Below are 82,980 nucleotides of genomic sequence, written 5' to 3'. Positions count from 1 at the left end.
CAACACGATGGTGGACCAGTTGTCGTCGTTCGCCGACGAGGTGACGCGGGTGGCCCGTGAGGTGGGCACCGAGGGCAAGTTGGGTGGTCAGGCGCAGGTACGCGGGGTGGCCGGCACCTGGCGGGATCTGACCGACAACGTGAACTCGATGGCGTCGAACCTGACCGCCCAGGTGCGTAACATCGCGCAGGTCTCGACGGCTGTGGCGAAGGGTGACCTGTCGCAGAAGATCACTGTGGATGCCCGGGGCGAGATCCTTGAGTTGAAGTCGACCGTCAACACGATGGTGGACCAGTTGTCGTCGTTCGCCGACGAGGTGACGCGGGTGGCCCGTGAGGTGGGCACCGAGGGCAAGCTTGGTGGTCAGGCGCAGGTAAAGGGTGTCTCCGGCACCTGGCGTGACCTGACCGACAACGTGAACTCGATGGCGTCCAACCTGACCAGCCAGGTCCGCAACATCGCCTCGGTGACCACCGCCGTGGCGAAGGGTGACCTGTCGCAGAAGATCACCGTCGACGCGCAGGGCGAGATCCTTGAGCTGAAGTCCACTGTCAACACGATGGTGGACCAGCTCTCGTCGTTCGCCGACGAGGTGACCCGCGTGGCCCGCGAGGTGGGTATCGAGGGCAAGTTGGGTGGTCAGGCGCAGGTAAAGGGTGTCTCCGGCACCTGGCGCGACCTCACCGAGAACGTCAACCAGCTCGCCTCGACGCTCACCACCCAGTTGCGCGCCATCGCCCAGGTGTCCACGTCGGTGACCCGGGGTGACCTGACCCAGCGGATCGCCGTCAAGGCGCAGGGCGAGGTCGCCGAGCTGAAGGACAACATCAACCAGATGATCGTCACCCTCCGGGAGACGACAAAGAAGAACGCCGAGCAGGGCTGGCTGGACTCCAACCTGGCCCGTATCGGCGGCCTCCTGCAGGGCCAGCGGGACCTCGGCGAGGTCTGCCGCATGATCATGACGGAGGTGACCCCGCTTGTCGACGCCCAGCTCGGCGCCTTCTTCTTGGCCGACGAGACCGACGGCAGCGTGCGACTGCGACTCACCTCGTCCTACGGGTACGTGGCGCGGGGGCACGACGTCACATTCGGCCCGGGCGAGGGACTGGTCGGTCAGACCGCGCTGTCCCGCCGGACGATCCGGGTCAGCGCCTCCCCGAACAGCAGGCTCACGCTGCGCTCCGGCCTGGCCGAGACACCACCGTCGGACCTTGTCGTGCTCCCCGTGCTCTTCGAGGGGGAACTGCTCGGGGTGATCGAGTTCGCCAGCGTGGCGGCCTTCTCCGAGCTGCACCTGTCGTTCCTGGAGCGGCTCGTGCTCACCATCGGCATCGCGGTGAACACCATCCAGGCCAACCGGCGTACGGAGGAACTGCTGGCCCAGTCGCAGCGGCTGGCGCACGAGCTTCAGGAGCAGTCCGCGGAGTTGCAGCGCACCAACGCCGAGCTGGAGGAGAAGGCCACGCTGCTCTCCGAGCAGAAGGGCAACATCGAGACGAAGAACCGGGAGATCGAGCTGGCCCGCCTCGGCCTCGAGGAGAAGGCGCAGCAGCTCACCCGTGCCTCGGCGTACAAGTCGGAGTTCCTGGCCAACATGAGCCACGAACTGCGTACGCCGTTGAACTCGCTGCTGCTGCTGGCACGCCTGTTGGCGGAGAACTCGGAGCAGAATCTCAACCCGAAGCAGATCGAGTTCGCCCGTACGATCCACGGATCCGGCTCGGACCTGCTGCGCCTCATCGACGACATCCTCGACCTGTCCAAGATCGAGGCGGGTCGGATGGACGTCGAGCCGACCGAGATCCGGTTCGCCGAGATCCGCAACTACGTCGAGCAGGCGTTCGCGCCGCAGGCGGAGGAGAAGAACCTGGACTTCCAGGTACGCGTCAGCAAGGACCTGCCGCCGGCGCTGATCACCGACGCGCAGCGGTTGCAGCAGATCCTGCGCAACCTGCTCTCCAACGCCGTGAAGTTCACCGACAACGGCGCGGTGACGCTGCGGATCGCCCCGGCGGCGGAGAACGCGGTCTTCGACGTACCGGCGTTGACGAACGCCCAGCAGGTAATCGCCTTCACTGTGATCGACACCGGGATCGGCATCTCCGACGACAAGCTGTCGATCATCTTCGAGGCGTTCCAGCAGGCGGACGGCACTACCAGCCGCCGCTACGGAGGCACCGGCCTGGGCCTGTCGATCAGCCGCGACCTGGCCCGGCTCATCGGTGGCACCATCACCGTGTCGTCGGCGCCCGGCCAGGGCTCGACATTCACCCTGTTCGTACCGCAGGTGTTGGCACCGGACGCGGTGGTCGCGCCGGCCCCTCCGTCACCGCAGCGCGCCGGCCTGCCGTCGTCACTGCTGATGCCGCCGCTGGAGCTGCTGCCGGAGCGGCCGGAGGCACCGGCCACCCGCCAGTTGGACGGTGCCACTGTGCTCATCGTGGACGACGACGTACGAAATGTCTTCGCTCTGACCAGCGCGTTGGAGCTGCACGGCATGACCGTGTTGTACTCGGACAACGGGGCGGACGGCGTCCGCCTGCTGGCCGAGCACCCGGAGGTGGACATCGTCTTGATGGACGCCATGATGCCGGACCAGGACGGATACGAGACGACCCGGCAGATCCGCCGTAACCACCGGTTCGCCGACCTTCCGGTCGTCTTCCTGACCGCGAAGGCGATGCCGGGTGACCGCGAGTCGGCGCTCGCGGCCGGGGGAAGCGACTACATCACCAAGCCGGTCGACCTCGACGATCTGATCGAGTTGATGTCGTCCTGGATCAACGGAAGCCGCAACGAGGAGACGTCGTGACCCAGATGGCCAAGGCGCTGCTCGTGGACGACCGGCGACAGAATCTGACGGCGCTGGAGGCGATCCTTCAGGGCCTGCCGGTTCAGTCGGTGGCGGTGGAGAGCGGCGAGGCGGCTCTCAAGCAGTTGTTGGTGGACGACTTCGCGGTGATCCTGTTGGACGCGCAGATGCCGGACATGGACGGCTTCGAGACGGCGAGCCACATCAAGCGCCGGGAGCGGACCCGGCACGTACCGATCATCTTCCTCACCGCCGCCGACCGGGACGCCCAGCTCGCGTTGCGCGGTTATCAGGTGGGGGCTGTGGACTACCTGACAAAGCCCTTCGACCCGTGGGTCCTGCGGGCCAAGGTGTCGGTATTCGTCGAGCTGTGGGTGAAGACGCGGCAGTTGGCCGCACAGTCGGACCTGGTCCGGGAGCGCGACACGCAGTGGCGACGCCTCACCGACGCTGTCGACGAGGCAACCGCCCTGCTCCGCTCCGGCGACCCGGAGAACCGCGAACGCGCGATGGAGATGCTGGAACAAGCCCGCTGGGGCGCCAACCCGTAAACCGCAGTCAACTCCACCCTCGGGCCGGTGGCCGGGGGTGGGGTCAGCCGGCGGGTTGGTCGTTGCGGATCATCAGGGCGCTGCGCAGGCCGGTGATGTCCAGGACGCGGATCAGGAAGTCGCCCACGTGGGTGAGCATCAGCAGGCTCTGCGCGTGGCTGGCCTTGCGGCTGAGGACGACAAGGGTGCCCAGGCCCTGCGAGTCGCAGAAGGTGACGCCGCCGAGGTCGAGAACGATCCGTGGCGGCGGGTCGGCGAGCACCTCGTTGACGACGGTGGAGAGCTGGGCGGCCGTGAGCATGTCGATCTCACCGGCCAGGCGCAGCACTGCTTCGTCGCCCGTCCGGTGTAGCGTGATGGACAGTTCGGCACGATCCACCCGGCCAGCCTAGCGCGATCCGCACGACCTGGCCTGTCGAGATCCGTGAGCCCGCGCGCCGGCCCCCACTTCAGCTCCGTCTCGCCCACCGCCAGCCCCGCGTCGATGCCGCTGCTGAGCGCCCGGGGCGGGTGAGCCGGGTAACCCCTGCGTGGGGTGGCTGCGGATTGGCAGGTCGGCGCTGACACAATGGCCGCATCGTGACCGACATCGTTTCCGCCGGATCTGGCCGTTACCCGGCCGACGCGCCGGCCTCCGAGGCCCTGTTCCACCGCGCTCGCGCCATCGTGCCGGGCGGGGTGAACTCCCCCGTGCGCGCCTTCCAGGCGGTCGGCGGCACCCCGCGCTTCATGGTCCGTGGCGAAGGCCCCTGGCTGTACGACGCCGACGACCGCCGGTACGTCGACCTGGTCTGCTCGTGGGGTCCGCTGATCCTCGGCCACGCCCACCCGGAGGTGGTGGACGCCGTGCAGGCGGCTGCCGCCCGTGGCACCAGCTTCGGCACCCCCACCCCGGGCGAGGTGGAACTGGCCGCCGAGATCGTCGACCGGACCCCGGTCGAGCAGGTACGCCTCGTCAACTCGGGCACCGAGGCCACCATGTCGGCGATCCGGCTGGCCCGGGGCTTCACCGGCCGCTCCAAGATCGTCAAGTTCGCCGGCTGCTACCACGGGCACGTCGACGCCCTGCTCGCCGCCGCCGGATCCGGCGTGGCGACCCTCGGCCTGCCCGACTCGCCAGGCGTCACCGGCGCGGCGGCAAGCGAGACGATCGTGCTGCCGTACAACGACATCCGGGCCGTCGAGGAGGTCTTCGCCGCCGAGGGCCAGCACATCGCCGCGGTGATCACCGAGGCCGCGGCCGGCAACATGGGCGTTGTGGCTCCCCGCGACGGGTTCAACTCCCAGCTCGCGCGGATCGCGCACGCGCACGGCGCCCTGCTCGTCATCGACGAGGTGATGACCGGGTTCCGGGTGTCCCGCGCCGGCTGGCACGGCCTCGACCCCACCGACGCCGACCTGTGGACGTACGGCAAGGTCATGGGCGGTGGCCTGCCCGCCGCGGCGTTCGGCGGGCGCGCGGAGATCATGGCGCGGCTGGCCCCGGCCGGCCCGGTCTACCAGGCCGGCACGCTCTCCGGTAACCCGTTGGCCTGCGCCGCCGGCCTGGCCACGCTGCGACTGGCCGACGACGCGCTCTACCAGCGCCTCGACGACACGGCCGCAGTCGTGGGCAAGCTCGCCTCCGACGCGCTTGCCGCCGCCGGGGTCCCGCACCGCCTGTCGTACGCGGGCAGCATGTTCTCGATCTTCTTCACCGATGCCGACGTCGTCGACTACGACAGCGCCCGCACGCAGCAGGTGCCGGCGTTCAAGGCGTTCTTCCACGCGATGCTCGCCGCTGGCGTCTACCTGCCGCCGAGCGCGTTCGAGTCCTGGTTCGTGTCGGCGGCGATCGACGACGCCGCGCTGGAGCACATCGCCAAGGCGCTGCCGACGGCGGCGAATGCGGCAGCAGCGGCCGGTCAAGGGGGTTAGCGGTGAGCGCGAGGAGTGAGCCGGTGTTGCGAGCCCCGCAGTCGCGAACGAAGGCGGCGGCGGTGAGCGCGAGGAGTGAGCCGGTGTTGCGAGCCCCGCAGTCGCGAACAGAGGGGGCACAGCGGTGAGTAAGACGGTGGTCCACGTGCTTCGGCACGGCGAGGTGCACAATCCCGACCAGATCCTCTACGGCCGGCTGCCCGGTTTCCGCCTCTCCGAGCTGGGTGTGCAGATGGCCAAGGCCGCCGCGCAGGGCCTGGCCGACCGGGAGATCGTGCACGTGGTGGCGAGCCCGCTGGAGCGCGCACAGCAGACCGCCGAACCCATCGCCGCCCAGTTCGGCCTGCCCGTCGGGGTGGACGAGCGCCTGATCGAGAGCGCCAACTGGTTCGAGGGCAAGAAGGTGTCCCCGGGTGACGGGTCGTTTCGTGATCCCCGCAACTGGTGGGTGCTGCGGGACCCGGTGACGCCGTCCTGGGGTGAGGCGTACCGGGTGATCGCCGAGCGGATGTTCGCCGCCGTGCACGCCGCCCGGGTCGCCGCCGAGGGGCGTGAGGCGGTGCTGGTTTCGCATCAGCTCCCGATCTGGACGCTGCGCCGTTACGTCGAGCGCAAGCGGCTGTGGCACGACCCGCGCAAGCGGCAGTGTGGTCTTGCGAGCCTGACCTCGTTCCACTTCGACGGCGCGAAGGTGGTGGGCATCGGCTACACCGAGCCGGCCGCGCACCTGATCGCTCTCTCCGCGACAGCCCGGACGGCCAAGGGGGCCTGATGAACTCCCGTAGGTGGACCGCAGGTCTGCTCGCCGCCGTTGCGACGGTGGCGCTGGCGGGCTGCACGTCGGCGCAGGGGCGGGAGAAGACCTGCACGACCACCGCCGAGGGGATCATCGAGTGCGCCCCGGATCAGCGGTCGGCGCCGCCGAAGCTTGCGGGTGAGCTGCTCACCGGCGGCACGTACGACATCAACGAGGCCCGCGGCCAGGTCGTCGTGGTCAACTTCTGGGGTTCCTGGTGCGCGCCGTGCCGTGCCGAGGCTGACGACCTTGAGGCCGTCTACCAGGCGACAAAGGGCTCCGGTGTGGCGTTCCTCGGGATCAACGTCCAGGACCAGCGGGACAAGGCCAAGGCGTTCGAGGAGGGCCGGGTCACCTATCCGAGCCTGTTCGATCCGGCCAGCCGGTTGGCGCTCGACCTGGACATCCCGCCGAACACCGTCCCGGCGACGGTGGTGCTCGACCGGGAGGGCCGGGTCGCGGTGGTGATCCGGGCCGCCGTCAAGCAGGAGGGCCTGCAACCGATCGTCGAGCGGGTCGCAGGCGAAAAACCGGCGCCGGACTGATGGGCGAGACCTTCCGGGAGTTGGCGCTGAGCGGGCCGCTGCTGCTGGCCATCGGCGCGGCGGCGCTGGCCGGCCTGGTCAGCTTCCTGTCCCCGTGCGTGCTTCCGCTGGTCCCCGGCTACCTCTCGTACGTCACCGGCCTGGCCGGCGCCGACCTCGAAGGCAGTGCAAGGAAGGGCACCTTGTTAACGCCTGCGGTAGAGGAAGGGGCCCTTCCTAACACCTCAGCCGACGGCGGGGGCGGTGGCGGGGGCGGCGGCGTCGCCGTACGCGAGCGGACCGCGACGGTCGCCGTCAAGGGCCGGGTGCTCGCCGGGACGTTGCTCTTCATCGCCGGCTTCACAGTGGTCTTCGTCGCCACGGCGATCCTGTTCGCCGGCATCGGCCGGGTCTTCTTCGAGTACGAGCGGCAGCTGGAGATCGTCGTCGGCGCGCTGATCATCGTGCTCGGGCTGGGCTACCTGGGGCTGATCCCCGCTCTGCAACGCGAGTTCCGGATCTCCCGGCTGCCGTCGGCCGGGCTGCTCGGCGCTCCGGTCGTCGGAGCGGTCTTCGCGCTCAGTTGGGTGCCGTGCACCGGCCCGACGCTCGGCGCGGTGATGGGCATGGCGGCCACCAGCGGTCAGAGCGACCGTGCCGTGGTGCTCGCCGTGGCGTACTGCCTCGGGCTGGGGATACCGTTCATCGTCTTCGGGCTGGGCTTCCAGCGCCTGCTCGGGGTCTTCCGCGCCGTCCGGCGCAACAGCCGCTGGGTCACCCGGATCGGCGGCGCCCTGCTCCTGCTGATCGGCCTGGCGCTGGTCACCGGCGGGTGGCAGAACTTCGTGATCTGGCTGCAGACCACCGTCGGGGTGGGCGAGGTGAGCATCTGATGACGGCCGTCGACGATCGGCCGCAGACCGAGGCCCCGGCGCCCCGGCGCCGTCCCAACCGGCTGCTGGCGTTGCTGCGTAACTCGTGGCGGCAACTGACAAGCATGCGTACGGCGCTGATCCTGCTCTTCCTGCTGGCTGTCGCCGCGATCCCCGGCTCGGTGCTGCCCCAGCGTGGGGTCAGCCCGGAGCGGGTCAACCAGTACTTCATCGACCACCCCGAATGGGCGCCCCGGCTGGACCGGATCGGCGCGTTCGAGGTCTTCGGCTCGGTCTGGTTCTCGGCGATCTACCTGCTGCTGTTCACCTCGCTGATCGGCTGCATCACGCCCCGGCTGCGTGACCACGTCCGGGCGCTGCGCTCCCGGCCCCCGGCCGCTCCCAAGCGGATGGCGCGGCTGCCGCAGCACGCCGTGCTGCCCGCCCCGGACGGTGGCGCGGCTGCTGTCGCCGAGGTGCTGCGCAAGCGGCGCTGGCGGGTGGAGGTGCGCGGCGACGAGGTGTCCGCCGAGAAGGGCTACCTCAAGGAGACCGGCAACCTGCTGTTCCACACCTCGCTGATCGCCGTGCTGATCGGTGTCGCCCTCGGGTCGTGGTACGGCTGGAGCGGTAACCGGCTGCTTGTGGCCGGCGCGGACAACGCCTTCTGCAACACCCGTCAGCAGTACGCCGAGGCGAACCTCGGCCCGCAGGTGGACAGCGCCGACCTGCCCGGCTTCTGCCTGCGGTTGGACGACTTCCAGGCCCGGTTCCTGCCGTCCGGCCAGCCGGAGTTCTTCAACGCCACTGTGACTGTCGACGGCCCGGACGAGCCGACGCGTCAGGCGGACTTCTCGGTGAACTCGCCGCTGCGGCTGAACGGGGCGAACGTCTACCTGCTCGGCCACGGGTACGCCCCGCTGATCCGCTACACCGACCGGTTCGGCAACAGCCAGACAAGCGACCTTCCGTTCCTCACCACGGGGGACATGGGTCTGACAAGCGAGGGTCTGGCCGCCTTCCCGGACGCGAACGTCGATCCCGCCACCGGGCAGCGCGTACCCGATCAGCAGGTGGCGTTCACCGGCATCTACCTGCCCACGGCCCCGCCGGAGGCGCCGTTCGTCCGCTCGGAGTACCCGACGGAGCGCAACCCGTTGCTGAACCTTGTCGCGTACCGGGGCAACCTCGGTATGGACGCGGGCATCCCCAACTCGGTCTACCAACTCGACCAGCGGCAGGTGAGCGCCGGGAAGGTCAAGGAGATCGGCACGAAGGTGCTGCGCAAGGGCGAGACCTGGACGCTCGACGACGGCACGACCGTCGAGTTCCTGGGCACCGAGCGGTACGTCACGCTCTCCGTCCGGTACGACCCCGGCTCGACGATCCTGCTGGTGAGCTGTGGTTTCCTGCTGGTCGGGCTGATGGGCTCGCTGTTCGGGCGGCGTCGCCGGGTGTGGTTCCGGATGCTGCCTGCCGACCCCGGAGAAGGATCTCCGACGGGCGGTAGTAGCTTGATGGAGGCCGGTGGGTTGCCGCGCACCGACTATCCAGGGTTCGCCGACGAGTTCGCCCAGCTCGTCACCGCTGTGGGCGGAGACGACAAGGCGGCCGGGCGAGCCGGCACCGACACTGAATCCAGTGGCCGGACCGGTGTGCGAGAAGGGACCGAGTGATGTCCGCGCTCTCCGACAATCTGGTGACCTTCGCGATCCTCGTGTACCTGATCGCGATGATCAGCCACGCCGTGGAGTACGCGCTCGGCAACGCGCGTGCCCGGGTGGCCGCGCCGGCCGCCGAGCGTGAGCTTGTCGGCGCCGGGGTCGGTGGCACCGGCTCGACGCCGCCGTCCACGACGCCCCCGACGCTGGCGGTGGTCCACAGCTCGGCGCGGCGTGCCCGGATCGCCGGCCTCGTCGCGGTGGCCGCCACCGCGGTCGCCGCCGTGCTGCACCTCGCGGCCCTGGTCACCCGCGGCATCGCCGCCGACCGGATGCCCTGGGGCAACATGTACGAGTTCGTGCTCACTGTGACGTTCATCGGCGTCGTGGCCTGGCTCGGTGTGCTCTGGAAGCTGCCGTCGCTGCGCAAGCTCGGGCTGTTCATGACCTTGGTGATGGTGCTGCTGGTGGCCACCGCCGAGCTGGTGCTGTACGTGCCGATCGTTCCGCTGGTGCCGGCTTTGAACTCGTACTGGTTCATCATCCACGTGTCGACGATCGTGTTCGCGTCCGGCATCTTCATCTTCGGCGCGGTGCCGGCGGTCGGCTTCCTGATGCGCAACGGGTACGAGCAGGGCAAGCGCAGTTTCCCGTACACCCTGGCCAAGCGGTTGCCCGACGCGGGCAGCCTGGAGCGGCTGACCTTCGTGCTGCACGCGTTCTCCTTCCCGATCTTCACCTTCGCGGTGATCGCGGGCGCGATCTGGGCCGAGGCGGCCTGGGGTCGGCCGTGGGGTTGGGACCCGAAGGAGACCTGGGCGTTCATCTCCTGGGTGGTGTACGCCGGCTACCTGCACGCGCGGGCCACGCCGAGCGTCAAGCGCAACGTGGCCACCTGGCTGGCGGTGCTCGGCGTCCTCACCGTGCTGATGAACCTGTTCGGCGTGAACATCTTCTTCACGGGCCTGCACTCGTACGGCGGTCTGGACTGATCGTCGGCGCGGCTGCCGCTTCCGGGACGCTGCTTCAGTGCTGCTTCCCGGCGGTCGGCAGATCGAGTGCGCCGCGGCGGCCGGGGCGAAGAACGGCCCGCTGTAGCCGCCGCCACTGAGCAGGCGGCTGGCGACGAACCAGGAGAGGGTGGCGGCGAGCGTCACCTGCGCCACAAGCGGCCAGCCGGTCCGCAGGTGCGCCCACGCGCCGCGCAACCAGTTCGCCACCCGGGACAGGTCGTCTCCCCTCGTCGTCGCCGACTGGTCAACGACTCAGCTTGGACGCCGGTTAGCGGGGGCGCCAGTCGCGCAACGCCCGCTCGATCTGGACGGTGACCTGGTAGGAGACCTCGGGAAGGTCGGCCAGCTCGATCCGCTCACCGCGCAGCGCCAGTTGCGCGTGCAGTTCCCGGGCGACGGTGTCGCGGAGCTCGACCAGCAGAGGCGACAACCCGTCCGGGTCGCCGACGACGTACGCGTCCGACATCCCTTCAGCATGGGCCGCAGTGGGCTCTGCGGACCAGAGCGGGTGAGATTTACCCGCCGGGCTTGCCTCTGCCCGTGGATCTGCCAGGTGTCGCCTGCGGGCGCGGTCAGCCGCCGAACCAGCCGGGCATGTCGAGGCGGAACCAGTTGGCGGAGGCCACAGTGCTCAGGTCGTCCTCCAGGGCGGCGACCCGGTCCGGGCCGAGGGTCGCCACCCAACGCTTTCGAAGCTGGTCGAAGATCTGCGCCGAGCGGTGCAGCCCGTCGGCGCCGCGTGGTGTCACCCGGACGAGCCGTCGGCGGGCGTCGGCGGGATCGTCGATCCGTTCCAGGTAGCCGGCGGCGACGAGCCTGTCGACAGTCTTGCCGGCTGCCTGTTTCGAGATGCCGAGCCGTTGGCCCAGCTCGGTGGCGGTGGTGCCGTCCATCCCCACGGCCTGGAGCACGAAGCCGTGCAGCGGTCGCAGCTCCGGGTGCCCCTGCCGGGCCAGCTCGGCGTGCAGGTCGTCGATGAGCGTGCGGAAGCCGGCCAGCAGGAGCAGCGGCAGCGCGTAGCCGGGCCGCGCGGCTTCAGCGGTTGCCATGTTCGACAACCACGTTTACTATTCCGTAAACCACGTTGACTATCCTACGGGACGTGTCCCTCGGCGTCCCCACCCACGCCGCGAGAGCAGGTAGCCGTGCCCGTCTTCACCGCACACACCGCCGACACCGCGCCCGCCGCCGCCCGGCCGACCATCGAGGGGGTACGCCGTCGGTTCGGCTGGCTGCCCGCTCCGGTCGCTCTGATGGCCGAGTCGCCCCAGCTGCTCAGCGGTTTCCTCACCGCCAACAAGGGCTTCGAGCAGACCGACCTCTCGCCGCTGGAGCGGGAGGTGGTCGTGTTCGCCGTCGCCACCACCAACGAGTGCCACGTCTGCGTCGCCCTGCACACCGGCACGCTCGCCCGCCTCGGCGCGACCGCCGAGATGGTCACCGCGCTGCGCGCCGGGAGCCCGTTGCCCGAGCCGCGGCTGGAAGCGCTGCGCCGGTTCACGCTCGCCGTGCTCGACCATCGGGGAGCGGTGCCCGACGACGAACTGGAGGAATTCCTGGCCGCCGGCTACCAACCCCGGCACGCGCTGGACGTGGTGCTCGGCGTCGGGACGTACACCATCTCGACATTCGCCAACCGGCTCACCCGCGCACCACTCGACCCGCCGCTGTCTCCTCACGCGTGGACGCCCACTGCCTGACCCGCCGCCCAGGTCGCTGTTGATCCACTCGGCTTCCGTGAAACCGGTGTATCCCGGCGCGGGACACCCCGATTTCCTGGAAGCCAAGTGGATCAAGCGCAGCCGCGCCGGGCCGGTCATCGCAGGTGTCACACCACCCGCCTTCGTCGGAGGGGCACCCGGTGCGGGAGACTGGGCGGCATGGCGGCTCGTGGCTTCCCCTACAACGATCTCAAGGACTTCCTCGCGGCGCTGGAGCGTGCTGGGGAACTGCGCCGGGTCGACGTCCCTGTCGACCCCACCCTGGAGATCAGCGAGGTGGTCACCCGCACAGTGCGTGCCGGTGGGCCGGCGCTGCTCTTCGAACGTCCGACCCGGGGCGAGATGCCTGTGGCGATCAACCTGTTCGGCACCGAGAAGCGGATGGCCATGGCTCTCGGGGTGGAGAACCTCGACGAAATCGGCCAGCGGATCGGCGAGATGCTCAAGCCGGAGCTGCCGCAGGGCTTCTCGGGCATGATGGGCGGCCTTGGCAAGGTCATGCAGCTCAAGTCGATGCCGCCGAAGAAGGTCAAGACCGCCCCGTGTCAGCAGGTGGTCTACCGGGGCGACGACGTCGACCTCAACCGGCTGCCGGGGTTGCAGGTGTGGCCGGGTGACGGCGGCATCTTCCACAACTTCGGGCTGACCCACACGAAGGACCCGGAGACCGGCAAGCGCAACCTCGGGCTGTACCGGCTCCAGCAGCACTCGCACAACACGATCGGCATGCACTGGCAGATCCACAAGAACTCCACGGCGCACCACGCGGTCGCCGAGCGGCTCGGGCAGCGCCTGCCGGTGGCCATCGCCATCGGCGCCGACCCGGCGGTCGCCTACTCGGCAAGCGCGCCGCTTCCCGCCGAGATCGACGAGTACCTGTTCGCCGGGTACCTGCGGGGTGAGCGCGTCGAGATGGTGGACTGCCTGACCGTGCCGTTGCAGGTGCCGGCGCACGCGCAGATCGTGCTGGAGGGCTACATCGAGCCGGGCGAGCGTATGCCGGAGGGGCCGTTCGGTGACCACACAGGCTTCTACACGCCTGTCGAGCCGTTCCCGGTGATGCACATCGAGTGCATGACCATGCAGCGCGACCCGGTCTACCACTCGATCGTCACGTCCCAGCCGCCGCAGGAGGACCACGGCCTCGGCAAGGCCACCGAGCGGATCTTCGCGCCGCTGCTGCGCTTCCTGATCCCGGACATCGTCGACTACGACCTGCCCGCCGCCGGTGTCTTCCACAACTGCGCGATCGTGTCGATCCGCAAGCGCTACCCGAAGCACGCGCAGAAGGTCATGAACGCGATCTGGGGCGCGCACATGATGTCCCTGACCAAGCTGATCGTGATCGTGGACGAGGACTGCGACGTCCACGACTACAACGAGGTCGCGTTCCGCGCCTTCGGCAACGTCGACTACGCCCGCGACCTGCTGCTCACCGAGGGTCCGGTGGACCACCTGGACCACGCCTCGTACCAGCAGTTCTGGGGCGGCAAGGCGGGCGTCGACGCGACCCGCAAGCTCCCCACCGAGGGCTACAACCGCGGCTGGCCGGAGGAGATGACAATGGCTCCCGAGGTGACGGCCCTGGTCGACAAGCGCTGGAAGGAGTACGGGATCTGATGCCCGTCGACGACTCCCGCGATCTTGCACTTTCGGCCCCCGATTCGCCCTCTTCCTCCCCTTCTGCCCCGGCAGGAAGTGCAAGATCGCGGGGGAGGGTGCGGGCGTTCCTGGATCTTGTGGCTATCGAGCACTCCGTTTTCGCGCTTCCGTTCGCCTTCCTTTCGGCGTTGACCGCCATGCAGGTTTCCGGCGGGCGGGTTCGCTGGGTCGACCTGCTCTTGATCACTGTGGCGATGGTCGGGGCGCGGACGTTCGCGATGGCCGCCAACCGGATCCTCGACCGGCAGATCGACGCGCGGAACCCGCGTACCGCCGGGCGGGAACTGGTCACCGGGGCGGTGAGCGTGCGAACGGCCTGGACCGGCGCGGCCGTCGCGCTTGTGGTCTTCCTCGCCGCCGCCGCCCTGCTCAACCCGCTCTGCCTGGTGCTGGCGCCGCTCGCGGTGGTGCCGCTTGTGGTCTACCCGTACGGCAAGCGGTTCACCAACTGGCCGCACGCCATCCTGGCGATCGCCCAGGCGGTCGGGCCGGTAGGCGCGTGGCTGGCGGTCACCGGCACCCTTGACGGGTCCTGGCCGGCCTGGTTGCTCGGTGCGGCGGTCGGGCTGTGGATCGGCGGTTTCGACCTGATCTACGCCTGCCAGGACTCCGAGATCGACAAGGAGATCGGCGTGCACAGCGTGCCCGCCCGGTACGGCAGGCGCTTCGCGCTGCACGCCTCCACAGTGGCGCACGTGGTGACCTTCGGGCTCTTCGTGTGGTTCGGGGCGCTCGTCGGGTTCGGCTGGCTCTGGTGGGTAGGCCTGGCGCTGACCGCCGTGGCGTTCGCCTACCAGCACCTGGTGGTCACCCCGACCGACCTCAGCAAGGTCAACCGGGCGTTCTTCACCGCCAACGGGTTCGTCGGCATCGCGCTGTTCGTGTTCGCCCTGCTCGACCTGGTGATCCGGCTCGACCTGCGCCCCTGACAGTTGCGATGGCGGCAGACGGCGGCGGTGCGCTCGGCACCGCCGCCGTTCGCGTGCTGCCACCCACATTGTTCTAACAACACTAGAACAAGTATTCTTTAAGCGTGCTCTTCCGCATCGACCCCTCGCTCGACGAGACGCTGTTCGCCCAGCTCGTCACGCAGGTACGCCTCGCCGTGGCCCAGGGCGTGCTCCAGCCCGGCGAACGGCTGCCCGCCGCCCGCGAGCTCGCCGCGTCGCTCGATCTCAACGTGCACACAGTCCTCCGGGCCTACCAGCTACTTCGAGACGACGGGCTGATCGAGCTACGACGCGGACGCGGGGCCATCGTCACCGCCCGGCCCGCAGCCGACCACGCCAAGCTGCTGGCCGCCATCGACGAGGTCGTACGCGAGGCGCGCGCCCTGCACTTCTCCCCGGAAGCCACAGCCACGCTCCTCAAGGAGGCGTTCTCATCATGACCACCGGCACCGCGCCCGCCCGTGACACGCGTCGGCGGACGCGCCTCATCGGCCTGACGGTCACCATCGTCGGCCTCGTGATCCTTGCCGGGGCCGCCGCTGTGGCCCTCTCCTGGCGTGGCGACCTGCCCGACCCGGTGGCGACACACTGGAACGCCCAGGGCAGGCCCGACGACTTCATGTCCCTCGGTGCCATTGTCTGGGCCGGTTCCGGTATTGGTGCCCTGCTGGTGCTGGGGTTCGGCGCGGTCACGACGCTGTGGGGGCAGTCCGCGGTGAACCGCCGCATCGGCGCCGCGACCACCCTCTGGCTGGCGCTCTTCATGGCCCTCGTGCTGCTCGGCACCCTGCACGGGCAGCTCGGCCTCGCCGACGCCCGCACGGCCGGCGGGGTCGGCGGCGCGCTCGCGCTGGCGATCGTCGCCTCCCTCGTCCCGGCTGCGCTCGTCGGCCTGCTCCTGCCCGGTGACCCGCCCCAGCCGGCCGACGCCCCCGTCGCGCCCGAGGCGTCCCGCGTCCCCCTCGCGCCGGGCGAGCGGGCCGTCTGGATCGGGCGCACCGGCGCCGGACCGGGGATCGCCCTCGGCGCGGTCTCGATAGCCGTCCTGGTCACGCTCGCCGTCGTCAGCGGCATGTGGGGGCTGCTGATCGTCGCGGCGCTGCTGGTCGCGGTCTTCGTGGCGATGTTCGCCTTCACCGTCCGGGTCGACGAGAGCGGCCTGCTGGTCCGGTCGTCGGCAGGCTGGCCGCGTACCCACGTCCCCCTCGACGAGGTGCTGCGCGCCAGCGTCGTCCAGGTCCACCCGCTGCGCGAGTTCGGCGGCTGGGGCTGGCGGGTGGGCCGCGGCGGCCGGGTCGGCATCGTCCTGCGTACGGGCGAGGGTCTGCTCGTCGAGCGGACCGGCGACCGCTCGATCGTCGTCACGGTCCCCGACGCCGGCACCGCCGCCGCCCTGCTCAACACCCTCGCCGACCGTCAACGGCAGGCCCGCTGAGCGGCGGCGTCAACTGCGGGCTGCCGAATACCTGTCGCTCTCCAGTGACCAGTCGATCGTGCCACGCACCGAGCAGGCGATCCCCTCCACGTGCGCGGCGACCGCCGGGGCCAGCTCGGGGCCGAAGGACGGGATGGTGGCCCGCAGCTCCATGAACCGTCCCATCGTCGTGCGCCAGCGGTCCACCGCTGCCTCCACGGCCCGCCCGTGCGGCAGGTGCTGCTCCCGCGCGATGACCAGCACCAGGTTGTGCCCGCCCGAGGTGACCCGGTCCCTCTCCAACGACACCAGGTCGTTGAACCAGGAGAGCAGGTCGTTGCCGGTGGCCGCCAGCTCTCGCAGCGCGGGGTGGTGGTAGACGGCGTCCGGCAGCGCGTGACCGGTCACGAATTCGATCATGGTGTACGACACGTACGCCGCCGAGGTGGCCCGGCGCAGCTCGACGTACTCGGTGACACCGGGAAGGTGGCCCCTGGTCTTGTTGTCCGCCTCCGTGCGGTTGCCGGCCAGGTGGTGGGCGACGGCGTCGGCGAAACGCCGCTGCCAGGTCGGCGGCATCCGCGCCTGCGGGGCCTGCCACGAGTCCACGAGCATCCGTCGCAACGGGCCCCGGAACCCGGCCGGGCGGGCGTGGGTGTCCTGGCGTAGTACCTGGAGCACCCCGTCCCGCAGTGCCGCGACGTCCGCCCCGCTGGCGCGGTGTGGCCCGTCGCAGGCGTCGTCGAGCAGGAAGAACCAGGTCCACAGCGCGGCGACCGTACGCAGGTCTGCGGCGCTCGCGTCGGGATAGAGCCGGCCGGCGTACCAGGCGATGCGACCGGCGTCCAGCTCGCGCAGGGCGACGTCGTCAAGGGGCAGGTCGAAGCGGCGTACCCAGCCGGCCAGCCATTCCTGGGTCGTCTGGGCGTGCGGGGAGCACCGGGAGGGCAGGGGACATTCGGCCCGTAGCGTGCGGGCTGCCGCCGCCGTCATCGGTCGTACCGCCCCTCGGGTCGCTGCACAGCGGTGATCCTCCCCGTCCGAGCATGGCAGAAGTCAGGTGCCGATGATGTCCCCGCTGGCACTGCGGACGGGCCAGGGCGGGGGTCATGGCACGGCGCACGCGCGGACCAGGCAGGCTTGGGGCATGCGCGAACCATGGGTGATCGGTGTGTCCGGAGCCTCCGGAACGCCGTACGCGGCGGCGGTCATCGGCGGACTCCTGGACGCGGGGGAGCCGGTGGACCTGATCGTGTCCCGGGCCGCGCGGCTCACAGTGCTCGACGAGACCGGCCGGCCGTTCCGTGACGCGCACTGGGCCGAGGACCTCGCCGCCTGGCTCGGCCGGGACCTGACCGGCGCGGACGTGCGGCACTGGCCGGCGGGTGACCTGGCGGCCGGGCCGAGCAGCGGCTCCTACCGGGTACGCGGGATGGCAGTGGTGCCGGCCAGCACGGCGGCGTGCGCGGGCATCGCGATCGGGCTATCCAAGGATCTGCTGCAGCGTGCCGCCGAGGTGAACCTGAAGGAGCGCCGACCCGTGGTGGTGGTGCCCCGCGAGACCCCTGTGACGCGCAGCCACCTGGAACATCTCATCGAACTGCACGACGCCGGTGCAGTGGTGCTGCCGGCCAGCCCAGGTTTCTACGGCGCCGGCGCGGCGGCAAGCGCGCAGCAGTTGGTCGACTTCGTGGCCGGCAAGGTGCTGGATGCGCTCGGCGTGCCACACACCCTGTTCCGGCGGTGGTCCGGGCAGCTCGGCGCGAGCCGGAGCTGAGCAGTCCGCACAGCCCGCCCGGTCACGCCGGTAGGCGGGCCGTCATTGCGCGACGCGGACCGGACTGGCGCCCGGTCCGCGTGACGATGTCCGCACCAGTTCAGTACATGCCCGCATTGGCCGGACCCGGCCCGGTGGATGCGGCCGGACCCACATTGCGTGGCTTTCCGACCTCGTCCACCTCGTCAAGCATGCCCTCCCCCTCAAGCAGGGCCCGCACCTCGGATTCCCGAAATCGGCGATGCCCGCCTGGAGTCCGGATGCTTCCTATCCGGCCGGCCGCCGCCCATCGCGTCACAGTCTTCGGGTCCACCCGAAACAGCGCGGCGACCTCACCCGGTGTCAGCAGGCGATCTCCAGTGTCCACAGCCCCCTCCTCGCGTCGACGAAGCCCCTGGCTGAACACACTGCCCCCGGCTGGTGCGAGCCCAGAGCCGTCATGAGGGACGTATGGCAATTACAGCACCAGGGACCTGGCCTGTCCGCCAAAACGCGAAAAATGCACTGAGTGGGAAGTTAGTAAATGGTACTGGCGCAACCCCTGCCTTGACAGTCGGTTTGTGAACAGTCACTCACTGTTCTGCCCAACGGGAGCCGGAGGCATCGCGTTACGCCCAACCCGTTAAGGTCACTCTCCGTGGACGCCATCGACCTGAGCCTCGTCGATCTGCTGCGCGGCAACGCCCGCCTCTCGTACGCCGAACTGGCCCGGCAGGTGGGCCTCTCCGCCCCCGCCGTCCACGAGCGCGTCGGCAAGCTGGAGAGCAACGGCGTGATCCGCGGCTACCGCGCGGACGTGGCACCCGAGTCCATCGGGCTGGGCGTCACGGCACTGATCGGCATCGTCGAGGACTCCGGCGCCGACTCCGACGACATGCTGGAATCGCTGCGGGTGCTGCCCGAGATCGAATCCTGCTACTTCATGGCCGGCGTCGAGTCGTTCCTCCTCAAGGCGCGGGTCGGCACGATCGCCGAGCTGGAGCAGTTGATCGTGCGGCTGAACCGGACCCCCGGCGTCGCCTCCACCCGCACCGCCATCGCCCTGTCCACCAAGTGGGAGAACCGCCCCCAGCCGGTCGGCCAACCGCCCGCCTGACCCGCGTACCCCTGGTGTCGCGCCGCCGCACGGCGGTAACGTGCGCCGATGACCTCGCCGGGAACCGGGGTGGCAGTGGTGACCGGGGCCGCCGGCGGCCTGGGCCGCGCCGTCGCCACCGCGCTGCACGCCGACGGCTGGCCGGTGCTGCTCACCGACCTCGACCCGGACGCGGCAGCCGCTGCCGCCGCGCCGGTCGGCGGCTGGTCGGCCGCCCTGGACGTCCGCGACGAGGCCGCCTGCGCCGAGATCGCGGCGACCGCCGCGAGCCGGGGCGACCTCGGCCTCTGGGTCAACAACGCGGGCATCCTGGTCACCGGGCCCTCCTGGGAGCACGACGGGCCGACCCGCCGCCGGGTGTTCGACGTCAACACCCACGGGGCCATCAACGGGACGCTCGCCGCGCTCGCCGTGATGCGCGGGCAGGGTCACGGCCACGTCCTGAACATCGTCTCGCTGGCCGGGCTCATCGCCGCGCCCGGCGAGACGGTGTACGCCGCCAGCAAGCACGCCCTGTTGGCGTTCAGCCTCGGAACGCTCAGCGACCTGCGGATTGCCGGGTACGGGCGGGTGCACGTGTCCTGCCTCTGCCCGGACGGCATCTGGACGCCGATGCTGCACGACCGGCTGGACGACCCCGGCGCGGCGGCCTCGTTCACCGGGTCGATGCTGACCCCGCAGCGGGTGGCTGCCCGGGCCGCCCGGCTGGCTCGCCGACCCCGTCCGGTCGTCAGCCTGCCCCGCTGGCGCGGTGCCCAGGTCCGGCTGCTGGACACCCTGCCCCGGCTTGCCGTCGGGCTGACACCCATCGTCCAGGCCGTCGGCCGGGCCGGACAACGCCGCCAAAGCCGGCGAACTACTCCAACGGACCGGAACTGACCACCGCCGGCCTGCTTGCTAGGTTTCCGGCGTGACTCATCTCGACAGGTGCGACGAGGCCGGCCGCAGCTGGGTGACCGAGGCCATCGCCGCCGTCGAGGCGGACGCGAACCGTTCGGCCGACACCCACCTGCTGCCGTTTCCGCTGCCCCGGGCCTGGGGGATCGACCTGTACCTCAAGGACGAGTCGTCGCACCCCACCGGCTCGCTCAAGCACCGGCTGGCCCGCTCCCTCTTCCTCTACGGGCTCTGCAACGGCTGGATCGGGCCGCGTACGACGATCATCGAGGCGTCCTCTGGCTCCACGGCGGTCTCCGAGGCGTACTTCGCGCGGATGCTCGGGCTGCCGTTCATCGCCGTGATGCCCGCCTCCACCTCACCGGAGAAGATCGCGCAGATCGAGTTCCAGGGCGGCCGGTGCCACCTGGTGGACGATCCCGCGAGCGTCGTGGTCGAGGCCCGCTGGCTGGCCGAGGACTCCGGCGGCCACTTCATGGACCAGTTCACGTACGCCGAGCGGGCCACCGACTGGCGGGGCAACAACAACATCGCCGAGTCGATCTACGCGCAGTTGGAGCTGGAACGGCACCCCATCCCGGCCTGGGTGGTGGTGGGCGCCGGCACCGGTGGCACCAGCGCGACCGTCGGCCGGTACGCCCGCTACCGCAGGCTGTCCACCAAGCTCTGCGTGGTGGACCCGGAGAACTCCGCCTTCTATCCGGCCTGGCTGGCGGCCGACTGGTCGGTGGAGACCGGCAAGGGTTCCCGCATCGAGGGGATCGGCCGTCCCACGGTGGAGGCGTCCTTCGTGCCCGCCGTGGTGGACCGGATGGTCCAGGTGCCGGACGCGGCCTCGCTCGCCGCCATGCGCGCCGGGTCGGCGGTGCTCGGCCGACGGGTCGGCGGCTCCACCGGCACCAACCTGTGGGGTGCCTTCGGCCTGATCGCCGAGATGATCGCCGAGGGCCGGACCGGCTCGGTCGTCACGCTGATCTGCGACCCCGGTGACAGGTACGCCGACACGTACTACGCCGACGACTGGTTGGCCGCCCAGGGCCTCGACCTGGCACCGCACGCCACCACCATCGAGCGTTTCCTTACCAGCGGCGTCTGGTCGGCCTGAAACGGCCGGTCAGCGCGGGTCGATCCGCTCGGCCAGGCCGGGATAGCGCACCACGTAGCCGTCGGCGTCCACATCGATGTCGGCGGTGAACGTGCCGCTGGCGAACCGTACGCGGCCCGGCCCGACCCCGGTGTAGATCTGCTCGGCCGGCACCACCTCCAAGCCGGGCAGCAGCACCCAGGCGACGGTGATCCGCCGTGGCATGTCGGCTGGACTGCCCGCCAGCCCGAGCCGGCGCACCGGCAGGGCGTTGAACAGCGAGGAGCCACTCAGGTCGACGTCGATCGCGTCGGCCAGACGGTCCGGATCGTCGGTGCCCGGCAGGCCGGCCCGGTGGTGCCCGGCCGCGACAAGCGCCGCGTCCAGGTCACCCTGCTCGGCGGTGGTCACCCGCCACCGGCCCGCCGCCCGCTCCAACGTCACCCGGCGCATCCAGCCTGATCCCTCGGCCTCGATCTCGACGCGGGACGCGCTCCAGTCGGGCGATGTGGCCACCTGGTAGCGGGCCGTGAAGGGCACCGGGTCGACCGCCAGCAACGTGCCCCGGGCCGACAGCCCGTTCCTGTCGTCGAGCAGGGCCTGCTCACTGCCAGCGGTGTCCGTCCGGGACCAGAAGATCGACTTCGGCATGGTCGCCATGAGCCGGACGTTACGCGACCGCGCCGCCCTTGGCAGCGCATGCGCGAACGCCGTCGCGGAGCAAGGCTCCGCGACGGCGTCCGTCAGATCAAATGATCAGTGGGTACGCGCCGGCGGCCGCCCGAAACCGCGCCGGTCATCCCGCGGCCTGTCGTCACGTGGCCGGTCGTCCCGAGTACGGCCCTCGGAGCGGTAGCCACCCCGGGTGTCCCGGTCCGCGAAACGCCGCTCGCCGGCCGGCCGGTCACCCCGGTCCGCCTGCGGACGGTCGCCGTAGCGCCGCTCGCCGCTGGGCCGGTCGCCGAACTGCCGGTCGCCGTAGCGCCGCTCACCCTGCGGACGGTCGCCGTAACCGCGCTCGCCGCTGGGCCGGTCGCCGTACTGCCGATCGCCGGTGGGCCTGTCGCTGTAGCGGCGCTCGCCCTGCGGACGGTCGCCGTACTGCCTGTCACCCTGCGGGCGGTCGCCGAAGCGGCGCTCACCACCAGGACGGTCGCCCCGGTCACCGAACTGCTGACGATCGCCGAAGCGGCGCTCACCAGTGGGCCGGTCGCCGTAGCCCCGGCTGTCCCGGTCGGCGTAGCGGCGCTCACCCTGCGGACGGTCGCCGTAGCCACGCTCGCCGGTCGGACGGTCGCCGTACTGCCGGTCGCCGGTCGGGCGGTCGCCGAAGCGGCGCTCGCCGGTGGGCCGGTCGGCGTAGCGCCGCTCACCCTGGGGGCGGTCGCCGAAGCGGCGCGGGCCGCCGGAACGGTCGTCGAAGCGGCGTGCGCCGCCGGAGCGGTCGCCGTAGCCCCGAGGCTCCGCCTCCACCCGCACCGGGATGCCGCTGGGCTCGCGGGCACCGATCAACTCGGCCAGCATCGGGTCGCCGAGCCGTACCCGGGCCTCGGCCGGTGCCACGCCGGCCTTCTCCAACATGGCGAGGGTCGTACGCCGCTGCTTGGGAAGCACCAACGTGGCGACCGCGCCCGACTCGCCAGCGCGGGCGGTGCGCCCGGCGCGGTGCAGGTAGTCCTTCGGGTCCTTCGGCGGGTCGACGTGCAACACGAGGGTCACTCCGTCGACGTGGATGCCGCGTGCCGCCACGTCAGTGGCGACCAGGACGTTCATCCGGCCCTCACGGAACTCGGCGAGCGTCTTCGTCCGCATCCGCTGGGTCTTGCCGCCGTGCAGCCCACCGGCGCGCACGCCGACGGCCGCGAGTTGCTCGACAAGCCGGTCCACGCCCAGTTGGGTACGTGCGAAGACCATGGTCCGGCCGTCACGGGCGGCGATCGAGGCGGCCACCGGGAACTTCTCGTGCGGCGGGATCAGCAGCATGTGGTGGTCCATGGTGGACACCGATGCGGTCGACGGCGCGGTGGAGTGGGTCACCGGGTCGTTCATGAAGCGCCGGACCAGCGCGTCGACGTCGCCGTCGAGGGTGGCCGAGAAGAGCAGACGCTGACTACCGGCGGGCGTCTTTGCCAGCAGTTCGGTCACCTCGGGCAGGAAGCCCATGTCGGCCATCTGGTCGGCCTCGTCGAGCACCGTGACCTCGACGTCGTCGAGCTGGCAGATGCCCCGCTCGATCAGGTCGCCGAGCCGGCCCGGGGTCGCCACGATGATCTCGACGCCGCGTCGGAGCGCGTCGATCTGGCGGTCGTACGGAACTCCGCCGACGGCGGTCTTGAGGAAGATGCCGACGGCCTTGCCCAGCGGCACCAAGGCGTCGTTGACCTGCATGGCCAGCTCGCGGGTGGGGACCAGGACCAGGGCGCGGGGCCGCAGTGGCCGGGCCCGGTTGCGGTCGGCGAGCCGGGCGATCATCGGCAGCCCGAAGGCGAGCGTCTTGCCCGACCCGGTCTGGCCACGGCCCAGGACGTCCCGGCCTGCGAGCGCGTCCGGAACGGTGGCCCGCTGGATCTCGAACGGGGAGGTGATGCCCTGTCGGGCAAGTGCGCGAACCAACGGCTCGGGCAGGCCGAGGCCGGCGAAGTCGACCGCCTCGGTGATCTCGGTCGACGTGGGCTCGACCGCCATGGCCTCGCCCGGAGCAGTCTCGGTCGGGTCGATGGCTGTCGCTGCGGCCTGCGCCGGGGCGGCGTCGGAAGTTGCCGGGGCGGCGTCACGCGGCGCCACCGCACTGGGGTCGAAAACGGTCGGAACGGTGCTGGTGTCAGCAGAGGTGGTCAACAAATGCCTTTCGAGCGGGGCGCATCTTCGCGATGGCCTGCCGCGGCTGTGCCGCCGGATCGCCCGCAAGACCGCCCAGGGGCGCGCACCACACGCGCCGGGTCAGTGATCCCGACCAGTGTACGGCGGTTCGCCAGACTCGCCAGCGGGTTGCCCGACCGTAGTGGGCGGACTCACCATCGTTGCTGCTGAACGGCTCAGCCGCTGAGGACGCTGCCGACCAGGCTGTCCATGGCGTCACCCGCCAGCAGGACGACGAGCACGCTGATCGCCACCAGCAGCCCCAGAGCCGCGATCAGGACGATCACCACGCGCGTGTTGCGGGACGATTCGGCAGGCGTGTCCGCCCAGCCCTGGGCCAGAATGTGCCCGGTCAGTGAGCCGGAATTCTCCACCGCGGCGTTCGCCGGAAGCGCAATCGTGGCGAAGCCCGGCCCCTCGCCGCCGCCGTAGACGGTGCCCGGCAGATCCGAGCCGCTGTCACGACCGCCGCGACGCGCACCGGCAGCCGCCGCACCAGGCGTGGCGCGCTCGCCCGCCGGATAGGTCGAGGACGTGGCGGACCGGGTGCCGCCGACGCCACCTGGTGTGGGGGCGCCGGTGGTCGACGGCGGCCAACTGGGCAGTGCGGGTGCGGGCACCACGGGCGCGGGGGCCTGTGCCTCGGCCCACGGGCCACCCGACGCTGCCTGTGTCGTACCGCCCGGAGCCGGCGGCGCCGAAGCCGGGGTCGACGGCGTCGCAGCTTGGGTCGACGGCGTCGCGGGAGGGGTCCACGGCACCGCGCCCGGGGTGCGCTGTGCGGTGTCGGGGGTGCGGTGTGCAGCCGCCGGCTGTGCCCTGTCCGGGGTCCGGCGTGCTGGTTCGTTGGCGGACGCCCAGCCGGCCGGCGGTGCGGAGACCGAGGCGGTGGCCCGTACGCCCGGCGTACCCGTCATCGCCGGAGGTGGCGGAAACGGTGGTGCCGGCCTCGGGCCGGGCGGTGGCGCGGGCACCGGCGGGCCGGGCGGCGGCGTCGGCGGGCCGGGCACAGGCGGCGTCGGTGGGCCCGGAATGGGCGGCAGCGGCGAGGGCGGCGGCACGGGAGGCCCCGGCACCGGCGGCGGCACAGGGCCGGGCGCTGGCGGGGCGGGCTCCGGCGTCGGACCGGGCGGGTACGGCCCGGGACTGGGCGCCGGCTCGGGCTCGCCGGGCCCGCTCGGCTCGGGCTCCGCAGGCGTCGGCTCCGGCGCCGACGGCGGGAGAGGCTCGGCATGCTGCGCCGCCTCGGGAGTGGTCGGGCCGGACCGGTACACGGCGGGCGTGCCGGCGTGGGCCTGCGGCGTACCCCTGGTGGCGGCCGTCAGGCGGCTGCTGTCGGGCACCACGGCGCTGGCCCGCGCCGACGAGGCCGAGCCCTCCCGCTGGCCGGGCAGTGACGTGCTGGCCGGGCTGGTCGAGCCCTTCGCCCGGTAGGTGGTCGCGGTGGCCGGGGCGCTGGCGGGGAGATCACCGGCCGGCGTGGCCACGGTCGCGACACTGGCCCGCGCCCGCACCGGACCGGACGCCGCCGAACCTGGGCGGGCATCGCTGGCCGCCGGGCGTTCCACGTCCGCTTCGGGTGTGCTGCCGGCCGCGATGGTGCCGGCGGAGGCGGCAGCACGGGCCGGGGCGCCAACCTCGGCGGCGGTCCCGGTTTCAGCGGCGGCCCGGGATGCGGCTGTGGCCCCGGATTCAGCTTTGGCGTTGGTGTCGGCTGCCGCCTCGGTGTCGGCTGCCGCCTCGGTGCCGGCTGCCGCCTCGGTGCCGGCAGTCGCCTCGGCTCTGGCTGCGGCGTCGGTCCCGGCAACGTCGGGTCCGGAGCTGGCGGCGTCAGGGCTGGCGGCCTCAGGGTTGGCGGCCTCAGCGTCCGGGGTGCCGTCGACGGCACTGGCGGCTGCCGGGTCGGCGGGGCCTGGCCTCGGCGGGTCGGCCCGATCCAGGACGGGGTCGACAGTCTCCGCCGGATCTCTCTGCTCGGCCATCTCCGCCCTCCGCGCCACGCTCGCACCCGCGCCCGTGACGTCGGACCGGATGTGCCTGGTTGTCACCGTGCCACAGATCGTCCCGAGCGGACAGCCAGAGGCGGCGGTGGCGGGTCAGCCGTCGGTGCTCGGGCTGCCCGTCGGGCTGGTGCTGGCGGATCCGCTCCGGCTGGTCTCGGGCGTGGCGGTCGTCGTTGCGGTGGCCGATGCGCTGGCCGGTGCAGTGGTCGGCGGCGGAGGCAGCGTCGTCGGCCTGCCGCCCGGGCCGCTCGTCGGGGTCGGCGTGGTGCCGCCCGTCGGCGTCGGGGTGGGCGTGGTCGGCGTCGGGGTGGGCGTGGTCGGTGTGGGCGTCGGCTTCGTCGTCGGCGTCGGCTTGGTGGTGGGAGTCGGCTTGGTGGTGGGAGTCGGCTTCGGCGGCGGAGTTGGCTGCACCGGCGGAACCGGCACTGTCGGTACGGCCGGTGCGGGCACCGCGCCGATCACCCGGGTGGCTGCGTAGAGCCGCGACCAGCGGACGACCGAGATCTTGACCACATCGCCGGTGGTGGGCGCCTGCACCATCTTGCCGTTGCCGATGTACATGCCGACGTGGTGGATCGTGGTGTAGCTGCTGCCGGAGGCGAAGAACAGCAGGTCGCCGGGGAGCAGTGCGCTCTGCGGCACCGTACGGGCACGGGTGGCCGCGTACTGGTCGCGGGAGACGCGGGGCAGGTTGAAGTAGTCGGCGCCCGGCGACCGGTACGCCGCCCACATCAGGCCGGAGCAGTCGAACGCGTCCGGACCCTCCTCCGACCACTTGTACGGGTCGCCGAGCTGGGCGAGCGCATACCGGACGGCAGCCAGCGCCCGCGGGTGCGCGGCCATCCCGTTTGTGCTCTGGCCGGCGACGTAACCCGCTCCGAGCTGCTGCTCGGTGGCTTCCTGCTGGCGTTCCAGCTCGATGAGCTGCGCCGCGTTGTTCTTGCGGAGGGTGACAAGGCTGGCCTCGGCAGCGCGCAGCGCCTTCTCGCCAGTGGTGAACTCCGCCTCGGCGGCTTCGAGCGCGGTCTTGGCGGCGGCGTGCGCCTCGTACGCCTTCTGCTCGCCGGCGCGTGCCCGCGTCAGTTCACCGGCCACCCCGGCGGTGGCGCCCTCGACCTTTTCGCCACGATTGATCCGCTGGAGGCGGCTCAAGCCCTGGATGTCGTTGACGAAGTCGCCGGGCGGCAGCGCGGCGGCGGCCTTTACCGCGTCGGAGGCAGCCGAGTCGGCCGCCTGCTGGGCGCGGAGCACGGCGTCCTGCGCGGTCTCCAGCGCCTTGCCGGCGGCTTGCAGGTTGGCCTGCGCGTCGGTGCGTTTCTGCCGGCTCTGTAGTAACCCGTCACCGAGGATGCCGACCTGACTCTCGGCGGCGGCGATCTGGGCGGCGAGCGGGCCGGCGCCGATGTTGACCGGGGGCGGAACGGGGACGCCGGCGCCGGGTGCGCTGCCGGGCAGTCGAAGCTCGCCGACGGCGGCGGGCCGGGAGCCGGTGTCCGGCACCGTGGCGGGCACTGCCGGATCGGCGTACGCGGGGGTGGCCAGCACGGCGGCGGCGATCGCGCCGAGCAGGGCGGCCCAGAGCTTCGGCCGCAGCACCGGCGAGATCACCGGGCTCCGTCGTCGCTGCCGTCGCCCGCGCTCGCTGTCGACCATTCCGCTCCCGTCCGGTGCTCGCCTCCGCGCTCGGTGGGCGCGGCCGCCGGGACGGTACCAGTGTGAGTTCCGCCCCACCCTGTCTTACCGCACCCCGCCAACGTTGTCGATGCGTCGCCGGGTTACGGGAGGCTGAGAGTCTGTTGAGAGGGTCGTCGAGCCCGTCGAGCGGATCGCTGTCGCCGACCGTGCCGCCGCGAGTGCCGGAGCGCCGACGTACGCTCGACCGGGACCGCAGGTGGAAGGGACGTGCCATGGACGCCGGACTCAAGCGCGAGCTCGAAGCGAAGGTGTACGCCGATGAACGGCTGACCCGGGAGGACGGGATCGCGCTCTACGAGAGTGACGACCTGACCTGGTTGGGTCGGTTGGCGCACCACAAGCGCACCGAGCTGAACGGTGAGCGGGTGATGTTCAACGTCAACCGGCACCTCAACCTGACCAACGTCTGTTCGGCGTCCTGTGCGTACTGCTCGTTCCAGCGCAAGCCGGGCGAGAAGGACGCGTACACGATGCGCATCGACGAGGCGGTCCGCAAGGCCAAGGAGATGGAGGATGAGCAGCTCACCGAGCTGCACATCGTCAACGGCCTGCACCCGACGCTGCCGTGGCGCTACTACCCGAAGGTGCTGCGTGAGCTGAAGGCGGCGCTGCCGAACGTCAAGCTCAAGTGCTTCACCGCGACCGAGGTGCAGTGGTTCGAGAAGATCAGTGGCCTGAGCGCCGACGAGATCCTCGACGAGCTGATGGACGCCGGCCTGGAGTCGCTCACCGGCGGTGGCGCGGAGATCTTCGACTGGGAGGTCCGGCAGCACATCGTCGACCACGCCTGCCACTGGGAGGACTGGTCGCGCATCCACGCGCTGGCGCACAGCAAGGGCATGAAGACCCCGGCGACAATGCTGTACGGCCACATCGAGGAGCCCCGGCACCGCGTCGACCACGTGCTGCGGCTGCGCGAGTTGCAGGACGAGACGGGCGGCTTCGCGGTCTTCATCCCGCTGCGCTACCAGCACGACTTCGTGGACTCGGCGGACGGCAAGATCCGTAACCGGATCCAGGCGCGTACCACGATGGCGTCGCCGGCCGAGTCGCTGAAGACGTTCGCCGTCTCGCGGCTGCTGTTCGACAACGTTCCGCACCTGAAGAACTTCTGGGTGATGCACGGTCTCTCGGTGGCTCAGCTCTCGCTGAACTTCGGCGTGGACGACCTGGACGGCTCGGTGGTCGAATACAAGATCACCCATGACGCCGACTCGTACGGCACCCCGAACACCATGCACCGTGACGACCTGCTGCACCTGATCTGGGACGCCGGTTTCCAGCCGGTCGAGCGGGACACCCGCTACAACGTGGTTCGGGAGTACGACAAGGCGCCGTCGCTGGCCGAGCGCCGCGCCGAGCCGCAGCAGGTCTGGGCCTGAGTCACCACGTACCCTCGCAGTCGATGACCGAGCAGCGCGAGTCCGAGAAGCAGGGCGGGTTTCCCCGTCGGGACGACCAGGGGCGTATCCGTACCCTGGCCGACCTGCTGGGCGTGTGCCTGGCCGGTCTGGTCATCGGCGTGCTGGCGCTCGTGGTGTTCGAGTTGGCGTTCGCCTCGTTCGGTGCCGGCGACTTCGGCAACACCAACGGCTGGCTGGCGGTGATCCTGCCGGCCTGGCTGTTCTGGGACGATTTCCGGGCGTGGGAGTTCGGCGCTGCCCGGGTGGTGGCGGCGCTTGTCGCGGCGGCTGTCGGTGTGGTCTCGGGTCTGCTGATCGCCGGGCTGGGCGCCGGGTTGCCGCCGCTGCTGTCCGGGGCGTTGGCGGCGGCGGCGTTCACCGTCGCGTACGCGGCTGTGTGGTTTCCGGGCGTCCGCTGGTTGGCCCGCCGGACCGGCTGACCCCGACCGCCCGCCGGGTGGGTCGATCTTTCCGCCGCGGGGCGGGCGAGCTAGGGAACGGAGTGGTGCAGGTGAGCGCGGCGGTCAAGTACACGCTGGGTCGGCTCGGGTTGTTCGTCGCCGTGCTGGCGGGCCTCTGGTTCGTCGACATGGACATTTTCCTGAAGCTGATTCTGGCGCTGGCGTTCTCCGCCGCGCTCTCCTTCTTCCTGTTGCGCGGCTTCCGGGACGAGATGGCCCAGGAGATGGCCGAAGCGGCGGAGCGCCGCCGTACGGAGAAGGAGCGCCTGCGCTCCGCCCTGGCCGGCGACGACAAGCCTGCGACCTCCGACACCGACGTTGACGGCGATCCCCCGGCGGACCAGCCTTCGCGTTGATCAAGAGGTCCGCGTCACCGGGAGGCTGTCCCCGTGCCGCGGACCTCTTGATCATCTGCTACCAGTTCGTGGAACCGGCGACCCGTGGCCAGGGCTTTGAGACCGGCTTGATCAGGTACGCGATGCCGCCGGAGCCGCCGGAGACGCCGCCGGTGGCGTTTATGCGCTTGGTACGCAGCCAGATCTGCTCGAACTGGGCGCGCTTGTAGACGTTGCGCACCACGTCGTTGCTCGACGAGGCGGGGTCGTTGACGATCACGTCACCGTCGGCGGTGAAGCCGACCACCACGAACAGGTGCCCGGAGGTGCCGTAGTTCGCCCCGTCCAACTCGCTGGCGAGGAAGGACTGGCTGGTCACGACCGGGATGCCTGCAGCGATGAAACGCTCCAGCTCGTCGAGTGAGTGCAGTCGGGTGACCCGCCCCTCCAGGCCGGGGAAACTGGCCGCGTACGCGGTGTTGAACGGCCAGTTGCCAGCGCCGTCGTACGCGTAGTCGAAGGTCATCCGCGCGGCGTGGTTGACGGTCGGGTCGGGGTAGGTCGGGTCCACCCAGGAGGTGTCGGCCGCCGACGGCCTGCGCCCCCAGTATTCGACGACCATCTCCGTGGACGTGGGCGAGCACCACGCCTCACCGCCGCCGTCGTACTCGGGGTAGTGCCCACTGTGCACGTTCTGCGAGTAGCGGGGCACCGGCAGCTCGACGCCCCAGGCGATGCGCCCGGCGCTCGGCGTGACTGTGAACCGGTCCGGCACTGTGGAGCTCATGGCACCGAGCATCCGGACCACCGGCGCGGCGGTCTGCCCGGGTGCACGGTAGAGGGTGAGCCGCAGTTGGTACGACCGCAGCAGCACCCCGGCGTCGGCGTCGTCGATGCTGAAGGTGTCCGTCCAGATCGTCGACCAGGGATCACCCTGCCTGTTGACGCTTGTCCGTTTGATGTCGGTGTCGCCGGAGGCCCAGCGACCCATGACGTACCAGGGGGTCTGGTCGCCGCTGGTGTAGCTGCCCTGCATCTCCACCTGGATCCAGGTGCCGGCGGGGGTCTCGGCGTTCCAGGAGGCGATCAGCTCGGTGGCGTCGAAGCCGATCCGGGTCACCGGCGAGGTCCAGGTGCCGTACTCCCAGGTGCGTGTGGTGCCGGTGTGCGGGTCGGCGTACTCGATGGTGCCGGCCGGTCGGGCCAGGGTGACGCCGGATCGCGCGCCGGGCACGACGCGGGTGCCTGACTGGCTGCCGCGGTGCCAGTCGGCGGGGCCGGACCAGTCCTGGAAGGTGATCTGCTCGTCGTGGGTGGGGGAAGGTGGTCGCCCCGCTGACGCGGGGGCCATTGTGGCGAGCAGGGTGAGCGCGCTGACGCCGGCGAGGGCGGCCGCGTGCAGGCGGGGTCTGGCCATTGGTGCTCCGCGGTGTCGAGAGGGGCATCGTCGCTGGTCAGTTTCTCGCTTGGCGGGAAGTTTCGCCAGATGTTCGGGTGCAGAAAATCATTGCCACCGCGATGGTCAATCTGGGATGCATAAGGCAGCGATGGATATTGATATGACCATGTCGCTGGTGGTGAAGTGTGCATCACCGAGCGGGATCTCCCGCCCTTCGAGGAGGTAGTACATGGCCCTCCGCAGGCCCAATCCTCTCCGCCGTGCCCTGGCGTTCGCCGTCGTCGCCGGGCTGGGCATCGTCACAGTGGCCGCCGGACCGGTCGCCGCGAAACCGGCACCGGATCGCGCAGCCGAATCGGCCGCCGCCAGCTACCGGGTACTGGGGCCCCGAACCCTCGCCGACCGCAACGCGGTGGCCCGCACCGGGGCAGCCATCGACTATTCCGAGCACGGTGTCCTGCACATCTCGGCCACCGCCGCGGAAGCCGCCGCGATCGGCAAGCTCGGATTCCGCCTGGAACCGCTCGCCCCGCCGCCGAACGCCGAACGCGGCGCCGGTGAGGTGGGCACGCTCGCCTTCCCGCCCGCCGACTCCAACTACCACGACTACGCCGAGCTGACCGCCGTCGTGAACCAGGTGGTCGCCGACCACCCGTCCATCGCCCGCAAGATCAGCATTGGTACGTCGTACGAGGGCCGCGATCTGATGGCCGTGAAGATCTCCGACAACGTCGCTACCGACGAGAACGAGCCGGAGATCCTGTTCAACTCCCAGCAGCACGCCCGCGAGCACCTGACCGTCGAAATGGCGATCTACCTGCTCAACCTCTTCACGGACAGCTACAACAGCGACTCCCGGATCACGAACATCGTCAACACCCGGGAGATCTGGATCGTGCCGACCGTCAACCCCGACGGCAGCGAGTACGACATCGCCACCGGGTCGTACCGGTCGTGGCGCAAGAACCGGCAGCCCAACAGCGGCTCGTCAAACGTCGGCACCGACCTCAACCGCAACTGGAGCTACAACTGGGGCTGCTGCGGCGGCTCGTCCGGCTCGACCTCGTCGGAGACCTACCGCGGCCCGTCGGCGTTCTCCGCACCCGAGACGCAGGCGCTGCGCAACTTCGTCAACAGTCGAGTGGTCGGCGGCACCCAGCAGATCAAGGCGAACATCGACTTCCACACGTACTCACAGCTGGTGCTCTGGCCCTACGGCTACACCACAGCGAACACGGCGACCGGAATGAGCGCCGACCAGTACAACACCTTCGCCACCCTCGGGCAGCAGATGGCGGCGACCAACAACTACACACCGCAGCAGTCAAGTGACCTCTACATCACCGACGGTGACAGCATCGACTGGATGTGGGCCACCCACAACATCTGGGCGTACACCTTCGAGATGTATCCGGGCTCGGCCAGCGGCGGCGGCTTCTACCCGCCCGACGAGGTGATCCCCGCGCAGACCAGCCGCAACCGCGAGGCCGTGCTGATGCTCAGCGAGTACGCCGACTGCCCGTACCGGGTCATCGGCAAGCAGGCGCAGTACTGCGGTAGCGGTGGTGGCACCACGGTCTGGTCGGACACCTTCGAGACCTCCACCGGCTGGACCACCAACCCGTCCGGCACCGACGCCGCCACCAGCGGGGCGTGGGAGCGGGGCGCCGCCCAGGCGACCAACTCCTCCGGTGCCAAGCAGCTCACCCCGTACGCCGGTTCCAACGACCTGGTCACCGGCCGGCTCGCCGGCTCGGCAGCCGGTGACTACGACGTCGACGGCGGAGTGACAAGTGCCCGGTCCCCGGCGGTGACCCTGCCGTCCTCGGGCACGCTGACCCTCTCGCTGGCCTGGTACCTGGCCCACGGCTCGAACTCGTCGTCAGCCGACTACCTGCGGGTGAGCGTGGTGCACAACGGCGGCACCACAGTGCTGCTCACCCAGGCCGGCGCGGCGGCCAACCGCAACGCCAGCTGGGCTGTCGCGAGCCTCAACCTCACCCCGTACGCCGGCCAGTCCGTGCGGATCCTCGTCGAGGCCGCGGACGCCTCCGGCGCGAGCCTCGTGGAGGCGGCTGTGGACAACGTCACAATCACCGCCTCCTGACCGGGTGGGGCCCCGTTCCGCCCCTGCGGGGCCCCACCACCCGCTCCGAGCCTCCAGATCCAGCGGTGCGCTACCGTCTTACCGACCACTCCGCAGCGAAGCCGGTGCTCAACCCGGCGCTGTCCCGCAACTGTGATGCCTCACCTGACGGTGAGGACGAGCCAGGTCGCCTGCGGATAGGTCGCGAAACGCGCTCTCGAGGAAGGGCGCCTCGCGGGCGGGCGTACGGAAGTCCTGTCGGCGAAGCACCACACTCCTCGACCGACAGGAGGCCACATGTTCAGACGTACCCCCCGGCTCTTCGCCGCGACCCTCGCGGTCGCCGCGCTCGCCCTCGGCGCGTGCGCCGAGAAGGCCGACAACCAGCCGGCGCCCGGCGCCAGTTCGGCGACCGCCAGCTTCCCGGTGACGGTCGGCTCACTCACCCTCGACAAGCGGCCCGAGAAGATCGTGTCGCTGGCGCCCACCGCCACCGAGATGCTCTTCGCCATCGGTGCCGGCCCGCAGGTCACCGCTGTCGACGACCAGTCCAACTACCCGGCCGACGCGCCCAAGACCGACCTGTCCGGCTTCCAGCCCAACGCCGAGGCGATCGCCAGCAAGAACCCCGACCTGGTGGTGCTCTCCGACGACCGGAACAAGATCGTCGACCAGCTCGGCAAGCTGAAGATCCCGGTCTACCTGACCCCGGCGGCGACCACGCTCGACGACACCTACCGGCAGATCACCGACCTGGGCACGCTCACCGGGCACGCCGACCAGGCCACCGATGTCACCACCCGGATGAAGGACGACATCACCAAGCTCACCAAGGACCTGCCGCAGCGCGCCGAGAAGCTCACCTACTTCCACGAGCTGGGCCCGGAGTTGTACAGCGCCACGAGCAAGACCTTCATCGGCTCGATCTACAACCTGGTAGGCCTGACCAACATCGCCGACCCGGCCGACGCGGACGGCAAGAGCGCCGGCTACCCGCAGCTGTCCCAGGAGTTCATCGTCAAGGCCGACCCGGACTTCGTCTTCCTTGCCGACGCCAAGTGCTGCCAGCAGAACGCCGACTCGGTAAAGGCCCGCAGCGGCTGGGCAGGGATCACGGCGGTGAAGAACAACCAGGTCGTGGCACTGGACGACGACATCGCCTCCCGCTGGGGCCCGCGGATCGTGGACCTGCTCCGGGTCGTCATCGACGCGGTCGCCAAGGTGCCCGCGTGACCGACGTCCGTCGGTGACCGGAGCACCGACGGTGTCCACCCCGGCACCAACCACCCGGCGGACCGGGACGCAGCTCGCGTCCCGGCCCGCCGGCCTGCGCAAACGCTGGCTGGTCGCCGGGGTGTTCGCGGTGCTCGTCGCGCTCGTCGCCGGAGTGTCGCTCGGCCCGGTCAGCCTGCCGCCGGGAAGCGTCGCCGCCGAGCTGATCAACCTGATCCCCGGGGTGCACCTGGAGAGCGGGTTGAGCGAGCGGGAAATCGCCATCGTCACCGAGCTACGGCTGCCCCGGGTCGTGCTGGGCCTGCTCGTCGGTGGCCTGCTCGCCCTCGCCGGCGGCTGCTACCAGGGCGTGTTCCGCAACCCGCTCGCCGACCCGTACCTGCTCGGGGTGGCCGCCGGCGCGGGCCTCGCGGTCACCGCGGTGATCGCCCTCGGCGGCGCCGGGCGGCAGGGCGCGATCTCCGGGCTGCCGCTGACCATCCCGCTTGCCGCGTTCGTCGGGTCGCTGCTCGCCGTGACGATGACCTACCTGCTGGGCGCGGCCGGTGGGCGGAGCCGGTCCCCGGCGATGCTGATCCTGGCCGGGGTGGCGGTCTCCGCGTTCCTCTCCGCCGGGCAGACGTACCTGCTGCAACGGCACGCCGACACCATCCAGTCGGTCTACTCCTGGCTGCTGGGCCGGCTGGCAACCGCCGGCTGGCACGACGTGCTGCTGGTGCTGCCGTACGCCGCCCTGACCATCGTGGTCGTGTTGCTGCACCGCCGCGAGCTGGACGTCCTCGCGGTCGGCGACGACGAGGCGCGCAGCCTCGGCCTGCACCCGCAGCGTTCCCGCTACTTGCTGATCGCCGCCGCCTCGCTCGGCACCGCCGCGGCGGTCTCCGCGACCGGCCTGATCGGCTTCGTCGGCATCATCGTTCCGCACACCGTTCGGCTGCTCTTCGGGTCGAGCTACCGGGTGATCCTGCCACTGTCGATGCTGTTCGGCGCAGCCTTCCTGGCCCTGACCGATGTGGTGGCCCGCACCGCCGCCGCGCCGGCCGAGGTGCCCATCGGGGTGGTCACCGCCCTGCTCGGCGGCCCGTTCTTCGTCCTCGTGTTGCGCACCGCCCGGCGGGTGCTCACATGAGCGCCGTGCCCGCTCCCCGGCAGTCCGGCGTGCCGGCCGTCGAGGTGCGGGAGCTGCACGTCAGCCTGGACGGCACCCCAATCCTCACCGGAGTCGACCTGACCGTCGCCGCAGGCGAGTGGGTCACCGTCATCGGCCCGAACGGCGCCGGCAAATCGACTCTGTTGCGCGCCGTCGGCGGCCTGCTGCCCGCGCCGGGCATGATCACCCTGTTCGGTACGCCAAGCGCCGCGCTGCGCCGCAGGGACCGCGCCCGGGTGGTGGCCACCGTGACGCAGTCCCCGGTGGTGCCACCCGGCATGCCGGTGCTGGACTACGTGCTGCTCGGCCGTACCCCGTACATCTCGCCGCTGGGTCGGGAGTCGGCCGCGGACGTGGAGGCCGCCCACGAGGTGCTGGACCGGCTGGACCTTGCAGGCTTCCACAACCGCGAGTTGGCAACCCTCTCCGGCGGCGAACGGCAGCGGGTCTTCCTCGCGCGGGCGCTCGCCCAGGGCGCGACCCTGCTGCTGCTCGACGAGCCGACGAGCGCGCTGGACATCGGCCACCAGCAGGAGGTGCTGGAACTCGTCGACCAACTCCGCCACGCGCACGGCCTGACAGTGCTGGCCACCATGCACGATCTCTCCCTGGCCGGCGAGTACGCCGACCGGATGGTGATGCTCGCCGACGGTCAGGTGGTGGCGACGGGCACACCTCGGGAGGTGCTTACCGAACACCTCCTCGCCACCCACTACCGGGCCAGCGTCCGCGTCGTCCCCGGCACCCACGGCCCCCTTGTGGTCCCCGTCCGCCCCCGTCCCACCCCCTGACCCTCCCGGGTGTCGAGCGCAGGGCTGGTCAGGGGCCGAGGTCGATGACGGAGAAGAGCGCGCCCTGGGGGTCGCGCAGGGAGGCGAACCGGCCGGTCGGGATGTCGCGCGGTGGGACGAGGATGGTCCCGCCCAGCTCGGCGGCGCGGGCCGCTGCGGCGTCCGCGTCGGCAACGGCGAAATACACGGTCCAGTACGCGGGCAGGTCGGCCGGGAAGTCGTCGGCGAACGGCGGCATCATCCCGGCGACGATCCGCGCGCCCAGCCGCCACCCGGTGTACGTCATGCCGCCGATCGGCTGCTCGTCCGGCTGCCAGCCGAACACCAGCTCGTAGAAGACCTTCGCACCCTCCGGGTCGGGGGTGACCAGCTCGTTCCAGCTCATCGCGCCGGGCACGTTGAACACCTCCGCGCCGGGCATCGCCAGTGGTTGCCAGACGCTGAACGTGGCGCCCGCCGGGTCGGCGAACACCGCCATCCGCCCACGGTCGAAGACCTCGAACGGCGGCACCACGACCTGCCCGCCGGCCCGCTCGACGCGGCCGGCGACGAGTTCCGCGTCGTCGGTGGCGAGGTACGTCGACCAGATCGGCACCTGGTCGGGGATCGCGGGAGGTCCCACTCCGGCGACCGGCTGCCCGTCGAGCAGGAAGACTGTGTAGCCACCAGCCTCGGGCTCGGGTGTCACCCGCCCGGTCCAGCCGAACAGCTCGGGGTAGAACCGCCGCGCGTCGGCCAGGTCCGGGGTGGCCAGGTCGGCCCAGCAGGGCGTACCCGGCGGGACGGTGCTCACGTCAAGACCCCTCTCAGCCGGGGTGACCACGACGGCCCCCTGCCGGAATCCTGGCACCGTCCCGCTGCGGCTCGGGGCGGAAACGGACGAATCGTCAGCTGAACCGGCGACCCTCGTCCCGCCGGTACGCCCAGCCGGCGAGCGCCGCGAGCAGCACCACCCAGACACCGAGCATGATCAGCGCCAGTGGCTGGACCGTGTAGTCGCCGACCGCCGACCACATCAGCTCGGCCGCTCCCCGGGTGGGCAGGAACGGCGCGACCGTCTCGATGAACCCGGGCGCGTCGCCCGGTGCGGACAGCAGCCCACCGCCGAACGCCAGCGGCAGGAAGACGACCTGCGCCACCACGATGGCTGCCTTGCTCGGCAGCGAGTAGCCGATGGCGAGCCCCATGAGGGTGAACGGCACCGAGATGAGGCCCACTGTGAGGGCGGCCAGCAGGAACGCCAACGGGGTGATCCGGGCCGCGGTAAGGGTCGCGCCGATCACCACGACCGGGATCAGCGACAGGTACGTCAGAGCCAGACCGGCCAGCACCCGACCGGCGAACCGGGGTGCCGACCCGGCGGGCAGGGTCCGGGTGTACGGATTCCACGGCTGGTCGCGGTCCTCGGCGACCCCGACGCCGTACTGGAAGATGTTGGCGCTCATCACCGAGAACGTCACCATCGACGCGGTGGCGAACGTGGCGCCGACCGGATCGTTCCCGGCGAACGGCACCACAAAGAAGATCATGGCGGCGGCCGGGAAGAAGGCGCTGCCGAAGACGGCCACCGGAATCCGGATGATCTCCAGAAGTTGGTAGCGGGCGTGGACCAGGGCGAGCTGCACGGTGCGCCTCCTCAAACGGCTGTGGGTCGGCCGCCGGCAGCGGCGGTGGTGGTCTGGCCGCCGGTGGCGGCATTGCTGGTCTGGCTTTCGGCGGCGCGCTGGTCGGTGCCGGTGATGGCGAGGAACGCCTCCTCCAGCGAGGTCGGCCGCACCTCAAGGTCGGTGAAGGCGGCACCGGAGGTGACAAGCGCCCGGACCAACTCGTCGGCGTCGGTGGTGAGCAGGTGCAGCCGGCTGTCGATCCGTTCGGTGCGGACCACACCGGGCAGCTCGGGCAGCGCATCGGCGACCAGGCTGACCCGGCGTACGCCGACGATGCCGCGTACGGCCTCCACCGTGTCGTCGGCGAGCACCCGGCCCTGCCCGATCACCACCACACGGCGGGCCAGCGCCTCCACCTCCTCCAGGTAGTGGCTGCTCAACAGGACGGTCCCGCCGTCGTCGTGGAACGCCCGGATCGCGTCCCAGAGTGTGTGCCGGGCGGACACGTCCAGGCCGGTGGTCGGCTCGTCGAGCAGCACGAGCCGGGGCCGGCCCACGAACGCCAACGCCACCGCCAGCCGGCGTCGCTGCCCACCGGAGAGCCCACCGGTCTGCCGCCGGGTGAGGTCGCCCAGGCCGAAACGGTCGAGGAGTTCGCCCCGGGGCACGGGGTCCGGGTAGTGCGCGGAGACGAAGTCGACGACCTCGCCGACGCGCAGCGTGCCCGGTAGGCCGGTCTCCTGCGGGGTGACGCCGATCTGTCGACGGGAGGCAGGGTCGCGGGGGTCGCGGCCGAACAGCTCGACCCGGCCGGAGGTGGGGCGACGCAGGCCGACAAGCAGGTTCATGAGGGTGCTCTTGCCGGCGCCGTTGGGGCCGAGCAGACCGACGAGCTCACCTGCTCGGACCTCCAGGTCGACCCGGTCGAGAGCGAGGACGTCGCCGTACCGGCGGCTGGCCTGGTCGGCGCGTGCGAGTGTCATGGTTGCTCCTTCGACGGTGTCGGATCGAGCTGGGTGGGGTCGAGCAGGGTGCGGATGGCCTCCGTGTACTCCTCGAACGCCAGCCGGCCGCGTCTGCTGAGGCGGATCAGCGTGGTAGGGGTGCGTCCACGGTGGGTCTTTGTGACATCCACGTAGCCGGCGTCCTCCAACTTGCGCAGGTGTACGGAGAGGTTGCCGGCCGTCATGGCGAGCAGATCCTGCAAGCGGGGGAAGGCGATCCGGTCACCGTCGTTGAGCGTCGAGAGGGTGGCGACCACCCGCAGTCGCGCCTGCGCGTGGATGACCGGGTCGAGTTCGGTCACGACCGGTGTCGCTGTCGTCGTCGGGCGACCGCTCCGGCGGCCAGGATTCCGCCGCCGCCGGCCACCGCGATGACCAGCGCGTGCCAGCTCGGCCCGGCGATCGTGCCGACCACGTTGATCACGCTGATCCAGGCGCCCAGCCGGAACAGGTCCCGGTCCAGCCAGATGGCTCCGCCGGCCATGTGCAGGGCGCCGGTCAGGCCGACCGCGGTCGCCGACCAGAGCAGGCTGGCCTGGTCGGCTGGCAGGTGCTCGGAGATCCGGCCGACCGCCGCGTACACGCTCACCGACCCCAGGGCCCAGGCGATGCCGTACCAGCGCCCGCGCACCGCTGAGTCGCCACTTACCTGCCCGTACGCCCGCGCGCCAGCGACCGCCTGGACCGCTGCGGCAGCCGCGAGCAGGACGAACAGGACGGTCAACGGAAGCCAGTCCGGTAGCCGGACCAGCACCCGACCATCGGGTGCGAAGCGCAGGAAGAACAGCCCGAAGCCGATCAGCCAGGCCACACCCCACGGCCAGTAGACCAGTCGGGCGTCCGGCTCCAGCCGACGTGCGGTGGCCGCCTGCTGGTCACGGATCAGCTGGAGTGCGGCTGCCGCGTCGGAGGGTGGCAGGTCATCGTTGGGTTCCACGCAAACTACTTTACGCCGCAAAGTCAAGGTCCGGTTTCCCGCAGGTGATGGCGTTTCTGGAGGTCTTGCCGGTGTTCTGAATCGATGCCGGGGCACCGGCAGCGGCGCGGGGTGCCTATGGTGGGATGCCGTGGCGACTGATTGGTCGCACAGGACACAGGGGAGGGTCCGTGTCGAGCCCGAGCAATGAGACGGAGGTCGATCCGGAAGCCCTGAAGGCGTTCGCGTCGGCTTCCACCGACCGGGCGGCCCGCTTCCGCGAGCTGCACCGCTCGTTCGGTGACGGACACGTGCCACGACACGCCTTCGGCGTGATGCCTGCGTCGTTCAGCCTCTCGGCGACGTACGCCGAGCAGTTTGAGGCGTGCCTGCAAGGGCTGGCCGACGGCGCCGACGTCATGGCGGACATCGCCGAAGGGCTTACCGATACCGCCGACGCCTACACCGGCTCCGATGTGGCAAACACCGACCTGTTCGTGCCGGGGCGTCCGGCCGCGCCCGATGTCCTGGCGCCCGGCCCCTGGTCGCCGGGCCCCTCCTCGCCCGGCGGCGCTGGCGCCAGTGGGCAGGTGCCGTTGTGAGCACCGAGGCGTTGCACCGCAACAAGACCTACTTCGAGCAGATCGTCTCCGGTACGCCCGACCCGTTCAAGCCGCTGTCGAACGCGGTGTTGTGGCCCTTCGAGCAGTTGCTCGAACTCGTCGCCGGCGAACCGGACGACCTGATGCGCGCTGCTGAGCGCTGCCTGACCGTCGGAGCTGCGGTCCGCGAGATCGCCGATGAGCAGGTGCAGCAGCGGGCTCGCCTGCGTGGTTCCTGGAAGGGCGACGCCGCCGAGAGCTTCAACGCCTCGATGGAGTCGGTGGAGGAGGCGATCGAGGACCTGGCCCGTGGGCTGGACGGCACCAAGGAGGTGCTCGTCGACGCGGCCAACGCGGCGGTCGACGCGTTCAACCTGCTTGTCGAGCTGATCCTCGAGTTCCTGCTCTGGTTCCTCACCGAAGTGATCATCGCGGCGGTGGCTGCGGCGCTCAGCGCGGGCATCTCGCTCGCGGCGACGGTCGTGCGGGTGCTGAGCAAGCTCGCCACCACCGTCGGCCGGATGGTCAAGATCGTCGCGCGGTTCGCCGAGATCCTGACGAAGCTCGCCGCCAAGATGCAGAAGGTCGCCGAGCTGCTGATGACGTACCGCGGAACGGTGCTGAAGGTCCGCGAGGCGAAGAAGGCGTACCGGGCGTGGAACAAGTCCGGCTGGACGGCCGAGGCACGGGCGTTCCAGATCGAGAAATTCAAGACGCTCTTTCCCGGTAAGTTCCTCGTCAACCAGGTGTCCCCTGTGAACATCCCCGGCATCGGCGGTGCCGTGTTGGACACCGGCGTCGGCCTGCACGACATCTCCGACGGCACCAAGGACCGCAACTACCTTGTGGACGGCACGTACAGAGATGATCTAGGCCCGTACGCCAAGGGTGTGCAGAATGTCTTCGACTCAATCCTGACCTGAGAGGCCCCGACATGACCTTTCCCGGTCTGGACCGCATCGAGGCGCTGGCCCGCAACCTGGACGGCTGGCAACGTGAGCTGGCCCGCAAGATGGCCGAGATCGAGCAGAGCAACGCCGAGGGGACGAGCGACTCCGGGTTGGTCCGCGTCACCGCCGCCGCAGACGGCACGATCATGTCGACCGAGATCGACGCGCGGGCCATGCGCCTCGACTCGTACACGCTGGCGGAGGAGTTCACCGCCGCCGCTGCCCGCGCGCAGGAGGCGGCCGCCGCCCGGGTGAGCGAGCTCGTGGGCGAGGTGATCGGCGACGCGCCCGGCGCCAGAAAAGCGGCCGAGGACCGCCCGGACACATACTGAGCTGATGGCCGACACCAGTTACCAGGAACGGCTGACCCAACTCGTCGAGCCGGACGAGCGGTTGCTCGCTGTCGCGAAGGCGCGTATCGCCCAGGGCGCACTGCCCCACGACCCGCCGGTCGAGGAGCATCAGGTCAGCTCCAGCGGTGGGGGTGGAGTCTCCGGGGCCCTGCTCAACCTGCTCTCGCCACTGCTCTCCTTTCCGGCGGGGGACCGGCTCGTCGACCGCGTCGCCTACGGGATCGCAGGCCGGGGCGCGCCCGGCTCGTCCGCCTCCACGCTGCAACACTCCCGGCGGCCGGTGCCCCCGGCGGTCACCGTCGAGGCCACCATCCTCGCCGTCACCGACCGGCGGCTGCTGGTGTGCGCGTCCGGGCCGCTGAAGCTCTGGTCGAGCAGCGCCGACGACGAACGGGCGGTGGCCGAAACCCGGATCGTGTGGTCGACGCCCCGGGCAGCGGTTGCCGGCGCGCGGGTCGGCTGGCACCGGCTCAACCCGAAGCGACTTCGGATCGATTTCGCCGACGGCTCGTGGCTGGCCTTCACCGTGCCCATCGCCGAGCCCGGCAAGCCCCTGCGCGAGATAGCCGCAGCGCTCACCCGCTGACCTGTGCCGCTTGCCGTGGTGCCGTCCGCAGCGGCGCTGGCAGTGGTTCGCTGTGCAGCACCGAGAGCCGGGACACCGCGCGGGTCAGCACCACGTACAACCGGTGCAGCCCGCGTGGCTCGGCTGCGACGATCGCGGCGGGCTCGACCACCACCACGTGGTCGTACTCCAGGCCTTTGACAAGCGTCGCGGGCACCACAGTGACCCGCTCCGCGGTCGTGACGTCGTCGGCGGTCGCGGTGGCGACGCCGTCGGCGGCAAGCGCCGCGCGCAGCGCGTCGACAGCATCGTCCGCGGCGATCACCCCGACCGAGCCGTCGTGCGCGAGCGCCGCCCGCACCTCGGCCACCGTCGCGGTGGTCAGATCGGCCACGGTACGCACATCCAGGCCGCCGTCGCGACGCAGTGACTCAGCCGCCGGTACGTTCACTGCCAGCGCCGGCAGCAGCAGGTTGGCGAACGCCACCACCGCGGCGGGCACCCGGAAACCGACAGTCAACGGGACCACTGCCGCGTCGGGTTTGCCCAGGTGGGCCAGGGACTCCCGCCAATCGGTGGCCGCCCACGGCGCGGTGCCCTGGGCCAGGTCGCCGAGGAGGGTGACCGAGCCGTGCTCGCTGCGCCGGGCGATGGCCCGACACTGCATCGGGGAGAGGTCCTGCGCCTCGTCAACCACCACGTGCCCGAACCCGGAGGCCCGCTCCAGCAACCCCGACGCCTCGTCGATCAGCACGGCGTCCGCGGCGGTCCAGCGGGTCGCCTTCGCGGTACGGGGCGGCTTCACCCAGGTCAGCAGCGCCTGCTCGGCGTCGGTGAGCAGGCCGTCCGCGGCGGCGGCGAGTCGAGCAGGATCGGAGAACAGGCTGTGCACAAGCCCTTCCGAGGTGAGCGCCGGCCAGACCGCGTCGAGGAAGTCGACAACCGGTCGGCAGCGGCTCATCCGGCGCAGCCACGCGTCGCTCGGCGACTCGGCCCGCCGCGCCTCGGCCTGCCGTTGCAGCAGACTCACCACCCGCGCCCGGACCCGCTCGCGGCCCGTGCCGTGCGGCAGCCCTTCCCGGCGGGTCTCCTCGACGATCCGGTGCAGCGGCTCCAGCCCGATCCGCCACCGGAACGAACCGTCGGACACCGTTATCGAGTCGATGGGCGTGCCGATGTGCGCCTGTACCGCGCGGCGCAGCACGTCGGCCATCCGCGCGTCGTGCTTGAGCGCGGCGACCGCAGGCGCCTCGACAGCCCGGACCTGCACCCGCGCGATCAATTCCTCGACGGTGGCCTGCTCGACCTCGACCTCGCCGAGCGCCGGCAGCACCGCCGCGATGTACGACAGGAACGCCCGGTTCGGCCCCACGATCAGCACGCCGGCCCGCCGCAGCCGATCGCGGTGCAGATAGAGCAGGTACGCGGCCCGGTGCAGGCCGACGGCCGTCTTGCCGGTGCCGGGAGCGCCCTGCACACAGATCGAGTCGGCCAGATCGGCGCGGACCAGTTCGTCCTGCTCGGGCTGGATGGTGGCGACGATGTCCCGCATCGGCCCGACGCGCGGCCGCTCGATCTCGGCGGTGAGGATCCGGCTTGTCGTACCCAACTCCTCGCCCCGGTCCAGCCGCTCGTCCTCGAAGCTGGTGAGCATCCCGTTGCTGAACCCGAACCGCCGCCGGACCGCCACCCCCTGCGGGTCGCGCGCACTGGCCCGGTAGAACGACCGGGAAACCGGTGCCCGCCAGTCCAGCACCAGCGGCTCGCCGCCCTCGTCGGTGACATGCCGCCGCCCGACGTGATACCGCCTGCCGCCATGATCGCCGCTGCTGGTGTCGTCGCTGTTCGTGGCTTCGTGGTCCGGAACGTCGGCGAAGTCGAGGCGGCCGAAGAAGAGTGGTGTGGTCGGATCGTCGGCCAGCTCGGCGACCCGGCGGGCCAGCGTACGACCGAGTGTCTCCGCCGCGTAGGCGTCGCCGGCCACCTGGTCACCCGTCGCGAAGAGGGATTCGGCGCGTTGCCGCATCCGTGCGAGTGCGGCCCGGGACGTGGCGAGGTGCGCGCGCTCGGCGGCCAGGTCCGTGTCGAGGCGGGTGTTTACGTCGGTGTCGAGGTCGGGTGCGGGCATGCTGACGTCCCATCGTTCACATCTGCTGCTCGCTCGCGTGTCCGGGGGCGGATGGCCGGCCGCCCGGCGCGGCGACGTCCGTTCCGGTGCAGCTCACCTCGGCCGTCAAGCGGGCTGCAACCCTACGCTCCCGAGCCACGCCCTTCCACCGAATTACCGATGCCACCACCCGGAAGAGGCGGCGTGGCGTGGCGAGGCGTGGCGAGGCGTCGCGAGGCGTGGAGAGGCGTGGAGAGGCGTGACGTGGCGAGGTGTCGCGTGGCATGGCGAGGCGAGGCGAGGCGTCGCGAGGCGAGGCGCCGCGGTGGCAGGGCGGCGAACGTCAGCTGTTGGGTCGTCCGCCCAGGTCGGGGTCTGGATATCCGGTTGCTCTCGGCTCTCAGCAGCGGCGGTGGTAGAGGTTTCGTCGTGGGACGCGGAGCGGATCGAGCCAGCGAGGTGGGAGGAATTCGGGCCTGCCGTCGGGTGCGATGCGGACCGCCCAGTCGCCATGATGGAGGAGCCGGTGGTGGTGGCCGCAGAGCAGAACCGCGTTACCCAACGCTGTCGTCCCACCGTCGGCCCAGTGGTGAACATGGTGGCCGTCGCACCATCGGGGCGGCCGGTCGCAGCCGGGAAACGCGCAGCCGCCGTCGCGCAGCACCAGCGCGCGACGCAGCGGCCCGGTGAAGAGGCGGCGCTGACGCCCGACGTCAAGGATCTGGCTGTCGCCGCCAAGCACGGCCGGCAGAACTGCGGCGTCGCAGGCGAGCCGGCGGATCGCGCCCGGGGTGAGGCGCGCGCCTGACTCCAGCGTGCCGGCGCGTACGCCGTTTACCAGCGCGTCCAGCGAAACGGTCACCACGAGTTGCGGTCGGTCGCCGCCGTTGTCGGGCAGGTTGCCGGTGCGCAGCGCCAGCCGACAGATCTCGCCGAGCGCGTCCGCCCGAAGCTCGCCGGGACTGCGGCCATCGTGTGCGCCTGCCGAGGCGCACAGCGGATCGATCGCCTCGCGCAGCAGGCTCGCTGTTTCGGTGTCGAGGCTGCCGCTGAGGCGTACCTGTCCGTCCTGTTGGTCGGAGAGGGTGACGTGTCGGCGGGTTTCGGCCCGCGCGGCTGCCCGGTCGAGGGCGGCCAGCTCAGCCTGGTCGGCCAGATCGGGCGCGACATGGGCGAGAACGCGCTCCCCGAGACGGCTCAGGGTGGCCGGATCGAACCTGTCGGCCCACGCGATCAGCAGATGGGTGGCCTTGTCGGTCACCTCCGGCCCTGCCTCGACGGGAAGGGCTGCGACGGTCTCCGCCACGACACGGCCCTGCTCGACCGTGATGGTGCCGTCGTGCAGGGCGTTGCGGACCGCTGTCGGCGCGGCGTCGAGAGTGGCGGCGAGCTGGACGAGCTGGCGGGCGGACCGACCGGAGAGCCGGAGTCGGTCCCGCACCCAGACCGCGGTGGACGTCGCGCCTTCGGTGAGGGCCAGGCCACGGGCGTCCAACTCGCGCACCAGACCCAGCACGACGGCTGCCAGCCGCTGCGACGCCGCGTGCGCCGCATCGAGCGACGCGAGCAACTCGGCGTCGGACAGCGCCCACAGGGAGGCCGACGCGCAGTCGTCGGCGGCACCGCTCGCCTGCGACAACGCCTCCAACATGAAGACAACATAGAACACATGTACGACAGTTTCGTGCCTCGTTCGGCCAGGTTGGGGTCCGCCTCGCCCGCCCGGAAATTGCCGGCGGGCCGACCGCGGCCAGGTCCTCCGGCTGCGCCGCTTTCGGCCGTCGCTGTCGCTGGCTGGCGCCATTCAGCGAAGGACTGTGGACGCCGGAGGTGCGGGCGGGGTGCGGGGGTGATGGCGGGTCGGGTGGTCGGACGGGATCATGGGCACATGACCGAGGCCCGTCCCGAACCGCGTCGAATGATCAGCGACCCGCAGGTGATGCGGGCGCTCGCCCACCCGGCCCGGATCGCGATCATGGAGTATCTGAGCAGCCGTGACGGTGGCGGAACCGCCACCGAGTGCGCGGAGATCGTCGGGCTGTCGCCGAGCGCGACCAGTTATCACCTGCGGGCGCTGGCAAAGTTCGGCCTTGTGGAGCAGGCGCCGAGCCGGGGGGATGCGCGCGAGCGGGTCTGGCGTTCGGTGAACGCCAGTGTGATGGTCGACGCGGGCCGCGAGGCCGGGCCCGAGGCGCGGGCTGCGGAGCAGGCGCTTGTGGAGGCGCACGCTGTGCGGGCCATGGAGCGGACCCGGGACTGGTTGCGGCGCGCCGGGGACGAGCCCGCCGAGTGGTACGACGTTGCGCTGTTCAACGACACGCTGCTCCTGATATCGGCGGACGAACTGGCGGAGTTGAACGAGGCCGTTCTGGCGCTGTTCAGGCCGTACCACCCGCGTCGGCGTGCCGATCCGCCGGAGGGTGCTCGTTCCGTGGCGGTGCAGTACCGGGTGGTGCCGCTGGCCTGAGGGGGTTGTGCCAACCAGTTGTGAAGGATTATTTTCGAAGTATGGCCTTCACAACTGGTGAGTCGCGCTGGGCAGACGTCTGGTTGGCGGCCACGGCTCGGGGCACCACGATCTGCGGCGACTTCCTCGCGGCCACCGCTCTCGCGCTGGCCCTGCAGAATGCCGGTGCCGGTGGGCTCGCCGTCTCGGGGCTGTTGCTCGCGGCCACCCTCCCGCTGGTGGTGCTGGCACCGCTCGCTGGTCGGCTCGCCGACCGGGTGGACAGCCGTACCCTGCTGGTGACCGTCGGGCTGGCCCAGGCCGCGATCTGCACGATGCTCGCCATCGCCACCCACCCGGTACTGGTCATCGGGCTGGTCGCGCTGCTCGCCTGTGGGCTCGCGGTGACTCAGCCCTGCCTGGCGGCGCTGCTCCCGGCCATGGTCCGCCCGGGTGACCTGCCCCGGGCGAGCGCCATCACGCAGACAGCCGTGTCCCTCGGCGCGCTCGGCGGTCCGGTGTTGGCCGGGCTGCTGGTGGGGCAGTTCGGCACCCGCGTACCGCTGCTTTTCGACGCCGCGACCTACCTGGCGCTTGTGGTCGCCGGCCTGCTGCTGCGGACCCGGCGGGGTGGTCGGCCAGCCACCGCCACCACGACCGAACTGCCAACCCCGCAGGTCCAAGCCGTGCCGCAGGCTGCCAAGACGACTACGGGTACGGCCGAGGGGTGGCGGTTCCGCCGGGACCCGCTGATGGTCGTCATGGTGGTGTGTATCGCCGTGGTGATCACGGCGATCGGCGGCATCAACGTGATCGAGGTCTTCTTCATCCGGGAGACGCTGAACGGCTCCGCCACGATGTACGGCCTGGTCGGGGCCGCCTGGATGGCCGGCCTGCTGCCCGGCGGCTGGTTCGCGGCCCGGCTCGTACGACGGCTCGACGACGACGACGGCTGGCTGGTACGTGGCGTGCTTGTCACGTTGGCCGGGTGCAGCCTCATGGTGCTGCTGGCGTCCACGGTGCCGACGGCGACCCTGCTGGTGCCGCTCTGGCTGGTGGCGGGCGCTGCGAACGGCGCCCAGAACGTGTTCGCCAACCTCCTCACCGCCCGCCGGGCGCCGGAGGCGATGCGCGCCCGTGCGTACGCCAGTTACGGCGCGGCGGTGCAGGGCGGCTCGATGATCGGCTACCTGCTCGGTGGCCTGCTGCTCACTGTCGTTTCGCCCCGGCCGTTGATCGCTGCGGCCGGTGCGGCCGGGCTCCTGGTGGCGCTGGCTTTCGTGCCGGTCGTCGCCCGGGCGGTACGCCGTCCGTCGATCGAGGGCCGGGAGAGTCAGACCGACCTGCCGTCGCAGTGCGCGGACGATGCGGGGTTGGCCACTCTGGGCCGGCCCGCCGAGCCGGAGCCGGGCGGCGGGGATACGGTCGGGTCATGGCTGAGCGCATCGCACGCCCGCGGGTCGGGCACATCCAGTTCCTGAACTGCCTGCCGATCTACTGGGGTCTGATGCGCTCCGGTGCCCTGCTCGACGTGGACCTGCACAAGGATTCGCCCGACCGGTTGAATGCCGCGCTTGTCGCCGGTGACCTGGACATCGGGCCGATCTCGCTGGTGGAGTACCTGCGGCACGCCGACGAGTTGCTGCTCCTGCCGGACCTGGCCGTGGGCAGTGACGGGCCGGTGCTCTCGGTGAACGTGGTCTCGACCCGACCTCTCGCCGAGCTGGACGGCGCGCGGGTGGCGCTCGGCTCGACCTCGCGGACCGGTGTGATGCTGGCACAGCTGCTGCTCGCCGAGCGCTACAACGTACGCCCCGACTACTTCCGCTGCCCGCCGGACCTGACCCAGATGCTGCTGGAGGCCGACGCAGGCGTGCTGATCGGCGACGTGGCGCTGCGGGCGCTCCACGAGGCGCCGCAGCGGGGCGTCACCGTCACCGACCTCGGGCAGGCGTGGCGGGAGTGGAGCGGGCTGCCGATGGTCTTCGCCGTCTGGGCGGTACGCCGGGACTTCGCCGCCGCGCACCCAGGCATGGTCAAGGAGGTGCACGAGGCGTTCCTACGGTCGCGTGACCTCTGCCTGGCCGAGTTGGACCAGGTCGCCGAGGCGGCGGCTCGGTGGGAGACGTTCGACGCCGCGACACTGGCGACGTACTTCCGGACCTTGGACTTCTCGCTCGGTGACCGGCAGGTCGCCGGGCTGCGGGAGTTCGCCAGGCGCGCCGCCGCGATCGGCGAGGTGCCGGCGCTGCCTGTCGACGGCCCGGAGTTCTTCGCCAGCTGAACTGCCGCGAAGCCCACCGCACCAAGCGACCAGGCCGGACTGCACAACCGACCCGCCGGCGGGTCAGGTGCCGGGGCTGAGCAGCGCCTCGGTGATCTTCTCGCAGTTCTTCATGCCGTAGTCGTAGCCCATGTCGATCGGGTACTTGACCATCACGCCCATCGTCCAGGTGTCGCCGATGGCCAGGCAGTTGATGTGCATCTGCTGCTCGCGGGTCCTGTCGATCCACCCGTTCTTGATGGCGATCTGCTTCTGCTTGGCCGCCGGGAACGCCTTGCGGATGCCGAAGTCACCGGCGCCGCGGACCAGCTTCATCTCGTTGAGCAGCCACTTGGTCCATTTGGGACCGGCGGCGGTGCCGGTGGCGATGCAGTTGCCCAGCCGGGCGGTGTCGCGGGGGGACAGAGCCGTGCGGCTCCAGCCCTTGTCGGGGGCGACGCTGCTGTCGGTGAGTTTGCACATGGAGATCAGCCGCTTGATCGAGGCGTCCCGGCCGACCGAGTTGTAGAACTGCTCGGCACGGGTGTTGTCGCTGTCCCGGATGATCCGCGTGGCGTCGTCGAGTTTCGCGTCGCTCGGCGTCTGGCCGGCGTCGGCGGCCCGGCGAAGGTAGTCGGCGACGATCCACGACTTGATCAACGAGGCGGTCGTACTCGTCTCGTCCATGTTCTTCGAACCGATGATCTTCCCGGTCCGGCGGTCGAGCACGCTCCAGCCGTACCAGCCCTCGATGTCCAGATCGAGGTCCTTTGCCGCGAACGGCAGCGGCGACAGCGCCGGGCTGGGGCTCGTCGACGGCGAAGCGGGCTGGCGCGCACTGCGGTCGGTGGCTCCACTTGTGGACCGGCCGCTGCTTGCCTCGGATTCACCCCACTTGGCGGCGGCGGACGACTCGAACGGTGACCCGGGCAGCAGCCGCAGCGACACCAGCACCAGCGCGACAAGGATGATCGCGACGGCGATCAGGCGTAACGGGGAGGTCTCACCTTCCGCCCCGCGGCCCGCCCGGCGGCTCCCGGCCATCAGAGGGCCTCGGCGGGCTGTGGCACCTTCAGCGCGGCGCCCGGCTGCGGGGTGACGAGTTGGGTGGCCACGCTGGCGCAGACCTGCGCGCCGTAGTCGAGGCTCGACCTGACCGGGTAGCGCAGCATCACCGCGAGGCTCCACTTGTCGGTGACAGCAAGGCAGTTGACGTGCCAGTTGTTGTCGTAGTACAGGCGGGTCCAACCGTTCTTCATACTGACCGGGCCCTGCGCGGTGATCGACTTTGGCAGGCCGTCGATGATCCCCCAACGTCCGCCACCGGAATCGGCCCGCTGGTCCTTGTCGGCGGTGGTGCCGCGAACCTTGCTCATCTCGTTGAGCACCCAGTCGGTCCACTTCGGGCCTGCGGCCTTACCGCTGGCGATGCAGTCGCCGAGCCGGGCGGCGTCCCGGGGGGACATCCGGGTGAAACTCCACCAGCCCTCGTACTTCGGCACATTGCCCCGCTTGGTGTCGGTCAGCCCGCAGATCTTGATCGCCCGCTGGATGACCGGGCCCGGCTGCCCGTTCGGCAGCGCCCGGTACGAGCCGCCGGCGGCGGCGTAGACCCTGTTGGCAGCTCCGTCGTTGCTGTCCCGGATGGCCATTACGGATGACTTCTTGAGAGCTTCGGTCGGCTCCTTGTCGCCGAGCTGCCGCAGGTAGTCCGCGACGATCCACGCCTTGATCATCGACTCGGTGGAGCTGGTCGCCGTCATGTTGGGCGATCCGGAGATCTTGCCCGTCTCCCGCTCCAGCAGGGCCCACGAGAAGAACTCGCCCTTGAAGCTCACCGACACCGGGCCAGCGGCCAGCGTGGGTGGCGGCGGCGGAGTGGGCGAGGGCGCGGCGACGGAGGCGGCACCACCGCCACCTCCGCTGCTGTCGCCGTTGGAGAGCCGGGCGTACGCGGTGGGGACCAGCAGGACGCCACCGAGAAGGACCGCTACGACGGCGAACACCATGGTCACGCGGGATCGCATGATTTGGGTGAGCTCCAGATGTCAGGGCCGGGGGGACCGGCTTGTTGTCCGGGCGATCGGTGCGTTCGCCGAGGCGCGGGGGACTGTGGCCTCTGTGGAGCCGGCGATTGGTGGCAGCCGATCGGTTGACCGGCAGAAGTCTACGTCCGGACCGGCCGAACGGCAGACTTCGACACCTGAGGACACGCCATTTCCGTGGGAAATCAGGCTTATATGTGTCTTGTGTGAGGATTCACGTTTCGGCAGTGACTCATGTCATAGGTGGGTCGTAGCGATGCGTGGTCAAAAAGTGCCCATCCGTGACGGTAGGTGACTCGGGTTTCCTGTTACACCCCCTAGTGCATGAGGGCGCAAGCTGTAACACTTGTCCTCATGTATGGCAACGACTTCTCCGTACCGGACGACGCACCCGGCGCTGGCCTGCTCGGTGAGGTCGAGGCGGCCGAGGCAGACCTGCGGGCGGCTGCCGCCCGTCAGCGCCGGGGCGGCCCGGCACCGGACGAGGACCTGGCGGCGTACTTCGCCGAGGTCGTCGACGCCGAGCAGAAGATCGAGCCGCGTGACTGGATGCCCGAGGCGTACCGCCGGACGCTGATCCGGCAGATCGCCCAGCACGCCCACTCCGAGATCATCGGCATGCAGCCGGAAGGCAACTGGATCAGTCGGGCGCCGTCGCTCAAGCGCAAGGCGATCCTGCTGGCAAAGGTGCAGGACGAGGCGGGCCACGGGCTCTACCTCTACGCCGCCGCGGAAACCCTCGGCATCAGCCGCGACGAGCTCGTGCAACTGCTGCTCGACGGAAAGCAGAAGTACAGCTCGATCTTCAACTACCCCACCCTGACGTGGGCCGACGTGGGCGTGATCGGCTGGCTGGTGGACGGCGCGGCGATCGTCAACCAGGTCCCGCTGTGCCGCTGCTCCTACGGCCCGTACGCGCGAGCGATGATCCGGGTCTGCAAGGAGGAGTCGTTCCACCAGCGTCAGGGCTACGAGATCCTGCACACCCTCGCGCACGGCACCCCCGCGCAGCAGGCGATGGCCCAGGACGCCGTGGACCGCTGGTGGTACCCGTCGCTTGCGATGTTCGGCCCGCCGGACGGCGACTCCACCCACTCCACCCAGTCGATGGCGTGGAAGATCAAGCGCTTCTCGAACGACGACCTGCGGCAGCGCTTCGTCGACATGTGCGTCCAGCAGGCCGAGGTCCTCAGGCTGCGCATCCCCGACGACGACCTGCGCTGGAACGAGCAACGGCAGGCGTACGACTACACCCAGCCGGACTACGACGAGCTGATGCGGGTGATCTCCGGCGACGGGCCGTGCAACCGGGAACGGATGGCGCACCGCCGAGCCGCACACGCCGACGGCGCATGGGTACGCGAGGCCGCCGCGGCGTACGCCGCCAAGCGGGCGGAGAAGAGGGAGAAGGTAGCCGCGTGAGCACCGAACACTCGCCGCTGTGGGAGGTCTTCGTACGGGCGCGGCGCGGGCTGTCGCACACCCACGTCGGCAGCCTGCACGCCCCCGATGCCGAGTTGGCCCTGCGCAACGCCCGGGACCTCTACACCCGCAGGCAGGAGGGGGTGTCGATCTGGGTGGTGCAGGCGAGCGCGATCACCGCGTCCAGCCCGGACGAGAAGGACGCCTTCTTCGACCCGGCGGCCGACAAGGTCTACCGCCATCCCACCTTCTACGAGGTGCCGGACGGGGTGGCCCACCTGTGAACGGGCCGTTCGACTTCACAGTCGCCCTCGGTGACGACGCGCTGATCGCGGCGCAGCGACTTGCCGAGTGGACCACCCGTGCACCGGAGATGGAAGAGGACATCGCGCTTGCGAACATCGCCCTCGACCAGCTCGGCGCGGCCCGCCTGCTGCTGTCGTACGCGGGTGAGCTGGAGGGCGCCGGCCGCGACGAGGACGCGCTTGCGTACCTGCGCGACGACCGCGAGTTCCGCAACGTGCTCCTGGTCGAGCTGCCAAACGGCGACTTCGCGGTGACCATGGCGAAGCTGTTCTTCCTGGCCGCGTACCAGGTGCCGCTCTACACGGCGCTTGCCGGATGCGCGGACGAGCGGCTGGCCGCGATCGGCGCGAAGGCCCGCAAGGAGTCGGCGTACCACCTGGACCACGGCGCCCTGTGGGTGAAGCGGCTCGGTGACGGCACCGAGGAGTCGCACCGCCGGATGCAGGCGGCCGTCGACCACGTCTGGCCGTACACCCACGAGTTGTTCGTCGCGGACCCGGCGGCGCCTGTCGACCCGGCCACGCTGCGGCCGGCGTTCGACGACACCGTCGGCCCGGTGCTGGCCGAGGCGACGCTCAGCAGGCCGGAGCGCGGTTGGGCGCCGGGCGGCGGGCGGGCAGGTGTGCACACCGAGCACCTGTCCTACCTGCTCGCCGAGATGCAGGTGCTGCACCGCGCTCACCCGGGGGCGGCCTGGTGAGCGCGCGGAGCGCGACGCGGCCCAGCCCTGCGGCCGGTGACCGCGTGCCTGTCGATCCGCGTACTGCAGTGGCGGCGGTGGTGGACCCGGAGATCCGGGTCATCACGATCGACGAACTGGGGATCCTGCGCGCGGTCGAGGAGGACCCCGCCACCGGGCGGGTCACCGTCACCATCACCCCGACCTACACCGGCTGCCCGGCCATGGACGTCATCCGGGCCGACATCAGGCGCGCGCTTGCCGCCGCCGGACACCCGGACGTCGAGGTCCGCACCGTTTTCAGCCCGGCCTGGAGCACCGACTGGATCTCCGACGATGGGCGGGCCAAGCTCGCCGCAGCGGGGATCGCCCCACCGTCGCCGGTCGCCGCGCCCGGCGTGGTGGCGCTGACCCTGGCGGTCCGCTGCCCGCGCTGCGGGTCGCCGGAGACCGAGCAGGTGAGCCGGTTCGGCTCGACCGCCTGCAAGGCGCTGTGGCGTTGCCGTTCGTGTTCCGAACCCTTCGACCACCTGAAGGCACTGTGACAGTCACCATCACCCGGCCGGTCCGCCGCCGGCCGGTCTTCCACCCGCTGCCGGTCTCCGCCGTCGACAGGCTCACCGACGACTCGGTGGCGGTCACGTTCGCCGTACCCGAGGAGTTGCGCGACACCTTCGCGTTCCGCGCGGGCCAGCACCTCACGGTGCGTCGGGTGACCGACGACGGCGAGGACGTGCGGCGGTCGTACTCGATCTGCTCCACCCCCGACGACCTGGCCCGGCACGGGCGGCTGCGGATCGGCGTGCGGGAGATCCCCGGCGGCGCGTTCTCGGCGTTCGCGTGCGGCGCGCTGCGTGGCGGCGACACGGTCGAGGTGCTGCCGCCGCTTGGCACGTTCACCACGGCGTTCGCGCCGGACCGGGTGCGGCACTACGGCGCGGTCGTCGCCGGTTCCGGCATCACGCCGGTGCTCGGGCTGGTCGCGACGGCTCTGGCCGTCGAGCCGGCCAGCACCTTCACACTGGTGTACGGCAACCGCACGGCGAACACAGTGATGTTCGCCGAGGAGTTGGCCGACCTGAAGGACCGCTACCCCACAAGGCTGCACCTCGTGCACGTGCTGTCCCGCGAGCAGGGCGAGTCGCCGCTGCTCTCCGGGCGGATCGACGCCGAGCGGCTGGGCCGTCTGCTGGACACCATCGTGCCGGGCGACGTCATCGAGGAGTGGTTCCTCTGCGGCCCGTACGCCATGGTGGTCGACGCCCGGGACGTGCTGACCGGGCGCGGGCTGCCCGAGTCGGCGGTACGCACCGAGTTGTTCCACGTCGACGCGCCGCCGGAGCCTGTGGTGCGCCCCGCCGACCAGCCGGGTGCCGGCGCGGAGGTCACGATCGTGCTTGACGGCCGGTCGTCGAACTTCACGATGGGCCGTGAGGAACGGGTGCTGGACGCCGCGCTGAAGGTGCGCGGCGAACTGCCGTACGCCTGCAAGGGTGGTGTCTGCTCGACCTGTAAGGCGAAGGTCGTCGACGGGGCGGTCACGATGGCCCGCAACTACGCCCTGGAGCCCGACGAGTTGGCCGCCGGTTACGTGCTGACCTGCCAGTCCAGCCCGACCACCGACAGGCTCACCGTCGACTACGACGCCTGACGCCCCGGTCCAATCACCAGGGCGGTTCCGAGGCGGCCCGGCCACGGGCGCGGCTCACGTGGCCGCGCCACCCGGCGAGGAGCGCGAGCAGGGCCCATCCCGCCGCGCCCATGACGAGCATGCGCTGCTTCCCGGCCGGGTCCACGTCCTGCGCGTCGGTCAGATCCACCTGACCCTGCGGGTCGACGAGCACTGTCAGGCGCTGACCGACGCGGTAGCCGGGGGAGCTGCCCCGGTAGACAAGCGGCTCGTCGAGCCGGCTGGTGGCGCCCTGGAGGCCGAACTCGTGCCGCTTGCCGGTGGTCTGCACGTCGGTGATGGTCACCTGCTGGGCGACGCCGCGCTGCTGGAGCACCGCTTCCGGGGCCAGCTGCACGGCGCCCACAAGCACGAACAGGGCCGGCATCACCGACAGCACGCTCAGCCACCAGCCCCGGTGCAGCAGGCGCAGGGCGACCGAGAAGGCCAGGCAGCCGACCAGGCCGACGCTGATCGGCACCGCGGTCGGCAGCCCCACGGCGAGGTAGCCGACCGCCGTGGCCACGACGATCACGGCCAGGCCGAAGCCGATCAACGCGGCCGTCATCGCGACGGACCACAGGGCGGAGCGGGCGCCGACCACGCGTACGGGGGTGGGCGGGTGCGATTGGACGGACACGCCGAGAGCGTAGGTGCCCGACGCGAGGCCGCCGGCGTGCCCGTCGCGGGTCAGCTCGGTGCCTTTACCTGACCGTCGAAGGCGATGCTGCGCCACAGGTCGAACTGTCGGTCGTTGCCGACGAGCGGGTTGCCGACGAGCGCGACGGCGGCGTGGACCTCTTCGTCGGTGCGGAGCAGCCGGAAGTAGCCGGGGCCGACCAGGGCGATGCCCCGGTTGGTGGACTGGATGAGTTTCATGTCGTCCTTCCAGAGGTCGAGGGGCGGGTTGCCGGTGAGCTGTCGGGCGACGTCGGCGCGCATCGTGTCGAGGTCGATGAAGGAGGGGTCGATCTTGCCGGTGGTGCTTGTCTCCCGGTGGCCACGTGCATGGCTGGCGTCGCGGCCCAGCCGGCGCAGTACTGCGGCGGTGGCGAGTACGGAGGCGGCGTACTGGGCGGGGGTCATCCGCTGGTCGACCCCGTTGTAGTCGATCTCCCAACCGACCAGGAGGGTGTTGCCGTCGCCGGCCGGGATGGGGCCGCTGCCACGGCTGGACCCGGCGTGGTTGGCCCGCCCGCCGGAGATGACGTGAAAGACGCCGTTGTAGTCGACGAGCGCGTGGCACAGCGGGCCGGGCAGGTCGGAGCGGCCGTTGATGCAGATGCCCAGGGCGGGATGCGGGTTGGCGGCGCTGGAGGTGGCGGCGGTGTGGTGCCAGAGCACGCCGATCGGGTTGAACGAGCTGCCGGCCACCCGGCCGAGCCAGTTGCCCTCCTCCACCACCGAGACACCGGCTGAGCGGAGTACGTCGGCCAGCCAACCGATGGTGGCCATCAGCGTTCCAGCAGGTCGGCGAGGCACTCCGGTGCGGGAGCGGTCGCTGCGGCCGGGTGGGGGGACGCGGTGAGCACCAGGCCGCCGGCCGCGAGAGGAGCCAGGGTCAGGAAGGCACGACGGCGTAGCGCGCGCCTCGTTGCGGGTGCGGGTTCGTCGGTCATCAACGAATCGTAGAATATCGATGGCTTGCCGTGTGGGCGTGGCGATCGTCACCGCGCTTTCCGTGCCGGAGCGCGAGGGTGGGCGACGTGGGGTCCGGTGCGGTCGGCGTACGCTCGGGGTGTGACGGCGAACCGCGAGATCGACGACATCCTGCAACGCGGCGCGGACGGCGGGCGGATCACGCCCGAGGAGGCGCTGCTGCTCTACACGGAGGCGCCCTTTCACGCGTTGGGCGAGGCGGCGGACGCGGTGCGCCGGCGGCGCTACCCGGACAACGTCGTCACCTACCTGATCGACCGCAACATCAACTACACGAACGTCTGCGTGACGGCGTGCAAGTTCTGCGCGTTCTACCGGGCACCCAAGCACTCCGAGGGATGGACCCACCCGACCGAGGAGATCCTGCGTCGCTGCGGCGAGGCGGTCGAGCTGGGCGCGACCCAGGTCATGCTCCAGGGCGGGCACCACCCGGACTACGGCGTCGAGTACTACGAGGAGCTGTTCTCCTCGGTCAAGCAGGCGTACCCCCAGCTCGCCATCCACTCGATCGGCCCGAGCGAGATCCTGCACATGGCCAAGGTGTCCGGCGTGAGCCTGGACGAGGCCATCGCCCGGATCAAGGCCGCCGGTCTGGACTCCATCGCCGGTGCCGGGGCGGAGATGCTGCCCGAGCGCCCGCGTAAGGCAATCGCGCCGCTCAAGGAGTCGGGTGAGCGCTGGCTGGAGGTCATGGAGCTGGCCCACCGGCAGGGCGTCGAGTCGACAGCCACCATGATGATGGGCACCGGCGAGACGCACGCCGAGCGGATCGAGCACCTCCGCATGATCCGCGACGTGCAGGACCGCACCCGTGGTTTCCGGTCGTTCATCCCGTGGACGTACCAGCCGGAGAACAACCACCTCAAGGGCCGCACCCAGGCGACCACGCTGGAGTACCTGCGCCTGGTCGCGGTGGCCCGGCTCTTCTTCGAGACGGTGCCGCACCTTCAGGCGTCCTGGCTGACCACCGGCAAGGACGTCGGGCAGCTCGCGCTGCACATGGGCGTGGACGACCTCGGCTCGATCATGCTGGAGGAGAACGTCATCTCCTCCGCCGGCGCTCGGCACCGCTCCAACCTGCACGAGCTGATCGGCATGATCCGCTCCGCCGACCGCATCCCGGCCCAGCGGGACACCCTCTACAACCGGTTGGCGGTGCACCACACCCCGGCCGACGACCCGACCGACGAGCGGGTGGTCTCGCACTTCTCGTCGATCGCGCTGCCTGGTGGCGGTGCCGGCCGGTCGCTCCCCCTGGTCGAGGTCAACTGAGGCGGGCCCGGCTCGACCGTTCGGTTGACCAGGGGGTAGTGCCCTCGCGCGGCCGTTCGGTTGATCAGGGGTCGTGCTCCCGCGCCGGTGCCTCGGCGGTACGGGTCGACAGTGCCGTCGCAGCGCCAGGCTGCCCGCTGCAGGGCTGGTGGAGATGATCGTGGGCGGCTACCGTCCCGGCCATACCCGTCCTCACCACCCGCCGCCCAGGTGCGCGGATCGGCGGATTCCGCACGCGGTGCTGGTGGAGGTGGTCGGACGGGTGCTGGACCGGGGTAGTCCTCCATCGACCCATGAGGGTCGTTCATATAACGCACGGCGGTACGGGCGGGATGGGTGACCATTCCGCCCGTACCGTCTGCCCGGTCCGGTAAAGACAGTGGAAATGCGGCTCCCACGCTGGCGCGGGAGATCGACCTTCGATAACGTCCGCTCGTTCCCACAACCATTGCCTTCCCTATCCCCCGGGGGACTGATGACACCGTTCCACCGCTCGACTCTGGCTCGCGCCGGCGTCGTGGCCCTGCTCGCGGCCGGTGGCCTGGCCACCGTCGCCGCCCCGGCGCAGGCCGCCGAAGGGGCCGACCTCGCGCTGCAGCCGTTGAGCTACCAGCTGGCCAAGGGCGTCAAGGAGGCCAAGGCCAAGCCGTTCAAGTTCCAGGTCGACAACACCCGGAGCACTGTCGACGCCAAGGACGTCCGGGTCACCGTGGAGACGAAGGGCCTCAAGAACCGCAAGGTGGGCTACCTCGTCCCGATCGGGTGCGACGTCACCGGCACGAAGTTCACCTGTCTGCTCGGCGATCTGGCCGCCGGCACCACCGAGGACTTCGGTATCCCGCTCTTCTCCACCGGTGGTCGCGGTAACGGCGGCACGCTCGTCGTCACGATCAGCTCGGCCACCACCGACCCCAACCTCGACGACAACACCGTCGAGCACGACATCACCGTCACCGAACCCGGCTACGACCTCACCGCCTGGGTGCAGGACGTCTACGCGAACGTGACTGTCGACGGCGACGAGGTCGGCGAGTCCGACCTCCGGGCTGTGAAGCGCGGCGAGACCGCGCCGCTGGACTGGGCGATCTACAACGACGGCAGCCGCAAGGCGACCGGCGTGGCGTACGGGATCACCCTGCCGGCCGGCGTCACCTTCGCCGAGCTGCCGGAGGGCTGCATCGAGCAGCCGCTGGGAGGCTTCGCGAACGCGTACTGCGAGGACACCGGTGTGGTGCTGAAGCCGGGGCAGTTCTACACCGCGGGCATCAAGGTGAAGGTCGGCTCGGACGTCACCGAGTCGGTGCTCCGGCCCGGCTTCCTGTGGGCAGCCGGTCTGGACGCGTCAGTGGGTAGCCCCGAGGAGCAGCCGAAGGTCGCCACCGGCGCGCAGCGCAAGGCGTTCACCGAGGTCGACGAGGTGGACAACAGCGCGCAGTTCGACGTCTTCGTCGACCTGACCGTGCAGCCCACCCCGACGCCGACGGCCACGCCCTCGCCGACGGCGACGCCGACCCCGGGTGGCACGACGTCACCGGGTACGACGACGTCTCCCGGCGTCACCACGTCGCCTGGTTCCGGTGGCGGTTCCGGTGGCGGCGGTCTCCCGGTGACCGGTGTGCAGGTCGGCCTGATCGGCGGCATCGGCGGCATGATCCTGCTCGTGGGTGGAGCGCTGCTTGTGCTCTCCCGCCGACGCAAGGTCGTCCTGGTCGCCCCGGGCGACGAGAAGTCGACCGACTGACCGAGGCATGACGTGAAGGGCGGGGTGGGCGACCACCCCGCCCTTTCGCGTGCCAGGGCCGCCGCCAGTGCCTGCTCCATCGCCGCAGGCAGCGCCGATGCTTCCGACCGGTCAGAGGTACGCAGACCCAGCGCTCGTCTGTTGGCGGGCGGCTGGCAGAGTGGAGGGGTGAGCCGTACCCCGCAGGGCCAGCGAGCCAGCCTGGACAAGCAGCCGCACGAGGTCGCCGCGATGTTCGACGATGTGGCGGAGCGTTACGACCTGACGAACACTGTGCTCTCCTTCGGCCAGGATCGCTCCTGGCGTCGGGCCACCCGGGCCGCGCTCGGCCTGCGGCCCGGCGAGCGGGTGCTGGACGTGGGAGCGGGCACCGGTGTCTCGACGCGTGAGCTCGCCCATTCCGGGGCGTACGCGGTCGGCGCGGATCTGTCGCTGGGCATGTTGTACGCGGGCAAGCGGGCGCGACCGGAGGTGCCGCTGCTGGCCGGGGACGCCCTGCGACTGCCGTTCGCCGACGCCAGCTTCGACGCGGTGACCATCTCGTTCGCGCTTCGCAACGTCAACGACACCGATGCGGCCCTGCGCGAGCTGGCCCGGGTCACCCGGCCCGGCGGGCGGCTCGTGGTGTGCGAGTTCAGCACGCCCGTCAATCCGGCCTTCCGGACGGTCTACCTGTCGTACCTCATGCGGTCGCTGCCGGCGGTGGCCCGTGCGGTGTCCAGCAACCCGGAGGCGTACGTCTACCTGGCCGAGTCGATCCGGGCATGGCCGGACCAGGCCGCGTTGGCCGGACGTATCGGTGCCGCCGGGTGGGGACGGGTGGCGTGGCGCAACCTGACCGGCGGCGTGGTCGCCCTGCACAGGGGGATCCGCGAGTAAGCGGCCCACTCCTACCCGAATCGGTTCACCTTTCGGCAATGTCGGAATTTTGTCTACTTTGCCCGGTACGCTTGCCGGCATGACCGGAGCAGACCCGGCGGGCCCGGTGACCGCCACCGACGACGACGCGGCCGAGCTCGTCGCGCAACTGCGCGCACTTGCCGGCGCCGACCCGGCGGAGGTGCGGCAGGTCGTCGCCGAGGTGCTCGCCGCCCTGGACCGGGCCGCCGGGGGTGCGTTACGTGAGCATTTGCCGGAAACCATCCGGGTTGACGCGGGCCTGGAAGCGCCCAGTCGGATCTGACACCTGACTACTGTGGACGGTCACCGGCTGTAACACCAGCGACTTAGGTACCCCTGACCCTGCGCTGGTATGACACCGGTCATACACTCGTCTCGTCTGGCTTGTGAAGCATTTCACGAGCGTGCGGGAGGAGGTGCGAATGACCGCGGTGGAACACGACGCCGACGTCATCGTCGTTGGCGCCGGCCCCGGTGGATCGGCGACTGCGTACCACCTGGCCCGGCACGGCGTACGCGTGCTGGTGCTGGAGAAGACCGAGTTCCCTCGGGAGAAGGTCTGCGGCGACGGGCTGACCCCGCGCGCGGTGCGGCAGCTCATCCGGATGGGCGTGGACACCTCGCCCGAGGGCGGCTGGCTGCACAACCGTGGCCTGCGGGTGATCGGCGGCGGCGTCCGCCTGGAGCTGGACTGGCCCGAGCTGGCGAGCTTCCCCAACTACGGCCTGGTGCGCACCCGGCTCGACTTCGACGACCTGCTCGCCCAGCGCGCGGTGGCCGCCGGCGCGAAACTCCGTACCAACGTCAACGTGCTCGGCCCGGTGCTCGACGGCGACGGCCGCGTGACAGGTGTCGAGGCCGAGGTGGGGCCCGGCAAGGAGCCCACCACCTTCCGCGCCCCGCTTGTCGTGGCCGCCGACGGCGTCTCGGGTCGGTTCCCGCTGGCGCTCGGGCTGGCCAAGCGGGAGGACCGGCCGATCGGCGTGGCCGTCCGCCGCTACTACCGGTCCCCGCTCAAGCACGACGACAACTACCTGGAGTCGTGGCTGGAGCTGCGCAGCAAGGACAGCGGCGACAACCTGCTGCCCGGCTACGGCTGGATCTTCGGCCTCGGCGACGGGCGGGTGAACGTCGGCCTCGGCGTGCTCAACTCGTCGTCCGCGTTCGGCAAGACCAACTACCGCCGGCTGCTCACCGACTGGCTCGCCAACACCCCCGCCGAGTGGGGCATGACCGACGAGACGAACGCCGACGGTCCCATCCTCGGCGCCGCGCTGCCGATGGGCTTCAACCGGGTGCCGCACTACACCCGGGGCGTGCTGCTCGTCGGTGACTCCGGCGGCATGGTCAACCCGTTCAACGGCGAGGGCATCGCGTACGCGATGGAGTCCGGCGAGTTGGCGGCCGAGGTCGTGGTGCAGGCGCTCGCCCGACCGGCCGGCCCGGAGCGGGAGCGGGCGCTGATGGCGTACCCGAACGAGCTGAAGGCCCGCCTCGGTGGCTACTACCGGCTGGGCGGCATCTTCGTGAAGCTGATCGGCCGTCCGGAGATCATGCGGATCGCCACCAAACACGGAATGCCGCATCCGACGCTGATGCGATTCGTGCTCAAACTGCTGGCCAACCTGACCGACCCCCGTGGTGGGGACGCGATGGACCGGGTCATCAACGCGATGACGAAGGCGGCTCCGGCCGTGTAAATGACGCCGATGACCTCACTTCCCGCCGCCACCGACGCCGGCGGGGAGCTGCTGAAAACCGTGTCGAGACTGGTCACAGTTCCGATCCGGACAGAGATCGACCCCCGCTGGCAACCACCGGCAGGGATGTGAATAGTGTGAATTTTGTCAAGCACCGAGGGCAGGGAAGGACGAGCAGGAGAAAAGATGTCGCTCTCGCCTTACGCACCGATCATCGGGCTCTTCGCCCTCGCCGCGGCGTTCGCGCTGTTCTCTGTCGGCGCTGCCCGGATAACTGGCCCCCGTCGATACAACAAGGCCAAGCTCGAAGCCTATGAATGTGGCATCGAGCCCAGTCCGCAGCCGGTTGGCGGCGGGCGATTCCCGATCAAGTTCTACCTGACGGCGATGCTCTTCATCGTCTTCGACATTGAGATCATCTTCCTCTACCCCTGGGCGGTCTCGTTCGACGCTCTGCCGATCTTCGGCTTCGTGGAGATGGTCCTGTTCATCGTCGCGGTCTTCGTCGCGTACGCCTATGTGTGGCGGCGCGGCGGCCTGGACTGGGACTGAGGAAGGAACGTCAGATGGGCATCGAGGAGAAGCTTCCCGCCGGCGTCCTGCTCACCTCGGTGGAGAAGCTGGTCAACTGGTCCCGGAAGTCGTCCGTGTGGGGCGCCACCTTCGGCCTGGCCTGCTGCGCCATCGAGATGATGGCCGCCGGTGGTCCGCATTACGACATGGGCCGCTGGGGCATGGAGGTCTTCCGGGCCTCGCCCCGGCAGGCCGACCTGATGATCGTGGCCGGGCGGGTGAGCCAGAAGATGGCACCCGTGCTGCGCCAGATCTACGACCAGATGGCCGAGCCCCGCTGGGTGCTCTCGATGGGCGTCTGTGCCAGCAGCGGCGGCATGTTCAACAACTACGCCATCGTGCAGGGCGTCGACCACGTCGTGCCTGTCGACATGTACCTGCCCGGCTGCCCGCCCCGGCCCGAGATGCTCATCGACGCGATCCTCAAGCTCCGCGAGAAGATCATGTACGAGCCGCTGGGTGCGAACGGCCGCAAGATGCTTGCGGCCCGCCAGGAGCGCGGTGACGTGCCGGTCGTGCCGTACGGCTCCATGCCGTCCTCGTACCGCAGCGACAAGGCTCGGCGTGCCGAGTGGACCCAGGCGGTCCGCGAGGGCCGCGAGGAGCAACTGCGTATCGAGAACTGGATGAACGCCCAGAACCACCTCCACGCGCACAGGGGCCCCAAGTGAGCGCGAGGAGTGCAGCGAAGCGGAGCCCCGCAGTCGCGAACGGAGGGCAGGCGCAGTGACCGCACCGAACGACAGGACCAATGACGGGGGTGTGCCGGTTCCGGTCACCCCGGCCGGCGCTAGCGGCACCGCCCCGGCCGAGTACCCGCCGTCCAGCCCGGCCGGCCGCGGGATGTTCGGCAACCAGGGCACCGGCGACGTGTCCGGCTACGGCGGCCTGGTCCGCCAGCGCCAGCCCATCGAGGAGGCCGCCCGACCGTACGGCGGCTACTTCGACGAGGTCCGCGACGCGCTGGAGGAGGCGTACCCGGCCTTCGGAGACGCGATCGAGAAGGTCGTCGTCGACCGGGGCGAGTTGACCCTGCACGTCCGCCCGGAGCGGATCGCCGAGGTCTGCCAGGTGCTGCGGGACGACATGGCGCTGCGCTTCGAGCTGTGCTCCTCGGTGTCCGGTGTGGACTACCTCGGCGCCGACGAACGCCGGCTGCACGTGGTCTACCTGCTCACCTCGATGACGTACCGGCGTCGGGTCCGGCTGGAGGCCGCGGTCTCCGTCGAGCAGCCGCACCTGCCCAGCGTGACCGCCGTCTACCCGACTGCGGACTGGCAGGAGCGGGAGGCGTACGACATGTTCGGCATCGTCTTCGACGGCCATCCCGCCCTGACCCGGATCCTCATGCCGGACGACTGGGAGGGTCACCCGCAGCGTAAGGACTACCCGCTCGGTGGGGTGCCCGTCGAGTACAAGGGCGCCGAGATTCCGCCGCCGGACCGGAGGAGGTCCTACCAGTGAGCGCGAGGAGTGAGCTTGCGAGCCCCGCAGTCGTGAACGGAGGGCGGGCACTGTGACCACGTCGAACTACGCAACCGAGCGCGAGACCGCCGAGGGTCGGGTCTTCACCGTCACCGGTGGCGACTGGGACACGGTCGTCTCGGGCGCCGACCCGCTCAACGACGAGCGGATCGTGGTCAACATGGGTCCGCAGCACCCGTCCACGCACGGGGTGCTGCGCCTGATCCTGGAGCTTGAGGGCGAGACGGTCCGCGAGGCCCGCTCGGTCGTCGGCTACCTGCACACAGGTATCGAGAAGAACCTCGAATACCGCAACTGGGTGCAGGGCTCGACGTTCGTGACCCGGATGGACTACCTCGCCCCGATCTTCAACGAGACGGCGTACGCCCTCGCGGTCGAGAAGCTGCTCGGCATCACCGACGACATCACCGAGCGCGCCACCACCATCCGCGTGCTGATGATGGAACTCAACCGGATCTCGTCGCACCTGGTCTGGCTGGCCACCACCGGCATGGAGCTGGGCGCGATCTCGATCATGCTCTACGGCTTCCGCGAGCGGGAGTACATCCTGGACATCTTCGAGACCATCACCGGTCTGCGGATGAACCACGCGTACGTCCGGCCGGGCGGTGTGGCGCAGGACGTTCCGGACGAGGCCATCGCCAAGATCCGTGACTTCCTCAAGATGATGCCGAAGAAGCTCAAGGAGTACGAGGACCTGCTCTCCGGCCAGCCGATCTGGCTGGAGCGGACGAAGAACGTCGCGGTGCTCGACGTCACCGGCTGCGTGGCGCTCGGCGTCACCGGGCCGGTGCTGCGCTCCGCCGGGCTCGCCTGGGACCTGCGCAAGACAATGCCGTACTGCGGCTACGAGACGTACGAGTTCGACGTGCCGACCCACACCGACGGTGACGTGTGGGGCCGCTACCTGGTCCGGCTCGCCGAGATCCGGGAGTCCATGAAGCTCGTCGAGCAGGCGCTGGACCGGTTGAAGCCGGGTCCGGTGATGGTCGCCGATCGCAAGATCGCGTGGCCGGCCCAGCTCGCCATCGGTGTCGACGGCATGGGCAACTCGCTGGAGCACGTCGCGAAGATCATGGGTCAGTCGATGGAGTCGCTGATCCACCACTTCAAGCTGGTCACCGAGGGCTTCCGGGTCCCGCCCGGCCAGGTGTACGTCGGCATCGAGTCGCCCCGCGGCGAGTTGGGCGTGCACGCGGTCTCCGACGGTGGCACCCGGCCGTACCGGGTGCACTACCGGGAGCCGAGCTTCGTCAACCTCCAGGCCCTGCCGGCGATGGCCGAGGGCGGCCTGATCGCCGACGTGATCGCCGGCGGCGCCTCGCTGGATCCCGTGATGGGTGGGTGTGACAGGTGAGCGCGAGGAGTGAGCTTGCGAGCCCCGCAGTCGCGAACGGAAGGCGACGCTGAGATGACGACGTTCACTGACGAGACCCGGGAGCGGGCGCGCGAGATCATCGCCCGCTACCCGGCGGACCGGTCCCGCTCGGCTCTGCTGCCGCTGCTGCACCTGGTCCAGTCCGAGGAGGGGTACGTCTCGCCGGCTGGTGTCACGTTCTGCGCCGAGGTGCTCGGCCTGAACAAGGCCCAGGTCGGCGCGGTGGCCACCTTCTACACCATGTACAAGCGCAAGCCGACCGGCGACTTCCTGGTCAGCGTCTGCACAAACACCATGTGCAACGTGCTGGGCGGTCAGGAGGTCTACGACACGCTCTCCGAGCACCTGGGTGTCGGGCACGACGAGACCACCGCCGACGGGACGATCACGCTGGAGCACGCCGAGTGCCTGGCGGCCTGCGACTACGGGCCGGTGATGACCGTCAACTACGACTTCTTCGACGGCGTCGACCCGTCCACAGCGGTCGGTGTGGTCGACGAGCTGCGTGCCGGTGGCCGGCCGATGCCGACCCGTGGCGCCCGGCTCTGCACGCTCAAGGAGATGGCGGTGCAGCTCGCAGGTTTCGCCGACGAGCGGGACGGCGCGGTCGCCGACGGCGGGCCGGGCGAGCCCACCCTGCGCGGGCTGCGGCTGGCGCAGGAGCACGGCGTCTCGGTGCCGGGCTTCGACCCGAACACGCCGATCCGCAGCAAGGCCGAGGCGGACAAGGAGGCGGCGAAGGCGAAGGCCGCCGCCGAGGCCGCGAAGCCGGCGACTCCCGTGCAGTCCGGGGACGCGAGCGGTAAGGCCGGCACGGGCGAGCGGACTCCCGCCGCCGCGGCGGCCGGCAGCACCGCCAGGGACGTGAAGGCACCGGACGCCAAGTCGCCGCAGGTGCGTACCGCCGAGACCCGGCAGCCCGACGCGGAGACCGCGGCGCCGGACGCACCCGGCACGAAGGTTCCGGCGGAGACCTCGCCGCCGGGCCCGCGCGAGGCGCGGGAGGCGGAGGCCGCCGGTGTGGCGGCCAACGAGCCGGCCGGCGACGGCAAGCCCGCCGGTGACTCCACCGACGCGCAGGAGCGCAACCTCACCGAAGCGTCGGCGAGCGCTGATGGCGCGAACTCCGCCGCCGCTACCGAAACGGGGGCACAGAAGTGACCACTCCCCGCCCGGAGACGCTGGCCAAGCTGACGCCGGTGCTGACCAAGCGCTGGCTGTCGCCGGACGCCTGGCGGATCGGCACCTACGAGCAGTTGGACGGCTACGCCGCGCTGCGCAAGGCCCTCAAGGCCCACCCGGACGACCTGATCCAACTGATCAAGGACTCCGGGCTGCGCGGCCGGGGTGGCGCGGGCTTCCCCACCGGTCTGAAGTGGGGCTTCATCCCGCAGGGCGACGGCAAGCCGCACTACCTGGTGGTCAACGCCGACGAGGGCGAGCCGGGGACCTGCAAGGACCTGCCGCTGATGACCCACGACCCGCACGCGCTGGTCGAGGGCGTGATCATCGCGTCGTACGCGATCCGGGCCAGCCGCGCCTACATCTACATCCGGGGCGAGGCGGTGCACGCCGCGCGCCGGCTGCGCAACGCCGTCCAGGAGGCGTACGACAAGGGCTACCTGGGCCGGAACATCCTGCGCAGCGGCTTCGACCTGGAGCTGGTGGTGCACTCCGGCGCCGGGGCGTACATCTGTGGCGAGGAGACGGCGCTGCTCGACTCGCTGGAGGGCTTCCGCGGCCAGCCCCGGCTGCGTCCGCCGTTCCCGGCCACCCACGGCCTGTACGCCAGCCCGACTGTGGTGAACAACGTCGGCACCATCGCCAGCGTGCCGCCGATCGTGCTCGGCGGGGCCGACTGGTGGAAGTCAATGGGCACGGAGAAGTCGTCCGGGCCGATGATCTACTCGCTCTCCGGCCGGATCGCCAACCCAGGCCAGTACGAGTGCTCGATGGGTGTGACGCTGCGCGAGCTGCTGGAGCTTGCCGGCGGGATGCAGCCCGGCCACAACCTGAGGTTCTGGACCCCGGGCGGCTCGTCCACCCCGCTGCTCGCCGCCGAGCACCTGGACGTCCCGCTGGACTTCGAGGGCGTGGCGGCGGCCGGCTCGATCCTCGGCACCACTGCCACGCAGATCTTCTCCGACCAGGACTGCCCGGTCTACGCGACCTACCGGTGGCTGGAGTTCTACCACCACGAGTCGTGCGGGAAGTGCACCCCGTGCCGCGAGGGCAACTACTGGATGGTCCGGGTCTACCGGCGGATCCTCTCCGGTCAGGGCACCCACGAGGACCTGGAAACCCTGCTGGACACCTGTGACAACATCCTGGGTCGTTCGTTCTGCGGCCTCGGTGACGGTGCGACCAGCTCGGTGACCTCGTCGCTGAAGTACTTCAAGCAGGACTACCTCGACTACATCGAGGGACGTACCGCGCCGAAGCTGTCGGACAAGCAGCTGGTGGGAGCCCACTAATGACCGACGTAGCCAAGCAGGCCGAGACCGTCACCCTCACCATCGACGGCGTCGAGGTCACCGCCCCCAAGGGGGCGCTGCTGATCCGGGTCGCCGAGCAGATGGGCACCGAGATCCCCCGGTTCTGCGACCACCCGCTGCTGGCCCCGGCCGGCGCGTGCCGGCAGTGCCTGGTCGAGGTGGAGGGGCAGCGCAAGCCGGTTGCCTCCTGCACCCAGACCGTCGCCGACGGCATGGTGGTCCGCACCCAGCTCACCTCGCCCGTCGCCAAGAAGGCGCAGGAGGGGGTGATGGAGCTGCTGCTGCTCAATCACCCGCTGGACTGCCCGATGTGCGACAAGGGCGGCGAGTGCCCGCTGCAGAACCAGGCGATGTCCACCGGCCGCACCGACTCGCGCTTCCACGAGCACAAGCGGGAGTACGAGAAGCCGATGGCGATCAGCAGCCAGGTGCTGCTGGACCGCGAGCGTTGCGTGCTGTGCCAGCGCTGCACCCGGTTCTCCGAGGAGATCGCCGGCGACAAGTTCATCGACCTGATGGGCCGGTCGTCCGCCGAGGAGATCAACATCTACCGGGACGACGCGTACGGCGAGGAGGGCGATGCCGGGGACGTGCCGTTCAACTCCTACTTCTCCGGCAACACGGTGCAGATCTGCCCGGTGGGTGCGCTGACCGGCGCGCAGTACCGCTTCCGGGCCCGCCCGTTCGACCTGGTCTCCAGCCCGAGCGTCTGCGAGCACTGCTCGGCCGGCTGCGGGCAGCGCACCGACTGGCGGCGCGGCAAGGTGCTGCGCCGGCTGGCCGGCGACGAGCCGGCGGTGAACGAGGAGTGGAACTGCGACAAGGGCCGGTGGGGCTTCCAGTACACCCGCGCCACCGATCGGCTGACCACCCCGTTGGTCCGCGACGACAAGACCGGTGAGCTGCGCGAGGCGTCCTGGAGTGAGGCGCTCACCGTGGCCGCCGACGGGCTGCGCGCGGCCCGCGACGGCGGCCAGGGCACCGCGGTGCTCACCGGCGGTCGGCTGACAGTCGAGGACGCGTACGCGTACGCGAAGTTCGCACGGGTCGCGCTGAACACCAACGACATCGACTTCCGGGCACGGCCGGTCTCCCGCGAGGAGGCCGACTTCCTGGCCAGCTCGGTCGCCGGGGTCACCGACGTCACCTACACCGACGTGGAGAACGCGCCGGCTGTGGTGCTCGTCGGTCTGGAGCCGGAGGAGGAGTGCCCGATCCTCTTCCTGCGGCTGCGCAAGGCGTACCTGAAGAAGACCCTGACGGTGTACGCGCTGGCGCCGTTCGCAACCCGCGGCCTGGAGAAGCTCGGTGCCAAGCTGGCCCGGGTGGTGCCGGGCGAGGAGGCGAGCGTTCTCGCCGAGCACGCCACCGTCGCCGAGGCGCTGAGCGCGCCGGGCGCGATCCTTCTCGTCGGCGAGCGGCTGGCAAGTGTGCCGGGCGGGCTCTCCGCCGCGGCGGACGTGGCACGGCGTACCGGTGCGAAGCTGGCCTGGGTGCCGCGACGCGCGGGTGACCGCGGTGCTGTCGACGCGGGCTGCCTGCCCAACCTGCTCCCCGGTGGCCGGCTGGTCACCGAGCCGGCCGCGCGGGCCGAGCTGGGCGAGGCGTGGGACATCCCGGCCGGGGTGATCCCGAGCCAGGCCGGTCGGGACACCGACGGCATCTTGGCGGCGGCCGCCAACGGTCAGCTCGGCGCGCTTGTGGTCGGCGGGGTCGACCCGTCCGACCTGGCCGACCCGCGGCTGGCCGAGACCGCGCTGGACGCGGTGCCTTTCCTGGTCAGCCTGGAGCTGCGCGGCAGCGCTGTGACCCGGCGGGCGAACGTGGTCCTGCCTGTCGCGCCGGTGGTCGAGAAGTCCGGCAGTTTCCTGGACTGGGAGGGTCGGCTGCGTCCGTTCGAGGCGGTGCTGACGACCGCGGCGATGACCGACGGCCGGGTGCTCGACGCGCTGGCCGCTCTGCTGGACGTGCGACTGGGCACGGCCGACGTGCCGAGCGTGCGCCGTGAGCTGGGCTCGCTGCCGGCCACGCGCACCCAGCGACCGGCGCCGCCGTCGGTGTCGCCGGGCGCCGCGCCGCACCCGCGTTCCGGTGAGGCTGTGCTGTCCACCTGGCACCAGTTGGTCGACCTCGGCACTCTGACCGAGGGCGACGAGCACCTCGCCGGCACCGCCCGCCCTCCGGTCGTCCGGCTGGGCAAGGGCACCGCCGAGGCCCTCGGTGTCGCCGACGGCGACGCGGTGACCGTCGGCACCGACCGGGGGGCAGTGACCCTGCCGGCGGCTCTCACCGAGATGCCGGACGGCGTCGTCTGGGTGCCGACGAACTCGCCGGGCTCGACAGTGCGTCGCAGCCTCGGGGCGACGTCCGGCGCTGTCGTCCGGATCTCCGTTCCGGCAGCGAGCGCGGCCGTGCCGGCCGGGCGGGTGGCGGCCGACGAGGCCGGTCTCCCGGGTCCGCTCCTCAACAGCGCTGGGGGTAACCAGTGAGCGCGAGGAGTGAACGAGCGCAGCGAGTGAGCCCCGCAGTCGCGAACGAAAGGTGGGCACAGTGAGCGTCCTCCTAGCCCAGGATCCGACGCTGGCCGACTTCGGCCGGGATCCGTGGTGGCTGGTCCTCATCAAGATCCTCTTCGCGTTCGTCTTCGCCGTGCTGGCCACCCTGCTCGGTGTCTGGTTCGAGCGGCGCGTGGTGGGTTACATGCAGGTGCGGCCCGGCCCCAACCAGGTCGGTCCGTTCGGTCTGCTGCAAACCCTCGCCGACGGCCTGAAGCTGGCGTTCAAGGAAGACATCCTGCCGAAAGCGGCGGACAAGGTCGTCTACTTCTTCGCGCCGGTGATCTCGGTGGTCTGCGCGGTCACCGCGCTGTCGGTGATGCCGTTCGGCCCGATGGTCAGCATCTTCGGGCACCGGACGCCACTGCAGGTCACCGACGTGCCGGTGGCCGTCCTGCTGGTGCTGGCCCTGTCTTCGCTCGCGGTGTACGGCATCGTGCTCGGCGGCTGGGCGTCCGGTTCCACGTACCCGTTGCTCGGCGGCCTGCGCTCCGCCGCCCAACTGGTCTCCTACGAGGTCACGCTGGGCCTGAGCGTCGTCGCGGTGTTCATGACGGCGGGCACGATGTCCACAAGCGGCATCGTCGCCGCACAGGGCGACGCCACGCAGCTCAGCTTCGGCGACTTCACGGTCCCGGCCCCCGGCTGGTACGGGCTGCTGCTGCTGCCGAGCTTCATCATGTTCTTCATCGCCATCGTCGGTGAAACCAACCGGGCGCCGTTCGACCTGCCCGAGGCGGAGTCCGAGCTGGTGGCGGGTTTCCAGACCGAGTACAGCTCGCTGAAGTTCGCGCTGTTCATGCTCAGCGAGTACGTCGCGATGGTGACGATGTCGGCGTTCACCGTGACGCTCTTCCTCGGCGGCTGGCACGCGCCGTGGCCGCTCACGATCTGGGAGGGCGCCAACTCCGGTTGGTGGCCGATGCTCTGGTTCTTCGGCAAGGTCGTCGCGTTGGTCTTCGTCTTCGTCTGGCTGCGCGGCACGCTGCCCCGGCTCCGGTACGACCAGTTCATGCGGCTGGGCTGGCGGGTGCTGCTGCCGATCAACCTGGTCTGGATCCTGGTCCTGGCGGGCCTGCGCTCCATCGAGGACTGGGACTCGCAGGGCAAGCTCATCGCGGTCGGTATCCCGGCCGGCATCCTGCTGATCGCCACGCTGTTCTGGCCGAGCCGCAAGCCCAAGCCGACGCAGACGCCGCAGGAACAGGTGGACAGCCGGCCGTACGGGAGCTTCCCGCTGCCACCGATGGATCTACAGGTACCACCGAGCCCGCGTATCACGCGCGTGGTCGCCGAGCGGGAGCCGGCCAACATCGCCGCCGGCTCGGACTCCAGGGAGGTGTGACGTGGGCGCGATCACCGGAACGTTCAAGGGATTCGGGGTCACCTTCTCGCACATGTTCAGGAAGGTCGTCACCACCGACTATCCGTTCAAGCCGCCGGTTTCGGCGCCGCGCTACCACGGGCGGCACATCCTCAACCGGCACCCGGACGGCCTGGAGAAGTGCATCGGCTGTGAGCTGTGCGCCTGGGCCTGCCCGGCGGACGCGATCTACGTCGAGGGTGGCGACAACACCGACGAGCAGCGCTTCTCGCCAGGTGAGCGGTACGCCAGCATCTACCAGATCAACTACGCCCGGTGCATCTTCTGCGGACTGTGCATCGAGGCCTGCCCGACCCGTTCGCTCACGATGAGCAACGAGTACGAGCTGGCCCGGGACAACCGGCAGGATCTGATCTTCACGAAGGAGCAGTTGCTGGCACCGCTGCTCGAGGGCATGGAGCAACCGCCGCACCCGATGCGGTTGGGCGACAGCGAGAAGGACTACTACGTCGGCGCGCTCGACAACCCGGGCACCTCCGCCGGTGCCGAGACGTCCCCGATGGGCCCCGGCCGCTACAAGGTCGAGGAACACCCAGGCGTGACGTTCCCGGGTGCCGAGCAGGCCGCCCAGCGTGCGGCGGCCGGCAAGGGAGAGGGAGCATGACCACGTCTACGGTGCTGGCCGCGGCGGGCGGGGTGTCCGGCGGCGAGCAGGTCACCTTCTGGATCCTCGCGCCCCTCGCGCTGATCGGCGCGATCGGGATGGTGGCCGCCCGCAACGCCGTGCACTCGGCGCTGTGGCTGGTGCTCACCATGCTCTGCCTGGGCGTGTTCTACGTGCTCCAGGCCGGGCCGTTCATCGGCATGGTGCAGATAATCGTCTACACCGGCGCGATCATGATGCTGTTCCTGTTCGTGCTCATGCTTGTCGGTCGGGACGCCTCCGACTCGCTCATCGAGACGCTGCGCGGCCAGCGGGTCGCCGCCATCGTGTTGGGTCTGGGCTTCGCCGGCCTCATCGGCAGCGGCGTCTACCACGCGCTGGACGGCACCACCGCTGTCGGCCTGGAGCAGGCGAACGCGGAAGGCAACGTGCAGGGCATCGCCCGGCTGCTCTTCACCAAGTACGTCCTGGCGTTCGAGCTGACCTCGGCGCTGCTGATCACCGCGGCGGTCGGTGCCATGGTGCTCGCGCACATCGAGCGCCGTAAGCAGGACAAGGTCGACCAGCCGTCGACGATGCGGGCGCGCTTCGCGCCGGGCAACTACCCCGGCCCCAAGCCCGGCCCCGGCGTCTTCGCGACGTCCTCCTCGGTGGCCACCCCGGCCCGGCTGCCCGACGGCCGCCTGACCGACCACAGCACCCCGGCGATCCTTCCGCAGCGCGAGCTGACCGCCGAGGAGACCTCGCTGAAGGGGACGGACCGGTGAGCGCGAGGAGTGCAGCGAAGCGGAGCCCCGCAGCCGCGAACGGAAGGCGAGACAAGTAATGGAATCGTTCTTCTCGGTCGAGCCGAACTACTACCTGGTCCTCGCCGCGGTGCTGTTCACCATCGGCGCCGCAGGGGTGCTCGTCCGGCGCAACGCGATCGTGCTGTTCATGTGCGTGGAGCTGATGCTCAACGCGGCCAATCTGACGCTTGTCACCTTCAGCCGGATCAACGGTGACCTCAACGGCCAGATCATGGCGTTCTTCGTGATGGTGGTGGCCGCGGCCGAGGTCGTGGTCGGGCTCGCGATCATCATGTCGATCTTCCGGACTCGACGCTCCGCGAGCGTCGACGACGCCAACCTGCTCAAGTACTAAGGGGCAAGCAGTGGAAGAGAATCTGGCGCACGCCGCAGCGGCGCCGCTCGGCGACGTCGCTTACGCTTCGGCAGGCGGCTTGCTCGGCGGTGTCTGGCTGCTGGTGGCGATCCCGCTCGTCAGCGCTGCCGTCCTGCTGCTGCTCGGCAAGCGGGCCGACCGCTGGGGGCACTGGTTGGGCGTCGCCGCCATCGGCGCCGCGTTCGTGCTCGGCCTGACCTTCTTCTTCCAGCTGCGTGGCCTGGAGAACAAGTCGGTCGAGCTGAGCCTGTGGGACTTCATCGCGGTCGGTGACCTACGTGTCGACTTCGGCCTGCTGTTCGACCCCCTGGCCGCGGTCTTCGTTCTCCTGATCACCGGCGTGGGCTTCCTGATCCACCTGTACGCCGTCGAGTACATGGCGCACGACACGGGCCGCCGCCGGTTCTTCGCGTACTTCAACCTGTTCGTCGCGGCCATGCTGCTGCTGGTGCTCGGCAACAACTACGTGATGCTGTACTTCGGCTGGGAGGGCGTCGGTCTGGCGTCGTACCTGCTGATCTCCTTCTGGTACGGGCGGCCGAGCGCTGCCACCGCCGGCAAGAAGGCGTTCCTGATGAACCGGGTCGGCGACGCCGGCCTGGCCATCGGCATCTTCATCATGTTCGCCACGCTGGGCACCACCCAGTACGACGAGGTGTTCAACGGGGTCGGCTCACTGACCGCCACCACGGTGCTGGTGCTCGGTCTGCTGCTGCTGCTCGGCGCGGCCGGCAAGTCCGGCCAGTTCCCGCTCCAGGCGTGGCTGCCGGACGCGATGGAGGGCCCCACCCCGGTGTCGGCCCTCATCCACGCCGCGACGATGGTCACCGCGGGCGTCTACCTGATCGCCCGGTCCAACCCGATCTTCTCGGCCAACTCGACGCTCCAGCTCGTGGTGGTCAGCGTCGGCGCGCTCACGCTGCTGATGGGCTGCATCATCGGCGCGGCCAAGGACGACATCAAGCGGGTGCTCGCCTGGTCGACGGTGAGCCAGATCGGCTACATGTTCCTCGGCGTCGGCCTGGGCGGTGGCGCGTACGCACTTGCCATCGTGCACCTGCTGGCGCACGGCTTCTTCAAGGCCAACATGTTCCTGGGCGCAGGCTCGGTCATGCACGGCATGAAGGACCAGGTGGACATCCGCCGCTTCGGTGGGCTGTCGAAGTACATGAAGGTCACCTGGTTGACGTTCATGATGGGCTGGCTCGCGATCATCGGCATGTTCCCGTTCTCCGGCTTCTTCTCCAAGGAGCCGATCATCGTGGCCGCCTTCGAGCGCAGCGACTGGACGGCGTGGCTGTTCGGCGGTGCCGCACTGCTCGGCGCCGGGCTCACCGCCTTCTACATGACCCGGCTGTTCGTGCTCACCTTCCACGGCCCGAAGCGGTGGACCGAGGACATCGAGCACCCGCACGAGTCGCCGAAGCTGATGACGATCCCGCTGATCCTGCTGGCGATCGGCTCGGTCGGCGCGGGCTTCCTGCTCGCCACGTCGGTGCCGGACTGGCTGACGGCAACGGCCGGGCTGGGCGGCGAGCACGGGGAGCACGAGGCGGTCCTTTCGCACACCGTGATCACCTTCCTGTCGCTGCTGATCACAGTGCTCGGCGCCGGGCTGGCCTGGTTCCTGTTCCGGGCCGGTACGGCCACCGAGCCGCAGCCGGCCGGGGTGCTTGTCACCGCCGCCCGGCGCAACCTCTACACCGACGCGGTGAACGAGGCGGTCTTCGAGAAGCCCGGTATCTTCCTCACCCGGGCGCTGGTCTTCCTCGACAACCGGGGCATCGACGGGCTGGTCAACGGGCTGGCTGCCGGTGTCGGCGGTGGTTCGGCTCGCCTCCGGCGGCTGCAGACCGGTTTCGTCCGCTCGTACGCCACCTCGATCCTGGCCGGTGCGCTGCTGGTGATGGCGGCGTTCCTGGCGGTGCAGGCGGGGTGGTTCGCGTGATCGACCTCTTTCCGGCCGCCCCCGCCGGCGGGCTACGCATCCACGACGGAGGTAAGGCCGCATAATGTCCAACTTCCCGTTCCTCTCGGTGCTCACCGTGGCGCCGCTGGTGGGCGCCCTGGTGGTGGCCTTCCTGCCGCGCCGCCGGCCGGAGCTGGCGAAACAGGTGGCGTTCGCCTGGTCGCTGCTGGTGCTTGTGCTCTCGGTGGTGATGTGGGTCAGCTTCAACGCCGGCGGTGACCGGTTCCAGTTCCGCGAGTCGTACAAGTGGATTCCGAACTGGGGTGTCAGCTTCACCTTCGCCGCGGACGGCATCGCGCTTGTGATGCTGATGCTCATCGCGGTGCTGGTGCCGCTGGTGATCCTGGCGTCCTGGCACGACGCGGAGTCCTCGAAGCGATCCGTGCCTGTCTACTTCGCGCTGCTGCTGATCCTCGAAAGCACGATGATCGGCGTCTTCGCCGCCGCCGACGTCTTCCTGTTCTACGTGTTCTTCGAGGTCATGCTTGTGCCGATGTACTTCCTGATCGGCAGCTACGGCGGCCATCAGCGGCAGTACGCGGCGGTGAAGTTCTTCCTCTACTCGCTCGTCGGCGGTCTGTTCATGCTGGCCGCGGTCATCGGGCTCTGGGTGGTCGGCGGAAAGACCTTCGACTGGCAGGCGCTGTCGCAGGTCGACATCAGCACCGGCACCGAGCGGTGGCTGTTCCTCGGGTTCTTCATCGCGTTCGCCATCAAGGCGCCGTTCTTCCCGTTCCACACCTGGCTGCCGGACGCCGGTGGTGCGGCCCCGGCGGGTGCCGCGGCGCTGCTTGTCGGCGTCCTGGACAAGGTGGGTACGTTCGGCATCCTGCGGTACTGCCTGCCGCTGTTCCCCGAGGCGTCGAAGTGGTTCGCGCCGTGGGCGCTGGCGCTCGGTGTGATCGGCATCGTCTACGCCGCGCTGCTGGCGGTCGGTCAGAACGACCTCAAGCGGCTGGTGTCGTACACCTCGATCGCGCACTTCGGCTTCATCGGGGTCGGCATCTTCGCCTTCACCACCCAGGCCGGCACCGGCGCGGTGCTCTACATGCTCAACCACGGGCTGGCCACCGGTCTGCTCTTCCTGGTGGTGGGCATGTTGATCAGCCGGCGTGGCTCGTCGCTGATCAGCGACTTCGGTGGCGCCGGCAAGCTGGTTCCGGTGCTCGCGGGTGTGCTGTTCTTCGCCGGTCTCGCCTCGCTCGCGCTGCCCGGCACGGCGCCGTTCGTCTCCGAGTTCCTGGTGCTGATCGGCACGTTCACCGTGAACAAGCCGGTGGCGGTCATCGCCACTGTCGGCATCATCCTTGCCGCCGCGTACGTGTTGTGGATGGTCCAGCGCACCACGCAGGGCACGCTCAACCCGGCTCTCACCCAGATCGACGGGATGCGCCGCGACCTCAACCTGCGTGAGAAGGCGGTGGTCGCCCCGCTGATCGCGCTGATCATCGTGCTCGGCTTCTATCCCAAGCCGGTCACCGACGTGATCAACCCCGCCGTCCAGGCGACAATGGACGACATCGGCAGGACAGACCCCGCCCCGTCGGTGGGCACCGTCCAGGAGGCGCGCCGGTGAACGCGAGGAGCGAGCTTGCGAGCCCCGCAGTCGTGAACGAAAGGTCGGCATCGGTGAACGCGAGGAGCGAGCTTGCGAGCCCCGCAGTCGTGAACGAAAGGTCGGCCCAGTGACCGAATTGAAACTGCCGTCGCTCGACTATGCGGCGCTCGCCCCGATTCTGATCATGCTGGGCACCGCGTTGCTCGGTGTGCTGGTGGAGGCGTTCGTGCCCCGGCGTCGGCGGCACATCGTGCAGTTGACCCTGGCGCTGCTGGCCATCCTCGCCGCGCTGACAATGGTTGTGCTCAACGCTGACGACCGGCTCATCACTGCCGGTCAGGCCATCGCTGTGGACGGGCCGACGCTCTTCCTCCAGGGCGCGATCCTGGTGCTCGCCGCGATGGCGCTGCTGCTGATCGGTGACCGTTCGGTGGAGCGGGGCAGCGCATTCGTGGCGCAGGCCGCGGTGACCGCCGAGTCGGCCGACGACCGGCGGCAGGCCGAGGGCAGCAACGGGCTCACCGAGGTGTATCCGCTCGTCTCCTTCGCGATCGGCGGCATGCTGATCTTCGTGGCGGCGAACGACCTGCTGACCATGTTCATCGCGCTCGAGGTCTTCTCGCTGCCGCTGTACCTGCTCTGCGCGCTGGCCCGTCGCCGGCGTCTGCTGAGCCAGGAGGCGGCGATGAAGTACTTCCTGCTCGGCGCGTACGCCTCGGCGTTCTTCCTGTTCGGTGTGGCGCTGATCTACGGCTTCACCTCCGGCATTCCCGGCCGGGAGGCGGGGGTCGACTTCGCCACAATCAACGCTGCGGTGACCGAGTCGCCGGCCAGCCCGGTCCTGCTCTTCGCCGGTATGGCGCTGCTGTCCATCGGCCTGCTCTTCAAGGCCGCTGCCGCCCCGTTCCACGTGTGGACGCCGGACGTCTACCAGGGCGCTCCGACGCCTGTCACCGGCTTCATGGCGGCCTGCACCAAGGTCGCCGCGTTCGGCGCGCTGCTGCGGGTCTTCCACGTGGCGTTCGCCGGTGCCGGCTGGGACTTCACCCCGGTGCTCGGCGCGGTGGCGGTGCTGACGATGCTCGTCGGCGCGGTGCTCGCGGTCACGCAGACCGACATCAAGCGGCTGCTCGCGTACTCGTCGATCGCCAACGCCGGTTACCTGCTGGTCGGCGTGCTCGCGCCGAGCCGCGACGGGCTCTCCGGCACGATGTTCTACCTGGTGGCGTACGGCTTCTCGGTGCTCGCCGCGTTCGCGGTGGTGACACTCGTCCGCGACGCCGACGGGGAGGCGACCCACCTGTCCCGCTGGGCAGGGCTGGGTCGGCGTTCCCCGTTCTACGCCGGGCTGTTCACGTTCATCCTGCTGGCCTTCGCCGGTATCCCGCTGACCAGCGGCTTCACCAGCAAGTTCGCGGTCTTCGGGCCGGCGCTGGACAGCGGGCACGGCTGGCTGGTGATCGCGGGTGTGCTGACCAGCATGGTGTTGGCGTTCCCGTACCTGCGGGTCGTGGTGATGATGTGGCTGTCCGAGCCGGGCGAGTCCACCCCGACGGTCACTGTGCCCGGCGGGCTCACCTCCGCCGCGCTGATGATCGGCGTGCTGGCCACCCTGGCGCTGGGCATCGCCCCGGCGCCGCTGCTGGATCTCGCCAACGGAGCCGCCGAATTCGTTCGCTGAGGCCGACCTCGGTCACCGGGGGCCGACACGCTCGAGGGCGTGTCGGCCCCCGGTCGTATCCCCGACCCGGAGCAGGTCGAACGCATGTGGCATGGTTGATAGCGTGGTGAATCCGGCTGGCGAGCGTTCAGGTGCCACCGGCTCCGGCGGTCGCCGGGGTCGGGCGAGCACGAGTCAGTTCGGCGCGCTCGGCCTCCATCTCGCCGATTCCCGCGTCGAGGCGTCCGTGCTGGGCCTGCTGGACCAGGTCGAGGTCGAGTTGCGGGCCAGTGTGGCAAGCGCCGACCCGTTCGTGACCGAGGCTGCCCGGCATCTCGTCGAGGCCGGAGGGAAGCGCTTCCGGCCGCTGCTGGTGGCGCTGGGCGCCCAGTTCGGCGATCCCAACGCCGCGCAGGTCGTTCCGGCGGCAGTGGTGATGGAGCTCACCCACCTGGCCACGCTCTACCACGACGACGTGATGGACGAGGCGGCCGTGCGCCGGGGTGCGCCGAGCGCGAACTCCCGCTGGACCAACTCGGTCGCCATCCTGGTCGGCGACTATCTCTTCGCCCGTGCCGCGGACATCGCGGCCGACCTGGGCCCCGAGGCCGTCCGGTTGCAGGCGCGTACGTTCGCCCGCCTGGTGCACGGCCAGATCGCGGAGACGGTGGGCCCGCGTCCCGGTGACGATCCCGTGGCGCACTACCTGAGTGTGATCGCCGAGAAGACCGGCTCCCTGATCGCCACGTCGGCCCGCTTCGGCGGCATGTTCGGTGGCGCCCCCAGCGAGCACGTCGAGGCCCTGGCCGGGTACGGCGAGACGATCGGCGTCGCCTTCCAGCTCTCCGACGATCTGCTGGACATCGCCTCCGAGTCGGTGCAGTCGGGCAAGACGCCCGGCACTGACCTGCGCGAGGGCGTTCCGACGCTGCCGGTGCTCTACGCCTGCGCGGCGGACGACTCCGACGCGTCCTCGGTGCGGCTGCGGGAGATCCTGGCGACCGGCCCGCTCGTCGACGACGCGTTGCACGCCGAGGCCCTGGGGCTGCTGCGGGAGAGCCCGGCGCTGAAGCGGGCGCGCGAGACCGTGCGGAGCTACGCCGAGGACGCCCGCGCCCAACTGGCGCCGCTTCCCGAGACCCCGTCGCGTCGGGCGCTGGAGTCGCTCTGCGACTACATCGCCGACCGCACCAGCTGACCTCGTACGCCGGCCCTACGTGGGCTGGCCTGGACGGAGCAGCAGGCGGCTGCCGGTGAGCATGAGGGCGGCGGCGAGCAGCATTGACACCGCCGCTGTAGCCCACATCGTCGGGTAGCCGAGGTGCGCGGCCAACGGACCGAGGGTCAGTGGGCCGAGACAGCCGCCCGCGTACACCCCGGTCTGGGTGATCGACGTGGCGGCGGCCGGTGCCTGCGGGTGCAGCTGGACCACCGCGAAGTTCATCAGGCCGGGCCAGGCCCACCCCAGGCCGAAGCCGAGCACCACGCCCACGACGAGCGGCACCGTGCCGGCCAGCGCGAGCAGCCCGATTCCGCATGCCCCGACCACGAGCATCCCGGCGATGACAGCGATGTGACCGCTGGCACGTCGGTCGGCCAGCCAGCCGGCACCCACCCGGGCCGCCACGCATACCGCGCTGCCCAGGGTGAGGGTGAGGCCGGCGAGACCCGGTGAGAGGCCCCGGGCGGCGGCGGAGTCCACCAGGAACGTGCCGAGCCCGTTGGCGGCCGCCGCCGCCAACGTCGCCGCCGCGCCGATCACCACGAGCGCCGCCGTGGCGCCGCCGGCCCGGGCGGCGGCGGCCCGCCGAGCCCGACCCGACACCTGCCGGGGTACGGCGGGCAGCGTCGTCAGAGCCGCGACGGCGGCGGCCACGAACGCCCAGCGCCAGCCGGCGGTGAGCGCGATGGTTGGCACCGCCGCCCCCGCAAGCAGGGTGGAGACCGGAATGGCCGCCTGCTTGACACCGAACGACAACCCCTGCCGGCCCGGTGGCACGTGCTCGGCCAGCGCTGCGTTGCTCGACAGTTGGCCGAGGGCGTTCGCGGCGGCGCTGAGTGCCAACAGCCCGAGCAGCACCGGGTACGACCTGGCGAGCGCCGCGATGGCCAGCATCGACGCCGCGGCCAGCACGATGCCGCAGCGGGCCACCACTGCCGGACCGTGCCGCTCGACGAGGCGGCCGGAGGGGACCGAGGCCAGCGCGCTGACACCGAAGTAGACGGCCACCGCCAGGCCCAGGCCGGCCGGGGAGAAGTCGAGGTCGGCGGCCATCTGCACGGCCAGGCCGCCGAGCAGGAAGACAGGCAGTACGCAGGCCACGGTGGTGGCGACGGCACCGGCGCTGGCCCGGATCGGGCGGGTCCGGGAGGCGTCCGGAGCAGAGGTGAGAGGCGTGTTGGTCATCGTCCGGCTAACCTACGCGAGTCATGTCAGGCGACTCTCGGTGACCGTTGACGCACGAACAGTGGATGGTGATCTGGCATCCTCGACCGAACAGGCATTTCGCACCCGCTCTGTTTTTCATATGGTGTAAGTCCCCGGCGGCGGAGGTGGTTGTGCGCGACCCCTTGGCGGAACCTTCGGACCTGATCCGCAGTGTGTCTCGCGCACTGCGGGTTCTGGAGTCGGTCGGTCGCGCCCCGAAGGGCCTGACTGTCAAGCAGATCGCCCGACGGTGCGAGCTGACAGTGGCCACGACCTACCACCTGGTCCGCACCCTTGCCTACGAGGGCTACGTGATCCGTCGGGAGGACGGAACGTACATCGTGGGGCTTGAGGTCGCCGACCGTTACCGGGAGCTGGTGACCGCGTTCCGGGGCCCGCCCGCCGTGGGTGAGACGTTGCGGAGGGCTGCCGTGGAAACCGGCTACAGCCACTACCTGGGCCGGTTCGTGGGCGGCCAGGTCGCCCTCACGGCCATGGCCGAGGGCCACCGCTCGCCCTACCTGGAGGATCTGGTTCCCGGGTTTGACGAAGGGGCGCACGCGACAGCGCTCGGCAAGTGCCTGCTCGCCACACTGACCGCCGAGCAGCGGTTCCGCTACCTGCGTGAGTACGGCATGCGCCCGTTCACAAACGCCACGCTCACCACCACCGAGACGTTCGAGGCCGACCTGGCAGCCGGTGACCGGCGCGGCATGCAGCTGGAGCTGGGGCAGTTCCGTCAGGGTGTGGCCTGCGCGGCGGTGCTTGTCGCGCCGGACAAGGACATGGAACGCCGCGTCGTGCTCGCCTGCGCCCTCCCGGCGAGCGAGATGATGACCTCCGCGCGGGTCGTACGCGCCAAGCTGCTCACTGTGGCCCGCGCGGTCGCCGACGGCATCGCCGCCGACCACTGACCCGACCGACGGCCGAAGGGCCCCCTGCCAGGCTGGCAGAGGGCCCTTCGGGGGGCAATGCGCGGGTTGGCCTCGTCCGCCCTCGGGTTGCTGCCCACGCCACGGTTGGCGTTGTTGGTCAGCGGTCGCCGGCCCACGCATGAACCGGACATGAACACCTCTCCGGCACGGGCCGTCTGACCTCGGGCTGAACCGATCGGCGTGACGGCACGTATACCCGAGCGGACGCACCGCCGGACCCCGCGCCGGAAGTGAGGAGACCGCCATCAGCGACCACGACGCCCAACTGCTCCGGGCGCTGCACGACGAGCACGCGGAAGCGCTGTACGCGCACGCCCTGCGGCTCGTCAACGGCGACCGGCAGCGGGCCGAGGACCTGGTGCAGGAGACGCTGCTGCGAGCCTGGCGGCATCCCGAGTCCCTCGATCCGCGACGCGGCTCC

81 protein-coding genes and 1 riboswitch (1 of these 82 cut by a window edge) are annotated in these 82,980 nt (G+C 70.5%); of the genes, 58 read left to right on the top strand and 23 right to left on the bottom strand.

What is annotated here, in order from left to right; genetic code table 11:
- Both ACPXB1_RS23385 and ACPXB1_RS23380 read left to right on the top strand, forming a co-directional pair.
- Nucleotides 1-2,815: HAMP domain-containing protein (locus ACPXB1_RS23385; protein WP_425735774.1), on the top strand; the 2,815-nt coding region annotated here is incomplete at its 5' end.
- Nucleotides 2,812-3,366 (top strand): response regulator, encoded by a 555-nt coding sequence (locus tag ACPXB1_RS23380; RefSeq protein WP_355587954.1) that lies wholly within the window; start codon nt 2,812-2,814, stop codon nt 3,364-3,366. The genes ACPXB1_RS23385 and ACPXB1_RS23380, both read left to right, overlap by 4 nt.
- Nucleotides 3,367-3,409: 43 nt before the next feature.
- Here the strand turns inward: ACPXB1_RS23380 and ACPXB1_RS23375 are convergent, their stop codons facing one another.
- Nucleotides 3,410-3,745 carry an STAS domain-containing protein gene (locus tag ACPXB1_RS23375; RefSeq protein WP_053652159.1) on the bottom strand — a complete coding sequence of 112 codons (336 nt, stop codon included), beginning with the start codon at nt 3,743-3,745 and terminating at the stop codon, nt 3,410-3,412.
- A gap of 200 nt (nt 3,746-3,945) precedes the next feature.
- Between ACPXB1_RS23375 and hemL the strand changes: the two genes are divergently transcribed.
- The 6 genes from hemL to ccsB all read left to right on the top strand — a co-directional run bounded on the left by hemL (nt 3,946) and on the right by ccsB (nt 10,128).
- Nucleotides 3,946-5,283: a glutamate-1-semialdehyde 2,1-aminomutase gene (hemL, locus tag ACPXB1_RS23370; protein WP_355587956.1), complete on the top strand. Its 1,338-nt coding sequence runs from the start codon at nt 3,946-3,948 to the stop codon at nt 5,281-5,283.
- Between the two features lie 124 nt (nt 5,284-5,407).
- Nucleotides 5,408-6,055, top strand: coding sequence for a histidine phosphatase family protein (locus tag ACPXB1_RS23365; RefSeq protein ID WP_355587957.1), 648 nt, complete (start codon nt 5,408-5,410; stop codon nt 6,053-6,055).
- Complete coding sequence (locus ACPXB1_RS23360; RefSeq protein ID WP_355587959.1) at nt 6,055-6,624, top strand: TlpA family protein disulfide reductase; 570 nt, start codon at nt 6,055-6,057, stop codon at nt 6,622-6,624. Before ACPXB1_RS23365 ends, ACPXB1_RS23360 begins: the two co-directional genes overlap by 1 nt.
- Nucleotides 6,624-7,496, top strand: a complete 873-nt coding sequence (locus tag ACPXB1_RS23355) for a cytochrome c biogenesis CcdA family protein (RefSeq protein WP_355587961.1) — start codon at nt 6,624-6,626, stop codon at nt 7,494-7,496. The genes ACPXB1_RS23360 and ACPXB1_RS23355 overlap by 1 nt, the downstream gene beginning before the upstream one ends.
- Entirely contained in the window at nt 7,496-9,151 is a 1,656-nt protein-coding gene (gene resB / locus ACPXB1_RS23350; protein WP_355587962.1) for a cytochrome c biogenesis protein ResB, read from the top strand. Before ACPXB1_RS23355 ends, resB begins: the two co-directional genes overlap by 1 nt.
- Nucleotides 9,151-10,128, top strand: coding sequence for a c-type cytochrome biogenesis protein CcsB (gene ccsB / locus ACPXB1_RS23345; RefSeq protein WP_355587963.1), 978 nt, complete (start codon nt 9,151-9,153; stop codon nt 10,126-10,128). The genes resB and ccsB overlap by 1 nt, the downstream gene beginning before the upstream one ends.
- Nucleotides 10,129-10,417: 289 nt before the next feature.
- On the opposite strand, the gene ACPXB1_RS23340 is transcribed toward ccsB, so the two are convergent.
- A complete protein-coding gene (locus tag ACPXB1_RS23340; RefSeq protein WP_355587965.1) occupies nt 10,418-10,615 on the bottom strand; it encodes a hypothetical protein in 198 nt (65 codons plus the stop codon).
- 106 nt (nt 10,616-10,721) lie between these two features.
- Nucleotides 10,722-11,198: a MarR family winged helix-turn-helix transcriptional regulator gene (locus tag ACPXB1_RS23335; protein WP_355587967.1), complete on the bottom strand. Its 477-nt coding sequence runs from the start codon at nt 11,196-11,198 to the stop codon at nt 10,722-10,724.
- A gap of 96 nt (nt 11,199-11,294) precedes the next feature.
- Here ACPXB1_RS23335 and ACPXB1_RS23330 point away from each other — a divergent pair, with 96 nt between their 5' ends.
- The 5 genes from ACPXB1_RS23330 (at nt 11,295) to ACPXB1_RS23310 (ending at nt 15,917) form a co-directional block, all read left to right on the top strand.
- Nucleotides 11,295-11,849: a carboxymuconolactone decarboxylase family protein gene (locus ACPXB1_RS23330; RefSeq protein ID WP_355587969.1), complete on the top strand. Its 555-nt coding sequence runs from the start codon at nt 11,295-11,297 to the stop codon at nt 11,847-11,849.
- Between the two features lie 180 nt (nt 11,850-12,029).
- Entirely contained in the window at nt 12,030-13,490 is a 1,461-nt protein-coding gene (locus ACPXB1_RS23325; RefSeq protein WP_355587971.1) for a menaquinone biosynthesis decarboxylase, read from the top strand.
- Nucleotides 13,490-14,461, top strand: a complete 972-nt coding sequence (mqnP, locus tag ACPXB1_RS23320; protein WP_425735773.1) for a menaquinone biosynthesis prenyltransferase MqnP — start codon at nt 13,490-13,492, stop codon at nt 14,459-14,461. The genes ACPXB1_RS23325 and mqnP overlap by 1 nt, the downstream gene beginning before the upstream one ends.
- Nucleotides 14,462-14,565: 104 nt before the next feature.
- Entirely contained in the window at nt 14,566-14,922 is a 357-nt protein-coding gene (locus tag ACPXB1_RS23315) for a GntR family transcriptional regulator (protein ID WP_053652183.1), read from the top strand.
- Complete coding sequence (locus tag ACPXB1_RS23310) at nt 14,919-15,917, top strand: DUF1648 domain-containing protein (protein WP_355627470.1); 999 nt, start codon at nt 14,919-14,921, stop codon at nt 15,915-15,917. The genes ACPXB1_RS23315 and ACPXB1_RS23310 overlap by 4 nt, the downstream gene beginning before the upstream one ends.
- Before the next feature lie 9 nt (nt 15,918-15,926).
- On the opposite strand, the gene ACPXB1_RS23305 is transcribed toward ACPXB1_RS23310, so the two are convergent.
- A complete protein-coding gene (locus tag ACPXB1_RS23305) occupies nt 15,927-16,889 on the bottom strand; it encodes a terpene synthase family protein (RefSeq protein ID WP_355587977.1) in 963 nt (320 codons plus the stop codon).
- A 154-nt stretch (nt 16,890-17,043) separates the two neighbouring features.
- On the opposite strand from ACPXB1_RS23305, the gene ACPXB1_RS23300 reads away from it, so the two are divergent.
- Nucleotides 17,044-17,673 (top strand): UbiX family flavin prenyltransferase, encoded by a 630-nt coding sequence (locus tag ACPXB1_RS23300; RefSeq protein WP_355587979.1) that lies wholly within the window; start codon nt 17,044-17,046, stop codon nt 17,671-17,673.
- A 100-nt stretch (nt 17,674-17,773) separates the two neighbouring features.
- Here the strand turns inward: ACPXB1_RS23300 and ACPXB1_RS23295 are convergent, their stop codons facing one another.
- Nucleotides 17,774-18,040 carry a BldC family transcriptional regulator gene (locus ACPXB1_RS23295; RefSeq protein WP_007454516.1) on the bottom strand — a complete coding sequence of 89 codons (267 nt, stop codon included), beginning with the start codon at nt 18,038-18,040 and terminating at the stop codon, nt 17,774-17,776.
- Between the two features lie 270 nt (nt 18,041-18,310).
- Here ACPXB1_RS23295 and ACPXB1_RS23290 point away from each other — a divergent pair, with 270 nt between their 5' ends.
- The 3 genes from ACPXB1_RS23290 to ACPXB1_RS23280 are packed head-to-tail and all read left to right on the top strand — an operon-like array spanning nt 18,311 to nt 20,771.
- Nucleotides 18,311-18,769: an Lrp/AsnC family transcriptional regulator gene (locus ACPXB1_RS23290; RefSeq protein WP_053652188.1), complete on the top strand. Its 459-nt coding sequence runs from the start codon at nt 18,311-18,313 to the stop codon at nt 18,767-18,769.
- Between the two features lie 48 nt (nt 18,770-18,817).
- On the top strand, nt 18,818-19,648 hold the full coding sequence (locus ACPXB1_RS23285; protein WP_355587981.1) for an SDR family NAD(P)-dependent oxidoreductase: 831 nt from the start codon (nt 18,818-18,820) through the stop codon (nt 19,646-19,648).
- Between the two features lie 31 nt (nt 19,649-19,679).
- Nucleotides 19,680-20,771, top strand: a complete 1,092-nt coding sequence (locus ACPXB1_RS23280) for a PLP-dependent cysteine synthase family protein (protein ID WP_355587983.1) — start codon at nt 19,680-19,682, stop codon at nt 20,769-20,771.
- 9 nt (nt 20,772-20,780) lie between these two features.
- On the opposite strand, the gene ACPXB1_RS23275 is transcribed toward ACPXB1_RS23280, so the two are convergent.
- The 4 genes from ACPXB1_RS23275 to ACPXB1_RS23260 form a co-directional block, all read right to left on the bottom strand.
- Nucleotides 20,781-21,401: a putative glycolipid-binding domain-containing protein gene (locus ACPXB1_RS23275; RefSeq protein WP_355588487.1), complete on the bottom strand. Its 621-nt coding sequence runs from the start codon at nt 21,399-21,401 to the stop codon at nt 20,781-20,783.
- Between the two features lie 105 nt (nt 21,402-21,506).
- The gene (locus ACPXB1_RS23270; RefSeq protein WP_355588489.1) at nt 21,507-23,435 is read right to left on the bottom strand and encodes a DEAD/DEAH box helicase; all 1,929 of its coding nucleotides are present in this window, start codon (nt 23,433-23,435) and stop codon (nt 21,507-21,509) included.
- A 350-nt stretch (nt 23,436-23,785) separates the two neighbouring features.
- Nucleotides 23,786-25,591 carry a hypothetical protein gene (locus tag ACPXB1_RS23265; RefSeq protein ID WP_425735772.1) on the bottom strand — a complete coding sequence of 602 codons (1,806 nt, stop codon included), beginning with the start codon at nt 25,589-25,591 and terminating at the stop codon, nt 23,786-23,788.
- 114 nt (nt 25,592-25,705) lie between these two features.
- On the bottom strand, nt 25,706-27,265 hold the full coding sequence (locus ACPXB1_RS23260; protein ID WP_355587987.1) for a C40 family peptidase: 1,560 nt from the start codon (nt 27,263-27,265) through the stop codon (nt 25,706-25,708).
- Between the two features lie 254 nt (nt 27,266-27,519).
- On the opposite strand from ACPXB1_RS23260, the gene mqnE reads away from it, so the two are divergent.
- From mqnE to ACPXB1_RS23245, 3 genes are all read left to right on the top strand, one after another.
- Entirely contained in the window at nt 27,520-28,689 is a 1,170-nt protein-coding gene (mqnE, locus tag ACPXB1_RS23255) for an aminofutalosine synthase MqnE (RefSeq protein ID WP_355587989.1), read from the top strand.
- A gap of 23 nt (nt 28,690-28,712) precedes the next feature.
- On the top strand, nt 28,713-29,150 hold the full coding sequence (locus ACPXB1_RS23250; protein ID WP_425735771.1) for a hypothetical protein: 438 nt from the start codon (nt 28,713-28,715) through the stop codon (nt 29,148-29,150).
- Between the two features lie 71 nt (nt 29,151-29,221).
- The gene (locus ACPXB1_RS23245; RefSeq protein WP_355587993.1) at nt 29,222-29,527 is read left to right on the top strand and encodes a DUF4229 domain-containing protein; all 306 of its coding nucleotides are present in this window, start codon (nt 29,222-29,224) and stop codon (nt 29,525-29,527) included.
- 58 nt (nt 29,528-29,585) lie between these two features.
- Here the strand turns inward: ACPXB1_RS23245 and ACPXB1_RS23240 are convergent, their stop codons facing one another.
- Nucleotides 29,586-30,923: a C39 family peptidase gene (locus ACPXB1_RS23240; RefSeq protein WP_425735770.1), complete on the bottom strand. Its 1,338-nt coding sequence runs from the start codon at nt 30,921-30,923 to the stop codon at nt 29,586-29,588.
- A 211-nt stretch (nt 30,924-31,134) separates the two neighbouring features.
- On the opposite strand from ACPXB1_RS23240, the gene ACPXB1_RS23235 reads away from it, so the two are divergent.
- The 4 genes from ACPXB1_RS23235 (at nt 31,135) to ACPXB1_RS23220 (ending at nt 36,165) form a co-directional block, all read left to right on the top strand.
- Nucleotides 31,135-33,012, top strand: coding sequence for a M14 family zinc carboxypeptidase (locus ACPXB1_RS23235; RefSeq protein WP_355587997.1), 1,878 nt, complete (start codon nt 31,135-31,137; stop codon nt 33,010-33,012).
- 100 nt (nt 33,013-33,112) lie between these two features.
- Nucleotides 33,113-33,178, top strand: a riboswitch (cobalamin riboswitch).
- Nucleotides 33,179-33,288: 110 nt separating this feature from the next.
- Nucleotides 33,289-34,224, top strand: a complete 936-nt coding sequence (locus ACPXB1_RS23230; protein WP_355587999.1) for an ABC transporter substrate-binding protein — start codon at nt 33,289-33,291, stop codon at nt 34,222-34,224.
- A 31-nt stretch (nt 34,225-34,255) separates the two neighbouring features.
- The gene (locus ACPXB1_RS23225; protein ID WP_355627582.1) at nt 34,256-35,353 is read left to right on the top strand and encodes a FecCD family ABC transporter permease; all 1,098 of its coding nucleotides are present in this window, start codon (nt 34,256-34,258) and stop codon (nt 35,351-35,353) included.
- Nucleotides 35,350-36,165, top strand: a complete 816-nt coding sequence (locus ACPXB1_RS23220) for an ABC transporter ATP-binding protein (RefSeq protein ID WP_355627491.1) — start codon at nt 35,350-35,352, stop codon at nt 36,163-36,165. The genes ACPXB1_RS23225 and ACPXB1_RS23220 overlap by 4 nt, the downstream gene beginning before the upstream one ends.
- A 28-nt stretch (nt 36,166-36,193) precedes the next feature.
- On the opposite strand, the gene ACPXB1_RS23215 is transcribed toward ACPXB1_RS23220, so the two are convergent.
- The 5 genes from ACPXB1_RS23215 to ACPXB1_RS23195 all read right to left on the bottom strand — a co-directional run bounded on the left by ACPXB1_RS23215 (nt 36,194) and on the right by ACPXB1_RS23195 (nt 39,713).
- Nucleotides 36,194-36,958 (bottom strand): VOC family protein, encoded by a 765-nt coding sequence (locus ACPXB1_RS23215; RefSeq protein WP_355627494.1) that lies wholly within the window; start codon nt 36,956-36,958, stop codon nt 36,194-36,196.
- 94 nt (nt 36,959-37,052) lie between these two features.
- Nucleotides 37,053-37,790, bottom strand: coding sequence for an ABC transporter permease (locus tag ACPXB1_RS23210; RefSeq protein ID WP_355627496.1), 738 nt, complete (start codon nt 37,788-37,790; stop codon nt 37,053-37,055).
- A gap of 11 nt (nt 37,791-37,801) precedes the next feature.
- On the bottom strand, nt 37,802-38,755 hold the full coding sequence (locus tag ACPXB1_RS23205; protein WP_355627499.1) for an ABC transporter ATP-binding protein: 954 nt from the start codon (nt 38,753-38,755) through the stop codon (nt 37,802-37,804).
- Nucleotides 38,752-39,078 (bottom strand): transcriptional regulator, encoded by a 327-nt coding sequence (locus ACPXB1_RS23200; protein WP_355627502.1) that lies wholly within the window; start codon nt 39,076-39,078, stop codon nt 38,752-38,754. Before ACPXB1_RS23200 ends, ACPXB1_RS23205 begins: the two co-directional genes overlap by 4 nt.
- The gene (locus ACPXB1_RS23195; protein WP_425735769.1) at nt 39,075-39,713 is read right to left on the bottom strand and encodes a transporter; all 639 of its coding nucleotides are present in this window, start codon (nt 39,711-39,713) and stop codon (nt 39,075-39,077) included. Before ACPXB1_RS23195 ends, ACPXB1_RS23200 begins: the two co-directional genes overlap by 4 nt.
- A 170-nt stretch (nt 39,714-39,883) precedes the next feature.
- On the opposite strand from ACPXB1_RS23195, the gene ACPXB1_RS23190 reads away from it, so the two are divergent.
- The 4 genes from ACPXB1_RS23190 to ACPXB1_RS23175 are packed head-to-tail and all read left to right on the top strand — an operon-like array spanning nt 39,884 to nt 42,183.
- Entirely contained in the window at nt 39,884-40,294 is a 411-nt protein-coding gene (locus ACPXB1_RS23190) for a WXG100 family type VII secretion target (protein ID WP_355588007.1), read from the top strand.
- Nucleotides 40,291-41,217 (top strand): WXG100 family type VII secretion target, encoded by a 927-nt coding sequence (locus ACPXB1_RS23185; RefSeq protein ID WP_355588009.1) that lies wholly within the window; start codon nt 40,291-40,293, stop codon nt 41,215-41,217. The genes ACPXB1_RS23190 and ACPXB1_RS23185 overlap by 4 nt, the downstream gene beginning before the upstream one ends.
- Nucleotides 41,218-41,228: 11 nt before the next feature.
- Nucleotides 41,229-41,576: a YbaB/EbfC family nucleoid-associated protein gene (locus ACPXB1_RS23180; RefSeq protein WP_355588011.1), complete on the top strand. Its 348-nt coding sequence runs from the start codon at nt 41,229-41,231 to the stop codon at nt 41,574-41,576.
- A 4-nt stretch (nt 41,577-41,580) separates the two neighbouring features.
- The gene (locus ACPXB1_RS23175; RefSeq protein WP_355588013.1) at nt 41,581-42,183 is read left to right on the top strand and encodes a hypothetical protein; all 603 of its coding nucleotides are present in this window, start codon (nt 41,581-41,583) and stop codon (nt 42,181-42,183) included.
- On the opposite strand, the gene ACPXB1_RS23170 is transcribed toward ACPXB1_RS23175, so the two are convergent.
- On the bottom strand, nt 42,173-44,290 hold the full coding sequence (locus ACPXB1_RS23170; RefSeq protein ID WP_355627508.1) for a HelD family protein: 2,118 nt from the start codon (nt 44,288-44,290) through the stop codon (nt 42,173-42,175). The genes ACPXB1_RS23175 and ACPXB1_RS23170 overlap by 11 nt on opposite strands.
- Before the next feature lie 379 nt (nt 44,291-44,669).
- Nucleotides 44,670-45,920: an HNH endonuclease signature motif containing protein gene (locus ACPXB1_RS23165; protein ID WP_355627511.1), complete on the bottom strand. Its 1,251-nt coding sequence runs from the start codon at nt 45,918-45,920 to the stop codon at nt 44,670-44,672.
- Nucleotides 45,921-46,157: 237 nt separating this feature from the next.
- Here ACPXB1_RS23165 and ACPXB1_RS23160 point away from each other — a divergent pair, with 237 nt between their 5' ends.
- Genes ACPXB1_RS23160 through ACPXB1_RS23150 form a run of 3 tightly spaced genes read left to right on the top strand, consistent with a single transcriptional unit; the run spans nt 46,158 to nt 48,999 of the window.
- Nucleotides 46,158-46,736, top strand: coding sequence for an ArsR/SmtB family transcription factor (locus tag ACPXB1_RS23160; RefSeq protein WP_355588018.1), 579 nt, complete (start codon nt 46,158-46,160; stop codon nt 46,734-46,736).
- 41 nt (nt 46,737-46,777) lie between these two features.
- Nucleotides 46,778-48,196, top strand: coding sequence for an MFS transporter (locus ACPXB1_RS23155; RefSeq protein WP_355627514.1), 1,419 nt, complete (start codon nt 46,778-46,780; stop codon nt 48,194-48,196).
- Complete coding sequence (locus ACPXB1_RS23150) at nt 48,148-48,999, top strand: menaquinone biosynthetic enzyme MqnA/MqnD family protein (protein ID WP_355588022.1); 852 nt, start codon at nt 48,148-48,150, stop codon at nt 48,997-48,999. Before ACPXB1_RS23155 ends, ACPXB1_RS23150 begins: the two co-directional genes overlap by 49 nt.
- 63 nt (nt 49,000-49,062) lie before the next feature.
- Here the strand turns inward: ACPXB1_RS23150 and ACPXB1_RS23145 are convergent, their stop codons facing one another.
- Nucleotides 49,063-50,022: a hypothetical protein gene (locus tag ACPXB1_RS23145; RefSeq protein ID WP_355627516.1), complete on the bottom strand. Its 960-nt coding sequence runs from the start codon at nt 50,020-50,022 to the stop codon at nt 49,063-49,065.
- Nucleotides 50,022-51,005 (bottom strand): hypothetical protein, encoded by a 984-nt coding sequence (locus ACPXB1_RS23140; protein WP_355588026.1) that lies wholly within the window; start codon nt 51,003-51,005, stop codon nt 50,022-50,024. Before ACPXB1_RS23140 ends, ACPXB1_RS23145 begins: the two co-directional genes overlap by 1 nt.
- A 372-nt stretch (nt 51,006-51,377) precedes the next feature.
- Between ACPXB1_RS23140 and paaA the strand changes: the two genes are divergently transcribed.
- From paaA to paaE, 5 genes are read left to right on the top strand one after another with little or no spacing between them, the layout of a single operon-like run.
- Nucleotides 51,378-52,445 (top strand): 1,2-phenylacetyl-CoA epoxidase subunit PaaA, encoded by a 1,068-nt coding sequence (gene paaA, locus ACPXB1_RS23135; protein ID WP_355627519.1) that lies wholly within the window; start codon nt 51,378-51,380, stop codon nt 52,443-52,445.
- Nucleotides 52,442-52,729: a 1,2-phenylacetyl-CoA epoxidase subunit PaaB gene (gene paaB / locus ACPXB1_RS23130; RefSeq protein ID WP_355588030.1), complete on the top strand. Its 288-nt coding sequence runs from the start codon at nt 52,442-52,444 to the stop codon at nt 52,727-52,729. Before paaA ends, paaB begins: the two co-directional genes overlap by 4 nt.
- The gene (paaC, locus tag ACPXB1_RS23125; RefSeq protein WP_355588032.1) at nt 52,726-53,451 is read left to right on the top strand and encodes a 1,2-phenylacetyl-CoA epoxidase subunit PaaC; all 726 of its coding nucleotides are present in this window, start codon (nt 52,726-52,728) and stop codon (nt 53,449-53,451) included. The genes paaB and paaC overlap by 4 nt, the downstream gene beginning before the upstream one ends.
- A gap of 44 nt (nt 53,452-53,495) precedes the next feature.
- The gene (gene paaD, locus ACPXB1_RS23120) at nt 53,496-53,975 is read left to right on the top strand and encodes a 1,2-phenylacetyl-CoA epoxidase subunit PaaD (protein WP_355588493.1); all 480 of its coding nucleotides are present in this window, start codon (nt 53,496-53,498) and stop codon (nt 53,973-53,975) included.
- On the top strand, nt 53,972-55,081 hold the full coding sequence (gene paaE, locus ACPXB1_RS23115; protein ID WP_355588034.1) for a 1,2-phenylacetyl-CoA epoxidase subunit PaaE: 1,110 nt from the start codon (nt 53,972-53,974) through the stop codon (nt 55,079-55,081). Before paaD ends, paaE begins: the two co-directional genes overlap by 4 nt.
- Nucleotides 55,082-55,094: 13 nt before the next feature.
- Here the strand turns inward: paaE and ACPXB1_RS23110 are convergent, their stop codons facing one another.
- Genes ACPXB1_RS23110 through ACPXB1_RS23100 form a run of 3 tightly spaced genes read right to left on the bottom strand, consistent with a single transcriptional unit; the run spans nt 55,095 to nt 56,718 of the window.
- Complete coding sequence (locus ACPXB1_RS23110; protein WP_355627522.1) at nt 55,095-55,739, bottom strand: hypothetical protein; 645 nt, start codon at nt 55,737-55,739, stop codon at nt 55,095-55,097.
- 50 nt (nt 55,740-55,789) lie between these two features.
- Nucleotides 55,790-56,554 carry a peptidoglycan recognition protein family protein gene (locus tag ACPXB1_RS23105; protein ID WP_355588038.1) on the bottom strand — a complete coding sequence of 255 codons (765 nt, stop codon included), beginning with the start codon at nt 56,552-56,554 and terminating at the stop codon, nt 55,790-55,792.
- Nucleotides 56,554-56,718, bottom strand: coding sequence for a hypothetical protein (locus tag ACPXB1_RS23100; protein ID WP_355588040.1), 165 nt, complete (start codon nt 56,716-56,718; stop codon nt 56,554-56,556). The genes ACPXB1_RS23105 and ACPXB1_RS23100 overlap by 1 nt, the downstream gene beginning before the upstream one ends.
- A 121-nt stretch (nt 56,719-56,839) precedes the next feature.
- On the opposite strand from ACPXB1_RS23100, the gene mqnC reads away from it, so the two are divergent.
- The 20 genes from mqnC to ACPXB1_RS23000 all read left to right on the top strand — a co-directional run bounded on the left by mqnC (nt 56,840) and on the right by ACPXB1_RS23000 (nt 80,394).
- Nucleotides 56,840-58,030 carry a cyclic dehypoxanthinyl futalosine synthase gene (mqnC, locus tag ACPXB1_RS23095; protein ID WP_355588042.1) on the top strand — a complete coding sequence of 397 codons (1,191 nt, stop codon included), beginning with the start codon at nt 56,840-56,842 and terminating at the stop codon, nt 58,028-58,030.
- A 475-nt stretch (nt 58,031-58,505) separates the two neighbouring features.
- Nucleotides 58,506-59,771 carry an LPXTG cell wall anchor domain-containing protein gene (locus ACPXB1_RS23090; protein WP_355588044.1) on the top strand — a complete coding sequence of 422 codons (1,266 nt, stop codon included), beginning with the start codon at nt 58,506-58,508 and terminating at the stop codon, nt 59,769-59,771.
- A 168-nt stretch (nt 59,772-59,939) separates the two neighbouring features.
- Nucleotides 59,940-60,650 carry a demethylmenaquinone methyltransferase gene (locus ACPXB1_RS23085; RefSeq protein WP_355588046.1) on the top strand — a complete coding sequence of 237 codons (711 nt, stop codon included), beginning with the start codon at nt 59,940-59,942 and terminating at the stop codon, nt 60,648-60,650.
- Between the two features lie 79 nt (nt 60,651-60,729).
- Entirely contained in the window at nt 60,730-60,954 is a 225-nt protein-coding gene (locus ACPXB1_RS23080; RefSeq protein WP_355588048.1) for a hypothetical protein, read from the top strand.
- Between the two features lie 139 nt (nt 60,955-61,093).
- Nucleotides 61,094-62,371 carry a geranylgeranyl reductase family protein gene (locus ACPXB1_RS23075; RefSeq protein WP_355588050.1) on the top strand — a complete coding sequence of 426 codons (1,278 nt, stop codon included), beginning with the start codon at nt 61,094-61,096 and terminating at the stop codon, nt 62,369-62,371.
- Nucleotides 62,372-62,557: 186 nt separating this feature from the next.
- Nucleotides 62,558-62,923 (top strand): NADH-quinone oxidoreductase subunit A, encoded by a 366-nt coding sequence (locus tag ACPXB1_RS23070; RefSeq protein WP_053652225.1) that lies wholly within the window; start codon nt 62,558-62,560, stop codon nt 62,921-62,923.
- A gap of 14 nt (nt 62,924-62,937) precedes the next feature.
- A complete protein-coding gene (locus ACPXB1_RS23065) occupies nt 62,938-63,615 on the top strand; it encodes a NuoB/complex I 20 kDa subunit family protein (RefSeq protein ID WP_355588052.1) in 678 nt (225 codons plus the stop codon).
- 55 nt (nt 63,616-63,670) lie between these two features.
- The gene (locus ACPXB1_RS23060) at nt 63,671-64,408 is read left to right on the top strand and encodes an NADH-quinone oxidoreductase subunit C (protein ID WP_053652227.1); all 738 of its coding nucleotides are present in this window, start codon (nt 63,671-63,673) and stop codon (nt 64,406-64,408) included.
- Between the two features lie 52 nt (nt 64,409-64,460).
- Nucleotides 64,461-65,786, top strand: a complete 1,326-nt coding sequence (locus tag ACPXB1_RS23055) for an NADH-quinone oxidoreductase subunit D (RefSeq protein ID WP_355627527.1) — start codon at nt 64,461-64,463, stop codon at nt 65,784-65,786.
- 54 nt (nt 65,787-65,840) lie between these two features.
- Nucleotides 65,841-66,968 (top strand): NADH-quinone oxidoreductase subunit NuoE, encoded by a 1,128-nt coding sequence (gene nuoE, locus ACPXB1_RS23050; protein ID WP_355627530.1) that lies wholly within the window; start codon nt 65,841-65,843, stop codon nt 66,966-66,968.
- Nucleotides 66,965-68,281, top strand: coding sequence for an NADH-quinone oxidoreductase subunit NuoF (nuoF, locus tag ACPXB1_RS23045; protein WP_355588057.1), 1,317 nt, complete (start codon nt 66,965-66,967; stop codon nt 68,279-68,281). Before nuoE ends, nuoF begins: the two co-directional genes overlap by 4 nt.
- Nucleotides 68,281-70,791 (top strand): NADH-quinone oxidoreductase subunit G, encoded by a 2,511-nt coding sequence (locus tag ACPXB1_RS23040; protein WP_355627533.1) that lies wholly within the window; start codon nt 68,281-68,283, stop codon nt 70,789-70,791. The genes nuoF and ACPXB1_RS23040 overlap by 1 nt, the downstream gene beginning before the upstream one ends.
- Nucleotides 70,792-70,852: 61 nt before the next feature.
- Entirely contained in the window at nt 70,853-72,202 is a 1,350-nt protein-coding gene (nuoH, locus tag ACPXB1_RS23035) for an NADH-quinone oxidoreductase subunit NuoH (protein WP_355588061.1), read from the top strand.
- A 1-nt stretch (nt 72,203) separates the two neighbouring features.
- A complete protein-coding gene (nuoI, locus tag ACPXB1_RS23030) occupies nt 72,204-72,845 on the top strand; it encodes an NADH-quinone oxidoreductase subunit NuoI (RefSeq protein WP_053652233.1) in 642 nt (213 codons plus the stop codon).
- Nucleotides 72,842-73,612: an NADH-quinone oxidoreductase subunit J gene (locus tag ACPXB1_RS23025; RefSeq protein WP_355588063.1), complete on the top strand. Its 771-nt coding sequence runs from the start codon at nt 72,842-72,844 to the stop codon at nt 73,610-73,612. The genes nuoI and ACPXB1_RS23025 overlap by 4 nt, the downstream gene beginning before the upstream one ends.
- A 58-nt stretch (nt 73,613-73,670) precedes the next feature.
- On the top strand, nt 73,671-73,988 hold the full coding sequence (gene nuoK / locus ACPXB1_RS23020) for an NADH-quinone oxidoreductase subunit NuoK (protein ID WP_306272991.1): 318 nt from the start codon (nt 73,671-73,673) through the stop codon (nt 73,986-73,988).
- A gap of 10 nt (nt 73,989-73,998) precedes the next feature.
- Nucleotides 73,999-75,957, top strand: a complete 1,959-nt coding sequence (nuoL, locus tag ACPXB1_RS23015) for an NADH-quinone oxidoreductase subunit L (RefSeq protein ID WP_355588065.1) — start codon at nt 73,999-74,001, stop codon at nt 75,955-75,957.
- Nucleotides 75,958-76,021: 64 nt separating this feature from the next.
- On the top strand, nt 76,022-77,554 hold the full coding sequence (locus tag ACPXB1_RS23010) for an NADH-quinone oxidoreductase subunit M (RefSeq protein ID WP_355588067.1): 1,533 nt from the start codon (nt 76,022-76,024) through the stop codon (nt 77,552-77,554).
- A gap of 109 nt (nt 77,555-77,663) precedes the next feature.
- Complete coding sequence (nuoN, locus tag ACPXB1_RS23005; protein WP_355588069.1) at nt 77,664-79,217, top strand: NADH-quinone oxidoreductase subunit NuoN; 1,554 nt, start codon at nt 77,664-77,666, stop codon at nt 79,215-79,217.
- 91 nt (nt 79,218-79,308) lie between these two features.
- Nucleotides 79,309-80,394, top strand: a complete 1,086-nt coding sequence (locus tag ACPXB1_RS23000) for a polyprenyl synthetase family protein (protein WP_355588071.1) — start codon at nt 79,309-79,311, stop codon at nt 80,392-80,394.
- A gap of 15 nt (nt 80,395-80,409) precedes the next feature.
- Here ACPXB1_RS23000 and ACPXB1_RS22995 read toward each other — a convergent pair whose 3' ends face one another.
- Nucleotides 80,410-81,603 (bottom strand): MFS transporter, encoded by a 1,194-nt coding sequence (locus ACPXB1_RS22995; RefSeq protein ID WP_355627536.1) that lies wholly within the window; start codon nt 81,601-81,603, stop codon nt 80,410-80,412.
- A gap of 152 nt (nt 81,604-81,755) precedes the next feature.
- Here ACPXB1_RS22995 and ACPXB1_RS22990 point away from each other — a divergent pair, with 152 nt between their 5' ends.
- Both ACPXB1_RS22990 and ACPXB1_RS22985 read left to right on the top strand, forming a co-directional pair.
- The gene (locus ACPXB1_RS22990) at nt 81,756-82,538 is read left to right on the top strand and encodes an IclR family transcriptional regulator (protein ID WP_355627539.1); all 783 of its coding nucleotides are present in this window, start codon (nt 81,756-81,758) and stop codon (nt 82,536-82,538) included.
- A 286-nt stretch (nt 82,539-82,824) separates the two neighbouring features.
- Nucleotides 82,825-82,980, top strand: partial view of a sigma-70 family RNA polymerase sigma factor gene (locus ACPXB1_RS22985; RefSeq protein ID WP_053652241.1) — the beginning only. 339 nt of this gene lie beyond the right edge of the window; the window shows 156 of its 495 coding nt (coding positions 1-156); it begins with the start codon at nt 82,825-82,827; its stop codon lies off the right edge, out of view.

This window comes from Micromonospora sp. DT68 (assembly GCF_049847245.1).
Lineage (GTDB): Bacteria > Actinomycetota > Actinomycetes > Mycobacteriales > Micromonosporaceae > Micromonospora > Micromonospora profundi.
The sequence above is the reverse complement of the archived record's forward strand: the minus strand, read 5'-3'. Positions and strand labels throughout refer to the sequence as shown.

Excerpts from the sequence above, each read along its gene's own strand:
- ACPXB1_RS23090 (WP_355588044.1), top strand. The coding sequence starts at position 58,506 with ATGACACCGTTCCACCGCTCGACTCTGGCTCGCGCCGGCGTCGTGGCC.
- ACPXB1_RS22995 (WP_355627536.1), bottom strand. The coding sequence starts at position 81,603 with ATGACCAACACGCCTCTCACCTCTGCTCCGGACGCCTCCCGGACCCGC.
- ACPXB1_RS23100 (WP_355588040.1), bottom strand. The coding sequence starts at position 56,718 with ATGACCGACGAACCCGCACCCGCAACGAGGCGCGCGCTACGCCGTCGT.
- ACPXB1_RS23335 (WP_355587967.1), bottom strand. The coding sequence starts at position 11,198 with ATGGCAACCGCTGAAGCCGCGCGGCCCGGCTACGCGCTGCCGCTGCTC.
- ACPXB1_RS23310 (WP_355627470.1), top strand. The coding sequence starts at position 14,919 with ATGACCACCGGCACCGCGCCCGCCCGTGACACGCGTCGGCGGACGCGC.
- ACPXB1_RS23300 (WP_355587979.1), top strand. The coding sequence starts at position 17,044 with ATGCGCGAACCATGGGTGATCGGTGTGTCCGGAGCCTCCGGAACGCCG.
- ACPXB1_RS23205 (WP_355627499.1), bottom strand. The coding sequence starts at position 38,755 with ATGACACTCGCACGCGCCGACCAGGCCAGCCGCCGGTACGGCGACGTC.
- nuoE (WP_355627530.1), top strand. The coding sequence starts at position 65,841 with ATGACGACGTTCACTGACGAGACCCGGGAGCGGGCGCGCGAGATCATC.
- ACPXB1_RS23150 (WP_355588022.1), top strand. The coding sequence starts at position 48,148 with ATGGCTGAGCGCATCGCACGCCCGCGGGTCGGGCACATCCAGTTCCTG.
- ACPXB1_RS23040 (WP_355627533.1), top strand. The coding sequence starts at position 68,281 with ATGACCGACGTAGCCAAGCAGGCCGAGACCGTCACCCTCACCATCGAC.
- ACPXB1_RS23285 (WP_355587981.1), top strand. The coding sequence starts at position 18,818 with ATGACCTCGCCGGGAACCGGGGTGGCAGTGGTGACCGGGGCCGCCGGC.
- ACPXB1_RS23230 (WP_355587999.1), top strand. The coding sequence starts at position 33,289 with ATGTTCAGACGTACCCCCCGGCTCTTCGCCGCGACCCTCGCGGTCGCC.
- ACPXB1_RS23000 (WP_355588071.1), top strand. The coding sequence starts at position 79,309 with ATGGTTGATAGCGTGGTGAATCCGGCTGGCGAGCGTTCAGGTGCCACC.
- ACPXB1_RS23355 (WP_355587961.1), top strand. The coding sequence starts at position 6,624 with ATGGGCGAGACCTTCCGGGAGTTGGCGCTGAGCGGGCCGCTGCTGCTG.
- ACPXB1_RS23260 (WP_355587987.1), bottom strand. The coding sequence starts at position 27,265 with ATGGTCGACAGCGAGCGCGGGCGACGGCAGCGACGACGGAGCCCGGTG.
- ACPXB1_RS23010 (WP_355588067.1), top strand. The coding sequence starts at position 76,022 with ATGTCCAACTTCCCGTTCCTCTCGGTGCTCACCGTGGCGCCGCTGGTG.
- ACPXB1_RS23265 (WP_425735772.1), bottom strand. The coding sequence starts at position 25,591 with ATGGCCGAGCAGAGAGATCCGGCGGAGACTGTCGACCCCGTCCTGGAT.
- ACPXB1_RS23220 (WP_355627491.1), top strand. The coding sequence starts at position 35,350 with ATGAGCGCCGTGCCCGCTCCCCGGCAGTCCGGCGTGCCGGCCGTCGAG.
- ACPXB1_RS23340 (WP_355587965.1), bottom strand. The coding sequence starts at position 10,615 with ATGTCGGACGCGTACGTCGTCGGCGACCCGGACGGGTTGTCGCCTCTG.
- ACPXB1_RS23075 (WP_355588050.1), top strand. The coding sequence starts at position 61,094 with ATGACCGCGGTGGAACACGACGCCGACGTCATCGTCGTTGGCGCCGGC.
- ACPXB1_RS23325 (WP_355587971.1), top strand. The coding sequence starts at position 12,030 with ATGGCGGCTCGTGGCTTCCCCTACAACGATCTCAAGGACTTCCTCGCG.
- ACPXB1_RS23145 (WP_355627516.1), bottom strand. The coding sequence starts at position 50,022 with ATGGCCGGGAGCCGCCGGGCGGGCCGCGGGGCGGAAGGTGAGACCTCC.
- ACPXB1_RS23240 (WP_425735770.1), bottom strand. The coding sequence starts at position 30,923 with ATGGCCAGACCCCGCCTGCACGCGGCCGCCCTCGCCGGCGTCAGCGCG.
- ACPXB1_RS23360 (WP_355587959.1), top strand. The coding sequence starts at position 6,055 with ATGAACTCCCGTAGGTGGACCGCAGGTCTGCTCGCCGCCGTTGCGACG.
- ACPXB1_RS23160 (WP_355588018.1), top strand. The coding sequence starts at position 46,158 with ATGACCGAGGCCCGTCCCGAACCGCGTCGAATGATCAGCGACCCGCAG.
- ccsB (WP_355587963.1), top strand. The coding sequence starts at position 9,151 with ATGTCCGCGCTCTCCGACAATCTGGTGACCTTCGCGATCCTCGTGTAC.
- ACPXB1_RS23140 (WP_355588026.1), bottom strand. The coding sequence starts at position 51,005 with ATGCGATCCCGCGTGACCATGGTGTTCGCCGTCGTAGCGGTCCTTCTC.
- ACPXB1_RS23165 (WP_355627511.1), bottom strand. The coding sequence starts at position 45,920 with ATGTTGGAGGCGTTGTCGCAGGCGAGCGGTGCCGCCGACGACTGCGCG.
- ACPXB1_RS23270 (WP_355588489.1), bottom strand. The coding sequence starts at position 23,435 with ATGGCGGTCGAGCCCACGTCGACCGAGATCACCGAGGCGGTCGACTTC.
- mqnE (WP_355587989.1), top strand. The coding sequence starts at position 27,520 with ATGGACGCCGGACTCAAGCGCGAGCTCGAAGCGAAGGTGTACGCCGAT.
- paaA (WP_355627519.1), top strand. The coding sequence starts at position 51,378 with ATGTATGGCAACGACTTCTCCGTACCGGACGACGCACCCGGCGCTGGC.
- resB (WP_355587962.1), top strand. The coding sequence starts at position 7,496 with ATGACGGCCGTCGACGATCGGCCGCAGACCGAGGCCCCGGCGCCCCGG.
- ACPXB1_RS23065 (WP_355588052.1), top strand. The coding sequence starts at position 62,938 with ATGGGCATCGAGGAGAAGCTTCCCGCCGGCGTCCTGCTCACCTCGGTG.
- ACPXB1_RS23105 (WP_355588038.1), bottom strand. The coding sequence starts at position 56,554 with ATGGCCACCATCGGTTGGCTGGCCGACGTACTCCGCTCAGCCGGTGTC.
- ACPXB1_RS23080 (WP_355588048.1), top strand. The coding sequence starts at position 60,730 with ATGACCGGAGCAGACCCGGCGGGCCCGGTGACCGCCACCGACGACGAC.
- nuoK (WP_306272991.1), top strand. The coding sequence starts at position 73,671 with ATGGAATCGTTCTTCTCGGTCGAGCCGAACTACTACCTGGTCCTCGCC.
- ACPXB1_RS23250 (WP_425735771.1), top strand. The coding sequence starts at position 28,713 with ATGACCGAGCAGCGCGAGTCCGAGAAGCAGGGCGGGTTTCCCCGTCGG.
- ACPXB1_RS23155 (WP_355627514.1), top strand. The coding sequence starts at position 46,778 with ATGGCCTTCACAACTGGTGAGTCGCGCTGGGCAGACGTCTGGTTGGCG.
- ACPXB1_RS23070 (WP_053652225.1), top strand. The coding sequence starts at position 62,558 with ATGTCGCTCTCGCCTTACGCACCGATCATCGGGCTCTTCGCCCTCGCC.
- ACPXB1_RS23305 (WP_355587977.1), bottom strand. The coding sequence starts at position 16,889 with ATGACGGCGGCGGCAGCCCGCACGCTACGGGCCGAATGTCCCCTGCCC.
- ACPXB1_RS23025 (WP_355588063.1), top strand. The coding sequence starts at position 72,842 with ATGACCACGTCTACGGTGCTGGCCGCGGCGGGCGGGGTGTCCGGCGGC.
- ACPXB1_RS23180 (WP_355588011.1), top strand. The coding sequence starts at position 41,229 with ATGACCTTTCCCGGTCTGGACCGCATCGAGGCGCTGGCCCGCAACCTG.
- ACPXB1_RS23170 (WP_355627508.1), bottom strand. The coding sequence starts at position 44,290 with ATGCCCGCACCCGACCTCGACACCGACGTAAACACCCGCCTCGACACG.
- mqnP (WP_425735773.1), top strand. The coding sequence starts at position 13,490 with ATGCCCGTCGACGACTCCCGCGATCTTGCACTTTCGGCCCCCGATTCG.
- ACPXB1_RS23175 (WP_355588013.1), top strand. The coding sequence starts at position 41,581 with ATGGCCGACACCAGTTACCAGGAACGGCTGACCCAACTCGTCGAGCCG.
- ACPXB1_RS23275 (WP_355588487.1), bottom strand. The coding sequence starts at position 21,401 with ATGCCGAAGTCGATCTTCTGGTCCCGGACGGACACCGCTGGCAGTGAG.
- ACPXB1_RS23235 (WP_355587997.1), top strand. The coding sequence starts at position 31,135 with ATGGCCCTCCGCAGGCCCAATCCTCTCCGCCGTGCCCTGGCGTTCGCC.